This is a genomic window from Patescibacteria group bacterium (assembly GCA_041675205.1).
GTDB lineage: Bacteria > Patescibacteriota > Patescibacteriia > GWA2-46-9 > GWA2-46-9 > JBAYUF01.
Map to the genome: position 1 here is coordinate 57,672 of JBAYUF010000003.1, position 115,343 is coordinate 173,014.

Here is a 115,343-nt window from a genome sequence, read left to right on the forward strand (position 1 = left end):
GGCTGGGATTTTTGTTGTGTATGGAGCGACCCCGACCACGACGTGCGTCGGGGTACGCGGCCAGTATCCTGATGTTTATCTAGCGTATCCCGTGAAGCCTTGGCGAAACGGGATAGCGGTAAAGAACTTTCCGCTCGATGGGGAAAGTTATTTTGTTCAATCGGCATGTCCTGCCAGCGAGTGAAATGGGAAAGGTCATAAAGAGGAGTCCGCCCTGACGGACGACGAGGGTTCTAGAAGCGAAGCCAAGTCAGACTTGGCGAAACGGGATAGCGGTAGAAAACGTTCCGTTCGACGCAGATTTATTATGTTGAGATTAGCACCTGGCTTAAGTTTTAGTATCGTTTTAACTATGTTTCAATGTACTAGTACGATGAATATACTGAGAATTCTATTTTGTGAATACGCCATTGACAGTCACTATTTTTTAGGCTAAAGAAAGGTGTCCGTCATTGCGGACAGAGGCGAAACGTCATAAGACCTGTTCTCGAAAGAGAACGCACACTGGGATGTTTCGCCTCTCCCCTTGAGGTTGCAAATAAAACTTGTTGCTTCAAGGGGAGTACGTGGGTCTGTTAGTACTTAATGAGTACGCTGAGTTAACTGTACACCCTGGGGCGAGACGAGAGACGACCTGTTTCTTAGATGAAACGTAATTTGGTCTGTCTCGCCCCTCCCCTTAAGATTACAAAAGCAAACCTTGTAATTTTAAGGGGGGTACGTGGATCTGAATGTACTTCGGTACGTGCGTAATCATGCATCCCCTTGGGGCGAGACGAGGCGATTATTGTTTCTTAATTGAAACGTGTTTCGTGATGTCTCGCCCCTCCCCTTAAACTCACAAAAGCTAACTTTGTGGCTTTAAGGGGGTACGGAGAACTGAATGTACTTCGGTACGTTAGCAATGATGTATCCCCTTGGGGTGAGACGATATCGCAATTGTATCTTAACTGATACGTCTGTATTTTTGTCTCGCCCCTCCCCTTCAGATTACAAAAAAGTAGTTTGCAGTTTGAAGGGGAGTACGCATATGAAGATGTACCTCCTGGTACGGTAATCAGAGTGTACTCCTTGGGGCGAGACGATATGATGCTGGTATCTTAACTGGTACGTTTGTTGAAGTGTCTCGCCCCTCCCCCTAAGCTTAGGGCAATGCTCATTGTTGTAGGTTCAGGGGGAGGAAGGATAGGCCTGACTTCCAGTGAAACGTGTGTACGTTTTTCGTTCAGAAACGTCACTGACTTTGTTTCACTGCTCTTTCATAACTTATTCCCAACCTGTTCCTTCGGGAACGAAGCAGTACCTATAGGGAGGGTACCGTGGAACGTATTATTGGAATTCAGCATCGAGTCAAGAAGACCGCCAAAGGGGAAGCCCACCCTACGCGGGTGTGCATTCTCGACAACGGGCAGGTGCAGTTGTTCGAGCTGGCGACTGAGTCGGAAGAGCTAGACTTCGTGCTCGGCCGACTGCCCGTTTCGTATCGAGACGCTGAAGCGGGCGATGCGCTTGATGCAGTTGCGGAGCATCATCGCCAGTGGCGCAAGGTGCGTGAAGGGGAGGCTAGTGACGGTACGGCCTTATTCATCACGAGTGAACACGGTGGTGTGCGCCGTCTTCAGATACCGGACGTGCGTGAGGGGCTCAAACCTGGCGATAAGGTCGCCATGGTGCTCGGTGGGTCGGGCGATGCGTTCGCATACGCTCTCTCCAATCGCGGTGCAGCCATCGGTGCGACGGTGCATCGGTTGCCGCCCAGAAATCTCGCCCTGTGTCGAGGAGACAACAGCAAGGAAAAAGACGCAGAGCTTTTGGCTCGCTATCTGGAATCAGGTGGTGTTGGGTATCATCTTGTTCGCTCGCGCGATCGAGATGTCATTCGTCTCAGCATCTGCTTCCATGAGCGAATGCTGGCACTGAAAGATCTCATGGCGGCCCAGCAGCGACAGCATGGTCGAGCGATTGGTCAAATCTTTCTTTCTGAGGAGGGTCAGTATCCGGAGGGTGCACTGCTCGACGCAGTTACCACACTGCGTACCAGCGATGATTTGCTAGGTGCGTTGACGGTGGCGCATGAAGAACAGCTAGCGCGGCTGGTTGATGCAGCACAGAGTATGCCACTCTACGCTGCAGTGTTTGCGGATATCAAAGGCATCGGCCCACGAATTGCCGCTGGCATCATTGCAGCGACTGTGGATATTCGCCGATTTCCTTCGGTGCACGCATTCAAGGCGTTCTGTGGTGTTCATGTGCTGAGTGGCGGTAAGTACGGTGACGTACCGACGGATCAGCAGTTTCCCCGCAATAAGCGAGGTGTTGCAGGCAACTGGCAGCGCGACGCCCGCCAGGCGTTGTATTTGGCAGCGGCCGATCAGTTCGTGAAACGGCCTAATACGGAGTGGGGCCAGCGCCTCATTGCCAACAAGGAAAAGTGCCGAGCAAAGCATCCGGTAGTGATGTGCAAGCAGTGTGCCGCAGAGTTTGGTAGCACCTGTGCCAAGCTGAAGCACACGCGGCGCTATACCGACGGCCACATCCATCGAATGGCCTGCTGGAGAACGGCGACGCAACTTGCGGTGTACATTTACCGCGCTTGGCGGCGGTTCGAACGTGCACAGGAAGCCATCACCGACGTCAGTCAGGCGGCGTAACCAAAACAAGGAGGGGTAAAAGGAGTAGATCGGGGGGCGAGACGAGATTACAATTGTATCTTAACTGATACGTCTATCTGTATGTCTCTCCCCTCCCCTTCAGATTACAAAAAAGTAGTTTGCAGTTTGAAGGGGATCATATTGTGTACCGACTAGTTGCAGTAACACTGCCATAGAAAGGAAAGCAGTCAGACGAAGAAATCTGCTTGCTTAATTATCTTTTTTGTGTTATGGTATGTAACATAATAAGAATTCTTCACTATGCCCGATCAAGACCCGACAATAGAAGATCCCCGCGAGGCAGCAGCACGAGAAATGGATAAAAAAACGGCTGAGACTGAATTTAAATACGGTCAAAGAGTAACCGTTGAACGAAGCGGTCAAGATGGTGCCCCAAATTATATGGAAGACGGCTGGCAGGTTGTATATGAGCTTGATAATGGCAGCGTCTTAGTTCGAAATTCTGAGGGGGCTGAGAAATATCCAAGCAAAGAACTATTACGTTCTTGGCAGGATCCTAAGAATGATGAAAGAAGTCTCAATCCAGAAAAGCCAACTGCTGCTGTGCCAACTCCAGAGGTAAGTCAAAGGGAATCGGGTGAGCCAATCGTTATTGAATTTTTACCTTATCAAAAGGTTCGAGTTTTACGTGACGGTGCGACTGAGCCTGAAGAAGGATGGGAGGTGGTGAGCGCTGATTTTACCGCTGAACCACCACGTGTACTTGTAAGGAACCAGAGTGGCATTACAAAGAATGTTCGGAGAGAAAAGTTGATAGCCTGGCAGAGTCAGTAGTTTTTTCAATTTGTCATCCTTCATGACCTGGCAGATTCTTGCCGTCATCGCGCCGTTCTTGTGGGCGTGTACAAACATCATCGATAAGTTGGTGATGGAAAAATACGCTCGGCGCTCTATTGTGCCAATCGTTTTTGATAGCATCTGCGGGGTTGTGATTGGTGCGGCACTCGTTACCTATGCTGGCTGGCAGAACATAACGCCGGTCATTTTTGCGTTGGGGAGCGGCGCCGGTCTTATACTGTTACTTGCCAGTCTTTTATATTTTGCAGCAGTACGGCGTGGCGACATTTCACGACTCGTGCCAATGCTTTACTTCGTGCCGCTGTTTGTGGCCGTATTGGCCGCCGTATTCCTAAATGAAGTTTTTCCGGCCGTTCAGTATGTTGGGGTGCTGCTCTTGGTGTCAGGCGCAATACTAGTGAGCTACCAAAACGGGCGTATCGTGGTTGGCTCATCGATGTTTTTTCTTTTGGCCGCGACCATGCTGTGGGCAACAGCCATCGTCATTGAAAAGGGCATTGCGCCTGCTTCCTCAGCGCTGCTCATCCTTGGCCTCACCCGTTTCGGCGCTGGGTTGGCATTGCCGGCACTCCTATACTTTGGGGGCCGGGAGTTTCTCTGGACCATGCGGCAGCATGGCGTCTACGCACTCGGAGCCATGGGTTCGGCAGAGCTGCTTGGAACTACAGCCGAACTGGCGTTCTACGGGGCGCTCATACTTGGTCCAGCAACACTCGTTTCTGCCGTAAGTGCCGTTCAGCCGTTTTATGTATTAGTGCTCGTGGCTGTACTGGGATTTTTTGTGCCAAGCCTTTTAGAAGGTAGAACGACCGCTAAATCTTTCCTATTCAAATTTGTTGGTATAGTTGTTATGGCAGCCGGAAGTCTACTGGTCACATAGGGATTCTTGACAGGTTTTGCATCAGTTTTTATACTGTTAGCACTCTAATAAAAAGAGTGCTAAATTGTTTCCATGGAGTTTCCAGCCATTAATACCCGTCAGGCAAGTATCCTCGAGAGCATTGTTCGTCTTTATATAGAGACGGCTTTGCCCGTTGGTTCTGCCTTGGTACTGGCTCGTTCAGGGCTTAATGTAAGCCCGGCAACGGTGAGAAATGACATGGCGGAGCTTGAGTTGGCTGGTTACATTGCAAGCCCACACACCTCTGCCGGCAGAGTGCCAACAGAGCTGGCGTACGAGTACTACATTGCTCATTTTCTGAGCGACGTTTCCTTGCCCACTCCTGAAGAGCGACAGTTGCAGCACATTACGCAGTCGTACCAGGAGTTCAATGAACGGGTCCGCCAATTAGCCAAAGCCGTGGCTGGCTTCTCTTCAGCCGGCGTATTCATTGCGTCCGCTAATCAAGACATCTTCTACACGGGTCTGACTAACCTTTTTGCGCAGCCAGAGTTTCGAGAACAAGAGCAGGTGCACGCCATGAGCCAGGTGCTCGATCATTTGGGCGACGCCATGGCTGATATGTTTACGACCGCCGTAACGGACGACGTCTCAATACTCGTCGGTAGTAGAAACCCTCTTGGGAGCACGTGCAGTGTTATTCTGACGCACTGCCGAGTATCACCAGAGGTCGATATCATCTTTGGTATTCTCGGGCCGACACGCATGGACTACGACCGTAACGTTGCTCGGTCTGAACGATTTCGAGAATTTATGCATCAATAACTATGGACAACACTACGAACAACAACCCAGAACCAATAGTCGTTGAAGACGCACTCAACACGCCATCGAATGATGACGTTACTCTTGCATCGCAAGCAGCCGAATATTTGGCTGGCTGGCAGCGGGCGCGGGCCGACTATCAAAATTTAAAACGGTTGAACGATGAACGGTTTTTAACCGTGAACCGAGAAGTAAAACGTTCATTGTTACGGGATGCCGTGCCGGTTTTTGATGTACTGGGTCAAGCGCACAAGCAGTTTTCCAGTGGTGATAATTCAGCGTGGCTCGAGGGGGTGAAGCAGATTCTCGCAAGTTGGGGTGAGGTGTGTAAAAAATGGAATGTCACTGTCGTTCCTACTATTGGTACTGAGTTTGACCCGCGAATTCATGAGAGTGTTGGGGCTGACCCCCATACAGTGTCTGGGCGAGTTGCGGCAGAAGTGCAGGGTGGCTACTTAGTTGATGGTGAGCTCATTAGTCCGGCCAAGGTTATTGTGGGTACTGCACCACCTGACTCACCTTAGGCAGTTGTGAATAATTCACAATGTTTAAAAAGTCAGTCAGTCCCGCGTAGGCGGGGCCGTAGAACAAACAATATTACTACCAACGCAAATTCTTAATTCTATAAATCAGTAATTCATACAATATGGCAAAGATTATCGGTATAGATCTCGGAACAACAAATTCATGCATGGCCGTTCTTGAAGGGGGCGAACCAAAGGTTATAGAAAACCAAGAAGGGAATCGCACAACGCCGTCGGTCGTCGCCATGTCGAAGAGTGGCGACAGGTTAGTTGGTCAAATTGCCAAGCGGCAGGCCGTGACAAATCCAGAAAACACGGTTTTTTCAGTGAAGCGTCTTATTGGACGCCGATTCAGCGACGAAGAGGTGCAGCGCGATACAAAGCATATGCCGTACCGCATTGCTAAAGCTGGTGACGGCATTAAGGTTGTCATGGGCGACAAGGAATTTACCCCACAAGAAATTTCGGCCATGGTGCTGCAGAAGTTAAAGGCGGACGCCGAGGCAAAGCTTGGTGAGCCAGTAACTGAGGCAGTCATTACTGTGCCAGCCTATTTTAACGACGCGCAACGGCAGGCCACCAAAGACGCTGGTGAAATTGCGGGCTTGAAAGTACGTCGCATCATTAATGAACCAACCGCAGCCGCGCTCGCCTATGGCTTAGACAAGCATAAGGACGAGAAGATTGTTGTTTACGACCTCGGCGGTGGTACGTTTGACGTGTCAGTCCTTGAGGTTGGTGACGATACCGTTGAAGTCAAAGCGACCAATGGCGACACGCACTTGGGTGGCGATGACTTTGATCAAGTTATTATTGAGTGGATATTGGCTGAGTTCAAAAAAGATCAGGGTATCGACCTGGCAACAGACAGGTTAGCGTTGCAGCGCATTAAAGAAGCGGCTGAGAAAGCCAAGATTGAGCTTTCAACTGCTCAGGAAACAGAAGTTAATCAACCCTTCATCACCTCTGACGCTGCCGGACCAAAGCACCTGTCGCTTAAGCTCACTCGTGCCAAGCTCGATGAATTGGTGCGCGGTTTAATTGAAAGAACGCTGGAGCCTTGTCGCAAAGCACTTTCTGACGCGAAACTCACTGCCAAAGAGATTGACCAGGTGGTCATGGTTGGTGGTATGACCCGAATGCCATTGGTTCTGAAAACTGTTGAAGAGTTTTTTGGCAAGAAACCGCACTTGGGTGTTAATCCAGACGAAGTCGTGGCCATCGGCGCGGCCGTTCAAGCTGGTGTCCTGCAGGGTGAAATTAAAGACGTGCTGCTCTTAGATGTGACCCCTTTGTCGTTAGGTATTGAAACCTTGGGTGGGGTAATGACAAAGCTCATCGAGCGCAACACCACTATTCCAACCTCAAAGTCGCAAGTGTTCTCTACGGCTGCCGATAATCAGACGTCTGTTGAGGTGCATGTGCTGCAAGGTGAGCGAGATATGGCTGGCGACAACAAATCGCTCGGTCGGTTTGTTCTCTCTGGTATTCCACCTTCCGCCCGTGGCGTACCACAGGTTGAAGTAACGTTCGACATTGATGCGAACGGGATTTTGAACGTTAAAGCGGCTGACAAGGCAACCGGCAAAGAGCAGGTAATTACGATTACCGCGTCTTCTGGTCTCTCAAAAGAGGAGATTGAAAAAATGAAGAAGGATGCCGAAGTGCATGCCTCGGAAGACAAAACAAAGCGTGAGCTTGTTGAAGTTCGTAATGCCGCCGACGGGCTGGTGTACTCAACCGAAAAAGCGGTTCTTGATGCCGGCGATAAACTAGATGCTGCGGTGAAGACTGAAGTGCAAGAAAAAGTTGACGCATTGAAGCAAGTTAAGGATGGCGAAGATCTTGAGGCAATTAAGAAAGCTTTTGATGAGCTCGGCGTGGTGGTGCAAAAGGTTGGTGCCGCGCTCTATAAGCAGCCAGATGCGACAACGCCGCCTGATGCGGCTGCCGCAGACCAGGGTGACCAGCCTGCTGCCGAGGATGCAACGTATCGTGAGTCGACCGATGAGAAAAAAGATTCTACACCGAACGCTTAAAACATTAACAGCAATACTATGGCCGATCAGCAGATTCAAATTAAGGCGGGTGATGAAACATTGAAAGGTGTATACGCAAATCTAATGCAAGTGAGCCATCTCAATGAAGAGTTTGTGCTCGATTTCATGACCGTGTACCCGTTTCAGAATATTGGCACACTTAACGCCCGTGTTCTCATTAGCCCGGCGCACATGAAGCGAATGATTGCGGCTATGCAAGAAAATATGAAGCGATTCGAAGATGCCCATGGCACCATTCAAGCTGGTTCGGTGACAAATCCGGAAGTTGGCTTTCAAGCATAAACAGTCCTCATTAAACAAAAAAATTCTACATGGCGAAAGACTTCTATAAAGTGCTTGGCGTTCCGAAAGGTGCTTCGCCGGAAGAATTGAAGAAAGCGTATCGTCGGTTGGCGCACAAATTTCACCCAGACAAGGCGAAAGAAGGAACAACTGAACACAAAGAGCATGAGCAGCGCTTCAAAGAGATTAATGAGGCGTATCAAGTTTTGTCTGACACAAATAAGCGTCAGCAGTACGACCAATTCGGTGCGACCTTCGATCAGGGGCCGGCCGGAAGCGGGTATGGTCAGGGGTTTGGTCAAGGTGGCAATGTTAACGTAGATTTCGAAGACCTTGAGGATTTGCTCGGTGGCGTGTTCCGTGGTTTTGGTGGGACTCGACGGGGAGCAAAAACAAAGCGGGGTTCAGATATTCAGGTAACGGTTACGTTATCGTTCTCGGAAGCGGCGCTTGGCTCGTCTCAAAAATTGCGGCTCTATAAGCACATTGCGTGCGGTGTCTGTGCTGGTGACGGTGCGGCCAAGGGGAGTGCGCGAATAAAATGTTCAGAGTGCGACGGCAGCGGGCAGAAGACAGATGTTCAAAGTACAATTTTTGGAAGCTTTCAGACAGTGCGCACGTGTGAAACCTGTGCTGGTCGGGGAACAAAACCAGAGCACACCTGTGAGACGTGTCGGGGAACGGGCGTTGTTCGTGACACTGTTGAGGTGTCGGTTTCCATACCGCCAGGCGTAAGTGACGGGGACACCTTGCGGGTGGCTGGGCAGGGCGAGGCAATCAGTGGTGGCCACGCGGGAGATTTATACGTTGCTGTTCGAGTAGAAAGAGACAGCCGTTTTGAGCGGCATGGGAATGATGTTGTCTCCAGACTTGCCGTTTCTGTGCCTGAAGCAGTACTTGGCACCGAGAAAACAGTTACAACGCTTGATGGCGATATTGTTCTCACTGTTCCTGCTGGTACTGCTAGTGGCGCCATACTTCGCGTGCCGGGTCGGGGTATTGGTACATCGGGTAGTCGAAGAGGGGACCATCTGGTTCAGGTTACTGTTACGATACCTTCAAAACTATCAAAAACAGCCCGAAAGCTTTTTGAAGAATTAGGCGACGCCCTCTAGCGTTGAACGGTTCGGCGGTAAACGTGTTCGCTTCATGTGAATTTCGCGCTATACTACTAGCATAGCGTAATCATCACATGCTCGAAGCGATTCAAAGTATAAATTGGTCCGTACCAAGTTGGGATTTATTTATTGCCTTATTTTTTGTTGCGTCTGTTTTTTTCTACAGTTTCCATGTCGGCCGAGATCGACTGGTTGTTTTGCTCATTGCAACCTATATGGCGTTGGCTGTAGCCAATGCTGCGTCGCAATTTGGCGTATTGGTGTCGTTGACGTCAGCCGCTGAGGCGCACGTTTCGTTTCAATTGTCGGCATTTTTAGGAGTTTTTCTTTTTATATTTGTAACCCTATCGAGTAGCGTCTTGCTTAACGCTCTAACCGCTGGTTTGCAGGGTTCGTGGTGGCAGGTGCTCATATTTGGCATGCTACAAGCCGGGCTATTCATGAGTATCATCCTATCCCTTTTACCAACCGACCTTCTGGCTTCGTTGTCGCCAGTAACGAGAGACTTGCTCGTGAGCGGACAAGCACGATTCGTGTGGGTCACCGTACCTATTGTTGCCCTCGTACTTTTTGAGCGTCGTTCAAAGAGCTAGCATGCAGGTGCTTCGTCTTTACGATTCACTCAGTCGTCGCAAAAAGGTTTTTAAGCCCATTCGGCGACGGGTCGGGCTTTATACGTGTGGTCCCACGGTGTACGACTACGCGCATATAGGTAATTTTCGAACATTTGTTTTTTATGACATCGTGCGAAGAACACTTCGTCACCTTGGATATCCGGTGCAGCACGTCATGAATATTACTGACGTTGGACACTTAGCAGCTGACTCGGATTTCGGTGAGGAAAAAATGGCCGCTGCGGCTCTTAGAGAGCGAAAAAATGCTTGGGACGTAGCCAAGGCATACACAAAAAGTTTTCTCGAAGATGCGGCCAAGCTTAATGTGTTACCCGCCAACAAACTGCCTCGGGCGACAGAGCACATTCCCGAGCAAGTGGCGCTTATCAAAGAGTTAGAACGTAAGGGATTTACGTACAGAACAAGTGACGGCATTTATTTTGATACAGCAAAATTTCCGAAGTACGGTCGTCTGTCTGGTCAAACACTCAAAGACAAAGTAGGCGGTAAGCGAGTCGCTATTGGCGACAAGCGTCAGGCAAGTGATTTTGCGCTTTGGAAATTTTCACCAACCGGGGTGAAGCGAGATATGGAATGGCCAAGCCCATGGGGCAAGGGTTTTCCTGGTTGGCACATCGAGTGTTCGGCTATGAGCCGGAAGTACTTACGGCAACCGTTCGATATTCATTCTGGGGGGGTAGATCATTTGGCAGTGCATCACGAAAATGAGATTGCTCAATCCGAGGCAGCCTACGGTAAGCCGTTGGCAAACTATTGGTTGCACGGTGAATTTTTAATTGTTAAGCAAGCACGTGGTGGCTTTAAGCGTATGGGAAAATCAGAGGGGAACCTCATGACAGTTTCTGATGTAGCGACAACGTATAACGTTGACCCATTGGCACTCCGATACCTTTTTTTGCAGACCCATTACAGAAAGCCTTTGCAGTTTGATTCGTCCGCTCTCTTGGCAGCGAATCAGGCGTTAGTACGACTTCGGGAACACGTTGCTCGACTACCACGGGCTACGCGTATTGGTGTGCCGCAAATTGAAAGTGCATTTGCGGCAGCTATAGCGAACGATTTTGACATTCCAAAAGCGCTCGCCATTGTTTGGCAATTAGTGCGCACGACAAAGAAGTACGAGGGTGCGGCAGTGCGGCGGTCGTTACGTTCATTCGATACTGTCTTAGGGCTTGGCATTGAAACTGCTCGGACAGTTTCGACTATTCCGGATACCGTGCAGCAGCTGGCGAGCGAGCGAGAAAAAGCGCGAAAAGAGAAGCGGTGGGCCGACGCAGACAGCGCACGGGATGAGGCTCAGCGGTTGGGGTATCGCATTGAAGATACTCCAAGCGGCCCACAGATAAAAAAAATATAAGGTATGGCTACACCAGAAATTAAAAGAGAATACACGGCAACCCCCGAGCAAGAGTTCAGTGAAACTGCTCCGCAAACTATTCCGAGAACCGCAGTACCCGATAGCGCTGAGCCCGTGGCGCGCGCGGTGCCGCAACCGGTGTTGGTGCCAATTGTTTCCCCCCTTCAATCAGCACCAAAAAGTCAGACACTGCAAGAGATAGAAACGATTATGGCCGAAGATTTGGCGGGCATATACGCTTCACTTGATGCACCAACCAGAAGCGCCTTAAGGGTGTCTGGAGAGCAGGCAGCATTGAAGATTAGCATTCTTTTGCAATCAGCCAGTTCGCAATTAATTAAAATTATCAAAATCATTCGCGATTGGTTGCGAACCATTCCGGGCATTAGCTGGGCTTTTATTGAGCAGGAAACAAAAGTGAAAACAGGTAAGCTTTTGCGTCTTACCGATAAGCACGATAGGTATGAGTAGCTTCCTCCCAGCAGTGCCAAGTATAAACGAACTCACCGCCACAGTGCTCGTGTGGGGTATGATTAGCGCCGCGACGGCCCTTCTTTTTCTTTTCGTACTCTACGTATTTTATCGCCGTTTGTATCATACTGGTGCATCGTTTAACAAGGTAACCTTACTCATTACCGTACCAAAGCGTAGTCAGCAGCAAGATGAAGACAGTACGATTGAAAAAATCCGTCAGCAGATAGCCGTAGCGGAAACATTTTTTGCGGCGATTGCGGGGCTTCGAGCGGACAGAAGCGTTAGTTCCTATGTACTTGGTCGTCGTGACCATCTGTCTTTGGAACTCGTTGCTTCACAAGGCCTTCTCTCTTTTTACATTGTCGTGCCAGCGTCACTTCGTCGTTATGTTGAACAGCAAATTCATGCGCAATATCCTGATGCCAATATTGACGTCGTCATTGAGCCAAACATTTTTTTATCACATGGCGTGGTTCGAGCTGCTGGGCTGCGTTTTCGTCGTTCGTTTATGTTTCCATTGCGTACGTATAATGATATAGAAACAGACCCCTTAGCGGCTGTAACGAACGCATTTAGTCGGGTGGGTACGAATGGTGCTGCGTTGCAAATAGTTATTCGCTCTGCCAAGCGACGATGGCATAGGTTTGGGCAGCGAACGGCAGCTGAATTTCATCAGGGTCACTCATTCCGCGAAGCATATGCCCGTGGTCAGCGAAGCACCTTTATGCGTGGCGTGTCAGCCTTTATGCGGGCATTTCATAATCAAGCGATGCCAAAACAGCCAGCGGCACAAGCCGAGCAGGTACGGCCACATCAACTGTCGGCCCTCGAGCAAGAGATGGCTAAACGGGTTGAACAAAAGACAAGTAAGGCTGGCGTTGAGGCGAACATTCGTATAGTGGTCTCGGCCAGTACTGAACATGATGCCGATAGAATGCTTGATAATATGGTGCAAACGTTCAGTCAGTATAACCTTTACCAGTACGGTAACAGTTTCGTTCCCGTGCGAGTCCGCCGGCAAGTGGCATTCATACGGCGGTTTATCCATCGTCAATTTGTTCGTCGCAATTCGGTAATTCTGAACACGGAAGAGCTCGCCAGTCTATTTCATTTTCCATTGCCCTCGACCGAGACGCCGAATATTCGTTGGTTGCGTTCAAAGAAAGCCCCGCCGCCAAATGAGTTGCCTGACGAAGGCATAGTGTTGGGTGTCAATCGATATCGCGGCGTAGATCGCGTTGTTCATTTTGACCCGGCCGATCGTCGTCGGCACTGCTACATTATTGGTACCACCGGCTCCGGAAAATCAGTGCTGATGGGGGAGATGGCCAAGCAAGATATTAAGGCCGGGCACGGGGTTTGTATTATTGATCCGCACGGCTCATTGGTTGAAGAAATACTTGAGAGTATACCGCCGGAGCGAGCCAAAGACGTCATTTATTTTGATCCGTCAGATACTGATCGGCCACTCGGGCTGAACATGCTCGAAGCCACGACGCCAGCCGAAATGGATTTTGCGACACAGGAAATGATTGCCATTTTCTACAAGCTGGTGAGCGACCCTTCAATGATTGGTCCAATGTTCGAACATAACATGCGTAACGCCATGCTAACGCTTATGGCTGACCCGTCGGCACCAGGGACGCTTGTGGAGATTCCCCGCATGTTCACTGACACTGAATTTCAGCGTCGTAAGGTAAAAAATCTAACTGATCCGATAGTCAAAGCCTTTTGGGAACAAGAAATGGCCAAGACGTCAGACTTTCACAAATCGGAAATGCTTGGGTATCTCATTTCAAAAGTTGGTCGATTCATCGAGAATGCCATGATGCGAAACATCATTGGTCAGCCGAATTCGGCTTTTGATTTCCGTCGCGTTATGGATGAGAAGAAGATTTTTCTTGTGAATCTTTCAAAAGGAAAAATTGGAGAAATGAATGCGAATTTATTGGGCCTTATTATTGTTTCTAAGCTGCAAATGGCCGCGCTGTCTCGGGCTGACTCTCCGGCCGATTCATTTCCCGACTTTTATCTTTACATCGATGAATTTCAGAACTTCATCACGGATTCGATTGCGACGATTCTTTCTGAAGCTCGAAAGTACAAGCTCAACCTTGTTATGGCGCACCAGTACGTTGGTCAACTCGTCCAAGGACAGGATACAAAAATTCGCGATGCGGTATTGGGGAATGTGGGTACGATAATTAGTTTTCGGGTGGGCGTTGAAGATGCTGAGGTTTTGGCCAAAGAGTTTGCTCCGGTCTTTAGTGAGTACGACCTGATTAATGTTGATCGTTATCACGCCTACGTTCGACTATTGGTCCACAATAGTGTCACCCGGCCGTTCGACATAGACACCTATCCGCCAACTATTGGTTCTGCCGAACGGGCACTTTTACTTCGTGAAGCATCACGGCTTCGCTACGGTAAAGATCGGCAGTCGGTTGAGAATGACATTCTTCTGAGAAGTAAAATTGGCCAGCTGGGTGTTACAAATGCGGTCGACGGGCCAGCACGATAGTTGAAAACTTTTTGTTAGAACACAAAACACGCTAGACGCAAGTTTATTGGGTCGCTATACTGAATGAGTGCGTAAAAGTGTCTGTCCAAAAAAAGAAAAATGCAAAACGAACAAGATATAAATATAATTACCCCGACGGATGTTCTAGAGGATGAACCCTCGAATACAAAACACATTGTTGACGCCAAGGTTGCTTTGGCGCATCAGTTGCTTGAAGAGGCAGTTACATTACTTGAAAGAGTTCGTCGGTTGCTTAATATGGAAACGGTTGCGGCTAGTGGAGAGGGTGAGGAAGAGGTACTAGAAGATGATGACGAAGCGGGTGAAGGTCGTGTTGTTGAGGGTATCTTTGACGGACAACGGATGATTGGTCCCGACGGTCGTCACTATTCAGTGCCGGCCAATTATGCCTCTAAGTCTAAGCTTATTGAGGGCGATCTGCTGAAGTTAGTCATTACGGCTCGTGGCGCATTCGTTTATAAACAGATTGGTCCGTCACCCAGGCGACGACTACTCGGACTACTCGAGCATTCAACAACAGGCAGTGACTGGTGCATTAATGTGAGTGGCCGACGATATCACGCGTTGACTGCGAGTGTTACTTTCTTCCGAGGTCGTGAGGGCGACGAAGCAGTTATACTGGTGCCAGAGGGTGGTGAAAGTAAATGGGCGGCAATTGAAAATATTATTCACGATCGGGGTTAGTTTTGTTGGTATTCTGCCATTGAGCCTAAGGCTGTTTTGCGGTACGCTGCAGTAACTATGCCAAGCGCACTCTATCAAAAATACCGCCCTAAGACCTGGCAAGACGTTACGAGCCAGCAGCATATTAAAACCACCCTTCAGCACGAGATTGAGCGAGACACCATAGCGAATAGCTATCTGTTCGTTGGTCCTCGAGGTGTTGGAAAAACAACTGTCGCCCGTCTTTTTGCAAAAGCTATAAATTGTACGGCTCGCGCTAAGGGCAGTGCCGAGCCATGTTTGCAGTGTCAAAGTTGTTTGAAAATTGAAGCACGCCAGTCACTTGATATTATTGAAATTGATGCCGCCTCGCATACAGGCGTTGATCATGTCCGTGAGCACATTATTGCTTCGGCCGAAGTTCATGCCGGTCACGGGGCCTATCGGGTTTTTGTGATTGATGAAGTGCACATGCTTTCGACCGCGGCCTTCAACGCCATGTTGAAGTTGATTGAAGAACCGCCACAGCATGTTGTTTTTATACTCGCCACAACCGAGGTACATAAAGTACCGCAAACTATAATTTCTCGCTGCCAGCGTTTTGATTTTAAACGCATTAGTGCCTCAGGGGTTCGAGATAGGTTGCGTCGTCTGGTGGACGCTGAACGGGCAAACGTTGCCGCTGATGTACTCGCCGCCATTGCGCTGGCGGCTGATGGTTCGCTTCGAGATGCGGAAAGTATGCTCGGTCAAGTGCTGGCGCTCGGCGAAGCCGAAATCACCATGGAGGAAGCGTCGCTGGTTATTCCTCGGGCGGTCATTAGTGAAGCTGCCGGTATGGCTGGGTCAATGCTGCGCGGTGCCGGTGGTGAGGCCATTGTGCGTATGCAGCAGCAAATTGATGCGGGTATTTCAGTGCCGGTACTTATGGACGAAAGTGTTCGTTGGCTTCGGACGTTACTGCTCATTCGAGCCAATGACCGGCCAGACTTATTTATGCAGGACGTATTGGGAGAGCTTTTTGAAACAGCTCTAGAACAGTCTCGAGCCGTGTCAGCAACGAATCTTATGTCGGCGCTCGACATTTTTATTCGTCGCCGGCAACTACTTGGTCAGGGCCCCGTCGAGCAATTACAAATGGAACTTGCGATTTTAGAGGTAGCTGAACGTATTGGCGTACGTGATGAGTCTCCGAGAGTACAAGGCAGTTCAAGTACGGCTTTACCGGAACCCGAGATAGCGTCGCAGGAAGTGAAGCCGTCAAAACCAGAAGTACGTGAGGCGTCTGAGGTCGTCGATGTCGCCCCTATTGCCGGCCGATGGCAGGAGTTCGTGTCGCATGTGGCGGAAAAAAATCGTTCTCTTTCGTATGTGCTGGCAGCGGCGGTGCCGCTTGGGGTGAGCGGTAATCGGCTCGCCATAGGCGTGCAGTATCCGTTTCATGTGGATAGACTAACAGAATCAAAAAATAGAGCTATTTTGACAGAGGCGGCTGGTTCTTTTTTTGGAACAGCATATTTATTAGATATTAGTATCGTGAGTGCTGCACTATCGGTTTGACGCGTTTGCTCATTCTCCGTATGCTTTCTGAACTTATGGTTTGCGGGCAGTGCTGCCGGGTCGTCTAACGGTAGGACGCTTGGTTCTGGCCCAAGTAATCGGGGTTCGAAACCCTGCCCGGCAGCAGTGCTCGTAAGTCGTATTTTTAACCACATTATAGTATGGGTGGAAACAGCGCCAAACGCGCTCGCCAAAAGCAGAACAAAAAGCAGGCGAAGCGTGACAAGCGGAAGTAAATAATGTTTGACTGGCGTACTATGTACACTGTTGAGAGTGTACGGGCTGGGCATCCAGATAAGGTCTGTGACCAAATATCTGATGCAATTCTTGATGCCTGTTTGGCACAAGATCCATTGAGTCGAGTAGCCGTGGAGGCTTTTGGTGGCCACGGCATTATTATAATTGGTGGTGAAATAACAACCGCTGGTTACGTTGATGTTCGCAATGTGGCGTCTGCGGTCATGGCGCGGATTGGTTATAAAGAAAATATTGGTGTCGTTTCAAATATCGTTGCTCAGTCACCTGAAATTGGGGCTGGCGTAGATCAGGGTGGCGCTGGGGATCAAGGTATCATGTATGGGTATGCGACTCGGGAAACAGAACTCTATTTACCAAAGGGTGTCGCACTGGTTCATGAAATAGTGAAGCGCATTGATGCGGTGCATGATTCGGGTGCGCTGCCCTGGCTCCGGCCCGATGGCAAAGCGCAGGTCACCATTTCTGCCGGTGCGGTTGCCACGGTAGTCGTGAGTGTTCAACATACTGACGTACAGCTAGACGTTATTTCGAAGGGTATTCGTGAGCACGTGCTCGCACCCCTCAATATAGAAGCAGGTACCGTACTGATTAATCCAGCCGGGCCATTTACCCAGGGTGGTTTTTCTGCCGATACTGGTCTCACGGGGCGAAAAATTATGGTTGATACGTACGGTGGCTTGGTGCCGCATGGTGGCGGGTGTTTTTCGGGGAAGGATGCGACGAAGGTTGATCGCTCGGGCGCTTACATGGCGCGATTTGCCGCCAAAAATATAGTTGCGAGCGGTTTGACTGAGGAGTGTTTAGTTTCCGTTGCGTATGCAATAGGTAAGGCTGAACCGGTCATGTTGTGTGCAACAACGGGGGACGGAAAAGATATATCCACAGCGCTGCGTAGTTTTGATTTTCGACCAGCGGCGATTATTGAACGGTTGGATTTACGTCGGCCAATTTTTGAAAAAACTGCCGTCTATGGTCATTTCGGCAGAGTTGCCACATGGGAAGAAATACAGCCACTGCCGTAGTTCCGACGCAAAAAACTATTCTCGCCTTGCAACGTAAAATTTTACGTTGGTATGCTATTCATGGTCGACACGATTTGCCCTGGCGAGTTCGAAGAACACCCTACCGTGTACTTGTGGCTGAAATTATGCTGCAGCAGACCCAAGTAAGTCGTGTGCTGCCAAAATATGAAAAGTTTCTAGGACAATTTCCAAGCTTTAAGGCCTTGGCGGCTGCAAACCCTGCTACGGTTCTTCGTTTGTGGTCGGGCTTAGGATACAATCGCCGCGCATTACAACTGTTGGCGTGTGCTAAACGGGTTTGCCAAGAGCACAGAGGTAGATTGCCAGAGGACCATAAAACGCTCCGCAGCCTTCCTGGAATTGGTGAGTATACTGCTCGGGCGGTAAATGTTTTTTCTCGTAACAGTGCAGCGCCGTGCATCGATACGAATGTTCGTCGGGTGATTCTGTCTGAGTTAAGTTTGTCAAAGACCATGCCAGTAGGGGAACTAACCGTAGTCGCTCGACGTTTAGTACCAAAAGAAAAATCATGGTTATGGCATAGTGCACTCATGGATTATGGTGCCGCTGTTTCTACCGCACGAGCGACTGGCATTTCGCCGAAGGTCAAGCAGACGCCGTTCAAGGGCTCCGTTCGAGAAGTGCGAGGTAAAGTTCTTCGGTATCTTTTAGAACAACGGGCAGAACAGTCGATGAAAGTATTGCGGGTCGTTACCGGCGCAGAAACCCAGGTACTGCAAAAAGTTTTACTCACGTTAACGCGTGAGGGTTTTATACAGAAACGGCGAGCGGGGTATCAAATAGTAGCAGCACCGTAGCCTTTGATACGTAGATTTGCTACCATTCTTTCACTATGATAAATCGACACTATCTCATAATCGGCGGAATCGTCATTGCGGCGCTTGTCGGCGTTCGCTTACTTAGCGGTGCCTTGCGGCAGGAATCTTATTCATCCAATGTTTCAAAAATTACTATGCGGGAAGAAAATACAGAAAAATTAGGAATAGAGACATTGACCGAGGGTAACGGCGCTGTAGCCGTGTCAGGGAATCGGGTAGCCGTGCATTACACTGGCTGGTTGGTGGATGGCACAAAGTTTGATTCAAGCGTAGACAGGGGTACTCCGTTCACGTTTACCTTGGGGGCCGGTCAAGTTATTGCTGGTTGGGATCAGGGGGTGGTGGGAATGAAGGTTGGCGAAAAACGACGATTGACCATTCCTTCGCTCCTCGGGTATGGCGCATCAGGTGTTGGGCCAATTCCGCCAAATGCCACGCTCGTTTTTGAGGTTGAACTTTTGGCTATCAATTAACGTATGACGTTTGACGAGTACGCCACTGAAGCCGCCAAGACTGCACTGTATGTTAATGCTGGAAATAATGTAATTTATCCAGTCCTTGGTTTGGCGAGTGAGGCGGGTGAAGTGGCGGGTATTGTAAAAAAGGTACTTCGTGACGACGGTGGTGTATTCAGTGATGACCGCAAGAAAAAATTAGAAGCGGAGCTCGGAGATGTGCTTTGGTACGTGGCTCGGGTAGCGGCTGAAATGGATTTATCGCTCGACGCTGTTGCAAAACAAAACATTCAGAAGCTGGCGTCTCGCCAAGAGCGCGGGGTGCTGCAGGGTAGTGGCGATAATCGATAATATATGACAGACCAAACACAGATGACCAAAAGTGAACGTCGACGTCTGCGGCAAGAGGAGTTACAAAAACAGCGGGCGGCCTACAGTGCAAATGGCACACTGCGCCGAATAGGCGTGTGGTCATTTGTTGTAATCATACTTGTTGGTAGCGTGTGGGCCTTGTCTCGCTATGGTAGTACCGGCTCAAGCGGTACGGCGGGATACGTCGCCGGAGCAGATGAAGTAACGCCAACTGATCATCTCCTTGGTAACCCGGACGCCGCCGTAACGTTGGTTGAGTACAGTGATTTTCAATGTCCGGCATGCGCCAGCTATCACCCGATTGTAAAACAGATTATGGAGACGTATGGCGACCGAGTGCGATTTGTCTATCGTCATTATCCGCTTCGTCAAATTCATCCGAACGCCGTGCTCGCTTCCTCTGCTGCAGAAGCGGCGAGTGAGCAAGGAAAATTTTGGGAAATGCATGACCTGCTATTTGCTCGGCAACGAAGTTGGTCTGATGATATCAATGCCAAGGGAACATTTTCGGATTACGCCGAAGAGCTTGGTTTAAATAAAGACACTTTTTTGGCGGCTATGAGTGGCGACGTGATTGCGGACCGGATAGCGACGGATGAAGCCAGTGGCAATCGTTTAGGTATTGCTGGTACACCAACGTTTTTTTTGAATGGCGAAAAGTTATCGGTCGGGGCGACGTTTGAGCAATTTGCAGCACAACTTGACGAGAAGTTGAATGCCCAACCATAATCGATTTTCATTCGCTTATATTTTCATTGGGTTCCTTGGTTTTTTGGATGCCAGCTACTTAGCTATCGAACACTATCGTGGCCTGGTGCCAACCTGCGGGTTCATTCAAGGTTGTGACGTTGTCACCACAAGCAGTTTTTCAGTTCTGTATGGCGTGCCGCTGGCGTATTTGGGCGTCGTATACTATTTAACCGTGCTTCTTTTGGGAGTGGCAAGTTTTGATTTTAAAGACGAACGATTGTTCTGGCTTTTAACTGCCTTATCGGTAATTGGCTTTGGTGCTTCGCTGGGGTTTGTTTACCTGCAGCTTTTTGTACTCAAAGCCATTTGCATTTATTGTATGGGGTCAGCGGTAACTTCGACAGCACTATTTATTACTTCACTAACATGGTACTGGTCACAACGGGTGCAAAATAGTTAATTGAATTCGCATGCATCCGATTGAGGCGCAAGTAGCGGAATATTTCAGCAAAGGCAAAAGAGCTCGTCCAGCGCTCACGTTAGCCATGGTGCTTGATACGGCTGGTGAACGAATACTGCTTGGCTTAAAAAAACGTAAGCTGGGTGCTGGTTACTACAATGGATTCGGCGGTGTGGTCGAAGTTGGTGAATCAGTTGAAGACGCAGCGAAACGTGAACTTTTTGAAGAAAGTGGGTTAACGTATCAGACGGGTCATTACAGCGGGTTACTCGAAATTGTGTATAAGGATTGGAACGAGAGAATTTTTATTTACATTTTTACTGTTACCGCAACAACAGGGGAACCAATAGAAACTGAGGAAATGACACCGGCCTGGTTTCCACTTACCGCCATTCCGTATCCGCAAATGTGGCCAGACGATCATTTTTGGCTGCCGTTACTGCTCGTTGGTCAGGAGTTTCATGTTCGCTGTACGTACGAGAAGGGATTATTTGAGACACCACAGCTATGTTTAATTTCAAGTCATGCGCCAGTGTTGCCAGCGGTTTCACCCTAACGTACACTCTGTAAAATCAAATCTCGTCGTTAAAGTTAATTTTTTCTTCTTTTTCTCTCGGGGTATGGGGTAGTGGTAGCCCGCGTGCATGGGGTGCATGTAGTGGCGGTTCGATTCCGCCTACCCCGAAAGAAAGTGTGGAATGACAGAAGTTATTTTATAGTTACTTCATAATACGTATGCCCACTACAACTTCACCACTTCACCACGTCGGCTTCATCATGGATGGCAATAGGCGATGGGCGAAAGCTGCGGGTTTACCAACACTAGAGGGTCATCGCCGTGGCTATGAAAAGTTGAAGGAGGTTGCCCGTTGGTGCGCCGAGCTCGCCATACCACAGGTAACAGTGTACGCATTCTCGACAGAAAATTGGAATCGAGAAAAAAATGAGGTTGCGTATTTGATGCAACTCCTTGAGCGGGCGATTAAAAACGAAGTAGCAGAAATTCAAGCTTCCGGGTATGCAGTAAAGGTTATTGGGTCAATTGATGCCCTGTCGCCTGCTTTGGCTGAGGCGTGCCATGCGGTAAATAGTAATCAGTTGCAAAATAGTAAGGGAACGCTTTACTTAGCCATAAATTATGGTGGCCGCACAGAGATACTCGACGCCACCCGGCAATTACTACGGCAGGCAGTCCCTCCCGAAACAGTAACGCCGGAGCTGTTTTCGTCGATCCTGTACGCCCCAGAAGCGAGCTCCGTGGATCTTGTTATTCGCACCGGCGGAGAGCATCGGTTGTCTAATTTTTTGCTTTGGCAAGCGGCGTACGCAGAAATTTTTGTGTCAGATACGCACTGGCCGGCTTTGACGAAAGATGAATTTACATCAATAATTTCATGGTACAGCAATCGTCAACGTCGGTTTGGTAAATAGAGAAGCCATTATTTATTTTTTCATTTCTTATGATACAAAAGAATCATGACCTCGCAGTGCTTCTGGTTCGCGTCACTGTTGGAGCCGTCTTTATTGCGCACGGTGTTCAAAAATTGGGAGCACTTGGAATGGTTGGAGGGTTTTTTACGAGTCTTGGGCTGCCAGCCGTTTTGGCAACAGTTGTGGCGGTGGTTGAAGTCGCTGCGGGTGTCGCGGTGCTGCTTGGTATTGCAACACGGATTGCAGCTCTTGGTATAGCGGTAATAATGGTCGGCGCAATATTTTTTGTTAAATTTTCGCTCGGTTTCCTTGGTGGCTACGAGTTTGAGCTTGTTTTGCTTCTCATCGCTTTGTCCCTTGTCGCCTCCGGACCTGGCAGGTATAGCGTAATGCCGAACAGTACTTTATAAGTAAACGTTTAATTTAAAACAACAGCCCCGACTTTTGTCGGGGCTGTTGCGGTACTCTGCGTTCTAGTCTTCTGAACCTTCTGTGTCACCCATGCTTTCCCCGCTATCGCAGGTGCAAGGGTCGTTGCCGCAGACTGGACATGAGTCCATAGGAAGCGGTTAGGTGAGTAAGTAGTGAAATTATAATAGCCCGTGTAAAAATCGCAATAGGGTATACTTGAGGTATGGAAAAGAAACAACAATTACAATGGCAAATTGATAAGGTTGTATATTGGGGTGCGTCGTTGGTTGGAGATGGCTCAATGCGTCTTGGTGGCACAGACCGCATGGGTGTAGAGCAATGTCGTCGTCTTTACTTTGAGAAAGTTGGATTATCCAATACGGGCATGGTGGCTGCATCGTTAGTTCACGGTGCGAGTGTGCATGTAGCGACAGCGTCTGACGCTGGTAAGGTGATAGCAGATGTTGATGCCTTGGTTACAAGAACGCCGCAGCTTACCTTAAGCATTACTTTTGCAGATTGTCTGCCAGTGTATATTGCGGACAGTAAGGCGCGGGTGGTTGCGGTGCTTCACGCTGGCTGGCGTGGTCTTGCGGCTGGTGTGGTTATGGCAACCGTTCGCGCCTGCACAGACCTGGTCAGCAGTAAAGCAAGCGAACTAGAAGCCTATATTGGCCCCGCAATATGTGCCGAGCATTACAGTGTTGGTATGGATGTTGCCAAAACGTTCAGTCATTACAATGGTGCCGTTCGGAAAGATAAAAATGGCGGTCAGCAACTTGACCTCATAAACGTAGCGAAGCAGCAATTACAAGCCTCAGGCCTCGCCGATAGCAGTATAACGTCGGCCGGTATCTGCACCTATGAAACGGCCACATATTTTTCTAATCGAAGAGATAAACCCCGCGAGATTGAGGCTCAAGTGGCCTACATTGGCTTGCGCAAGCAGTAGACTGACGATATCATTACCGCATATGGGATTATTTGATCAGATGAAAATGGCAAAAGAGCTCATGGCAAACATGAGCCCACAGGAGATAGAGCGTTTAACGTCTCAGGCGAGTACCATGAAGGAGGCGCTTCAGGAACAGATTGAAGCGGCAGTAGCCGCCGAAATAAGTAAGCGTCAGCTCATCACTCGGCAAGAGGTGGAACAAATGCTTAACGCCATTCGCGAAAACTAATCATTGCTATTTAATAAATTTGTATGAATAAAGTATTTCTCGCACTGACGTTCTTTTTGTTACTGCCCAGTATGGCGGTGGCAAAACAAAACGAAAATGAACGTTTTGATGCCTCAAAACCTCGAGCCCTTGAGCAGCGTTTGGAAAATCATCGGCGTACGCTGAACGACGACGTTAGTAAAGCCAGGCTTGAGGTTAAAGATTTACGCGAGAAGCAACGGGAGGAATTAAAGGAAAAAGTTGAGGGGTTGCGTGACGCACGAAAGAAAGCCGCCGTTGAACGTATCGCAGCGAATTTAGATAGAGCGAACGAAAAAGCTGTCGAGCGGTATGGTGAAGCATTGGATAGACTGGATCTGGTCATTGCGAAAATCGAAAAGCGGATTAGCGATCTTTCTGCAAAGGGTGTGGTCGTTACAGAAGTAACTACCTTACTTACCGCAGCAAAAGCAAAAATTGTTGCTGCCAGAAGCGCCCTGGTGACGCAGTCGGCAAAAACGTACCCACTTACCATTACAACTGAAGAAAATTTGGGCGTAACGGTAGCGGCAGCTCGTCAGACCCTTCACAGTGACTTAAAGGTAGTGCAAGAAGCAGTAGTCGCCGCTCGGGAAAGTTTGACAAGCGTGCTATCAGCATTGCGATTACTTACCACTGAAACGAACGAATAAGTATGTCGAGAAAAATAATTATTAGCCTCGTCGTTTTTGTTGCGCTCATTTCAGCCACGGTGTACCTACAGCAAAAGAAGGCGCTAGCGCCATCCGTATCCAATGAAATTTCAGAAAGTACCACCGAAGACGTACAGGCGGTAGATGAAAGTAAGACAACAATCGAAGATATTGATGCTGACCTTTCAGAGGTGCCGAACGATTCGCCTGATACCTTTATGGTGGATATAGACGAAGACGTTGTTCTTTTGCAAGAAAATTAAAAATGGCGGCCTGGCCGCATAAAAATAAAAAATCATGGACGCTCTGACATTCGCTTCTGCTCCAAAACATAGCCTATCGAACGAAGATAGATTAAAACGGATTACCGAGGAATTTCGAGAAGGGTTTACCCTTGCCGAAACCATTCAGCGTGGCGTAACAATATTTGGCTCGGCCAGGGTTAAGCCGGGTGAGCCAAGCTATAATCAGGCACGGCAATTGGGTTTTTCTTTGGCTAAGGATGGGTACACTATTATTACAGGTGGTGGCCCTGGCATCATGGAGGCGGCAAATCGTGGTGCGCGAGAGGCGGGTGGTCGTACGGTTTCTTTTAATATCGACCTCATCAAGGAGCAGGGAAATGCTTACGTAGATGCGTCGGTAACCTCGTACTATTTTTTTGTTCGGAAGGTTATGTTGGCCAGCGCCGCGCATGCCTATGTTTTTTTCCCTGGCGGCTTTGGTACCCTTGATGAGTTCTTTGAGATTTCAACGCTCATTGATACGCATAAGTTGCATGAGGATGTTCCAATGGTGCTGATGGATAAAGAGTATTGGGAGCCATTACTGCGTTGGCTTCGTACAACGGTTGTCGAACGGTATCATAGTGTAACGCCTGCCGAGTTCCGCATGTGGCGACTGGCAGAAAATGTGGCTGACGCGGTCGATGTGGTGAAGCAATGCAGTGGTCGGATGGGGGTCTGTAGGTATTAATAATCAAACCGTGAAGCGAAACGGCTACACCTTAGTTGAGCTCATCATCGGCACCAGTATCATGCTGCTGCTTTCAAGTGTGGCGTATAGCAGTTTTCGAGGGCTCGAGTTTCGACTTCGGCTTGAATCGACTGCCCAGAATATAATGCGGACACTTGAAGAAGCACAGACTCGAACGATTGCCGCTCGTAGCGACACTAATTACGGTGTCCATTTTGATGCTACTTCGTATACGTTGTTTCCAGGTGGCACGTACGCTGTCGGTGCGGTTGGTAACGAGGTACATGAACTACCGAGCGGTGTGGCCATGGCGGTCAGTATTGGTGATGGTAGCGATGTCGTATTTGAACGTGTTCGTGGTGTTGCCAGTGCGAGTGGAACAGTAATTGTTTCCCTCACGAGTGATCCTACGCTGACCCGCACGGTGGTCATTAATCTTTTGGCGCCAGCACAGTTGTCATCTGCCGTAGCGCCGATAAATACTCGCCTTGTTGATACCCGCCACGTCGATTTTAATTTGGGCTGGGGTATTCAGTCTGCTACGACGTTACGTCTCGTTTTTCATAATCCACCCAGTGCGGATGTTACGGAAGACATCCCCATGGCTAGCTACCGAGCATCGGATTCCACGTCGTTTGATTGGTCAGGAGTAGTGGGCGTGAATGGGGACAATCAAACAATGCGCATTCATACGCACACCATGACGCCTACTACTACGGTACTCAGTGTTCATCGTGATAGACGTTTTAACACGAAAGCTGTGGACATTTTGATAGATGGACAAGCTATTGCGTCCTTTGCTGCAGACGGCACCTTAACGACGCAAGGCAGCGGTGGTGTGTCGACAGTCCAATGAGTATGTTTAAAAAAGAACATCGTCGCGGCTTCGGTATTCTAGAAATTTTAATCGTTGCCGGGATTGTGGCGCTCATTATCCCGAGCATGTTTCAATTTGGTTTTTTTATGACTGCCGCAATGAATCGGCGCAGTAATGTTGTTGAAGCCACGTATATAGCGGAAGAAGGAATTGAAGCTATTCGTACTATCCGCGATCGTGGCTGGTCGACAGAAATATTTCCACTTGCCAATGGAACCGTCTACTATCCAGTCATTCAGAATAATAATTGGACCGTGACGACGACAAACCCCGGGCCAGTCCAGGGAATATATACGAGAACAGTAACCTTCGCAGCTGTTCAACGCGATGGCAGCGACAATATCACCAGCAGTGGAGCAACTGACTCGAAAACACGACTCGTTACTGCTGTCGTGTCATGGAGTGATGCCGGGCAGGCGCGAGCAGTGACACTGGAAACCTACATAACTGATTTTAAAGGTAATTAAATGTTGCGTTCTGCGCCGAAGCGTAAGTCGAAGACCACCATGAATCGCACGGGTTTCTCCCTGGTTGAATTAATTGTCTATATCGGGCTTTTGGTGGCGGTCGTTGGTCTTATTACGCAGCTCACCGGGCAACTGCTAACGGTATTGCGCACGACTGAAGCGACAGAGGCTGTTATAGGGAGCACTCGTAATGCCATGGATGTAATAGCGCAAGAAATACGTCATAGTGACAGCGTGTACACACCAACGTCACTCTTTGCGGCTACGAACGGACAGTTAAGTTTAGAGACTCTGCGAGATGCGCCAGACGGAGAAACAGTGACCTACGTTGATATCTATGTAGATTCCGGAGCGCTATACTTGAAGCGAGAAGGTGAAACAGCCGAGCGTCTAACAGCGGCGGGCGTGACAGTTACGCAGTTTGAACTCATGCACCTTAATCAATTAAGTATTCCGGCCGTGCGCATAAGTATCGTTGCAACTGCCGGAAGTGGAGTAACCGGTGCTTTACGACCATTCACACTTACGTCCACCGTAGCGCTGCGCTCCTATGATTAATATCATTTCGCGGACACATTTTCCCAAAGGTCAGGCGGCAATTATTGGTGCCATTCTGGCTTTTGTTGTCAGTTCTTCAGTTGTTGCGTCCGTTGGCGACACGGTAATTCGTAGACTGCATTCTATTGAAGACGTACCAGCCTCACTGCAAAGTTACTATGCCGCCGAGTCGGGTGTGGAGGATGCTTTACTTCGTCTTATCGACGTTGACTACACCGTACCCGACAATTATTCTGTAACCGTAAATGGGGCAAGCGCCGTCGTCACGATTGATCAATCGGGGAATTCTGTCACGGTGCGAGCGGCGGGAGACAATAATGACCGAGCCCGAACTGTTGAGGCCTCCCTTACGGCGAACTCGGCTGGTGCTAGTTTTAGCTATGGTATTCAAGTGGGCGACGGGGGACTGACGATGCGAGATAACTCTGTTGTTTATGGCAATGTGTATTCTAACGGCAGCGTTGTTGGGACGAATCACGCCACAATAACTGGTGACGTTATTGTGGCCACGGGTACACCAAGCACAGCCGACGCCGAGTATACCTTCGCAAACGCTGATCACTCACTTTCAACGGCCAGTGCAACTCGAGCAGCGGCTCAGTCGTTTCGACCCGCTACTTCCGGACTACTCACACAGGTTGCTGTTAATATAGCGAAAGTTGGCACGCCGACTGACAATTTGAGATTACGGATAGCTACTGATAACAGCAATAAACCGTCCGGTACAGTACTCGCGCTTGTGCAAGTTCCGGCGGCTGTGGTTGGTACAACTGCATCATGGATAACGCTCGGCATTGACGATCCACCCACTTTGACGGCAGGTACTAGGTATTGGCTTGACCTTGATACCGGTACGAGTTCACCGAATAATTATTGGAAGTGGCGTAAAGACACCAGCGACGCATACCCGAACGAAACAGCCAAGACCGCCTCGAGCTGCTGTTCGAATGGAACAAGCTGGTCGAACATGAATGCCGATCTAGATTTCAGAACTTGGGTTGGTGGTTCGCCAACCAGAATTGAAGGCATGATCATTGGTGACGCGACAAGCGGTAGTGGTCGAGCCAATACATTTGTCGAGAGCACTATACACGGTTCACCCTGCCCCAATGCGTATTGCATTACAGATTCACCTACCCCAAGTCAAATGCCAATTTCTGAGGGGCTTATTCAAGATTGGCGAGATCAAGCCGAGGCTGGTGGAACGTGCGCGCCACCCGTTTGCGACAGCAATGGTAATCTGGAGATATCTGGTCAAGGGAACACCGTCACTATTGGTCCTTTGAAAATTGATGGCGATCTAACCATAACGAACTATGGGGAACTGGTTCTCACTGGCACGGTATGGGTAACGGGGAATATTGATTTCAATAATCATTGTTCAGTCCGGCTTGATGAAGGCTACGGCGTTGGCTCAGGGGTCATACTCGCCAGTGGTTGGATTGATGCCGCGAATCACTGCAGTTTTAGTGGCTCAGGTGAAGCGGGTAGTTATCCACTTGTCATTACGACCTATGCTGATACTGATGAACTGGCCATCGATCTCAATAATAATTCCAGCGGTGTTATCTTCTACGCCAGCGCCGGAACAATAGAAATAAGTAACGGCTCCGCGGCTAATAGTTTGGTTGGTTATGCAATTAGTATTAAAAATAACGCCACTATTACCTATGATTCCGGATTACTTGACATGAACTTTACGAATGGCCCAACTGGTGGGTGGACGATTAACTCATGGAAAGAAGTTGAGTGATTTTTCCCGTTCAGGTACGTCGTGAATAGTGGCGGTAGGATCTTTAAATATGGTATAGTAGTGCCATGTTTTCCTTTTTTCAATCATTTCATAGCCGAGTTTCAAGACTCGATTTTTGGGACATTAAATTAGTAGGCACCGCTGGTCTCCTAGTTGGTTTTTTGCTGGGGCGATTTTGGCCAGCGTTGTTGGATGTGAGTCCATGGTGGTGGCTGACGTTGTTTCTTCTGGTAGTTGCGAGGCCAACGTATCACTACTGGATTGAATCAAGTCAGTCGTAGTATTCGCACATGAATCAGAACGGGTCAGTAACACAAGAAGTACTGAGCGGGTGGCAGCAATTGCTGGAACACCCGGTTCGTATGGGCATCCTTTTGGGGGTGCTCATCGTCGGTATTTTTTTAAACGGGGTTCCCTTTAGTCGTGGTGGCGCTCCGTCGACGTTTATTCAGAGCAGTTGGACTGGTGGTGTGCGGGCTTCAGAAATTACAGGCGGGAACAGCTCAACCACGTATGCGTCAGTAACGAATCTGACTGCCGCGGCAAACGTACAACTTACTTCAAGTGGTGGCAGTCGTACACACACAACTCAGGCAGATTTTGACGGAACGAAAACTGGCACAACAGTTCTGAGTGGCGGATCAGTTGTACTTGATGGCGATACTTCGTGGGTGAATAAAAGTTTTCCGGCGGGCGTTACGCTTGGAGACGGGGCGACAATGGCCGCTGCACCGTGCAGCAATAACGCCGGCGTTTCAAATTGTCTCTATGTCTTCATTGGTGGGCTCTCTAAAACTCTTTTGAAGTACGACACCATCACTGCTTCTTTTCCAGCGGCGCAGCCGCCTAGTTTTGGTGTCGGAAGCAACACGAATCCTGTAGGGGTCACCCTTGGTGCCACTATGACCTATGTGCGTGTTGGCAATAATGATTTCATCTACGCCAGTAATGGGGGTGGTAACCTTTATCGCTATCTCATCGGTGGGAGCACGTGGGAGAAAATGAAAAACCCGAATAGGCAAGTGTCGCGTGGAGGCAGTTATGTTTGGAATCAGGGTACGAAGATTTATCACATCAGTGGTGGTAACACGAACAATTTTGAAGTGTATAACACCGCGACGGATAATTGGTCGAATCTTACTGGCCCTGGCGGTGGTCTATTAATTCCCGACGGAAGTACTGCCGCTTTTAATCCGATAGATGGGTACCTGTACGTAGCGCTTGGCGGAACGCAGCGAGTGTATCGCTATAACCAGAGTGTTTGGGATAGTGGCTATGCAACGGCACCCCATGTTTTTAATGTCGGCAGCAGCATGGCGGTTGCTGATAATTTTTCCGGTGGCAATCCAAGTAAACTAGTGTTCACACTTTCTGGGGGAACAGCGTCGACCAGTAACGCTCTTGCCATGAGGAACGCCTCTCAAACTTGGGTGTCTGCCGGTCCGGTGCTCGGCGCCTCTAACGGTGGAGCGTTGGCCTACACTTCGTCAGCACGAACATTCTTTGCCTTTAAGGGTACGGGGGCAACGACATTTCAACAGCTGAAAGTTGTTCCGTCGTCTGCTACATACACCTCGAAATCGATTGATTTTGGAGCACCGCAAGCGTATACAACGGTCAATCTTGATATAACCGGTACGGGGGTTACAACTACGTTTGAAATACAAGGAAGCATAGACAACACGAGCTGGACTGCGTATAAGAATATCCCACTAGCAGCAGGTATAAGTGGTTCGATTGCCGTTACCGAAACACAAGGTTATCGCTACCTTCGATATCGCATAACGTTGACCCCTGATCTGACCACGACCATTACGCCAGCATTTGAGGTGCAACGAGTGGCCTTGAACTATGCCGGTTATCAACTGGCAGGCTCGCTTGTTTCTACACCGTATAAAATGGGTGTCGCCACCGACGCGCCTGCTATTAAAAGTATTGCGTGGCTAGAATCTATCCCTGCAGCCAGTGCTTCTAGGGTCGGTTTACAGCTGCGCACGAAGGCTGGCGCAACTTTTGGTAGTGACGAGTGGTATGGTCCAACGAACGAATCGGGACAGATATTTTACTCCACTGATCCGTCGTGCCAGCGCAACGCCTCGGGAGCGGCCTACCGAGTTACTTGCACAGTCCAACCATCGAGCCGACTAAATGATACTGGGGTAACGCACTTCCAATATAATTTACTACTGGAGTCAGATGGTAAAACGACGCCGACCGTTACAAGTGTCGAAGTAACCTATGGTACCAACTCATCGCCAACGGTTACTGTAAAGAGCGCCAGCCAGGACAGCAGTGGTACGTTTACGGTTGAATATACTGTTACTGACGACGACGAGAGTGCATTTGATGTGGGCTTGTTTTACGACAGAGGTATAACGCTACTTGGTCAGACGGACGCCGCTTCCGGTGTAATCACTGTGGCAAGTGAGACAAGCTTAGCAGCCATAATGCCGAATGAAGGGGTTATCGCTATAGGGGACGAACAAATTGTCTACGAGGGCATAAGTGGCAACTCATTTCTGACAAGTGAATCAAATCGAGGTAGTTTCCAAACAACTCCCGCAGAGCATGCCAAGGATGAAATAGTCTGGATTCGGGCGGCAGACCAGCAAATGTCTAATCGTGGGCTGAATGTGATTGTGGCCGCAACCGGAAACGTAGGTGCCAGTGGAGCACTTTGTGCAAAACAAACAACGTGCACTAAATCTATTTCTTGGGTTCCAAAAACTGATGTGGTTGGCGAAGCCTATGCGTCTTCTTCTAATATGCTCCGGGTGCTCATTAACGACATACAAGCAACCCGTAATGTTGGTAGCGCCGAACTTGCTTCTTCCATTACGCTCGATACAAAAGCCCCTGTACTTGTTGCTGATTCAATTACTTTAGTTGGTTCCAGTGTGTCCACAACAACAACAGGTTTTAAAACTAATAGCCAAAATGTTTTATTGGCGATTTTGCCGCCTGACTCAACAGGGGATAACAGTGCGAGTCTCAATAAGTACTCGATTTGCGTTGATACACCAAGTAATCAAACGTGCGGCACACCATTAGCTTCTGTATTGCGAAGTGGTAGCTTACTTTGGTCTCAAGCCGTTAGCTTTTCTACGAACACCTCTTGCCCGGGTGGGGCTGATGCTGGTGCAGGGTGTCGCGCGTGGACGTTACCGACAACGGGTTATGTAACCATTCATATGGCGGCGATTGATGACGTTGGCAACATTCGAGGTAAACGGGAAAAGAGCATTATGGTTGACAAGACCGCACCGCCCTCAATTGCTCAATTTGCGGGGCAGGACGCGTCGAACAACAGCGTTGGTAAACTCATCTATCTTAGTTGGCAGGCCTTACAGGCAAGTGCGGTTCAAGACGCCTCAGGCGGAAGCGATTTCACTGAGTTTCAGATTTATCGAAACAATCTTTCTGGCTGCGCAACCCCAGCAACATTTTGTCTGTTGACGACGCTTACCAGTTTGAACGCGACCAGTCACGCCGATTCAAATAATCTTGATGCTAATACTTCATATCAATACAAAATTCTTGCTACTGACAACATCGGTAACGTTTCTTCCACCTTAGCCGCCGCACCAACCACAGCGCCCATCACACCAAATCCAACCGGGCTCGAGGTACCTCCGCCACCCGTCATTTCAAGCGCGCAAGTTGTTTCTTTTTCTACGAATTCAGCAGTTATTAGTTGGAGTACGGGAACAACAGACGCCGACGCAAGTGTTGTTTATGCGGCGAGTCAAACGGCGCCGGTGCTACCGAATGGTTATGATGCTTACCCAACACAAGGAGACGTTAAGTTTAGTTCAGGTATTCACACTAAAACGTTGGTAGGGCTTAGTGCTAGTACAAAATATTTTATTCAGGTTCGCTCTTCAACACCGGGCAATACGACGCCTGGTGTCTATCCAGCGGCGGCAAGTGACCCTGTACTAACATTCACCACCGATGCACCGGCTATTTTAGAACGACCAGTTATTACACCGGGTTCACCGATGGCAAGCGCGACTGAACACGGTGCCACTTTCCGATGGACTACTGACGTGGCTGCGGATTCATTCGTGGAATACGGACCGACGCAATCGCTCGGTAACTACTTTGGTACTCGCGATGTTTCAACGGGGCATGAAGTAACTATTTCTTCTCTTGAACCAAGTACGACATACTACTATCGTTTACGCTCTACCATACCCGGGAAAGGAGAGCGGGCGTACCCTTCTACGTCGCCTGACACAGAAGTCGCACCCGCTGAATTTGTTACTTCAGCAGCAACTAACGACACAGTAGCGCCAGAACCCAAAACTATTCGTGTGACAGATATTGCCGATACGACTGCAGTCATCAACTGGCATACTGATGAGCGAGCTGTGCAGTACGTAGAATTTTGGACCACTGTTGACGAAACAACAAAGCGAACGTTACCAGCTACACCCGGCGCAGATGAAACCGATCCCTCCATTTTGCTTTCTGGGCTCGATCCTTCAACTGATTATCAATTTGTGGCGGTTGCTCGCGACGCGGCCGGTAATATTGGCCGTTCCTCCGTACAGCCCGTTTTTCATACGGATTCTGATCCACGATATACGACTGATCCTCAGGTAACCACTGTCTCGAATGATCCTCCGACACCAACGACGGCGACGATTTATTTTACAACTGACCAGGCGAGTAAGATAACAATTCGGTATTCTACAGAAAACGACGCCCCATACAGCCGCTCTCAAATATTTCCCGGTTTTTCTCAGGGAGAGCGAGGCGTTACGTTGCTTGGACTTTCGCCAAATACCCCCTATGTGTACAAGGTGATTGCGGAGAACCCCAGCGGCAGGACAGGGGAAGGAAATGATTGTGGTAGTGGGGTAAATTCGTGCCAATTTGTAACCTCGTCGCAGGGGGGTACATTGCCAGACATCATCGTTTCCTCAGTTGTTGTTACAAAGAATCCGGATAAGCCGAACGAGGTAACCATTAGCTGGCGTTCATCTGCGGCGGGTAATTCACTCGTTGAATTTGGCCAAGATATTGTCGACGGTGTTCCTCAATACGGCCGCACATTTGGTTTTGTTCGTGACAATACAACCGTTCATAGTGTGACTTTGCCAGATGACCTGCTGGAGGGGCAGACGTACTACTTCCGACTTTATACGCGGGACGCCGCTGGCCAATTGGCGGTATTCCCGGTTACGGCAGATGCGAGCGACACAACGTGCAGTAATCCAAACCCAGCACCGAGTACGTGTAAAAATCCAAATTTTACAACGCTTGATACGGGTTTAGTGCAAATTGGCGAAGTTCGCACACCACCAAAAATTACCGGTGTCGGCACACTGCTCGTCACGCATACCAAAGTTGTCGTGGGGTGGACAACCGACAAGCCAGCTACCTCAGAAGTTTTCTTAGCAACGTCGTCCAACTTTGGTGCTGAGGCAACCGCTACGGATACTGCGCTCACAACAGTACATGCTCTAACCATCGATGCGTTAACACCAAGTACGACGTACTATTTTATGGTCGCCTCCACAGACCGTAATGACCAACGTTTTCCGGACGACAATAACGGCGCGGGGTACAGTTTTAAGACAAACGCCGGTATCCTCGCTGGCGAGGGTGATAACAATCAGGACCAAGGGCAACTAAAAACAGACAGTACAACGCCAATCATTTCGCTCGTGCAGGTCAGCAATATTGAAGATCATGCGGCAACGATAACCTGGAACACCGACGAGGCGGCGACCTCAATTGTTCAGTATGGCGCTACTACCAGTTATGGTGATATCGCGGGTGATTCCACCAGCCTACTTACCGGGCATACCGTTCTCCTTAGTTCGCTTATTAGTGGCACCTTGTATCACTTTGCCGTGCTTGGATACGACAATGCGGGGAACCGGGCCCTGTCGGCTGACTACACGTTCACCACCACCGGGGAGCCAGGTAAATTACCGCCAGAAGAAAAACTTGATGACAAAGAAGGTGAGGGCGAAAAGAAAGATGAAGATGCTGTTGATGAAGAGGGTAAAGATGAGTTATCTGAAGTTGAAAAACGCATTCGCGAATTGAGTGAAGATAAGCAGTTGTCGCTGGAGCGGGTTATTGAAATTCTTAAGGACTTTGACGAATCAGACGCGCTGTCTATTCTTGATGCGGTTGGCCTGCAGCTCGTAGCGCCGCCAAAGTTTGTTGGTGGCGCGCCTCAAATTACCGTCACAACTTCTTCTGCCACCATTCGTTGGCAAACTGATAAAGAGGCTGATTCCCGTATTGCCTTTGCTCCGAGTGACATTTTTGGCAAAAATATTGAACAGCCCTATGAGGCGGAAATTGGAAATTCAGAACTTTTTACCAAGGATCACGAAGTAACGCTGAATAATCTTGAATCAAACACTGTGTACCACTATCAAATTCGCTCACGGGAGCAGGTTGGTAAAACAGCGCGGTCTCAAGACCGCACCTTTAAAACGCTACCCTTGGCGCCCGAAATAGTACGACTGAACATTTCTACTGTTACTGAAAATAGTATTACCCTTAGTTGGAAAACGAATGTTCCTACAAAAACTGAAATTGAATATACCAACGTAGCGCAGAGCGAAAAACGTTCTCAGGGCGATCCACAATTTACGACAAACCACCAATTTACGGTTAATAATCTTTTGGGAGATACGGAGTACTCACTCATCGTACGAGCGGAAGATGAAACGGGCGTGAAAGTAGTTTCAAAGCCACTTCGTACAAAAACTGGTCGCGACGAGATACCGCCAGTTATTACCAACGTTCGTACCGAAGTAAATTTAGCGGGCGAAGATGGTGCTTCGGCGCAAGCCATTGTCACCTGGCGAACAGACGAATCGGCAACGTCTCAGGTACTCTATGAGGAAGGTGCGTTAACGAGGGATGAATTTGGACAACGTACTGAGGCAGGAACGGAACGAGAATCATTGCACGTGGTTGTGCTCAGTAACCTGCGACCGGCCACGGTCTATCGGTATCGCGCGCTTTCTATTGACGCTTCTGGTAATGAGTCAGTCTCAAAAGATTTTACACTACTCACGCCACAGCGGAAGCAATCAGTGCTCAATTTAATTGTTAATAACTTCGAACAAACATTCGGTTTCCTTCAGTTCCTCGGTTGGTCTGAGTAATTATGCGTGAGCCAATTATCTCTATTGAAAATGTTTCCGTCACGTATAATGCCGGTAGTTCGGCCTCTACGTTGGCGCTGAGCAACATTAACCTAGAGATATATCCTGAGGAGTACATAATTTTTTTCGGCCCATCGGGTTGTGGTAAGTCAACGCTACTCTACACTATGGCGGGGCTAGAGGTGCCAAGTCAGGGGAGTGTGGTCGTGAATAACACGAAGCTCGATGCGCTCGATAGTGATGCAATGGTGAACTTCCATCGCACAACGCTCGGCATGGTGTTTCAAGCTTTTTATTTGATTCCGTCGATTTCTGTACTGGACAACGTTCTCCTGCCACAAATGTTTCAACGAGCACCCACCGAAGAGCGACGGGCGTTGGCGCTAAAAATTATGAAAAGGTTTGATATTGAAAATTTGGCGGAGCACTTACCTAATGAATTGTCCGGGGGGCAGCAGCAGCGGGTCGCTTTGTGTCGCTCTGTTATTAATAACCCCTCTATATTATTTGCTGATGAGCCGGTCGGCAATCTTGATTCCCAAGCCTCTGAAAAAGTCATGGAGCTTTTGTATGAGCTCAATACCCGTGACAAGAAAACAATCGTTCTTGTGACGCACGATTCTCGCTACCTCCATTATGCGCATCGTGTTTTTTACATCAAAGATGGTCAGGTCATTCGCGAAGTAACCAACAGCGAACGTCAGCAACTTCGTGAGGAAAAAATGAGGCCGTTTATTCCACATGCGCTAACCGAATTTGCAAAGTACTACCCACACTTGGAAGAAGGGGCGCTTAAAGTAAAATATCTCAGTCACTACCTCCTTGGTGTTGCTGAGGAGCGCTTGCAAGAACGCCTTGAAAATTTTGTGCGCCAACGGGTTGACGGCAAGTTAACTGCCAGTGAATTTGAACAGCGGGTTGATCTCGCGTATCGTGAGGGCGGCGTGGGCCTCTATGAGCAGACAGCCAAACGCGTCGCCAGTACGCTTGAGTCGGTGCTGGCTGAATCAAGCGTGCTTCATTTAAAATTAGAAAAATTTCCAGAGCAGTACGAGCTCTTGGCCGAACAGATTACAGAGCTTCGAGGTCGCCTACTGAACGACTACGAAGGTCATTTAACAGAGGTGCAGCTGCAACGTTTGGACGCGGCCATTAAAGCTCGACTTGAAGGTTCATTAGATCATCGGCAATTTAAAGAAGCGCTTGATAAGTCATTGCATGAGGGTGGCGTTGGGCTTCACTATCAAACGGCGCAGGAGTTTGGCAAACGGATTGAAGTGTATCTCATTAATTATGCCGCCAGCGAAGTTGCGAGTAGCCCAGAAAAATCCGTATGATGCGAATTAATGATTTGTTTCGTCTCTCAACCCGCATGTTTAAAACGCGGCCCATGCGGACGTGGCTCACCATTGTTGGCGTTGGTGTTGGTATCGCCGCCACCTATTTTCTTGTAAGTTTAGGGTACGGGTTACAAAAATTATTACTTGATCAAATTACAACATCAGACTCGCTCGTCAGCTTAGATGTCTATCCACCTTCGTCGAGATTTATTGCTATTACGCCAGAAACAATTGCGTCAATTGCCAGCCTCAGTGACGTTGCTGAAGTTACGCCGGTTGCGCAGTTGGCTGGTCAAATGACTCGAGAGGGAATTACGGCTGACGTTGTCATTAATGTAACTGACGCTGCGTTCTTTCGATTAGATGGTCGAACCGCCAGTACGGGAAGACTTTATACGTCTGACGAACGGGGCAGCCTTGTCGTTTCCTCGGCTGTGCCGCGCCTTTTGAATATTGAGCCAGCGCAACTACTGGGTCAGGTGTTGACGTTGACTGTTTTCCCATCAGCCGAAGAGGAGTCGTCAATTACGCCGCCCGCTCCGGTAGCGCTTTCCGCAACTATAGTTGGAATCATAGAGCAAGAGGGGTTAAGCGCTGCCTACCTTCCCTGGTCGAGCGTTAGCGGTGTTGCCGTCACTAGTTACTCACAAGCGAAGGTCAAGGTTCGAGACAGTACAGTTCTTCCCGCGGTTCGCGAAGCAATCAAAAATTTGGGTTACACAGTGTCAGCACTATCAGACACCATTGCTGAAGCAAACAAAGTTTTTCGAGCTATTCAGTTTATGCTGGCGCTCTTTGGTATTGTGGCGCTCGTGGTGGCTTCAATCGGTATGTTTAATACCGTTACCATAGCGCTTCTCGAACGTACTCAAGAAATTGGCATCATGAAGGCACTGGGCGGTGGCAAAGCAGATATCTTTATCATGCTCGTTACAGAGTCAGCGCTTATGGGATTTTTGGGTGGCCTGACCGGACTCTTACTTGGATATCTGGGTGGTGAGGGGGTTACTATGATAGTTAATACATTGGCGTCACGTTTGGGTGGTCAGCAACTCGAACTGTTTGACAGACCATTGTGGTTTACGTTAACCATTCTTGTTTTTTCTACCACCATTGGCTTTTTGACTGGCGTTATTCCGGCTCGTCGCGCGGCCAGACTCAATACACTAGAAGCGCTTCGTTACAAATAGTGTACAATGCAGAATCTTTTCCGCCGCTTCTTCATTCAGCAAGCGACGTCATTGACGCGTACGGCTTGGTTGGTGGCCAGCGCCAGTGTCGCTAGTCGCGCATTGGGAGTGTTTCGTGACAGGGTGTTGGCGAGTGAATTTGGAGCGGGTGATACGTTGGATGTCTATTATGCCGCGTTTCGCTTTCCGGATCTCATCTATAACCTGGTTATTGTCGGGGCTTTGTCGGCCGGGTTCATTCCGGTTTTTATGGCTGCCAAAGAAAAGGGTAAAAATGAGCATTGGCGTATTGCTGGTGTTTTTGCTTCGGCTATCGCACTGACGTTGTTTTTTATGGCAGTGCTTCTGGCTGTTACAGCGCCATATCTTGTGCCGATTCTAGCACCTGGTTTTTCAGACGAGAAGCAACAGGTAGTAATTTCCCTAACACGCATTTTGTGTTTCTCTCCACTGCTCCTTGGTATGTCTGCAGTAGCGGGCGCCGTGCTGCAATCATTTCAGCGTTTTTTTCTATTCTCCATTGCGCCAATATTTTATAATCTTGGAATAATTTGTGGGGCATTATTTCTGGCTCCGCGCTATGGCATCCGGGGGGTGGCTTGGGGGGTTGTCATTGGCGCAATCTTACATAGTCTCCTTCAGTTTTTTGGCGCTTGGCAACTTGGTTGGCGGCCTCGTTTCACTGTTCGGTTTTACGGCACCGGAATTTCTGAAATCACTCGTTTGATGGCACCTCGAGTCGTCGCCGCTAGTACACAGCAGCTCAATGTCTTTTTGCTCACTATCATTGCCTCCACATTGTCGGCCGGTAGTTTGGCGGTACTAACCTTTTCGACAAATCTCTATTTTCTTCCCGTCGCCCTCTTTGGTATTTCTTATGGTGTGGCGGCATTTCCAAAGTTAACGCAGTCAGCCATTGCGGGGAATACGAATGATTTTGTCACTATTTTTTCATCAGCAGTTCGGCAGATATCTTTCTTTCTTATTCCCGCAACTGTTCTCACGTATGTCTTGCGTGAGCATATTGTGCGAATCATTCTCGGGGCTGGCGCCTTTGATTGGACAGCGACGCGACTTACCAGTAGCACCCTCGGATGGATGACGCTCAGCCTCATTTTTGGTGCGCTTATTCCGCTTTTGGTGCGTGGCTTTTATGCGCATCGCAATGCGCTGCTGCCACTGTACGTTGGTCTAACGGCCGACGTTGTAACCGTCATTGCTGCCTATGCGTTGAGCCGCGTGTATGGCATCGTTGGCCTTGGTATGGCGCTCAGTATTGGTACGGCAATTCAGTTCTTTGGCTTATGGATTGGTCTCAAGCATGTTGTGAAATTTTCAAAACTAAATATTTTTGGTTCTATCATGCGGCAAGTGGTGGCCGGTTTCGGTATGGCCTGTGGTGTGATCGGCTTCCTTTACGTTTTCACCCCACTAGTGGATGAAACTAAGTTCACTGGTTTAGTTACGGCAGCGGTGCTTACTATGTTTGCAGGGGTCAGTATATACCTTATACTCCTTTGGTTCCTTCGCGAGCCAACGGTGCGAGAGCTTATTGCAGCATTTCGAAGTCGACTCACCGTAACGACAGCCATAGACAGCATGGAAGAGAGTAAAGTGACCTAACTATGAAAGATAAGAACATACGAAATTTTTGCATCATTGCGCACATCGATCACGGCAAGAGCACGCTGGCTGACCGTTTGTTAGAGGTGACAAAAACAGTCGAGGCTCGAGTCATGCGAAGCCAGCATCTCGACACATTGGATCTTGAGCGAGAACGGGGCATTACCATAAAACTGCAGCCCGTGTGCATGGAGTATGAGGGCGTTATTTTAAATCTCATTGACACGCCTGGGCACGTCGACTTTACCTATGAGGTGTCGCGTTCGTTGGCCGCCGTGGAAGGAGCCATCCTTTTAGTAGATGCGACGCAAGGCGTACAGGCGCAAACATTGGCCAATTTGTATTTGGCTATGGATCAGAACGTGGAGATTATACCGGTCGTTAATAAAGTTGATTTAGCGAACGCTGATATTGAACGGACGCTCGGTGAAATTGAGAAGTTATTGGGCTGTCGTCAAGAAGACATAATACGAGCGTCTGGTAAGACCGGTATAGGTGTCGCGGAGATACTAGAAGCGGTTACGAAAAGGATATCATCGCCTCGTGGTCAGCTTGAAGCGCCACTCAGAGCACTGATTTTTGATTCGGTATATGACGAATATCGTGGTGTTGTCGTTTTTGTTCGGGTTGTGGACGGGGTCATTAAAACAGGGAGTCAAATTCACTTCGCGGCCACAGGTGCCACTGCTCACGTTGAGGAGGTTGGTATTCTTCGTCCAGACTTTCATCCTCGAGAAACATTGCAAGCCGGGGAGATCGGCTACATTGTGACTGGTCTCAAAGATGTAAAGTTGTCGCGGGTGGGGGATACCGTGCTTGCTTCAGGCGAAGCCGCCACGACTGTGTTGCCGGGATACCGGGAGGTTAAACCGGTTGTTTATGTGGGTATTTTTCCAAAAGAAGGTGACGCCCACCGGCTGCTACGTGATGCGCTTGATAAACTATCGTTAAATGATGCTGCGCTGCAATTTGAACCAGAGTATTCGTCGGCACTTGGCTATGGGTTTCGAGCTGGCTTTCTTGGGCTGCTCCACCTAGAAATTACACAAGAACGCTTGCGACGTGAATATGGTTTGGACCTTGTTGTTACCGTCCCGAGCGTTGCCTACAAGGCCTGTCTGCGTGACGGCAGCATGGTGGACGTTCGTAATCCATGGGATCTCCCTTCACCAGAAACACTTGATCGAGTTGACGAGCCTTGGGTGACACTCGATATTGTTACACCGAGCGAAAATATCGGTGGAGTTATGCCGCTTGTGGCGAGCAAACGTGGCATCTATAAAACAACAGAATACCTAGGAGATCGTGCCATTCTAAAATATCAAATTCCGTTGCAGTCAATTCTTGTCGACTTTTACGATAAACTGAAAGGAGTCAGCGCTGGGTATGCTTCCATGAATTATGATATTACTCACTATGCGGCGGCTGATGTGGTGCGTCTTGATATACTCGTGGCAGAGGAGGCCGTTGAGGCGTTCTCTGTTATTGTGTATCGAGATGAAGCGTACCATCGTGGCAAGCGCATGATTGAACGACTAAAAGACACCTTGCCTCGACAACAGTTCGTGGTGAAGTTGCAGGCTGCAGTGGGCGGAAAAATACTTGCCGCTGAGCGGCTGAGCGCAATGCGGAAAGATGTTACGGCCGGACTTTATGGCGGTGACGTGACGAGAAAACGCAAAGTGTTAGAAAAGCAAAAACGGGGTAAGAAACGGATGGCAGAACACGGTAAGGGTAAGGTCGATATTCCCTCAGAAACCTATATATCATTATTACGACAATAGTATGGCAAAACGAACTTGGCAGCATCGCGTTTGGATACTGATGAGCATTATGGTTGTCGTGTCCATGGTTTTGTTAACCGTAGCTCCGCTTATTGGCGCTTAGCATGGATTCACGTTGGCAACTGCGAGTATCGAACACAATTGTTAACAGCAGCTTACCGCGGCTGTTAAATACTGTGCTGTCTCGGCGCGACCTTTCTCCTGAAGTGATTTCCGAATTTCTGTATCCCGACTATGCTCGGGATGTCCATAATCCGTATGCCTTTCGCGATATGTCTCGAGTTGTAGAACGCATTATGCGCGCCATTGAGACGTCTGAGCACATAGTTATTTTTGGTGACTACGACGCCGACGGTGTCTGTGCGGCAGCGGTGTTAGCTTCAACATTGCAGGCGCTCGGTGCGACAAATGTACGCGTGCAGCTGCCCGACAGAACACTCGACGGCTACGGACTAAATTTGAATGTTGTCGCTAACGCCGTCGCTTTAAAGGAGCAACTGCTCATCACCGTAGACTGCGGTATTACCAACGTGCTGGAAGTTGCGGCGGCAGGTGCTGGTGGCATTGACACAATTATTATTGATCACCATTTGCCACCGACTGAGTTGCCAGCGGCGTACGCAATCGTCAATCCTAAAGTAGAAGGGGAGACGTATCCATTTATAGATTTGGCCGCTGTCGCATTGGCGTTTAAGGTTTCGCAGGCGTTGCTATCGAAACGGGTGGCGCAGCGTGCTGATGAAAAAAGTCGTTGGGAAGCATTTGAGAAGTGGTTGCTTGATTTGGTGGCCATCGCGACGGTTACTGACCTTGTTCCATTGCATGGTGAGAACCGATCGTTACTTCATTTTGGGCTGCGGGTGCTTAATAAAACTCGTCGCCCAGGGTTAGTAGCATTGTTTTCGGTCATTGGGTTAACGCCCGGTAGCATTACGGCTCATGATGTGGCCTACCGGATTGGTCCGCGTATTAACGCCGCCGGGCGCGTGGGCAGCGCGCATCAGGCCTACGAATTGCTCATGGCCACAGACGAAGCAGAAGCTAAGCTGTTGGCGGATAATCTTGAGGCGGCGAACGCTGAACGTCGACAACTGACCGAAACGGTTTCTGAAGCAGCAGCGGCGTTACTGGTAGAGCAAAAGGATGAACCAGTTCTTGTCGCATTTGGCGAAGATTGGCCGGTTGGTCTCGTGGGCCTTGTGGCTAGTCGTATGTTAGAGCGCCACGCTCGGCCGGTACTAATAATGACGCGCACCGCCCAGGGCATCGTTGGTTCTGGGAGAAGCATTCCTGGTTTTAACATTGTAGAAGCACTTCGCACGGTGCCACATCTATTTTCAAAATTTGGTGGTCACGCCCAAGCCTGTGGTTTTACGTTGCAGTCTTCAGAGGCGGTCGATGAACTTCGAAGTGCTTTGCGGAGTGTCTGGGAGAACACGGGTTCGACAGGCGACTCGAATGCCTTACTTATTGATGAAACCATTGAACTGCGGGATTGCAGTCGCGAACTCGTAGATGGACTACGCTTACTCGAGCCGTGCGGTATGGCGAACCCGACGCCAGTATTTCTTGTTTCAAATGTTATTGCTGTGGGTCTGGTTGCCTTTGGCGACAGTAGTCAGCATTTACGTCTTACTTTGACCGATGGCGTTGGCACTGTTCGCCATGGCGTTGGTTTTGGTTTAGGTGCCTGGCACCAACAGTTACGTTTAGGTGATCGTCTTGACGTGGTGGCGGAAGTAGCTGAGCATACGTATCGCGATGTGAGTGATGTACAATTACGAATTGTGGCGTTACGTAGCGCGCTTTAAAATAATACGAAAATGGAAAACGTACATATTTTTTCCGATGGCGGTTCTCGTGGTAATCCTGGCCCGGCGGCGTGCGGCGCTGTTGTGCTCTCGGCCACGGGTACCGTACTCAAAGAAATAAGCATTCATTTGGGCGTCATGACAAACAACCAAGCGGAGTATCATGGCCTCATTGCCGCGCTCGATGCTGCGAAGGCGCTGGGTGCTAAAACAGTTACCGCTTTTTTAGATAGTGAACTCGTGGTTAAGCAAATGCGTCGTGAATATAAAGTGAAGCATCCAGACCTGCAGCCACTGTTTTTGAAAGCTTGGAACGCTGCCGTAGGGTTTGAACGAGTTACTTACACGCACGTACCACGAGAGCGGAATGCACATGCCGATGCATTGGTGAATAAAGCATTAGACAAAGTTGACGAACGCTAGTTTTTCTGGCATTTTTCGTATTGAACCCAGGTTATCAATTGAGAGGTGGGTATGTCAGACGGCTGCTCCGACGAAAGTTGGAGAGGAAAGTCCGAACACCCCCTGACGCAAGTTAGGGTCGCGGTAGTTCCTAACGGGAACCGTTCCAGTGGCAACACTGGAATAGGGCCAGTGCCACAGAGACTATACTAGTTTTGCGTAGCAAAACTATCCTGAGTGAGCATAGCGAATCGAAGGATCATATTGGTACCGCTTCGACCCGTTCAGCTACGTTCAGGGTCGTTCTGCTACGCAGAACGAAATGTGAAAAGTCAGGTGGTGTACCTCGGTGCTACACCTGTCTCTGCCACGCAAGTGGACAGAGTGGTAAACCCTACCTGGTGCAAGAGTAAATTTGGTAACTCGCTAGAGCCGTGCGGCGACGTACGGCCAAGAGAGATAGTCGTCACTCTGGCGCAAGCCAGAGGACAGAATTCGGCTTACCGATGTACCCACCTCTTACTTGGTAATCAAGACGCCATGAAGCGTACCGAGCTATTTTTTTCAGCAGTACTCGTGCCGGTAGATTTCTGCGCGGTTGTCTTTGGTGCTTGGCTAGCGTACAGAGTACGTTTTACAACGCTCATCACCGACATCCGGCCGGTTTTGTTTGATGTGGCGGCGCAAGACTACGTCCTGTGGTCGGCGGTAGTTGCTGTGGCAGTTGTTCTGGCACTCGCCGCACTAGGTTTATATCAACGGAAAAGTTCAGATTCTTGGCTGAATGAATTCGTCCGCATACTATTTGCTGCTTCAACGGTTTTGGCTGGTGTTATTTTCTTTTTCTTTTTGCGCTCTGAACTGTTCTCATCTCGTTTCATTGTGCTCGCTGCGTGGGGTATCTGCATTGGTACTGTGACGGTGGGTCGTTTGCTCGTTCGGGCATGTCAACGGGCACTGTTTCGCTATGGGTATGCCGCGCGACGGGTGGCTGTCCTTGGCGACACGCACGTAGCGGCGGTCGTCGACCACATGCAGCAGCATCCAGAAAGCGGTTATCGAGTTGTGGCTACGTATTCGGCCGACGATACAGGTCTCGCGGCGCTGCGTGGGCTGCTGCAAGCCGATGCGGTTGATGATATTTTTTTTCTTGCACCTGAACTGACCGAGTCACGTCAAACATTTCTTGAGTTAGCCGAAGAGTTTCATGTTGCTTTTCGCTACGTACCCGAGTTACTCAATGCAGGCGTTGGTGTACCAACGCTACGGTTTGATATTGGCGTACCAGTTATTGAAGTATTGGAAACAACGATGCAAGGATGGGGGAGACTTAGCAAACGACTGTTTGATATAGTTTTTGCAGTGCTCCTGCTTGTTCTTTTGTCCCCACTATGCCTTTTGGTGGGGTTGGCAATTCTCGTAGAAACCGGTGGTCCGATTATTTTTAAAAGCACGAGAGTTGGACGGGCTCGGTCGTTCACCATCTATAAGTTTCGTTCTATGCAGCTCAGATTCTGCATTGGTACGAAGTATGGCGGTGAGGCTGCCCAAACACTGTATGACACATTAGTAGAAACTTCTTCAGACAGGAGTGGACCTGTACCCAAAATAGCTAATGATCCACGAATAACCCGCGTTGGTCGCCTGCTACGTCGGTTTAGCTTGGACGAGCTCCCGCAGCTTGTTAACGTGCTGCGTGGCGACATGAGTCTGGTTGGTCCACGGCCGCACTTTCCGTGGGAAGTAGAACGGTATGAGCGACACCACCGGAAGGTACTTGCCGTTAAGCCCGGCATGACCGGACTCGCGCAGGTTAGTGGTCGGTCTGACCTTGATTTTGAGGATGAAGTTCGTTTAGACCGATACTACATCGAGCACTGGAATTTTGGTCTTGATTTGCTACTTATGCTTCGTACGATTGCGGTTATCTTTCGTTCTCGTCGCGCCCTATGAAGGTGGCAATAGTTCATGAATTTCTTATTCAGTCCGGCGGCGCTGAACAAGTTTTAGACGTTTTGTGTCAGCTCTATCCAGATGCTGATATATACACACTTGTGTACGATGCGAATAGGTTTGGTAATAGATTTCCGGCGAATCGTGTTCGTACGTCTTTCATTCAACAACTGCCGTTTGGTCAGCGGTACTATCAGGCATATTTACCAATGATGCCGAGTGCTATCGAGCGGTTTGATTTCGGTGGGTATGATCTTGTTGTTTCTTCCTCGTCTTCGTTTGCAAAAGGCGTTATAACAGGACCAGCGACACTTCACGTTTGCTACTGTCATACGCCAACTCGTTACCTTTGGGGAGAAACAGACACGTATATGGAAAGCCTGCGTTATCCAACGTTCATTAAACGGTTAGCACTTCGCTACTTTCCAACACTCCGCATGTGGGATCAATTGGCGGCGGCTCGACCAGACATATTCATTGCAAACTCAGAGGAAGTGGCCGGCCGTATACAGAAATATTATCGTCGAACAGCCGAAGTGGTTTATCCACCAGTTCGTGTTGAAGAGTTTCCATTGCAAACGACCGCTGGCGGCTATTTTTTAACTGGTGGTCGGCTCGTTGGGTATAAACGTTTTGATATTGTTGTGGCAGCTTGTACACGACTCCGGTTACCACTCATTGTATTTGGTGAAGGACCGGATGAATCACGTCTGCGTAGCATGGCTGGTGGCACAGTGAAATTCGTTGGCCATGTATCACGCTCAAAACTTATGGCGCTATACGCTTCGGCGCAGGCATTTATTCATCCTCAAATTGAAGATTTTGGTATTACGGTCGTTGAGGCGATGGCAGCCGGTGTGCCGGTTGTTGCCTATGCCAAGGGTGGCGCACTAGAAACAGTTGTTTCCGGTAAAACTGGATTATTCTTTGAAGATCAAGATTGGGAATCGTTGGCAGCAATTTTGATTCGTTTTTCTCCAGCAGTGTTTAGCTCAGCCGTCATTCGTCAGCATGCCGAGAAATTTGATACTCGGCGATTTATTGAAAATTTTCAGGTCGCTGTGCGTACGGCAAAAGGGGAAACGGTATGATGCATATTGGTGTTGATCTGCGTGCGGTCATGGGTGTCCGTCCCACTGGCGTTGGTCAATATATCGATCGCGTACTCGATGCGCTACTTGTCGCCACAATGGCAGAAGGCGATGTGCTGACTGGTTTTACAAGCGGTCGACAGCAAGTGCGAGAGTATAAAGGCATTTCGTGCCGCACGAGTAGGTATCCAAACACAGTATTGAACGCCAGTATTTCTTTTTTTAATTATCCACCAGCAAAAAGTTTTTTTGGTACCGTTGATGTTATTTGGCAGCCAAACCCACTGTTCATTGGTTTTTCAGACGTACCACACTTTGTTACTATTCACGATTTATCTTTTTCCTATCTCCCAACGTGCTATCCGTTGCGTACTCGACTCTGGTATTTGCGTTGGGTAAAAGCATGGTTGCGTCGGGCGACGCCCGGTACTGAACTCATGGCTGTTTCAGAGCAGACAATGCGTGATATTTTAGAGCACTATCCTCAGTGGCGAGGGCGAGTACATCATATGCCTGCACCACTGCCAGCTGTTCATTCGACAGCTCCGCGGCAGCCAAGCGAGCCGTATGTTATCACTGTTGGCACGAATGAAATACGTAAAAATTTGCAACCACTTATTGCTGCCTGGCCGCGAGTGCGCGAGCGATATCCAGACCTTAAGCTCTACATCCTTGGGCAGTCCGGTTATCGAGCAGCTTGTCCTACGCCAGGTGTTGTGTTGCTGGGGTATTGTTCGGACGCTGCAAAAATTGAATTTATAAAAAATGCGCATGCCTTAGTCTACCCTTCGTTTCATGAGGGCTATGGCTATCCACCAATCGAAGCATTACAGCTTGGTACGCCAGTTATTGCTAGCAGTGAGTCAGCCTGCGCCGAGACGTTGGGTGACGCTGCGTTTTATATAAATCCTTATCGGTTAGATATATTGCCAGAACTTTTGACTGAGGTATTTGCAGCGGTTGACTCAACTGCTTACCATCATCGCGTTCAGAAGCGTTTGGATTTTTTGCAAGCGCAGTTTTCAGCAACAAAACTACTTTCACTATGGCGAAGCCGCATATAGTTTTAGATGCCCGTTTATACGGGCCGCAGCATCGCGGCATAGGGCGCTATACAGCGGCTTTGGCTGAAGCCATCAGTCGTTATAATCCGGGCTACGAGTTAACGGCACTTGTCGGCGTTGACGGTGCGGCGCAGGAACTTTCAAAAAGTGGCTGGCACGTTGTGTCGGCACCGTATCGACCATATAGCTGGCAAGAACAAGTTTTTCTTCCTCGATTACTCACTTCACTCGGGTGCGATCTGTATCACGCCCCGCATTTTAATGTGCCCTTTTTCTGTTCCGTTCCTTTTGTCGTGACCATTCACGATCTTATACTTCACGCTTTACCAAATAGGCGTGCCAGTACGTATGGCCGTTTTTACTATGCGGTGAAGTACGTCGGGTACCGTATTTTGTTTCGTCGAACGATGCGGCGGGCGAGACGGATAGTTGCAGTTACCGCATTTGTTGCCGAAGATCTTACGGAACGGTTCCCCGGTGTGAAAAGTAAGGTTGCTGTTATTGGGGAAGTGGAAAGTGCGTTTCCGGCAACTGACAATGCAGAAAAAGTGCCGTATACTATTAGTGAGCCGTACGCACTTGTCGTTGGGGCGTTTTATCCACACAAAAATATTGATCGTTTGGTGCGTGTGTGGGGTGAAGTATACCGACTGACGGGAGTAGCACTACGGCTTGTTGGCAAACAAGATTCCTTTGCTCGTCGTATTAAAGAATCTGTTGCAGAAACTTCGGCGTTTCAATTTATGGGTGAAGTTTCTGACAGGCTTCTTCCCGAGTTATACGCTGGGGCAAAGGCAGTTGTTGTTCCGTCGCTCTACGAGGGCTATGGGCTTCCGGGTAGGGAAGCGGCCAAAGCCGGTGCGCTCGTTCTGTCGTCATCACTCGGCGCCTTGCCAGAGGTATACGGGTCCGCAGCGGTCTACATACCCGTCACTGACGACGAATGTATGCGTGATGCCCTCGTTGGCGTTTTAAAAAATAACCAGAACGGAAAGCGAGCAGCTATGCCATCGGCTGAAACCACTGAAACGTTGGTTACTAAGTGGAATACCGTGTATGAGTCAGCTTTAGAAGCGCAACATGCAAAACAAGAATAAACAGCAAGGTAATAACCAAAACAATCAGGTACCGGTGTTTCTTGGTGGCCATACACCGTCAAGTAATATTGTTGTGCAAGAGGTGATCCTGGTGCCGCAGGTCGTACCAAAAAAAACCATAAAAAAATCTTTCGCACAATTTTCTTGGCTAACTGAGATAAGCACCGTTAGCCTTGTTATTGGTGTGCTGTGGCTGCTCAGTCGTGTTGCCATTTTTCTGTTCCGACTTCCTATTGTGAGAAAAGAAACGCCAGTTCGTGCAACCACCAGGCCGATTTTGGCTATAAAAAAACGTCCCCCTATTCCTTCTCCTTCTTTGTCTCGGCCAAGTCGTAAGCGTCAGTACCAACCAGCATGGCCGCGTCTACCGAAATTTGCTCCAGTACTTTCCTTTGCGCTTTGCTGCATCATTGTTTTGGCACCAGTCTGGACAGCCAGCCGTATTGGTACTGCGCAGGCTCATGCTGAAACAGCCAAGTCGCTCGCCACCGGTAGTGTTACTGATCTCATGGCCGGGGCAGAACATCTTTCGGCGGGAAATGCTGACTTGGCAAATACTTCATTCATAGCGGCTCAAAAGCAACTGCATAACGCTAATGCGCTGCTCGGTGGCATGCCGCAAGAGCTTCGTACCGGTCTAGCGTTTATACCCAAAACCGATGCCTCGTTTTCTGCGGTCAGTGAATTACTAAGTGTGGCGGAGACACTGACGAGCGTAAGCATTGTCATTACCGGCGCAGTTGCGGAAATTCAAGACTCCGGTGTTTTGGGCTCAAGCGAAAGCGAAGACATAATGCAATCAATCGCTGATGCTACTCATCAGCTAGAGGTGGCAACAAACACATTACTATCCCTACGCGTCGATGACATGCCCGAGCGTTATCAAGCTGCCTGGTTAACCTTGCACCAGTCCTTACCAACGCTCCTTGCTGCAGTACGAACTATTGATGATGCTGTGGCGACTTTGACGCATTTGAGCGGTGTGAATGCTACGCAGCGTATTCTTTTGATTTTCCAAAACAACAACGAGCTTCGAGCTGGCGGGGGTTTTATGGGGAGTTACGCTGTTCTCGATGTTGTTGATGGTGCCATTACGAACGTTTCGTTTCCAGGTGGCGGCACCTATGACGTACAGGGAAGTCTGAATGAGCTAGTCATTCCACCAGCCGCGCTTAGTTTGGTGGCGAATCGGTGGGAGTTTCAAGACGCCAATTGGTGGTATGACTGGCCAACATCGGCAAAGAAAATTAGTTGGTTTTATGAGCATGCGGGTGGCAGTACCGTCGACGCAGTTGTCGGCATTGATGCGACGTTCGTTGAGCGACTCCTTGAGGTTGTTGGGCCAATTCCGATGCCGGCATACAGATTAACAATTACTAACGAGAACTTCGTTTCGGAAATAACAGATCAGGTTGAGCAGAAGTACGACAAAACAGTAAATAAGCCAAAGCAAATTTTAGCTGACCTGTTCCCGGTTCTTGTTGCCAATTTGACTAATAAAATTCAAACAGGGGACCTTTCGCTACTCACGATATTTGCCGAAGCTGCCCAGCAGAAGCACGCAATGATTTATTCAAGAGATTCATCAATTCAAACGCGTATTACCTCACTTGGATGGGGCGGTGTTGTTCCAACGTATGAAAAAGAAACAGACAGCCTCGCCATTGTGCACACGAATATTGCTGGTCAGAAGACCGATGGAAAAATGCTCACCCGAGTACTCCGAGATATAGTGATTGGTAATGATGGTTCAATTACCGCCAACGTCAGCGTAGAGAGAACCCACACCGGTGTTAAGGGAGATCAGTACACGGGGGTTCGTAATGTGGACTATTTGCGATTCTATGTTCCGCTCGGTAGTCAGCTTATTTCCGCCACCGGTTTTGGTGCACCAGACAAAACGTTGTTTGTGCCGGCCATAACGGGTGCTAAGGCAGATGAGCTGTTGAACGCTGAACGAAAAGCGGTTATTGATCCAAGTAGCCAAACTCGTATGTACAACGAGCTAGGCAGGGAAGTGTTTGCCAACTGGCTTATGGTTGACCCGGGGCAAAGTGCCACCGTGAATATTTCATATCGTCTGCCGTGGCGCTTGCAGTGTGCGTCGTCGTTTCTCGATTGGTTTGCAGTGAAGCAGAAAGAGCCATGCCAGCGCTTCTATACATTTGCTTGGGAGTCACAACCGGGCAGCCGTGGGGTGACGCTTGAGCAGAACATCGCTCTTCCTGGCGGTACTATTTCGACTGGCAAAGGGCCAGCCACCAGTCATTATAGCGAATCTTTAATCGCAGAAAGTGATGTACAAACAGCACTTACCGTTTCTATCCCGTATAACCATGAATAATAAACAACAAAGAAAAGATTACGCAGAACTTGAAGCGTTATACGAATCACCAACTGATTTTCAGGTGCCCAAGCATGTATCTCGTTGGCGTCGATTTGCTATTGGGCTAATAGTGCTGGCGGTGGCAGCCAGCGCGGCGGCGTGGCTTGGCTTTGCTGTTTTTGATGTTTTTAGTCCGAGCAAAAGTGGCGCAGTGAGTATTGAGATTGTTGCGCCGAGTGACGCGGCTGTTGGCTCTACGGTGACGTACCGTTTTCAGGTGGCCAACAACGCAACTGAATCCGCTAAAAACATTAAGTTACGAGTGAATTATCCGCAAGGTTTCTCTTGGCAATCTGCCACCCTTTCACCTGAGAATGAGGTACACAACACGTGGGTTTTACCAGCCTTAGCACCAGGTGAGAAAAAAGAGGTGGCGGTCGACGGCACGCTGTTTGGTGAGACGGGTTCACTCGTTACTGTCTTTGCTACCGTAACGTATGAATTTCCTAACTTACCAACACAGCTCCAAGCAAGCGATTCTGTTTCAACCGCGCTCACCAGTGGTGCTATTGCTCTTACGGTAGCTGGTACGACGCAAGTGGTACCGGGTGACGAGAAAGAGTATGTTGTTACCGTTCAAAATAATGGCGCCGAACCACTACAAGCCTTGCAGCTCGTTGTGCAGCAACCAGAAAATCTTGCTATCACTGAGGCCGAACCTGCTGTAGCGGAGGCTGGTAGCTGGCAGTGGGTTACGCCGGTTTTGTCGCCAGGTCAATCATTTGCTGTAACGCTCAAAACAAAGTGGTCTTCTGAGGCTGCGGGCGAACAAGTGATTCGGGCCTCCCTCACTGCAGTAGGAAGTGCTTCGCAAGCAGCCGCCGTGGCTAGTAGCGAACTCCGGGTGGGGGTGATCAATGGCGATGTGCTTTTGACGTTAACCGCTAACGGAAACAGTAATTCAACTGCTGCATCATTCGGTGATTCACTACGGTACGTTTTGCGTTATCAGAATCTTGGGGCTGAAACAATAAATGGAATTACGGTATCCGTTCGCTATGATGGTGGCAATTTAATTCGCTGGGACGGCGTACGTGCCGAAGGGGCAACTGTTGAGAGCGGCACTATCACGTGGCGAAGCGAAAATACACCTGCATTGCAGCGACTTTTGTCTGAGGGAAGCGGTGAATTTTCTTGGGACGTGCCAGTGATTGCTAAATCTAATTCCGTTTCAGGCGCCGGTCAGATTGTCGCTACTCCTACCTTTGCTTTTTCTTCACGAGGGGACGCTTCAGAGGCTGGTAAGATTGACGGCAGCCCGATGGTCGTTGCCATTAACACTTCAGTTAACGTGCGCGTATCGGCTCGTTATTTCAGCCCGAGTGGCGAACCTATCGGTTCTGGACCATTGCCGCCCGTTGTTGGTGAGGAAACATCGTATCGCATTATCTGGCAACTTACCGGCAGCACGCACAGTTTACGGGATGTTGTTGTTACGGGAAATTTGCCGAGCTATGTCACGGCGGAGACTGGTACCGCAACAACTGGCACGCTTAAAGTTACTGGTACTACTGCCGTGTGGAAGATTGACGCCTTGCCACCTGGGCTCGAGCCGCAAGCCTTTTTTACCGTTCGAATTAAACCGACGTCTAGCGACAGTGGGCGCATCTTGGTGTTGTCGGGTCAAACAACATTGGCCGCACATGACGAAACAACCAACGGTGCCGTGAAGGTTACGGGAACGACAGCCACTACAAGTTTAGACGGAGATCAAATCGCAGCGGGAAAGGGGATAGTGACTACGGAATAGTATGGGTGCACAGTTTTTTTCAATTGGCGTACGAACAGTTACTGAAGAACTAATCAGTGCGCCGGTCTGGTGGTATTCTCGGGGATTACAGTTGGCATTTCGCCGACTGCTCGATCGGTTCAGTTATGCCAATAGATACTTGGGCGTAACGGTCTGGGCAAGTAACCTTTTTGTTCCAATGTATGGTCAGTGGGACATTGCCGGCCGGGTTATTAGTTTTTTTGTTCGAGTTGTGCAAACGGTGGTGCGATGTGTCGTGTTTGTACTGTGGGCGCTTACCGACGTCATATTATTTGCTCTGTATATTATATTTCCATTGGTCGTACTATGGCGCATCAGTACAACACTCATTCTCCTGCTAGCCCAGTAGGCGCCGCAATCGTTAGTTGCCCCGCCTGTTTTGGCGAAGGTACAGCGGATTACGCGACGTGCGTTTTGTGCGCCGGAGAGGGAAGTGCCATTAAAGTTGGGAATCACATTGCGTGGCTACCAAATGATTTGTCTGCAGCGCAGTTTCACCGTGAACGTCTGGCAAGTATTTGGCGGATACTGATTCGAGGAACAATCTTTTGCGGTGCGATTACTGCGTTAGTGTATGCCGCGCTGCTGTTTGAAGCTGGCATCACTGAAGCCATTCTATCTGATTTCGTTTCCGCACTCCTCATTTTTTCGGCAACCGGTGACTCATTTCTCTTTTGGGTCGGTGTGCTCTGCGGGTTGTTTGTGTATGTCAGTATTGAGCGTGATAGTTATGGCATAAAAAAGATTCCGCGCTTGCCCTACGATGCGTCTTCTGCGGCGCAAAAAACATATCGATTAGATATCTACAGTATGGTATCAGGCGACGCTCGAAGTTACATTGCTGCCGCAATTATTCGCGCAGACAAGTTTCGACGTCCTTTTCGACCCGCCGATTTATTTCTGTCGCTCATTACTAGTTCGGAAGTCTCCTTAATGTTGTTGCGACTTGGTGTTCAGCCGGCAGATGCTGGTCGGGCTGTTGTTCAAGAGTTACGTGCGGTCACGTCGACAATTGAAACAACCATCGGACAAACGTTACTCCGTGCCTACTTGTCGGCTTACTATGATCGTCGCGAACGGCTTGACTGCTCTGCCTTGTTTGAGGCCACCATTGCACTAGACCCGGTTGTTCGTGACGTACTGTATGAGCGAGGTATAACAGAAAGTAAAATTCGTCACGTACTTTTGTGGCAGCAGAGCGATCGTCAGCTTCGTCAGCGGTATCAAAGGTTACGTTCGGCCGCTCGGTTTCGACCGCATTCTCGGCTCGACCGTGCCATGACGGCGGTGGCCACGCCGCTTCTCGATGCTTTTTCTGAGGACATCACTGAACAAGCGCAGTATGGTGGTACGTTTCCGTTTGTGCGTCGCAGTGAAGCCATGAAAACTGCCTTACGTATATTTGAAAGCGGTGGTATGCCGCTCCTTGTTGGCGAGCAGGGGGTGGGTAAGCGGGGTCTGTTAGAAGACTTAGCTGACCGAATGGTGGCTGGTGAAGTACCGGCGGAATTAAAGGACAAGCGGTTAGTCAACCTTATTTTGCCAAAGTTAGTCAGCGGCGCGAATCCGTCTGAAGCGGCAGAGCGCATTTTGCGAGTTTTAAACGAGGCTAGTCGCTCCGGCAACATCGTGCTCGCTATTTCCGGCGTGCACGGTGTGCGTGGCATATCGAGTGGTCAGGCGGGCAGCGTGGACCTGGCCGAGGTATTAGCAACGGGTGTGCGACGGTTACGCATTAAAGTGATTGCCACAACAACGCCTGAAGCCAACCGTCAGTATTTGGTTGGGTCTGCCCTGGGTGGCTTATTTGAATCAGTGCTTCTGACCGAGCCAACCGTGGAAGAAGCGATTCCTATGGTGGAGTCTCATGCGCTGCTCACTGAGCTGTCACACGGCGTCTTTTTTACGTATGACGCCATAGAGCGGTTGGTCGATCTGACTAGTCGTTTTTTGCCCGATAAGCGGCTGCCAAAAAAAGCTATTGATCTGTTAGACGAGCTGGCGCTGTACATGAAAGAAACAAGGCAAAAGAAAAAGGTAATTCGCTCAGGGGACGTTGATAGCTTTCTGTCTTCAAAAATTGATATGCCACTTCGTGATGTATCGCATGACGAGTCGTCACTGCTTCTAAATTTTGAGGACCGAATACACGAACGATTTATTAATCAAGAGCAAGCGGTCAGTGTGGTGGCTGACGCGCTTAGGCGGGCTCGCGCGGAGATTCGAGATACGAAGCGCCCTATTGTAAACCTTCTCTTTTTGGGTCCAACTGGTGTTGGGAAAACAGAACTAGCGAAGACCGTTGCGGCGCTCTACTTCGGTGACGAAAAGAGAATGGTGCGAATTGATATGTCTGAATATGTTGGTGCTGAAAGTGTTGAACGGTTAACTGGTGGTCGAGCGACAACATATGGCATTCTGACAGAAGCAGTGCGGGCGCATCCGTTTTCGTTGGTGTTGCTCGACGAATTAGAGAAAGCAGATACACGGGTGCTCAATCTATTTTTACAGATACTCGATGACGGTCGAGTAACTGCTGGTAATGGGGAAGTTATTGATTTTACGAATACCATCATCATCGCTACGTCAAACGCCGGTACTGAGTATATTCAAGACGCTGTCCGACGAGGTGACGAAATGGGTGAAATTGAAAAAACACTACATGAAACGGTATTGAGAAAGAATTTTGCACCAGAGTTCATTAATCGTTTTGATGCAGTGGTGGTTTTCAAGCCGCTTACCTTACCGCATGTTTCGGCCATTGCCAGTTTGTTGTTAAAAAAAGTTGCGAAGCGAATGGAAGTGCATGGCGTTTCGTTTGTGGCCTTACCTGCGGCGATAGAAGAATTAGCTGCCGCCGGATTTGATCCACTCTTTGGCGCGCGTCCTCTGCGGCGGGTTATTCAGGATAGAGTTGATTCAGTACTGGCCAGGTACTTACTTGAAGGTCGGCTACATCGAAGAGATTCTGTAACGTTAGAGCCGGGCGGTATACTGCGCATTGCGCGACCAGAGTAATCTATATGCTGTACGCCATAGCTTTTGGGGCAGCTGGTATTGTGGTGCAATTTTTCATTCTGTTGGTACGCGCCTATGCCAACAGTCGTCACATAGTTGACGACCCAACGCAGGACGCCGCACGACGGATGCACACCCGACCTATTCCGCTCCTCGGTGGCCTGGCAGTGTTTGCTTCTATCTTTACTGTGGCATTCTATTTTGGATTCATTCGAACAGACCTGGTTACCACCTATCTTAACGCGGGTCAGTTGGTCTGGTTCTTTATTGGTGGGTTCATACTCATGCTTGGTGGTTATCTCGATGATCGCTATGGTCTGCCTGCGCCCGCCAAACTGGCTTTACCGGTGCTCGCTTCACTTGCCGTGGTGTTTGGTGGGATTGGGGTCAACTTTATTACGAACCCCTTTGGCGGCGTCTGGCGCATTGATCAAATAAAGCTGCCAGTGACCTTGGCTGAGGCCAGCTATTTCGTAAATCTTGGCTCAGCACTCTTTACGGTTATATGGCTGTCGGTCTTAATGTACACGACGAAAGTTCTAGACGGCCTCGACGGACTGGTGAGTGGCATTGGCTTTATTGGTGCGGCAACAATATTTACGTTGTGCCTCTTGCCACCAGTACTGCAGCCTGATACCGCATTGTTCGCAGCCATTATTGCCGGCGCATTTTTTGGTTTCTTGCCACACAATTGGCATCCGGCAAAACAGTTCTTGGGGGAGTCTGGTAGTCTCTTGGCTGGTTACACAATTGGTGTGCTTAGTATCATTGCTGGCGGGAAAATGGCTACCGCAGCGCTCGTCATGGGTCTTCCGCTCCTCGACGCTTTTGTTGTCGTTGTGAGGAGGGTGCTTGAGCGAAAAAGTATTTTTTCGGCTGATCGTTCACACCTTCATTTTGTGCTCGTTGACCTCGGGCTTGGGGTTCGTGGTTCGGTGGCGGTGTTTTTTGCCTGCAGCGCCGCCTTCGGTGCGGCTGCGCTTTTCTTGCAATCCACCTATAAACTCTACGCATTGGCGTTTCTCGGAGTGCTTGCCGGAACGATTATATTCGGTCTACCATTTGCCAAACGGGTTATCGGTAAGTAATTCCAGTTAAATCTATGACTGATAGGCAAAAGTATCGTTTACTCGAGGCAATTCCAGGTACCCTTACCTGGTTTACCTTTACTTTGGCAATCCTACTTTCAGTGGTCAAACCACTGTGGGCTATAGCGCTTGTCATTCTTTTTGACCTTTACTGGCTCCTCCGGGTTGGTTATTTCGTTTTCTACCTCATTCATTCCTGGCGCATTCAGCGTCGAGAATCGCGACGAGCATGGTGGGATGAATTACGGGTAACGTATCCATCATGGGGTGAGTATTACCATATAATTTTTTTACCAACGTACCGGGAATCGAAGGAGGTCATTGAAACAACACTCACTCGCTTTACGGAAATTGCGTACGACCCCAAACGACTCATTGTCGTTTTGGCTGGAGAAGAGCGAGATGCTGAAAATTTTTCAGCACTGGCCCGAGAATTAGAAGCTCGTTACGCGTCGCATTTTCATGCCTTCATTACGACGCTTCATCCGAAAGATTTGCCAAATGAAATTCCGGGTAAAGGCGCCAACCTAAATTGGTCAGGGCATCGTGTGCAAGAATACGTTGATGAACAAAAACTCGCTTATGACAAACTCATCGTATCTGCGTTTGATGTTGATACAATTGTCGCGCCACAGTATTTTGCCTGCTTAACCTATACGTACCTCTCGCAGCCAAATCCGCAGCGGTCAAGTTACCAACCAGCCGTTGTTTATAATAATAATCTTTGGGAGTCGCCGGCGTTGGTTCGCATTGCCGCCATGGGCACAACATTCTGGTTGATGACCGAACTCGCTCGGCCAGAGCGACTCTTTACATTTTCGTCGCACAGCATGAGCTGGCAGGCGCTCGTTGATGTTGGCTTCTGGGAGAAGCGAATTGTCACCGAAGATTCGCGTATTTTCTTGCAGTGCTTCCTGCACTATGAGGGTGACTACGTCGTTACGCCAATGTACGTGCCAGTATCGATGGATATGGTGGCGGCTGGTGGGTACGTGAAAAGTTTAGGGGCACTGTATCGACAGCAGCGACGCTGGGCGTGGGGCGTTGAGCACTTACCGTTCATGCTGTGGAACTTCCGAAAACACCCAAACATTCCGATGCGAAAAAAATTGTACTACCTCTGGAATTTGGGCGAGGGTATGTATACGTGGGCCACAGCACCAATTCTTATCACCGTGCTTGGCTATCTACCGCTCTATTTGGCGCCGCTGAACATTGCAGAAGTTGCGCTCACACAGAATGCGCCGGCATTACTTGAGTTGTTACTACGACTCGCCATGGTGGGTATTTTTGTAAGCGGTATTTTGGGTATGTCGCTCTTGCCACCTCGGCCAAACACTGTACCGGCGAACAGATACCTCATCATGATTTTACAGTGGGCACTGTTACCGTTCACGCTAATTTTATTTGGTTCGCTACCGGCAATTGATGCGCAAACGAGACTCCTTCTCGGCAAGCACCTCGGTTTTAACGTCACACATAAGGTACGAAAGTCGTCATGAGCGTTCGTATCGTACTTGTCACGAGAAACGGGCTACCCATTGTTGAAGAGTCCTTGTCTGCCATTGCTAGCTATAGCGGTGGTGCACAGGTGAGTTTGCTAGACAATGGTTCGACAGACGGAACAAGTGCCGTTCTTCGTGCATGGGCCATGCAGCACAATGCAGAGCTATTAATCTCAGAAACAAACACCGGTTTTTCAGCCGCCTATAATGCTTTACTGCGACAGGGGAGTGAGCCATATCTCTTGGTATTAAATCAAGATGCGGTGTTGAGTTCCGGCTATGTGGATGCATTAGAGAAAGTGCTCGGTGAAGTGCCTGAGCTAGCGTCAGTTAGCGGAACGCTACTCCGCAGGGATGACGTCGTAACAAATGTTATCGACGCGCAGGGGCTTACAATTCATGCAACGGGTCGGGTAGTTGAGAGAAACCGCGGACAACAATTTAAAAATTCGACCACGGAGTTACAGTACGGTTTTGGTAATCCCGCCACAGCTACGCTGTATCGTCGCTCAGCACTGCAAAGTATCGCCCTTGGCACCGCCGTACATCCACAATATTTTGATGAGCACTTCTTTGCCTATAAAGAGGATGTTGACCTCGCGTACCGTCTGGCACTTGCCGGTTGGAAGTCTGCGGTCTTACCGAATGTTGTCGCCAGTCACATTCGCTCAGTCCGCGGCATTGCGGACGACCAGCAAGAAATTGGGGGGCGGCGTACGGCTGCGGCATGGCTTGCCCGGACTGATCTCCAGCAGTACCTTTCTTATCGTAACCACCTATATTTTCTTTTTGGTACCGCGCTCGTGCGGCGAAACTATGTTTCATTGCCGCTCGTTATTATGTACGAAAAGATAAAGGCGTTTATGGTACTCATTACCCGACCACGACAATTTTTTCGAGCGTGGGGCGAGGTATTTGGTAATCGTGAGTATTTGAAGGAAAAGCGTAAACACACTCGTGCTCTTAAACGGGTTCAGGTATGAAACTTTCAATTGTTATCGTAAATTATAATACCGCTGGATTGCTTCGTGAATTTTTGCGCGCCATTTTTGCGAATCCGCCGGAGATTCCATATGAGATTATCGTTGTTGATAATGGCTCACGGGATAGAAGTATTGAAGTACTCAAAGAGTTTTCTGGTCGAGTACAGGTGATAGATACAAAGCGTAATCTTGGATATAGCCGCGGCACTAATGTTGGTATTCAGACGGCACAAGGGGAGTTCATACTGCTCGCTAACACCGACCTCGTTTGGGAGCCTGCGGCTGTTCTTTCGCTTGTTGCACATGTAGAGGCAAACCCAAAGGTTGGTGCCGTCGGACCCAAATTATTGAATCCTGATTCCTCGCTTCAGTATTCCTGCTACCGTTTTCATACACTACTCACCGCGTTGTACCGTCGCACGCCGCTTGGACGAACGCAGACGGGAAAGCGTGAGTTAGCCCGATTTCTCATGACGGATTGGTCGCACGACGAAACGCGAGCAGTTCCCTGGTTAATGTCGAGTTGTCTATTACTTCGTCGCGCGGCAATGACTGCGGTGGGCAATTTTGATGAACGCTACTTTGTCTATTTCGCCGACACGGATTACTGTCGCCGGTTATGGTTGGCGAACTGGGAAGTGCATTACCTGGCTTCGGCCTCGCTGATACACTTTCATAGACGTGAATCAGCTGACGACTGGCGCACTGCGATTATTCATAGTAAGGATCTTTTGCGATATTTTTGGAAGTGGAGAAGGTCAGTGCCGCCGCGCGTTTAGGATTGCCAAAGCGGCGTTTTTTCAGTATCATAGAAGACTATGTGGTCAAAGAAAATTGCCATTGATCTTGGCACAACAAACACATTGGTGCATTTGCCGAAGCGTGGCATTGTTATCAATGAACCATCCGTTGTGGCCATTTCTATCGTGGACAAAAAGATTTTGGCAGTGGGGAACGAAGCAAAAGAAATGCTTGGCCGAACGCCAGAAACAATTGTCGCGCTCCGACCACTGAAAGAAGGCGTCATAGCAGATTACCGAACCACCGAAGCCATGCTTCGTTATTTCATAAATAAAGCTTTAGGTGGTGTTCGTTTTTTTCGACCGGAAGTAATGGTAGCTGTCCCCGCCGGTATTACCGCCACAGAACGTCGCGCCGTAATCGACGCTTGTATGGCGGCCGGCGCCAAAGCCGCGTTTATCATTAAAGAGCCTATTGCTGCTGCCATTGGTGCAAACATTCCCATTGGTTCGCCGTCAGGCCACATGATTATCGACATCGGTGGTGGTACATCTGAAATGGCGGTTATCTCGCTCGGTGGCATTGTATCGAGCACTTCAGTGCGCATTGGTGGCACGAAATTTGATGCCGCCATCATGGAGCATATTAAGAAAAAGTATAACTTGGCTATTGGTGAACGAACGGCAGAAGAAATTAAAATTGAAATTGGTTCTGCGCTTTACCTCGACGAAAAATTAAGTATGAACGTTCGTGGTCGGGACACCCTTACAGGACTCCCACAAACTATCACCGTGACGTCTGACGACGTGACCGACGCTATTCAAGCTGAGTTAGAAGGAATCATTGACGCCACAAAGTCCGTTTTGCAGCACACGCCACCAGAGCTTTCGGCCGATGTCATCGACAAAGGCATGGTGCTTTCAGGTGGCAGCTCATTACTCAGAAATCTTGACCAACTGTTGAGTCGTGCCACTGGTGTGCCAGCGTACGTGGCGGATGACGCTTTGCTCTGCGTTGCGAAAGGTACTGGCATTGCCCTCGAGAATTTAGAAGCATATAAGCGAAGTATTTTGGCCACCCGCTAGCGGTATGCCGGAAGGAAATAGTCGAGTAAGTGAAACAAGCGGTCCAAATATTAATGACTGGGCAGAGGCGGTTAGACCCATTGATGAAGCGTTCGCCGACCGAATCGGAATACCTCGTCAGGAAGGGTATCGAGCTGGGGCGGAAATTGGCTTACCAATGCCAGACAGCCGAACGCTTTCACTTCCTGATTTTTTAATGTCGCCGAACGAGCATCTCCAGCAGTTTGATTCTGAGTGTTATATAGTTGCACTGCTGCCTCACGATGCAAATTTGCCACGAGTATCAACTGCAAGGCTAGATTCGAACGATATAATTTCTCTCGTGCACGATAAAGTTCCGGAAGCGGTTCGTGATTCCTATGATATTCGTTTGATGCCATATTACGACGTAAAATACGGTGGCAATATAGTCGCGAATCCCAATGGTACGATGCATGTTGAATTCCGACAGGGACTTCCCGGGCCGGTGGCCTATGGTACCGAAACGCCACCGTTTTCTGCTAGTCGGGATCAATTTTTGCATAGCTTCAAATACAGTTTCGAAGATGAAGATTTGCGTAAGCAGATTTCGGAGGTTATAGCCCACATCCCGCATTCCGGAGAGGCGAGGGAAACACAGTATCACCCAGGCTACTATGAATTTATAGTCGTGGATAAGGGTGACAAAGCCCCATTAAAAACCCTCTTTATAGATTATCGTGATGACCCAAGTTATTTTACCGATAGTGGCCCCAAGGCGGTTTGACACGGTCAAGGCACTAATCTATACTGGAGCGACTATCTTTACTGAACTATATGCACGCAGTAATCAAAACGGGCGGAAAACAGTACGTTGTCACAGAACAACAGCAGCTTGATATTGAAAAAATTGAGGGTGAGGAAGGTGCGGTAATTACGCTGAAGGATGTCCTGTTGGTGTCGGACGACAAAAAGGTGACCATTGGCACACCGATGCTCGAAAAGGCAGCTGTTCAGGCAACGATTCTAAAGCAAGGCCGAGCTCGTAAAATTAGAGTCGTTAAATTTAAATCTAAAGTTCGCTACCACAAGGTACAGGGGCACCGACAGCCTTTCACGAAAATTCAGGTCACGAAAATTTCAGCCTCCTAGAGGCTGAAATTGTTTATTGTTCTTCCGAGGCTGAAATTCCTTTATCCTCTCGGCGTCCGAGAATCGCGTTTTGCAAGGTAATTTCATCGGCGTATTCAAGGAGTGCGCCGGTTGCCATGCCGCGAGCGAGTTGTGTGATTCTGATGTTGGCTCGTTGTCGTAGTTCTTGCTTCAGATAACTTGTGGTTGTTTCGCCGGCCGTGTCACTATCAAAGGCTAATAACACTTCGGTAACGTCCGGCTTGATTCTCGCCAGCAGCTCCGCAATTGGGAGGTTAGTCGCGTCAATGCCTGCTACGGGGTCTAATGTGCCGCCTAGGACGAAATAGAGCCCTTGGAAGGCACCTGTTTGTTCAATGGCGGTTATGGCGTTGTCTTCTGCCACTACACACAGCTGCGAACCGTTGCGTGATGAGTTGGCACAAATAGGGCATAGGACTGCCTCGCTCAGCTGTCGACATTTTTCACACAATCGCAATTCCTGCTGCACGAGGAGCAATGCCTGACTGAGCTCTTTAACTCGTCGTGAGTCACTGCGAACAATGTGGTAGGCAAAACGAATGGCGGTGCGTCGTCCAACGCCAGGGAGAAGTAAAAACGTCTCAATGAGACGCTGCAAGGGCAGCGGGTAGCGCATACCTTAGAATGACGGGCCGTTGTTGTCAGCTGAGCGATCCAAGTTGCGGAAGCTGGTTAGACTTTCGTCGAAGTATAAATCTACTTTTCCAGTCGGACCATTACGATGTTTCTCAATATAAATTTCAGCAATGTTTCGGTCTTCAAGTGACACGGTGTCGCGCAAGCTTCTGTCCATAGCTTTTCGGTAAATGAACATGACCACATCCGCGTCTTGCTCAATGGCCCCAGATTCCCGTAGGTCGGCGAGCTTCGGAATTGACGGGCTTCTAGCCTCAACTGCACGTGATAACTGCGACAAGGCCACAACCGGAATCTGCAGTTCTCGAGCTAGCCCCTTAAGTGCACGGCTGATTTCAGAAATTTCCTGCACGCGGCTTTCGCTCTTTCCTCTGCCTTCCATGAGCTGTAGGTAGTCGACGATGAGCAGTCCCAAACCTCGCTCCATTTGTAAGCGTCTGGCTCTGGCGCGAATTTCCATGACGTTCGCCATAGCACCGTCATCAATGTAGATTGGTGCTTCGGCGAGTGCGCCCATGGCGCGGCCAATGCGAGAGAAATCGTCATCAGCTCCGCGGTCTGATAAACGGCCGGTGCGCATTTTCCAAAGGTCAACGCCAGCCTCGGCGCAGAGCACACGGTCTACGAGTTGTTCCTTAGACATTTCTAAACTGAAGATGCCCACTGGAATTTTTTCGTGGAGCGCCACATGGCGAGCAATGTCGAGGGCCAGCGATGTTTTTCCAATTGATGGTCGGGCGGCGATAATGATGAGGTCAGACTTTTGTAGTCCAGCAAGAATGTTATCGATTTCTTTGTAGCCCGTTGGAATGCCTCGAAGTTTGCCGCTCTGCCGGTGTAATTCATCAATACGGTCGAAAGCTTCGGTGAGCAGCGACTTCATCGGCGTAAAAATATGCCGCAAGTACTTCTGGGTCACCCGAATGAGTCCTTGTTCAGCCTTGTCGAGCGTCACTTGCAAATCGTCACTTTCGTCGTACCCAAGGCCAGTGATAGTTGTTCCGGCATCGATGAGTCGGCGAAGCGTTGCTTTTCGTTGCACAATTTCACCATAGTGACTGACGTGCGATGCGGCTGGTACGCTGTTTGAAAGCGATGCGAGGTAGCTGCGCCCACCAACCTTTTCTAGAACACCTTGCTCTTCAAGACGGGTGCTTAAGCTCAGAACGTCGATTGGCTCTTGCTTGGCAAATAAGCTGAGCATCGACTCATAAATAAGACGATGTTGGTCTTTATAGAAATCATCAGGTGTCACCGAGTCGGCCACCTTAACGATGGCTTCTTTTGATAGCAAAATTGAGCCGAGCAGTGATTGCTCAGCCTCGATGCTTTGCGGCGGTATTTTGGCGACTCCTGAATTATTATCTGCCATAGGTAGTTCATGTACTGTACGCCTGCTTTACGCTTCATTCAAGTTGCGCTTTTGTCTGGTATTTCGTATATTTCGTCGCATGCGCTCCGGTAGCTCAGTGGTAGAGCAGTGGCCTTTTAAGCCAATGGTCGCAGGTTCGATCCCTGCCCGGGGCAAAAAACCTTAAGGACAACCCGTCGGGTTTTCCTTAATATTCCTTTCCTTCAGCACAGGTCGCTCGTTTCTTCTTCCGCGCAGTAGCAGGCTTTGCCCTACCGCCACCGTGCTCAGAAGAAACTCGCTATGATTTGAAATGAACAAAAAAATTACTCTATTCATATTCGTAACTCTTGTCGCTCTGCTCATTGTGGGTGTGAGCTATTTTTTATTTACAAAAGAAGTGGTTAAAGTTCCGGATGAAACGCAGCCGATTGTAAATGTGCCAGTGGAGTCATTACCGCCAGAGCCGGTAATGGTTAGCGAAGAGAGTACTGTTTCTGTTGCTACAGATAAGTCAGTCTATGCACTTGGAGAAACAATTCCAGCCATGGTTACAAATAATACCGAGTCGGCTATATGGCTGAGTACCGCTTGCGGTATGCCTATAACGTTATTGAGGAAGAATGGCGAGACGTGGGAGCCTCATGGCGCATACCCTACAAAACGTTGCGCAGCCACCGCACCAAGTGTCGAATCTGGCGAAACGGTTAGTTACGTCTTGGATTTAGAAAATATGTACGCCCACACTTTTTTCAAAATTGAGCCTGGAACCTATAAGGTTGAAGTGGAGCATACGATTGTTGACGGAAAACTTTGGCCTGTAGCAAATTTTAGTTTTTTGAAGTCACAATCAGAAGAATTTAGAATTGTTCAGAAGTAGTTTTATGGACTCAACAAAACTTCTTTATCTCGAAGATTTTAATCTCTACGCTGGCACCGCTACTGTTTTAGGGATAATTGACGAAGAAGAAAGAAAGGTTATTTATTTGAATCAAACTATCTTTTACCCGCAAGGTGGTGGTCAGCCATATGACCAGGGCATAATTGAAAATGCCTCTGGGAAATTTTTAGTCGAAGAAGTACGTTTTGTTGAAGGGATTGTCAGACATGTAGGTTCATTTGAATCGGGCGATTTTAAAGAAGGTGAAATCGTTCAATGCTCGATCGATAAAACTCGTCGGGTGCTCAATAGTCGTCTCCATTCGGCTGGTCATGTTGTTGATATGGCCGTAAGTGCCCTAAAGCTCAATTGGGTTCCTGGTAAGGGATATCACTTTCCGAACGGTCCTTACGTCGAGTATGAAGCAAGCTTGGAAGGCTTAGACAAAGAAAAGTTGAGAACCAGTATCGAAGATTCATGTAATAATTTTGTTGCTGAAAATAGGACAACAAAGCTCCTTTTCATACCAAAGGAGAAAATGCACGAAGTTTGTCACCATGTACCCGATTATTTACCTGAAGGTAAGCCAGCGCGGGTCGTGATGTATGGGGATTTCGGTGTTCCTTGTGGTGGTACCCATGTCAGTAATTTATTATCCATTGGGCATATAGTGATTAGAAAAATTAAGTCCCAAGGTGACACTACTCGTGTGTCCTATGATGTCGATAGGTAAAATGAATTTATTGCGGTAGGTCATTAAATTCCGTATGATAACCGTACATGAAAACAAATCTACCCATTACCCTCCGCGATAGTGAAACTGTACTCTTGGTGTGTCGGGAGCACTGGCTGAAATTGGCTGGTACGATTCTCGGCATCGCTATAATTTTTCTTTTACCCTTTTTTTTCCTAGCACCACTTTTTGATCTTGGCGTCATCGGCATCGCCGTTTTTGGATTCGTCATTTTTTGCTGCGCTTTTTACGCAATTCGCGAGTACTTTCGCTGGGACAGAACGCAGCTTGTTATTACCACAGCTCGTTTAGCGTACGTTGACCAACAGGGGTTGGTAACTCGTTTGATTGTAGAAGTTTTCTACCCACACTTGTTAGATGTAGAGCAGCAAACGAAAGGGGTACTGCAGACGCTTGGCAAATACGGCACGCTCTATATTCGAGCGGCCGGTCGACCAGAGGCGCTCGTAGTGGCGAACGTTCCGAAGCCTGCCGCAGTTCGCCAAGTTCTGCTTGATGCGCGCGATGCCTCGCTTGGTAGTCGTACGCAAGCGACCAAAGGTAGCTGGTGGTGGCAGCGTTTTACTGCCATGGAGCCAGTGGAGCAGCAACAGATGCTAGAACGGCTTTTCAGTAAAGTTGACGAGAGCACAATGCGTGATCTTTTCCGACCCGGAGTTTCGTCACCAGACACTGACGTTACAGAATGAAGAATCTTCGAGCGCTGCTTCCAACAAGAAGTGAAGCCATGCCCTGGCTCTTGGGGTTGTTTTTAGTAGCGTTACTAGTTGGTAACACGCGTCTTCTTATTCGCCGACAGCAAATCAAGACCGAAGTGGCCGAGCTTAATGAGAAAGCCACTGAATTACAGCGGTCCAACCAGCAATTGCAATCGCTCTTGTCATACGTACAAACAGATACGTACACTGAAGAGCAAGCTAGGGTACGATTTAATTTAGCGAAACCCGGCGAGAAGCTATTTATTTTGCCGCAAGAGGGCGAGGAACTTGCGGCGGGTGGTGAGGAGCCAGCAACCGAGTCGGGTAGTCTAATCGCAAAATGGTGGAGATTCTTTTTTGTAAAACAATAGTATGGCTGACAAAAACAACAAACCAGCAGCGATAACACCGGAAGAAAAAAAACACATGCACGATGTTGTTATAGAGTGGATAGGGGACACAGAGAAAGAAGAGAAGGAAAAAGCAAAGCCGCGTGTAAAAAAATCTGCACCACCGGTAGTCAAACCAAAAGAGGTTGCACAGCAGCCCGTGGTTATGAAGCCTGCACCAGAGCCGAAACCAAAACCTAAGCCAGAAGTTGTCGTTAACCCTTTTGCTGCCGTTGAAACAACTGAAGAAGGTTACGCAGCCCCTAAAGAGATAACGAGCCCAACACCAGTACTCATGTTGCCAAAGCCGCACGTGCGACTACTGCCGATACTGTATAAGATTGCGCTCGCCTGTTTTATTGCTGTAGTTCTGACAGCGGGTGTAAGTGCGAAGTACAAAAAGTTTGATTACCCGTATCGGTATGCGCTTTCCTTTGTGCCACTGCCGTACGCCTCTCTTGGGACGCACCCAGTATTACTGAGTAAGGTCTTGGATGAAGCGGATGCAGTGAATAAATTTTATCAGCAGCAAAGCATCCCAGAATCCGCTCGGCCTTCCTTGGCAGCCATGCGTGATCAAGTGGCGAGTGAAGCCTTACGGCGCGCAGCGGCGAACGCCATAGCGGGTCGTTATGATGTTCGGGTTAGTAATAGTGAGCTTGCGGAAGCAACACAGAAACTCATCACAGAAGCTGGCTCACGCGAAATAGCTGAAGACGCTATAAAAAATCTTTGGGGGTGGAGCCTCAGAGATTACCAGCAAAATGTCATTGAGCCCTATCTCTTGAAGCAAAAACTTGCTGAGGCATTAGCTAAGGATCCTTTAACAAGTCGCTTAATTCCACCAGGTAGCGATGGAGAGGTAATTGATAATTATTTGGATACTATTGTGGAAAGTCGAGCGAGGATTTATTTGCCATTGCAGTAGCGCTTACGTACATGTATTTGACTTTTCTAGGTTTTTCTGTATAATAACTTTCTTATTTATTAATTAATTTATATGGAAGAAGAAAAAAAGGTAATTCCCGAGGATTGGAACGCAGATGACGAGTCAGCAGAGTCTGAACCAGTGGCTGACGAAAATGCGTTAGAGCATGGGCCACGTATTCCGGCAGATGTTGAAGAGCTTGAAAATGGGCCACGTGTTCCAGCAGACTGGAATAAGCCAGAAGCAGAAGAAGTAGAATAAAATCGAAGTTGAGGAATAAAAAATACCGGCGAGAGCCGGTATTTTTTGTATGCGTGACGAGAACAGAGGTTTTTAACGGTTTTCTATTGAGTCCAGCCGCTGCCGTATGGCGTACAGGTGTGCTTTTGTAAGATCGTCATCCAGTGCGTGTGGGTCACTGGCAACGCGTTCAGCAATGATGTCTAAAGCATGCTTTGCTTCGTACGCAAGCATTCGGGTTGCTGTTTCCTCTTTTGGGTCTGTGGTTTCAGCTTCGGGAAGAGGAGCGTTCCAATCACGTTGATTCATAGAGCCTTCAGATTCACGTGGGGCCATAACTTTAGGGTTAAATAATAAGAAAAACATTGTATCTATCCTAAGATCCACTGCTGTCTTTTCTACGCGGGATTACTGATCCTTCGCTGCGTATGTATGGCCAAGTCTGACTTGGCTGCGCTCGTCTAACGAAAGCGAGTTAGACTCGCTGGAGCCGAAGGTGGGAATCGAACCCACGACCTCTACTTTACGAAAGTATTGCTCTACCAACTGAGCTACTTCGGCGCATTCTTTTCTGTCTTCAAACGATAGTGAGTTTTTCTGAGCACGGCGGCGGTAGGGCATCGCCTGCTGTCGCGCGGAAGAAAAACGAACGGCCTCATGAGAAGGGAGGGAGTAAGGGGGGAACCGGAAGGTTCACCCTTGAGCTTTTAGCGGGATACGGGAATCGAACCCGTACTTAAACCTTGGGAAGGTCTCGTACTACCACTATACTAATCCCGCACTTTGGGCAGTACGCCATATGGCGTACGCTATACGATAACACAAAACTCATGGTGTCCTGAGCGTAGTCGAAGGACCATATCCCATACGGCGTACGCTATACGATAACACAAAACTCATGATTTTTTATGATTGATTCTGAGCGGTCTTACTATTAGCTATTTGCTATTTGCTATTCGCCACTTAGAATTTGCTATACTATAGGTAACAGTGCTGGGAATGACAAGGAGTAGATAAGCTATACGCCGTACGCAATACGCTGTACACATTACACGTTAGCAAAGAATGAAAAAAGAAGAAGTACAAAACTCAAAATCAAACAGAATGGTTTCATTACGTACGGTCAGTAAACATTATCCAGATGGAACGATTGCACTTCGGGGAGTGACGTTCGACGTCGAACCCGGAGATTTTATATCTATTGTCGGTCGCTCTGGCGCTGGAAAGAGCACTCTGGTGCGAGTACTCCTCGCTGAAGAGCGGGTTACACGAGGGCAGGTCTCCATTGGTGGCTGGGATATTACCGACATCGCTTCTCGGGATGTTGCTAATTTGCGGCGTCAAATTGGGGTCGTTTTTCAAGACTATAAACTACTGCCCAGAAAAACAGTGCTAGAAAATGTTGCCTTCGCTCTTGAAGTTTGTGGCATTCCGTCACGCCGCATTAACGAGGTTGTTCCGCAAATGTTGAAGTTGGTTGGTTTGGAAGGAAAGCGCCACCAGTTTCCAGAGCAGCTTTCCGGTGGTGAGCAGCAACGGGTGAGCATTGCGCGAGCGCTTGTGCATCAGCCGAGACTTTTAATAGCTGACGAACCAACGGGTAACCTCGACACTATTAACACGCAAGAAATAATTGAGCTTCTTAGAAAGATTAATCAGCTTGGAACAACTGTGCTTTTGGTTACGCACAATCGAGATGTGGTGAACGCACTGAAACGCCGAGTCATAACGTTAGATGGGGGAGCAGTTGTGTCTGATCAATCAGTTGGTCGTTACGTTTTGTAATATGTTGACCGCCCTACTTAGAGTTGGAAAATTTGCCGTGCAATCAATGGTGCGGAATATCTGGCTGACCATTGCAACATTTAGCACCGTTGCGCTTACCGTGTTGGCGCTTAGCTCGCTGTTAGCGGTAAACGTTGCAGTGAACCAAATCGTGGCTTCGGTTGAGGATCGCATTAACGTAACCCTTTTCTTGCACCCTGTTACCACAGAGTCGCAAGCTAATTCTTTTATTTTAGCCATCAATGCCTTGCCTGACGTTTCGAACGTAACATTTCAAACCAGAGAACAAGTCTTGGCCGAGCAACTAGCAAGTGGGGACCCGGTTGTTTTGAAGTCGCTTGAGGCACTCGGTGAAAACCCATTTGGTCCGGCGGTCACGGTAGAGTCAAAATCGCCGGAAGGGTATTTACGCATCATCCAAGAATTGCAGCAGCCGCAATTTGCAAACCTTATTGAAGGGGAGCAGAAGAATTTTGAAGAGAACCAGGCGTTCTTAAATGGATTGAATTCGTTTGCCAAGAAAATACGACTGGCAGGACTGGTAGTGGTTTGCTTCTTTGTTTTAATCAGTGCGTTAATGGTGTTTAACGCCATTCGGGTTGCCATATACACGCAGCGACAGGAAATAGGCGTTATGAGGCTTGTAGGGGCGTCTGTGGCCTTCATTCGTGGCCCGTTACTGTTAGAGCTAGTGTTTTACGCCATTGGCGCAGTGGTCATTGCAAATGGGGTAATCATCTATATCTTCAAGCTGGCGCAAGGTAGCTTTGATAGTTACTTCGGGCCCGGCATTATAAATGTGTCGAGCTACTTTATAGAGAACGCTCCAGCAATAATGGGTGCTGAGTTCCTCCTCATTTCGGTGCTTGGTTCATTAAGCACATATTTGGCTATACGGAGGCACCTTAATAGCTAATAGCGCGTGGCAAATAGCAAATGGCTGGCGCAGGAACGGGTGCAAGGCGCGGGAGAGAAGGTTTACAGTATTGAGTAAATAGCGTATAGAAAATAGCTAATAGCACTGAGTGATGAGCCTTCCATAGGCCATTTGCTAACGGCTATTTGCCACCCTGGTGGGGGATCGTCTAATGGTAGGACAGCGGCCTTTGAAGCCGTGAATCATGGTTCGAATCCATGTCCCCCAGCCAAAAAATCTTTAACCCCTGGCGGGTTGGAGATTTTTTGTTTGAGAGATATGATGGATTCGAACCAGAGGCGAAGGGGTTCCGCCAGAGGCGGACAAGCTAGAGAAGCGATTGACGATGGTTCTAGTCCCGTGAAGCGGGACGGAATCATGTCCCCCAGATATCTTTAAGAAAAACCTCCCGGTCTTCCTTAATATTCCTTTCCCTCGGCTAAGGTCGTTCAGAAATCATTTCACACGACAGCGAGCTAAGCTCTACGGCCGTCGTGCTCACAATTTCTTCACTCTAGTAAGACAGAACAATCTAAATAGTTTTAGGGAAGTAAACGAGAGTTGTGACCGATTCCCCCAGCCAAAAATCCTTGGCCCCCATTGTGGGGCTGAGGTTTTTTGATTGTAGGAGTATAATGGATTCGAACCAGGCGAAGTGGGTCCACCAGAGGGGCACAGGCCAGAAAAGCAGACGACGATAGTTCTAGTCCCGAGAAGCGGGACGGAATCATGTCCCCCAGCCATCTTGAGATAGGTTATTGCGAACGAGGTGTATAGATAAATATGAATTTGGTTAATAAATTTTTTTTAGACAAAGTAAAGCAAGATGAGCTAGAAATGGTACTCTTGTCTTATTTTGGGAGAGGAAATGGTCCACATGAAGGCAAATCTGTATACCATAAAGAAGACGATGACAGTTTTTCCGTAACTATTTATTATGGTTCGAGCGGAGAGATCCAGTCAATAGAAAATGGTTCAAAACTTAGCGAGAGAGATATAAATGAGATTTTACAGAAAATATCTGATGAGTTAATCGGCGCTCAGGAAGTAGTCGTCGCTAGGGATATTTGTTTTGTAACAGGTTCTAAGGTTGAAGAGTATTTTACATACAAGGATATATTTCAAATACTGCCCATGCCGTCTGATGCTCCTCAAATACAAAACCAAATGTGGGGGCATCACCCAATTTTATTAGAATACAAATATGTTTCATCAAAAAATACTCTAGTAAATGGGTTTAGAAAAAGTAAAAAATTCAGAGAATTAATCACGCTGTTACATTTATTGTCGCAAAGATTTTATGGTCCTTCTAGATTTGGTCAGTCTGACTGGGTAGTTATTAGTAATGAAGATATAGAAAAGACAACCAGCGAATTTAAACAGATGGGCTATTGGTATAGTAAAAAATTCCAAACCGATAATTCATTTTCATCGACAAAAGGTATAAAAGAGGTTGAATTTGGAAAAAGTAAAAGCAATGAGCTGACTTTTATTGAAGACGCTGATAAATTGTTAGATATTATTTTTATATTGGATCATGACAGATACTCAAAATTCATCACTTCCTGCTATTGGTTTTATACAGCAAACGAGATCTGGAAAACTTCGTATTCGGTTTCGTATGTTTGTTTGGTAACGAGTATCGAATGTCTTATGAGCAATGTAGAAAAGTGTGAGTGCGGATCAGCTCTTACAGATAAATCTATAGAGAAATGCGAAATATGCGGTGAACCGAAATATAGGATAGGAAAAAGTTTCAAAGACTTTCTAGAAAAATATTCCAATGAGGAATACTCTAAACTATCCAAGGAAGAGAAAAGTTATATTTACAATATTAGATCCACCATGCTTCATGGAGAAAGAGTATTTACTAGAGACTTTGAACCAATGGGATTCTTGGGATATCAAAAATCATACGAAAGCGCTTTTCATCGCACGATTTCAAGTTTAGTCTTCGGTGCTTTGATTAACTGGCTTTCTGATAATAAAAAGGTAAAGTAGTGTCGCATTTGTCGCTTTGAATCCGTTGCGAAGAGCCTCAAGGTGTTATAATAAAGAACATCAGAAAACACTTTTCTGCTTCCTTCTTGTAATAGAATCATTTATATGAAACACCAACTTCTTTATAAGGATCTCGCTCGTTATTACGATCATATTTATTCATTTAAAAATTACGAGGCTGAGACCAAGGAACTGCGTAGTCTTATTGAAAAATATAAGCGTTCCAAGGGAAGCGACATGCTCGACATTGCCTGTGGTACCGGGAAACATTTAGCCTATTTCAAGCGTTGGTATTCGTGTATTGGGGTTGATGTTAATGAGGGTATGCTACGGGTGGCCCGGAAAAAGATTAAAGGTGTCGTTTTTAAAAAAGGTGACATGACGACACTGAAACTCAATCGGACTTTTGACGTTATTACCTGTTTATTTAGTTCAATAGGATATGTTCGCACCTATGCAAACCTAGGAAAGACTATCATTGCTTTGTCTAAGCATTTGAAGCCAGGTGGTGTGCTTATTATTGAACCCTGGTTTACGCAAAAAACATATCGGCCAGGCTTACCGCATATGACGACATACAGTTCCCCGGATATAAAAATTGCGAGACTTAATGTAAGTGAACGTCGTGGCAGTGTGTCGGTCATGGATATGCATTATCTTGTCGCCGAGCGGGGGCATAAGGTGAAATATTTTGTTGACCGCCATGAACTCGGCATGTTTGAGCCAGATCGTTTGATAGGTCTAATGCGAAAGGCAAACCTCGAGACGCGCCTTGCAAAGTCAAAACTGATGAAGGACCGCGGGTTGTATGTTGGCGTTAAGGTTTAAAAAATTTGTATTAGGCGTATTGGCGTGCATTTAAAAAAATATGGATGAAGAAATAAAGATCAATGAATTCAATAAAATTTTAGAGCAGGCAAAAAATGACGATAGGGTTATCGGGCTAATTTTAGCTGGCGGACGCGGCAAGGGCATGTTCACAGAAAATTCTGATTACGACGTTGCTATAATTACAACCGATGAATCGATTTTAGGTGTTAAGGAAGATTACAAAGGCACACAAGATATTATTGATATAGGGGTATTATCGATATCTGAATTTAGAATATATGCAGCAGTAGGAACAGCGGAAGACTGGGATAGATATACTTACGCACATATAAAAGCTCGCATTGATAAAACAGGAGAAATCCAAAAGATAATTGATGAAAAAGGTATTTTGCCGCAAGAGCAAATATCAAAAGTAGCAAAAAAAGCTTTGTGTGGTTATCTAAATTCTTTGTATCGTGCTTTAAAAAATCACAGAGACGGAAACGAATTTGCCTCGCGTTTAGACGCTTGTGAATCTTTGCCTTGGTTACTAACCTTTCTCTTTGCAGTTGAGGGGCGAGTTCGTCCGTACAATAAGTTTCTGAAATGGGAACTTGAGAACTATCCATTAAAGAATCTACCAATCTCATCTGAAGATTTTTTAGCAAAAATCGAATTAATTATCAAAATAGGCGATATTGAAATCCAAAAAGAATTTCATAAAATTGCAGAAGAAATTGCAGTAAAAAATGATTGTGTTGATGTGATAGACGACTGGGCAGGATATTATTTTGCTAGAGAATAATTAAGCATGACACTCCTTAAATTCGAAAACATTCCTATACATGAATGCGGAGACGAACTCGTTAATCTAGGCGAATACGACTTCGCTCTTGAACCGGTCTATTTCAATTTAGGTTTCTCTCCGGAGCCACGTATTTTTCTTCGTAAATCAGTCGTCGACAAACTTATTGGCATACAGAATAGTCTGAACGGATATCGCTTTAAGATCTGGGATGGTTTTCGCCCGCGTTCTGTACAGCAGAAGATTTATGAAAAGTTTTGGAATGAGCTGAGTGAAGCACATTCCGAATGGGACGAAGAAAGATTGAAGATGGAAGTTGGTGTGTTTGTCACCACGCCTAACGACCAAAACCGCATTCCTCCTCATGCCACAGGTTCAACAGTTGACCTAACGCTCGTTGACTCGGATGGTAACGAACTCGATATGGGTACGGCATTTGATTATTTTGACCAGAAGCAGCGGCTTTCTACTTTGACGAGAATCCGGGAAACTTGACGGCAGCAAAGAATAGAAAGCTACTTCGAGAGACAATGTATGCTGGGGGTTTTGGAGGAGACAAAGACGAGTGGTGGCACTTTGACTATGGGAATCAGAAGTGGGCAGTCGAGCTAGGTCACGCTGAAGCGATGTTCGGAGAGGCTGAAATTCCTAAATGAGTTCCTGCATTACTTCTGAGCAAAAATCTATGCAACCATCAAAACACCCAAAAGTAGGTTTAGGTATTATTATCGTTAATAGTGAAGGGCGTATTTTAATTGGCAAGCGGATAGGGAGTCATGCCCAAAAATATTCTATTCCTGGGGGCCACTTAGAAATGGGTGAGACATTTGAGGAGGGAGCTATTCGAGAGGTCAAAGAGGAAACTAATTTGAATATAGTTGAACCGAAAGTAATTGCCATTACTAATAATTTAGAAACTTTCAAAGAAGAAGGGGAGCACTACATTTCTGTCATTCTTCTGGCACGAAAATATACGGGCGAATTAATAAACATGGAGCCGGATAAATGTGAAGAACTTATTTGGGTAGACCCCAAAAATCTCCCTCAGCCTCATTTTGACGCAAGCGCATTAGGAGTATCGTGCTATTTGAAAGGCAGTTTTTATAGTGGGGCTGATTTTTGATTGTAGGAGTATAATGAATTTGAACCGGGCGAAGGGCTTGGGAATCGGAGGCTGGCAAATTGGGTAATCTGATCCAAATACTTTTTAGGAGACTAGTGGTGTAAAGAAAAGGGAGAAATAATTATGGCCAAAATAAAAGACATTCCAAAAGTAGATCGCCCAAGGGAAAAGTTCCTACAAAAGGGCTCGGAAGCACTTTCAAAAAGTGATCTTTTGGCAATCTTGCTTGGCAGTGGAATAAAAGGGAAAAATGTAAGACAGCTTTCCGAGAATATCATTAAAAAATTTGGTAATAAATTTTTAGATATCAAAGTGGATGATTTGCTTCAGGTCTCAGGAATAGGCCAAGCAAAAGCACTACAAATTGTTTCTGCTATTTCTTTGGTAAAAAGATTTTACGATGAGCAAAAAAGAAGCGAAATTATAATAAAGAATCAGCAGGATGTCTTAGCCCTGACGTACGATCTGACAGATAAGAAGAAAGAGTACTTAGTCTGTCTCTATTTAAACACGAGAAATGTCTTGATAAAAAAAGAGGTTGTTAGTGTTGGATTACTCGATAAAAGCTTAGTTCACCCCAGAGAAATATTTCATCCAGCCGTTGAATTTAATGCCGCTAGTATTATTTTAATTCACAATCATCCCTCCGGAATATCAGACCCGAGTGAGAAAGATATTGAGATTGTTAAAAAAATATCCCAGGCTGGTGACATAATGGGAATTGCTGTAATTGATTTTGTTATTACTGCTAACAATGGGAGTTATAGTTTTTATGACAAACTACAACAAGGTAAGAAACATTTGGATTACGTTGCTGACGGCATACAAGGAACCTTATTTGATCTTTTAGAGATTGAAAAGCCGACTTATGAAATAAATGCCGAAAAGATACAAGAAAATTATTTTTATATTCCTCAAATTAAGAAGAATCACCTCCAGTTACAAAATCGGAGATATATTGGAAGTAAGCATAAACTAATTGAATGGATTTTTTCTATAATCAATAAAGAATGCGAGAAACGAAGTTCCTTTGCTGATGTCTTTGCAGGCACCGGAGTTGTTTCGGCTGTCGCGGCTAGGCATTTTGATGAAATCATATTGAACGATTTTCTACATTCAAATTATGCAATCTATCAGGCTTTTTTTGGTAATGGTAAGTGGGACAAACAAAAGCTTGACGATATAATCAAAAATTACAATAACATCAACGGTGAAGACCTAGAAAAGAATTATTTCTCTGAAAACTTTGGCGGAAAGTATTTCAGTCATAATTCCTCAAAGATAATTGGATTCATAAGAGAAAATATTGAGGAAAATAAAAGCAATTTAACTGATAAGGAATATTATATTCTCATTGCTTCTTTGTTGTATTCAATTGATAAGGTTGCAAATACGGTTGGTCACTACGATGCCTATTTCAAAAAGGATCATTTTGAAGACGGGTTTTTTATGAGACCAATTGATCCAATCGAAGTAAAGAGAGTGGCTATCTTTAGAGAAGACACAAATCTTTTAGCAAAAAAAATTAAAGCCGATGTTGTCTATATTGATCCTCCATATAATTCAAGACAATACAGTCGTTTTTATCATGTGCTTGAGACTCTAACGAAGTGGGATAAACCAAGACTTTATGGAACGGCATTAAAACCCGAAGAAGAAAATATGAGTGATTACTGTAAGGTACGAGCAAGAGATAGACTTGCCGAGTTGGTCCGGGACTTAGATGCCAAATATCTAGTAGTGTCATACAACAATACTTACGATTCAAAAAGCAACTCTTCAAAAAATAAGATCACCCTGCAGGAAATAAAAGATATTTTAGTCTCTAAGGGTAAAACAAAGGTTTTTGAAAAAGACTACAGGCATTTTAATGCCGGAAATACCGATTTCAAAAATCATAAAGAATACTTGTTTGTAACTACCACAGACTATGCAAAGTAAAATCAAAAGATCCCCTTTGTTTTACGTCGGGGACAAGTACAAGCTAATGAAACAGTTGGCTGGTTTATTTCCAAAGGAAGTAAGCAACTTTTATGAGCCGTTTGTTGGTGGTGGAACAGTTTTTTTAAATGTTCGTGCCGATAAATATTATTTGAATGATAATGACAAAAATCTCATTAACATACACCGGTTTTTGGTGGGAAGTTCAAATAACCCAGATGTATTTTTTAAGAATGTAGAAAAGGTAATAAAAAAGTATCGTCTATCACGATCATACAAGGAAGACATAATTCCTGTTTCATTAAAAAGAGAGTGGAAGAAAACCTATTTTGCTAGATTCAATAAAGAGGGCTACGAGAAGTTAAGGGTTTGTGTAAATAAGAATTTAAAAAATGATCCCCTGGTTCTGTATATATTGCTAATCTACGGATTCAACAGGATGTTGAGATTCAATGGAGGGGGTAAGTTCAATCTACCGGTTGGCAATGTCGATTTTAATAAAAATGTTGTTAACGCCCTAAATGAATACTTTGACTTTACTCGGAACAACAAAATAGCTTTAAGCTCGAAAGATTTTAGAAGCTATTTTGTTGGCCGAAAATATTGGGAAAACGACTTTGTTTATCTCGACCCGCCATACCTGATAACTGCTAGTGAATACAACAAACGGTGGGATCAAAAAGCGGAAGCTGACTTACTAAAAATAATTGATGATCTCGACAAAAAAGGTGTTAAGTTTGCCCTGTCGAATGTAACTCATTATAACGGTAGTAAAAATGAGTTACTGATTGACTGGATGAAAAAATATAAGACTCACAAGATAGTGAGCAATTACATCAGTTATCACAATAACGGCAAGAAACAGATTAAGGAAGTGTTGGTTACCAATTATTAAATATATGAAAACAAAAACAAGAGAATCAGAATATAAACCATTATTGTTTACTACCACACTCAGAAATCCGGAAAGGCTCAAGTGGTTTTTAGGAGTCCTTAAGGACTATGACGGTAAAGTTCTCGATGATCAGTTGGCGGAAGAAATCTCCGGAGAAGTCATTAGAGTTGGCTTGTATAAACCGACAAAGATAAGTGCTGCTATAAAGAAAAAAATTGAAGCAAAAGAGCCATTGTCCGATTCCGAAGTCATAAAGATTCTTGAGGACAATCCGCAGAATCACAAAGAGGCCGGTTTTAGTAAGGGCTGGGCTTCTCGATTTGATACCTGGTTTAAGATCGCCAAGGAGCTTGGCTTTGTCTATTACAAAAATGGTGAAAAAATCAGATTTTCTGATATCGGATTAAAATTAGTTGATAATGAACATCCCGAATTTGAACAGCAGGCTTTTCTGAACGCCTTTGTAAAATACCAAAGTAATAGTCCATTTAGACGAGTCCTCAACGAAAATGCGCCACTCATTTTATTGCTCAATGTTATCAATGAAGTAAACGCGGATAAGGATTTAAACGGGACCGGAATTTCTAAATTAGAATTACCGCTGATTATCTTTTGGAAAGATGATGACGCGCAGGGACTATACAAGCTTATAAAGAAAATCAGAAAAGAACACGGCTATACCCCGAGTTGGGAAGTTATTGTTGGCATTTGTGCTAACCAGATTATGAAGGGTGATTTCAAAAAGTTTAATCCGAAGTCAATAATGGTTGACTATCCGGATGAATTCATCAGGAAAATGAGGTTGACCGGGCTGATCTCATTAAGAGGAGCTGGTCGTTTCGTTGATATAAACAGAAACGAACAATCCAAGGTTGATTATGCTCTAGCTAAATATTCTCAATATGAGAAGTATGCAACGGAAGAAGAGTATTTTGAGTACATGTCGACCGTGGACAAAAACCTAATCTCGTTTGTTGCTAAACCGGTAAGTGTTGGTGAAAGAGATGCGTTTTTGGCAAAGTGGGTTGGTATTTACCCTTGGAACAAAATTAAGGCCGAAATGTTAAATCTTGCAAATAAAAAGCTCACGAAAGATGATGTTTTAAAATACCTATCAAATCCCGTCAGACTTGAGTTTTTAGTGTCTTTGGCCATCAAATCAAAATTTCCAAGTGTTAAGGTGATCCCCAATTATCCTTATGATGACGAAGGAATTCCGACCTCAACAGCTGGAGGTGTTGGAAACAAAGGTGATATCGAATGCTTCGAAGATGTTAAGGGTATATTGGTTGAAGTAACTATGTCTGAAGGACGTATGCAAACCATGATGGAAGTATGGCCGATCTCAAGACACCTGGAAGAATTCAAAAAAAGCGCACCAGATTCAATGTGTTATTTTGTGGCACCTAGCATATTCAAAGATTCGGAAATGCAGATTAATTATGTCAAAGAAAAAAAGAATCTTTCAATCTTGCCGAAAACAATTGATGAATTTTTGACTCACATAGAGAGTAGGGAGACTCTATACGCGGCTACGTAAATATATGAACAAAAAACTAATTACCGTTGCACTTTTCTTGCTCCTGGTGCTAGCTGTTGCTTTCTCGCTCGCATATTTTTTCACCCCCAAGACGGGTATTCTCAACAAAGAAGACGCTATAAATGCTGTCATTCGGTTGCACCCCGAATTAGAAGCATATAAAACCACCTCGCTTCCACCGAGTTCTATTGAGACGAAAGAAGCAAGAGATGGATGGTATGTTGGATTCATTCAAAGCGGAAGCGGCGTGCCGGGAATATTAAATGCAAAGTGCTATAAGGTTGATGAAAAAAATGTGGCACCAGTCGGAACGTATGCGGGGGATAGCACTAGGACTACGAAAAGTATTGTACTTCAGACGTGCGAACCGGTATTCGCCGAACAACCAACTGAAACATTTTTGGCTTACGGTGACGTAGAACTTCAGTTGAATCAACTCGCCACATTTAAGGACATAGCAATTCGCCCACTTTCAATTGAAGAAGATAGTCGTTGTCCAAATGATGTGCAATGTATTCAAGCGGGAACAGTGCGCGTAAAAGTTGAAATTCTATCAGGTGTGAAATCAAGCACGAGCATTCTAAAGCTTGGAGAACGTTTTACGACTGAAGGCGAAATTATAACGCTGAATAGTGTCACGCCCGTTACTAATTCCAAAGTGAAGATTACTGATAAGGACTATCGTTTTGTTTTCAGTGTTGTTCAAGAGTTAGTAAAAAATCCGGATCCGGAAGGAAAATGTTTTGTTGGCGGATGTTCGTCACAGTTGTGTACAGACCAGCCAGACGCTGCATCAACCTGTGAATATAAGAGCCAGTATGCTTGCTTTAAAGCAGCAAAGTGCGAGAGGCAATCGAATGGCCAGTGTGGTTGGACAGAGACAGAAGAACTTTCCGCTTGTCTTGCAAAAGAGAACTAAGCCGGGCAAATCTCATAGTCTTCATTCAAGACTCCTTTCAGGAGTCTTGATGACTTTGCTATACTTACGGTAAGACAATGCTGAAAGAATACATACAATACATAAAAGACAATCCAGAGCACTATTGGTTTAAACGCAAGCTTTACGGCTGGGGCTGGACACCTGCTACCTGGCAGGGGTGGCTAGTTCTTGCGATATGGCTTGTACTCGTCTTGATGTTTGCGTTTACTCTCGACGAAAATTCGCCCACGCGCGAAGTAATGTTCACCTTTATTTTACCAGTTACTTTGTTAACCCTTACGCTTATTCGCATTGGTTACAAAACCGGTGAAAAACCTAGCTGGCAATGGGGATTACCAATCGATAAGAAATAATTAATAACAAACTATATGAAAGAAACACTGCATTTCGAAATTAACATTCAGGCTCCTGTAGAGAAAGTATGGGACACCATGTTGACGTTAGAAACTTACAAAGAGTGGACGAGTGTTTTTGAACCAACGTCTTACTATGAAGGGTCTTGGGAAAAGGGAAGTAAAATTCTGTTTCTCGGAGCAGGAGGCAGCGGCATGGTTTCGGAAATTGCTGAAAATATTCCGCATAAGTTTATTTCCATCAAACACCTGGGTCAGATGAAAGACGGCATTGAAGACACCACCAGCGACGAGGTAAAAAAATGGACTCCGGCATTTGAAAACTATACGTTTACTGATAACGGCACAGAAACACTGCTTGCGGTTGATATGGAAATGGAATCAACGCCAGAGTCGGTGGAATTAAAGGAACAATTTGAAGGCATGTGGCCAAATGCATTGCTGAAATTGAAAGAGATTTGTGAACGGTAATTTTTCGGCTGACACGAAAAAATACAATAAAGCACTTACTTCTGAGTACAGTAAGATCTGCGATGTACTGGCTCTGGAAATTTACCGTGCCCTACCCAAAGCAGAAAATAAAATCTGGCACAGGAGCCCGGTTTGGTTTATAGAAGGCAATCCAATTGTTGGGTACGACAAATTAAAAGACTGCGTGCGGCTTCTTTTTTGGAGTGGTCAGTCTTTCAAGGAAAAAGGCCTAAAGAAAGAGGGTAGTTTTAAAGCTGCTGAAATTAGGTATACTGCGGCTGAACAAATCAACATTAAAGATTTGAAACGTTGGTTGAAAAAAGCACAAACGATTCAGTGGGACTATAAAAATATTGTTAAAAGAAGGGGAGTGTTGAAGAAGGTTGTTCCCGCGAAGAAGTCTGTAATTGTTCGTGGTTTTACTATCAAGTATCACGCGAACGGGAGCACTGTTTGGTCGAAGGGAAAAATGAAACAGGGTAAGCCTGACGGCTTTTGGCAATGGTACCGCCCAGACGGAACACTTAAGCGTTCCGGCTATTTCAATGCAGGGGAGTCTGTAGGCAAGTGGACGACATACGACCAAAAAGGAAAAATCTACAAAGTGACTCAGAAATAGATTTAATGAAATGGATATCGTTACCTCAGATCGCTACAAACTGATCGCTTCCGTCTACCTGTTGTTCGTAAAGAATGACAAGATTTTGTTGCTCCTTCGAGCTAATACTGGGTATGAAGATGGCAAATATGGCCTTGTGGCTGGTCACCTTGAATCGGGTGAATCATTAACGAACGGCGCCATACGTGAAGCAAAAGAGGAATCCGGCGTTGTTATCGAGCCGAGTGATCTTGTGCTAAGAGCCACAATGCATCGCCGACAATTTGACGAGCGATTAGATTTCTTTTTTGAAGTAAAAAAATGGAGTGGGGAACTTAGGAATGCAGAGCCGGATAAGTGCGATGATTTGAGCTGGTTTCCGTTAGACGATCTACCGGCAAATACTATTCCGTATATTCGTCAGGCCATAGACTGCTACCGCAAGGATATTGGTTATTCTGAGTTTGGTTGGTAGCTCTGTTCTCTCTCCTTATTTTCCAAAGGACTTTCAAAAAATAAATTTTAACCATGACAACTTCTCATAAATTCAGTCCAATAGAAAACCGGGGTCAGCTATTAGAAGCGATAATGTATACACATTTTAAATGCTTTGAGCTCTGCAAAAATAATTTTGGGCGGTATCTTTCTGTTGCTGGCAATATCGGAATATTTTGTCACTTTGAAAACGAATACGAATTTCTTACAAAATTAAGGAAAGAGCTCACAGAGGAATCCAACAACTGGAATCAAAAGTATTATCGGCTTCTTGAACCCATTTTCATACCCACCAACGGTGACATACCGGAAACAGTGTATACATATCTATATATTCGGAAGCCGGATGAGCACACGGAAGTTGGTGATGTTGATTTCATTTTAGGCGTCGAAGAATTTAACGAATTAAAAAATTCTTTGCAGTCAGGCAAGGAGATGAAAGGTATTAGATTATTTAGTCGTCCGGATCTTGATCTAATAAGATTGTTTGATGCGTCCACAGACGTTCTTGCCTTTATTGGCAAGAAAAACATGGCTGAAAACATTTTATAAAGAGTGTTACACTGTAACAGGAAAAATTTAACCTATCTTTTTGTGCTTATCAGAAACAAGTACGCACAAAGACGAAATTATTATTCAGTCGTGATTGTCATTGTCTAATGGATTCCAAAGTCACAACGTTCATATTTGACTGCTTTGATGTCTTATTGGCACCAGTTGTTACCCGCTGGTATAGAGAAAACAGTGCCAAGTTAGGCTTCGTTGATGAAAACCTACAAGACATTTTACGGCAGTTTGACCTCGCGCTTTTATCTGAAGCCGATCTGATGGAGTATTTACTGAAGTATCCAGGCGTAAACTCTACAGTTGCAAAACTTCAAAGCGAAATTGATGCCCATCTCGAAATTGATGAGGCACTTGTAGTAGTAATTAAAAAGTTAAAAAACAAAAGCTTCAAGACCGCCTTATTGTCGAACGCCAACCATTCTTTCTTTGAAAGAAAAGTATATTCAACATATCCAGAGTTCAAAGGACTATTTGATGAGATAGTCATTTCTTCTGCTGTTAAGATGGTCAAGCCAGACAAAAATATCTATTTGTATACTCTTGCCAAAATTAATTCAAAGGCGGAAGAGTGTTTATTCATCGATGACAACAAAACCAACGTTGCCGCTGCGGTTGCATTAGGCATGAATGGTTACGTCTATACAGACTACAAATCCTTTGCAGATTTCATTACTGAATCAGGTATCGAGCTTGAGGCGGGCGTATGACAGAACAGGTGGCCGCCACAATTGAAATCGGTGGCAAATCATACGAACACGTAAAGACTCGAGAGTATACACCCGTTGCAATTTATAAATGCGACGGCGAGTTTCTACGTATTGCGCCAAAAGAAGTACTGACGCCAGAATTAACTTTACACAAAAAGATTTTGAGCTACGGCTTTCCTGTTCCGAACATTCTCGCCGAGGGTGAATTGGATGGAATGCTTTACTACACAGAGCAGTCGTTTGGGGACAAATTACTAGGCGACCTGTTTTGGGAAGACTGTAAACAAGGTGGTGAAATATCTAGCGAGCATTTTAATTTTTTTCTAAACGTTTCAGAGAAGTTTGCTTTAGCGCAATTAAAAACTGCAATTGATGACAAGGACGACGAAGGTTTTTACATGGGCATTCACGTTAATGATATAATCGAAGAACTTCCAAAGTTAGAGACCACCGTTATTGCTGCGTTCGAAAAGACGAAGGAGAGAACTAGAGCTTTGCCAACGGTTCTGACTCACGGTGACTTAAATGCCCATAACATGTTTCAGGCTGGAATAATTGATCTTGGCAGTACCCACACGGCTCCAGCTGGGTATGATTTAATCGGTAATATCTACCATACCTACAATTTCCCTAAGACTGGGGAGTATGAAAGTATGAGAAGGTATGATTTCACAGCGAATCAAATTAGTGAGTACCTTAGAGTAATTGATGCGATTTATACTGAAAGTGGTTTGCCAAGGTTAATCGACTTTAAAGATGATTTCATTTTCGCGAAGTCCGTTTGGTCTACTGTGAGAATGTACAGATATCCGAAACTGAAGAAGTGGCGCCAAGACCGTTTTAAGAAGATTTTGGTCAGCTACCTCAATGGGCAACCTCTGGCGCAAATAATTTTTGAGTCATAATCAACTACTATGCCACTTGACGACAAGGAACAATATTACGTCGCAGTCAAAGTCTTTTTAAAGAAGGACGGCAGGCTGCTTATTATGAAAGACAAGTTCGGCGACTGGGACTTGCCGGGTGGCAGAATTAGAAAAGATGAATTTTCTGTACCGCTTCAAGACGTGGTTGAACGAAAAATGCTTGAAGAACTTGGGGGCGACATTCGTTATACAATTGGTAAACCAGTGGTGTTTATGCGCCACGAGCGTGTTGAGCAAGTACCAGGTAATCCAACCGTACGTATTTTTGCTATTGGATATGAGGGCACGCTTGAAAGTGGTGAAATAGTACCGTCAGAGTTGCACCCCGAGGTATTGTGGGTTGATCCGAAAAGTTTTAGGCCAGAGGATTACTTTACCGGCGGCTGGCTTACTGGTGTCAAAGAGTATTTAAATCAAAGTATATAGATGACCTGGATTAAACCATTTTCAGAGATTTCCAAAGATGACGCCGCTATAGCGGGTGGCAAGGGCGCTTCTTTGGGAGAAATGACCCAGGCCGGTATACCCGTGCCAGAAGGTTTTGTGTTGCTTGCAACGGCATTCGAGTCTTTTTTTGAAAAAACTAGTCTTGCTACTGAGGTAGCTGCTATCCTCAAAACCGTTCGGGCTCAAGATATGAAAACAATTGAGCATGCTTCCGAGCAAGCGCAGTCACTTATTCTTCAAAAAGAAATACCAGAAGATATTGTCAAAGAAATTGAGAAAGAATTTTCTAAACTCGGTGCAGAGTTTGTGGCCGTTCGTTCGAGTGCCACTGCGGAGGACAGCGCCGAGGCAGCATGGGCTGGCCAGCTCGATACATTCTTGAATACAACAAAAGATACGCTGCTAGAGAATGTGCGCCGATGCTGGGCGTCACTTTTTACACCAAGAGCAATTTTCTATCGTATTGAAAAGGGTTTACTTACGGCAAAGATTTCTGTGGCAGTTGTTATTCAAAAAATGGTACAGAGCGAAGTGTCTGGCGTAGCGTTTTCTGTTCATCCAGTCACTGAAGACAGGAATCAAATGATTATTGAAGCCGGGTTCGGGCTAGGAGAGGCTATTGTTTCAGGACAAATTACACCAGATTCATACGTGATTACGAAAATACCGTTTGCCATTTCTGACAAGAATATTTATTTTCAGAAACAACTTCTGCGCAAAGCAAAAGGTGTAGGCAATGAGTGGCATGAGCTCAACGAAAAGGCGGGAAGCAAACCCGCGCTGTCTGACAAGCAGGCGCTGAGGCTGGCGAAAATAGTTGTCGGCATTGAGGAACACTACGGCGTACCATGTGATATAGAGTGGGCTTTTGAGGCCGATCAATTCTTCATTACTCAGAGCAGGCCAATAACAACGCTACATAATGATACTGGTGAAAAGAAACATGCTTATGAGTTTTCTTGGGGCGAGAGGCATTCAATTATTTCAGCGGAATCTTGGTTGAGAGGATATATTTCTTTGCGTGATGTCATTGGAAACGAGAACATGAATGTTTTTCTGTACGTTAATAAAGGTCAGGTAAATACATATAATTCAAAAGAAGATTTGCCAGTAGCCATAGAATCTGGAAGAGAGGTGCTTAATCACAAATTCTTAAAAAAGCACCTAAAGAATACATTTACAATTCGGGAAAAGTTTAAAGGGTTAGCTGAAAAAGTTAATAAAGTAAAAATGCCGAAGGCCTCGGATGAGGAGTTGCTCTCATATTTTGTGGCCTATCAAGATTTATTTGATAAAACTTGGTCCTGGTTTAAAGTTTCTCAGCCTGAGTATCTTGAATTAGCAAAGGAAAAACTGGAAGAATTAATCAATGAAAGAAAAATTCTAAATCCAAATGAAGTATTTATAATCTTAACGAAGCCCACTGAGATTGATTTAATAAAAGAAGAAGAGTTGGCTGCTCTCAAGTGCTCGCTTGGAAAGGTTAGTGGCGAAAAATTGTTGCGACATGCAGCGCAATATCCTTGGTTATGTTTCAACACTTATGACCAAAGTACAATTCTGAAATTTTTAGAAAAAAAATTTGCCGATTTGGCACAAATTCCGGTTGCGGAAAGAAGAAAGAAAATTGAATCCATAGAACTTGAAATCCAAGAGCATCGAAGTAATCGTGACGCTCTTTTAAGGGAACTTGGAAGCGATAGCGATGTGAAGTATTTATCATCTGTTTTTGGCACCCTTGCTGTTGATCGTTTAAGAATGAAAGCGTGGTGGGGTGGCGCTGAATATTTGTTTCTGCCACTTTTTCAAGAAATTGCTAAGCGGGCAGGCGTTTCAGTTGAGGATTTATTTATGGGCTACAAAATTGAAGATATTATTGAGCTACTTCAAAATCGGAATTATCTTGACAATCGGACTATTGCTGAACGAAAAGAAATATATGCCATTGCCATCGAAGAGGGGAAAATGAGGTTTTATGAAAAAGACGAGGCTCAAGATATTTTTTATTCAATCATAGGCTCACAAAAGACATCCATTAATTCATCTGACACAATTAGAGGTGTTATTGCTAATACTGGTAAAGCAGAAGGCAGAGTCAAAGTTATTGTAGTTGAAGATTTAAAGACTCTGATTGCAGACATGGATAGATTTGAAAAAGGGGACATCATGGTAACAACCATGACTCAGCCTACAATGGTCTCATTGGCTCGCAAGGCAGCTGCAATCGTAACTGACGAAGGTGGAATAACGTCACATGCCGCCATTTTGGCTAGAGAGTGCAATATTCCGTGCATCGTGGGTACCAAAATGGCCACACAAATCCTGAAGGACGGTGATATTGTTGAAGTGGATGCTGAAATAGGTGTTGTAACCATAATAGAAAGAGAGTCTGATTAAATTATTCCGTGATAAACTACTAGAATGACTCAGATTCCAGAGTGTTTTTATCGCGTAAGTATAAAGGGGTTAATACTCGACGAAACTCGAACCAAGTTTCTTGTTTGTCTTGAAGACAATGGCTTGTGGGAACTACCGGGCGGGGGATTAGATTGGGGCGAATCAATCGAGAACTGTCTGAAGCGTGAAATTAAGGAAGAGATGGGCCTCGACACTACGTTCATTAGCACGCACCCACTATACTTCACGACAAGCATTAGTTTAAGAAATACCTGGTTTGTTAATGTTATCCATGAAGTAAAGGTTAAAGATTTAAATTTCAATCCTTCCGACGAATGCCGGGAAATTCGGTTTGTTTCACCAGAAGATTTGGCGTCTATAAATGTTTACAATAGTGTGAAAGAATTAGGACTACAGTTCGATAGTTCAAGACATATATAACTTTTATGCATGATTCTCACCCGAGCGGCAGAGACCGACTACGGCGGATAGCACACAGGGTAATGTTGCAACGTGGTTTGCAGCCAGATTTTCCACCGGCCGCAATTAGTCAAACTGATAAAATAACCGCTCCGGCGAAGGCAACTGACGCATCGGTCAAAGATTTACGCCACTTGCTGTGGGCTTCAATTGATAACGATGATTCGCGAGACCTCGACCAACTTTCGGTTGCCGAGTCATTGCCGGATGGCAGCACGAAGATATTTGTCGCCATTGCGGATGTTGATGCGCTGGTAAAGAAAAATACGGCCATTGATTTGCATGCTTTAAAAAATACAACGTCTGTGTACACGGCTGGCGAAATATTTCCAATGTTGCCGGAAAAACTTTCAACGAATCTTACCTCGCTCGCTGAAAAAGAAGAGCGACTAGCCATAGTTGTTGAAATGACCGTTGCAGAAGACGGACAAGTGACCTCGTCCGACATATATCAAGCGCTTGTTTTTAACCACGCGCAGCTGGCGTATAACGCTCTAGCTCTTTGGCTGGAAGGCACGGGGCCGGCCCCAGAGAAACTAGAGGCCGTGCCGGGGCTCGCTGAGCAACTGCATCTTCAAGACAAAGCAACCCAGGCGCTTCGGCAAATACGACATCAGCATGGTGCATTGCAGCTAGAAACAGCCGAGGCGAGAGCAGTATTTGAGGATGATGTACTGATGGATCTTCGACCAGAGGAGCGGAACAGGGCGAAAGATATTATCGAAGACTTCATGGTGGCGGCGAACGGTGTTACCGCTAAGTTTCTTGAAAAAAATAACTATGCGTCGCTGCGCCGGGTGCTCAGAACACCAAAACGATGGGACAAAATTGTGCAGCTTGCGGCAGCACTTGGTCACCAACTACCAGCAACACCAAATGCAGCAGCGCTCGATGTGTTTCTTGATGTTCGTCGAAAAGCCGAGCCGAGTACGTTTCCTGATCTCTCGTTGTCCGTCGTAAAGCTCCTTGGCTCTGGTGAATATGCCCTGGAACTACCAGGCGAAGACGTGGAAGGGCACTTTGGTTTAGCGGTTCGAGATTACACGCACTCTACTGCCCCAAATCGTCGCTATCCAGACCTTATTACCCAGCGACTGTTGAAAGCGGCACTCGCCAAAGAACCATCACCGTATACAAACGACGAGCTCGTCGTTATGGCCATGCATTGCACTGAGCAAGAAGATAATGCCCAAAAAGTTGAGCGACAGGTACGGAAATCTGCCGCAGCGCTACTCCTTGCCAGGCGCATTGGGGAGCACTTTGACGCCATTGTTACCGGCGCCTCAGAAAAAGGTACGTGGGTACGAATAACTAACCCCGTAGTTGAAGGAATGCTGGTGCGAGGCATTACGGGCTTAGACGTTGCCGATCACATTCGCGTGCGACTTATTCGCACGGATGTAGAGCATGGCTTTATTGATTTCGAAAGAATAGGAACGAAAGGATGAATACAACGACCTCATTCAATTCACTCGCAGCTGTTTGGAACGAGCGAGTAGGGGACGTGGGACTTTGTATTGGAGGAGTCTCAATAAAAGAAACCTTAAAGCTTGTCGGTAACCTCAAAAACAAACGGCTATACGATATAGCCTGCGGCAATGGTCTTTTGGCTCGTAAGTTTATAAAGTCGGGTGCTAAAGAGGTCTATGCGTCTGATATTGCACCGGCGCTTATACGGATTGCTCAGGAGGAATACAATGCTGACGGCATTACCTATTTAGTAAGGGACGGTAGCAACTTTAAGGACATTCCAAAGAATTATTTTGATACGGTCGTTATTCATCAAGGAATTTTCTATATTTCAGATATACGGAAATTAATGAAAGGAGTATCGACTATTCTCAAACCCGGCGGTACTTTTGTGTTTACGTTACCGCACCCGCTGGCACTAGAGGCAAGGGTCGCCTCAGGTAAAGTAAGAAAAAATTTGAAGGAACTGCTGAAGGTGCAGGAGAATTATTTGAAGTCATATAGTGTGATTGTAAAAAAGGAGTGCCTCGGTAAAAATGTGACATACAAAACGTACAAACGTTCACTGAGTTACTATGTTAATCTGTGTGGAAATAACAACCTGCACATCAGCGCTATGTGTGAGTTTTTTTCAAAGGCGAAAGGTTTGAATGGTAAATCTTCTCGGATTCCACATTACATGGTGATCAAGGCAATTAAGGCGGCGTAGTTCTTCAAATGAAAAAAAGAAAGTCGATCACCATTTGCACGAGCGCTTCTTTCTTTAAAGAGGCGCTACGGGTTGAGGAAGAATTGAATGCACTTGGGTTTGCGGTGAAGTTGCCATACACCGCTAGTGTCATGAAAAAGACCGGGGATTTTAAAGTGTCTACTTACAAAACGTGGTTTAAAGATGCCTCAACGTATAGTCGAAAGTCCTGGCTCATAAAGAATCACCTTCGAAAGGTGATTGCCGGGGACGCCGTTTTACTGCTGAACTATGAGAAGAACGGAATGCCGGGCTATATTGGTGGCAACACGCTCATTGAGGCGGCGATAGGTTTTCATTACAAAAAGCCACTCTTTATCCTGAATCCCATTTCAGATGAGCTTAGTTTTAAAGAAGAAATTCTGGGTATGCAGCCGGTATTTTTAAATGGGGATGTAAAGAAAATTTCCTTTTAGTATTTCCAGCTCGAATTTATTGTTCGGGTATGAATATAGCCGGATAAAATTCAGTAAATTTTTTTAAACGAGCTTCGTCACCGCTTAGTTCTAAAACAGCAGCGAGGATATGCTGATCGCTCAATTGGTCTGGCCGAGCGCCCTGCTCAGATTCCTGTGACTCGTTCGCGGTTGGAGCAACGGGAAATGGTTCCCGCAGGGCGCAGTACAAAGAGACTTCCCCCGAGCTCACCTCTATGTCGGCAGACTCGGCCATATGTTCAGCCTGTATTTTTGATGCGTTGCGAAATTTGTGCTCTGGATCTGCTACCAGTCTTCGGGCTTCCTCCAAAGCCTTGGCGTTTAATTCAATATGAAACGAGACGACTGAATCAGGTGAATATTGTTCTGACTGTTCATGGGAATGCATCATAGCTATAATAGTAGGAGCTTCAGAAAAATACGCAATACTCAGTAGAAATATGAATAAACCGCAAATAATTATGTTGACCGTTGAAACAGCTATAGACGCCGTTCCCGAGCAGGTATGGCATTATTGGACTGAGCCAGAGCACATTACAAAATGGTGCCACGCGTCAGAGGATTGGCACGCGCCCAGCGCAACGAATGACGCACGGGTGGGTGGGAGATTCAAAACAGTAATGGCCGCGAGGGACGGGAGCACCGGGTTTGATTTTGAGGGAACCTACACAGTAGTTGAGCAACCTCACAAAATCGAATACGCAATGGACGACGGAAGAAAGGTTGTTATTGATTTTTTGGCCGAGGGCAACATGACAAAAGTGATTGAGGCGTTTGATACTGAAAACGAAAATTCGTTAGAAATGCAAAAGGACGGCTGGCAGTCGATTTTGAACAACTTTAAAAAATACGTAGAGTCGCAAAAATAATTAAGATAATGTCAAAACCAAAAATTATCATCGTAGATGACAATGACGTTCCGATTGGTCTCATGAACCGAGAAGAGATAGACCCCACGAAAGATAACTATCGATGTGCCGGTATTTGGGTTACCAATGCAAAGGGTGAAGTGTTAATCGCCCAGCGAAAGTTTACGAAGCACGTTGACCCAGGTAAGTGGGGCCCCGCGGCGGCTGGAACCGTTGACGAGGGGGAAACGTATGAATCAAATGCGCATAAAGAGCTGGAAGAAGAACTTGGCATTACTGATGTTACGTTTACGCTTGGTCCAAAAAGATTTGTAACTTCACCGAGAAGATATTTCGTCCAGTACTTTATTTGTGAAATAGATAAACCCGTAACCGATTTTATAATTCAAGAAGATGAAGTTGAGAAAATTGAATGGATTAGTAAAGCAGTGCTGTTGCAGGATCTCAAAGACCACCCTGAAAAATACTTACCGCATTTTTCGGAGAGCGTGAGCCTCGTTATTTCATAGGTCACCACTGTTTTTTCGTTACGGCTGAACGACAACTGTTTTTGTCATTCGATCAACAAGGCCATCAACATCAAACGATTCTCGCTCAGCTAGGCACTCGGTCTTTTGTGGGTCGTCGTAGTTTAAGCACTGCACGGCTCGCAGGCTGAAGGTAAAAGCAATGAGTTTATTCTTCTTCTGTTCGCCGACATAGGTGTAGGTGGTGTATACACTGCCAGCTGCGCCTTCACTTTGTGTGGTGACGCAATACGTGCGGTCGTCAACCATGCGTTTTTCAACCGAGCCGCCTTTTCTGTTTTCGTTACCTCCCGAGGTGCAACCCAGTGGCCCGTCGAACAGGTTTACGATTGGTGGCCACTCGGCCGCGGTAATATATTTTGAAGCAAGCACCTCTGGGTATTTAAAGGTAACACCGAGGTCATTGTCGGTTGCTATTTCCCAGCCATCTTCTGGCGGAGCGGGGGAGTCTACTACCTCAGGGCAAGTTGCAAATTCACAGTTTGGCCCAGTGCGGCCTACGTAAGAGCCGTCGGGACATAGTTTTGCCTCCTGAGTGCATTGTGTGTAGTCCGGTTCTTTTGCCGTTTTTGGCCACAGTACGAACGCAATGCCAACGAGCAAAAGCACACCAAATAGTGAGAAGAGAGCCTTTCGTTGATTTGAATAGTGTTCTACTACCATAGTTCTACAGTAGCACGTTTATGCTATCATCACGCCATGAAAACAGTATTGATAACCGGTGTTAGTCGCGGCATTGGTTTAGCCACGGCAAAAAAGTTTTTAGAAAATGGTTGGCAAGTAATTGGTACGTTTAATAAAACTGCCGTTCCAATGACTCACCCAGGCCTCGTTAGTATTAAGCTCGATATAACATCTGAAGAAAGCATTGCGAAGGCCGTTGAGAGCATCCAGCAGGTAGCGCCACACCTTGACGTACTCATTAATAATGCAGGGGTAAGCGCAGACGCATTTGAAACTTCGCCAAACATGCAAACAGTGCGGGCGACTTTTGAGACAAATGTCTTCGGGCTAATGACGCTTACTGAAAAATTACTGCCCGGAATTGTAACCAGTGGTCACATTGTAAACGTTAGTTCTCGCTACGGTGCATTCTCTTTTGCAATCGACGGGCCGGACTCTACGGCGTACAGGATGTCAAAAGCCGCACTTAATATGTATACTCGAACACTCGCATTTCGATTAAAAAAGAAAGGCGTCATCGTTTCTGCTATTCATCCAGGGTGGGTGAAGACGGACATGGGTAATTCTGCTGCCACTGAAAAGGAAAAGCCCACGATAGAGCCCGAAGAAGCGGCAAACGAAATTTACAATCTAATAATGAACAAAAGTGAGTCTGGTCAGTTTTGGCAATTTGGTAAACAAAGAGAGTGGTAGAAGTGTGGATTTAGTATTGACAAAAGCGTAGAAAATTGATTTGATACATGGTCAACCATTGGGGTTGGCTACACTCCCTACCGTTCACTTAACAACCACAGGCTACGGTACTGAGTTGTTTTTTGATTGGACTGAGGAGAATTGCTTCTACGGAAGCGGAGGAAACGAAAGCATGGACTTTGAAAACTTCCACATCGAGTGGCTACTTGTGCCGCTCGTTTTCATCTTCAGGGCGACGAACTTCGTCCTGTCGCTCCACTGGGGCTGGTGGATCGGCGGTCTCAGCGTCGCCGTGTTCATCGCCCGTTGGCAGTGGCGGGTGAGTCGTCGCCACAAGTTGGCTCTTGCCTACGAGGCAAGCCACGCGAACAGCTTGGCCGAGAGACAGCTTCAAGAGGCAGTTCGTGATGAGTGGTTGTGCCAGAACACGCTCCAGCTCTACTTCAACGCCATAGGCGGATTGATAGCGGTCATGACGCCTCGGCAATATGCCGAGTGCACCCGAATCACCGACGCACAACGCGTGGATGGACGCTGGGAGTCTCAGACCGTTCTCGTTCCGTGGCTGCCAACGGTTCTGTTTGCGACAGACTCCGCCTATGAACTGTGCGGGCCATCGATGCCCAAATGGGTGGAACGACCGTTCTTGGTCAGTCACCTGACCCAGCTGCAGGAACGGTACAACATTCACATGGTTCACAAGGTGGATATTTTTGTGCCATACGTTAACGAGGCTCTCGCTCCGTTCGATGAGCACAAATCGAACTCTTCGCCCCTTAGCCCCCGGCAGCTGCTCATCTACCCGCAGTTGCCCAGCAATCTGCACCCGTTCTAGGAGGATGCCATGAACCCGATTGATTTCTTTTTCATGCTTTTCGAGCATTTCGGCTCCATGGGGTCGGTCACAACCTGGGGTGTGCCCTACGCGCGAAATGCGGAGGGCCTTCAGTCCTTCAACATCGTGGTCACGAATATGCCGGCCGATTCTCGTTTGGCCAACGGATGCCACGCGTGTTATTTCGACACGTGGCGCTGGAAAGTGCGGGACGGCGTCAAAGTCATCGATGTCGACGATGAGCCAGACCTCGGGCTGGTCATTGCGGATTCGTGCTACGGGGAGCTGGAGGACTCCCTAAGGTACTTCGCCGGCTGCTTGTTGCCCCTCAATGGTGAGCCGCCTCTTCCGGCCGATGCGGCACTCCTCAAGGGTGCGTTCATCAACGCGCGCAGGCAGTAGGAGCCGGTTGGCGTGCAGTTCAATAGCGGCGGCGGTTCTCTAACCAGAACTGCCGCCGCTAAAAGTTTACAGCGTGGGTAATGCAGCTACTTTGTGTTAAAATACACCTATGAAGAGCGAAATATTTGACTATCTAAATTCTCAGCGGGTTGGTGTTTTGGCAGTGGAAATGCCAGACGGCTCGCCCCATGGGGCGACTGTTCACTTTGCCTACACGGAGGAACCGTTCGTTTTCTTTTTTGAAACGAATCGCGATTATCGAAAAACCGAGGCATTGTTTGCGAAGACAACAGTTCGAGCATCGTTTGTAGTGGGTACCGATGAGCTAGCGAAAAAAACAATGCAGCTAGATGGTATAGCAACGTTACTGCGTGCAGAGGAGAAAGAAATATATGATCATGTGTACTTGGCCAAGTATCCAGAAAAAATCAAGAAGTCGCTCGACCCCAAAGCAGTATTTTTCAAATTCACTCCAACCTGGTGGCGTTATACCGACTGGGCGCACATAAGCGCGTCGGGCACCCCAATAATCGTAACGTCGTGAGCACTGTTTTAAAAAATGACAAATACCGTCGGACGCGTGGTGGGCACGCGCGAATACTTGATATTTGCTGCGCCAACTGTTGTACACATTTGTTCTATTATCAAAAGGATGGGGCAGGGCATTTAAAAAGAATGTACCTCGACAGGATTGTTGGGCAAAAACTTCAGCAAAAGAATTTATCATGCCCGAAGTGCAAAGAGCTTATTGGTGTTGCTACGGTATACAAGAAAGAGAACAGGCCAGCAATTCGATTGTTTGTGGATTCTGTAACAAAGAAACAATACCGCTTGGTGGCGTAGCAACGTTAGTCGACATAGACAAGAAAGAAGTTGATTATTCTCTTCACCTCTCTAAGTTCCCCCAAAAATATAAGCGTCTCTTTATCCCATCTAGCAGAGGCAGTTTCTATTGATATTCTGATTACGACTTGATAACCTTTGCTAGACCCAAACTATTGGGGTTACAGGAGGAACGAACTTGAAACTGGAAATCGGAAAGAAGCCAACACCAACCCTCGTCGTGAGGCCGCTCGGGCAACTGAAGCCTGGAGACTGTTTCAGGTACCACGATGGTGAGTGCCTCGAAACGCTGCTGCTGGATGAAAACCCCGCCGTTTTCATGGTCGTCCCAGGCACTCCCGCTGATGCTGATCGAGTTACCGTCTTTCCCCTCGACGGCAGGTCGGGAGTCAGCAAGAAAGACAGTGACCGCAAGGTCGTGCTGGTGGAGGCGACCGTGGTCCTGCGCGACGCTCGACGCTGAGTCGGCGGTTTGGTCATTCTGTGGGGGCGCGATACGAAATCGCGCCCCCACCTTTGATTTTATTTGCTATAATATAAACATGACTGGACCACTTCTCATTATGTTTGCCGCTGCGTTGTGGGCCTTAGACGGTCTACTTCGCACGCAGTTGACACTCACCATTCCAGCCGCCTGGATAGTCTTCATCGAACACCTCGTGGGACTCATTCTACTCTCTCCTCTGCTGTTCCGTTATAAGCACGTTATTAAGCAATTAAAGTTGACTGATTGGCTGCAGCTATTACTACTCTCAGCGGTGAGTAGCGTGCTCGGCACTATTCTTTTTACGACTGCGTTAGCAAGTAGCTTTGCCGCTGGAGATTTTGCTACGCCAATACTGCTGCAGAAACTGCAACCAATTTTCGTCATCATCTTAGCGGCAATTGTTTTGAAGGAGCGTTTAACCTTCCGATTTTTAACTCTCGTTCCGGTTGCTTTAGCCGGTAGCTACCTTATTAGCTTTGGCGCAGAAACTGTTCCGTTTGGCCTTGAAGGCAAGATGCTTGTTTATGTATTGGCAGTTAGTGCGGCCTTGGCGTGGGGGAGCGGCACTATTTTAAGTAAGCGGGTGCTCCGCACGTTACCTTTTGCTCTTGCAACCGCTCTGCGGTTCCTCCTGGCTGTACCGATTAGTTTAGCTGCGGCACTTTACCTAGCACCAGACTACGCTGTAACTTCACTGTCAGGTTCTGAATTACTGCGCTTTGTCGTCATCGCTTTCACAACCGGCGCTGGGGCGATTCTTATTTACTACCGAGGGCTCAAACAAACGCCAGCACGGGTTGCCACAATTGCCGAACTCGTATTTCCGGTAGTTACGATACTCATCGCTATAACATCTTTAAATCCTTATGGCGCGCCGCAAGTGCTCTCAATTGCAAACAGTATTGGCATAATCGTTCTGCTCGGTTGCATCCTGGCGGTTACTGTTGACCCTGAAACTAAAACATAACTATGAACATATTTTTTCGTTGGATAATTCAGGCTTTAGCGCTTCTCGCCATTGCCAATATTGTACCCGGGATTGAATTAGCCGGACCTTTTTATGCGTTTGTCGTGGCCTTGCTACTGGCGCTTGTTAATTTGACGTTCAAACCCATCCTTATACTGTTGACGCTCCCATTTAACATTCTCACTCTTGGGTTATTTACGTTTGTTATAAACGCGTTTCTCATTTGGTTTGTTGCGGGCATCGCTGACGGCTTCTCAATAACCGGTTTTATGCCGGCTTTTGTGGCGGCGCTGTTACTTTCGATAGTGAACGCGCTCGTTAACTGGACGAACAACGACGTTCGGGTTGGTCAGTAGGATGGTGGTTGGTCGTCGCAAACTACTTTCACTACTGCTCGTTACTTGTGCTGCGTTAGCTGCTGCTCTCGTTTACATTGAAGTTCAGCCCCGAGAGACTCTTCAACTCACCTTAAACGACGCGGCCATTACCGTTGAATTGGCGCAAACGCCGCAGGCGCTTGCCCGTGGCCTTTCAAACCGGCAGCAGTTGGCTGCAAACGAGGGCATGCTGCTTGATTTTGGTGCACGAAGCTCGGCTGGAATATGGATGCGGCACATGAACTTCCCCTTAGACGTTATTTGGCTTGATGAAGACCTGAAAATAATTTCAATTACAGAAAACATGGCGCCCGTATCGTATCCAAACGTGTTTTTTCCAACTGAACCCGCCAGGTACGTGCTTGAAGTCACTTCTGGGTGGGTGCGAACGCACCAGATTACCGTTGGCATGAAGGGAATACTCGCCGCAGACACTGCGACTACGCTATACTAAACGCATGCCTGTTTTCTTTTTGCAGCTCACCGCAATTTTAGCAATCGCAACGGTGCTATCCGTTGTGATGCGTCGACTGGGACAACCGCTCATGGTTGGCTACCTCATCACCGGTATGGTGGTCGGCCCTTTTGTTTTGGGAATTGTGCATGAAAATGATGCGGTGGATACCTTTGCTAGCATTGGCGTAGCGCTACTTCTATTTCTAGTTGGGTTACGACTGAAGCCGCAGATGATTAGAGAGATTGGCCACATGGCCGTGTTCGCAGGTCTTGGCCAAATTATCTTTACTTCAGGCGTTGGTTTTTTAATTGCCCTGGCGCTTAATTTTAGTTGGCTGACGGCGCTCTATTTGTCGGTGGCGTTCACGTTCTCAAGCACCATCGTTATCTTGCAGCTCCTCTATACAAAAGAAGAGCAAGACAGTCTCCATGGTCGTCTGGCTACGGGTGTCATGCTGGTGCAAGACGTCGTGGCCATGATTATCTTTCTTTTTCTGTCGAGCGCACCCGAGGGAGCGACCGCCTCAGTTTTTGTTGCGACGATTCTCATCAAGATTACGCTCATTATCACGAGCGTCTACATTCTTTCTGCGTATGTGGTGCCGAGAATAGATAAATACTTTGCCCAAACGAGAGAGATTCTGTTCCTTTTTGGTTTAACGTGCTGCTTTGTCTTCGCAACTGCTTTTGCTAGTCTTGGCTTTTCATATGAGTTAGGTGCTTTACTCGCTGGCGTTCTTCTTTCGGCGTCTCCATATCAGCGGGAGCTAGCGGCGAGCGTCAATACGCTGCGCGATTTTTTCCTCGTTATGTTTTTTGTGGTTCTTGGAACGCACGTTTCTCTCTCCACCTTTGAGGCAAACTGGGTATGGATTAGTGTTTTTTCAGCTTTCATTCTGATAGGGAACCCTTTTATTGTGATGCTTCTCCTCCGGCCCGCCGGCTATACCCTTCGAACGAGCTTCTACACTGGTCTCACGGTGGCGCAAATTAGTGAATTCTCGCTCATTCTCATTGCAACCGGCGCGGCGCTTGGTCACATACCAACAGAGTTGTTTGGACCAGTGGCAATCATCGGCATCATTACGATATTCTTTTCCTCATATTTCATGATGCACAGTCGTAGCATTTTCAATTTTCTTGAACCAATGCTCGTGTTCTTTTTTGGTAAAGACGACGTTACGCCAACCGCTGACCTACCAAAAACATGCGACACCATACTTTTTGGTTGCCATCGACTCGGCCGAGGGTTGGTGACCACCCTAAAGACAATGCGCAGAAACTTTATTGTCGTAGAACACAATCCACAAATTACAAACCAGTTGGAGCAGGAGAACGTGCCGTACATTTTTGGTTCGGCTGACGACCCGCACCTCGTCGCTGATTTGCCACTCGCGAACGTGAAGCTGGCCATATCGACAATTCCAGACTTGGAAACAAATATAACCTTGCTCAGCCGACTCAGAGCAAAGAATCAGAAATTAATTTTTATTTGTGCGGCGTACCAAGAGGCAGATGCCGAACAGCTATATCTCCATGGGGCGACCTACGTGGTTATACCACCATACTTGGGCCGTCGGTATCTCGGCGATATTCTCAAAGCGCATAAACTTAATACGGCCGGTTATAACAAAGAGCGTCTCCGACACCAGAAAGACATTCGTTACATTCGTGATACTATACGCATATAAGTAAATTTCACTATGTTTAAAAAATACAGAAACCTATTTTTAGCTATCAGCCTGGTTGTACTCATTACCGGTGGTTACGCAGTTACTACGACAGCGCTTCGCGCCGGCGTAACACCGAGCGTGGAGGAAGAGGCATTTATCGCCACAATTGCTAAGGCGTTACCCAGTGTGGTGAGTGTCGTTGGCCTTCAAGAACAAAATGGTGTGCGATCTGTAGTGTCACGGGGTTCTGGTTTTTTTGCTACCAAAGACGGGTTGGTGTTTACCAACCGTCATGTGGTTGAGTCTGTGGGGGTAACGTACCGGGTTTTCCTTGGAGATGGTCGTCGTTTTACTGTGGATAGTCTGGCCATCGACCCGCTTAACGACATCGCTATTTTGAAAATAAAGGGAACAAATTTCCAACCACTGCCATTCGCTGATTCTGACAAGTTGCAGATTGGCGCTACCGTGATGACGATAGGCAATTCACTCGGTCAGTATCAAAACAGTGTAACGCGAGGCGTGGTTAGTGGTTTAAATCGATCTCTTTCCGCAAGTAATGATGCCACTGGCGGCACCGAAACCTACGAAGATGCTATTCAAACAGACGCAGCTATTAACCCTGGAAATTCAGGTGGACCACTCGTTAACTCTCGTGGTGAAGTCGTTGGTATAAATAGTGCCGTCAATCGTCAAGGCAATGGGGTTGGCTTTGCGGTTCCTATCAATAATGCGGCCCAAGCGCTGAAATCGTACCAGAAGCATGGTCGCATTGTTCGTCCGTACGTCGGTGTTCGTTACCTTACGGTTACCCCAGACATTCAAGAAGAGAAGCGATTAGCGCAGGACTATGGGGCATTGGTGAGCGCCGGCGACATTCCTGCACCAGCCGTGCTCGCCGGTTCGCCGGCTGATAAAGCTGGATTAAAAGAGAACGACGTCATACTAACCGTGAATGGTGTACTCGTTCGCGGCCAAAACACACTGAAGCGTATGGTTGGAAAATTTAACCCAGGTGACACGCTCACGCTACTCGTTAATCGAGGTGGAAAAATTGTAACGATTTCACTGACGCTTTCAGAGCTTGATTCGAAGCCGACGGGACAGTAGCGTATGGTGCCAATCCGCATTGTTGTATTAGGTAGCGGCTTTGGCGGCGTTTATGCGTATCGCCGTTTAGCGAAGTTGCTTCGAGGTCACCAGAATCATGAGCTCACGCTTGTTTCCCGAGACAACTATTTTTTGTTCAGCCCCATGCTGCACGAAGTGGCAACTGGTGGTTTAAATCGACACGATATCGTTCAACCCATTCGACAAATTGTACGGGTGGGAGAAGGTAAGTTTTTGAAGGCAACAGTGACCGGTATCAATGCAGAACTTCAGACGGTGCAAACTGATATGTGTTCATTGCCGTACGATTATTTAGTAGTGGCGCTCGGTGCTGAAACCAGATTTTCTGACATTCCGGGGGCTAAGGAGTTTACCCTCGGTCTAAAAACGATGCGCGACGCGGTGTGTATTCGTAATCGCGCCTTGAAGCTACTAGAAGCGGCTAGCGTCACAAAAGACTCCGGAGAGCAAGAAAGACTACTGCGGTGGGTAGTTGTTGGTGGTGGACCAACCGGCGTTGAGCTAGCACCTGAACTGGTTGATTTAGCAAACGCATACGCACGATCATCGCCAGAATGTCCGATAGAGAAATTAGATGTGCAGCTGTACCACGCCGGCTCCTCACTATTACCACAATTTGGAGTACGAACCAGCAACTACGTTAGTCGTCTGTTGCGATTGAAAAGAATCACTGTTCACCTTACTACTGCAATCGAAAGCGTTGCAGAAAACAGTATTCAAGTTAAAAACAGTGTGATACCTGTTGGTCTGGTTGCCTGGACGGCCGGTATCTCACCGATAACCGTACCAATCACTCCTTTGCCCGAGCGTGGTACTACCGGGCGCATAATCGTTTCACCAACCCTTTTGGTGCCAAATACCAAGAACGTTTTTGTGGTAGGAGATTTGGCAGGGGTTGATGCACCACAAACCGCACAAGCCGCAGTCGAGCAAGCAAAAGTCGCGGCCATGAATATTGTCGCGCTAATAAACAGAACGACACTGCAGGGGTATAGCTACAAGGAGCAAGGGCTTCTCGTCTCACTTGGGCAATGGAAAGCCGCCGGAACGGTCTATGGCTATTTCATTTCTGGTGCTTTTGCTTGGTGGCTATGGCGGACAGTATACCTATCAAAATTAGTTGGTACCGCAAATAAAATTCGTGTTGCCATTGATTGGACGCTCAATCTTTTTTACACCCGAGATACCTCAGAAGTATAGCAATTTCAATCAAAATTCCTTTGACAAGTCGATAAAAAACTTGTACTCTGTAGAGAACATATACTTAATGAAAATATCTGGCTGAGACAATGATAACTGAAGAGGGGAGACAAAAGGCGGAGCGAGAGCTTGCTGATCTGAAAACTCGTTTGCGACCAGAGATTACAGAGCGTATTCGAAGTGCCAAAGAACACGGTGACCTCAAAGAAAATGCTGAGTACGCTGCGGCCAAAGATGATCAGAGCTTTACGGAAGCGCGGATAAAAGAATTAGAACAACTGCTTCTGTCAGCCGTTAGTGTGGCACCGACAACGCACGATAGTGTTTCAATTGGTTCGACAGTAACCGTAAAGGACGACGCTGAAAAAATGCAAACGTATATGATTGTTGGTATGAACGAAGCAGATCCAATACACGGTAAAATTTCTAACGACTCTCCCGTCGGCCAAGCATTACTCCATCGCCGGGTAGGGGATAGTGTGCCTATCGAAACCCCCCGTGGAAGTCGGGTACTGACTATTGTAGAAATTCGATAGTATGGCGGAACCGCACGACGAGCTAACGACCCGCCGGGCCAGACTCGTGGCACTTAGAGCGGCAGGAAAAGACCCCTTCCCAAGCACCGTAGAGCGAACGCACGAACTTATAGCACTGCGGGAACAATTTGAAACACTTCTAACTGAAACTGCCACCGTTAGTGTCGTTGGGCGAGTTCGAAGCATTCGTGAGCACGGTGGATCGACATTTATGACTATCGACGACGGCACGGCCACGATGCAGCTTTACTGCAAGAAAGATGACCTGGGAGACGACCAGTATGCGGCGCTGCAGACGATAGATGTGGCCGATTTTGTGTCGGCTAGGGGAACCTGTTTTCTCACTAAGCGTCTGGAGCCGTCGGTATTGTGCAACGCAGCGCCAATAATTATTACAAAAGCGCTTCGACCGCTGCCTGAGAAATGGCACGGGCTTAGTGACGTTGAGATACGATACCGCAAGCGATATCTTGATTTGCTTGTCAACGAACCAGCCAAAAAAACTGCCTTGACTCGTGCGGCGCTACTTCGCGAACTCAGGAACTTCCTTGATGAAAATAGCTACATTGAAGTTGAAACGCCTATTCTGCAAGATATTCCAGGTGGCGCAACTGCCAGGCCATTCATGACACACTTTAATGCACTCGACCTCGACATGTACTTACGAGTAGCGCCCGAGTTATTTTTAAAACGACTACTGGTTGGTGGCATCCCGAAGGTGTATGAAATCGCTCGTTGTTTCCGAAACGAAGGCATAGACCACAGCCACAACCCCGAGTTTACGCAAGTTGAAATGTACGAGGCCTTTGCGGATTACGAAGCCTACATGCGGTTTGTTGAAAAAATGCTCTCTACTCTGCTGCTGCGATTAACTGGCGGCATGACGGTGGTGGGCCCGACTGGAGAGACGATTGACTTTACGCCTCCGTACGCACGAAAAGACTGGATGACCACTTTAAATGAAGCGGCGAAGATAGACGTAGGTGCCCTTGACGACGTGGCACTCAAGGCGTTTATGGAGGAACGAAATATAGATTGTGAAGTAACCGACGGCCGCGGAACATTGCTCGATAAGACGTACAAGGTTCTCGTGCGACCAAATATTCTGCAGCCGACATTTTTAATTCACCATCCGGTCAGTCTATCGCCATTAGCGAAACGCCTGAAAGGTAATAGTGAGCTTACCGAACGTTTTCAGCTTGTGCTTGGAGGAGGCATCGAACTTGTAAACGGCTTCTCTGAATTAAACGACCCAGATGATCAACGTGAGCGCTTTGAAGGGCAAGAAAAATTACGTGATTCGGGCGATGAAGAAGCACATCGCATTGATGAAAATTTCATTACTGCGCTCGAGCACGGTATGCCGCCGGCGGCTGGCCTTGGCATGGGGATTGACCGCTTGGCGGCCCTTATTACAGGCAACACTACCTTGAAAGAAGTCATCCTTTTCCCGACATTGCGACCAGAAGCTGAGAACTAAGTATGCGTAAACGAGTACTCGTTTTTGGTACGTTTGATGTGCTCCACCCAGGACACGTGCGGTTTTTGACGGCCGCTGCCAAATTTGGTTCGGTAATGGTGGCGTTAACACCAGATACACTTGTAACTACCTACAAAGGGAGGCCACCAGTTAATAGCTATTCCGTGCGGGAGGGTAGACTGCGCGATATGGCCGTTGTTACGGATGTTGTGGCTGCCGACAATACACCAAATACGTACGATATAATCGAAAAGCTTCGGCCAGAGGTACTTGTGCTTGGTTACGATCAGACTGGCCTCCGTGCTACTATTACAAAAAAGCTATCAGAAACCGAAATCAGCGCCTCAATTCGTATGATTGAAGCCTACCGGTCAGATGTTTATAGGTCGTCACGACTACGAGCCTTAGCAGAAAAAACGATTTCAACAACTAGTGCCGCAACGGTATGATAGATATTGACCTTATTAGAAAAGACCCGGAGCAATTGCGAGCTTCCGTCCGCCGCCGCGGCGGCAATGAAAGTTCGGTCGATGCTTTAATAGCACTTGACAATGAGTGGCGTGAAGCAACTGAGCGGGTTGACGCTTTGCGCAAAAAGCAAAAAGAACTTTCCGCAAACCGCAACATTGAGGCTGCAAAAGTAAACAAGGAAGAAATTAAAAAAGAGGAGGTTCTCCTTAACGAAGTTGCGAGTGCGCGACAAACGGCGTGGCGACTTCTTCCAAATATTTTGGCTGATGACGTTCCTGACGGTAAGGATGATAGTGAAAATGTGGTGCTGAGAAAATGGGGGAGTGTACCGCCAGTCGTCTTCCCACCAAAGGATCACCTCGCGCTTGGTGAAGCACTTGGCATAATCGATATGGCCAAAGCAGCGGAGATATCTGGTGCACGCTTTTATTATCTCAAGGGTGATGCAGCACTTTTAGAATTTGCACTCGTGACCCACGCTATGCGGCGGCTTACGAATCGCGAATGGCTGCGGCCAATTGCTGAGCGTGCAGGCGTGAGTGACAAGCCATTTATACCAGTTGTGCCGCCAGTCATCATCAAGCCAGAAACCTACATTAGAATGGCTCGGCTTACGCCCGGCGTAGATGAGGATGAACGCTACTACCTGCCTCAGGATAATCAGTACCTGGTTGGCAGTGCTGAACATAGCCTTGGACCGCTACATATGGATGAGACCTTACCGGCCGACAGTGCCCCCATTCGCTATGTTGGTTTTTCGACCTGTTTCAGACGGGAAGCTGGGTCATATGGAAAAGACACGCGCGGCATGATTCGTGTTCACCAGTTTGATAAAGTTGAAATGGAAAGTTTTACAACGTCAGCCCTGGGTATTGCTGAACAGAATTTTTTTGTTGGTATCCAGGAGGCACTGCTGCAGGAACTTGGCATCCCACACGAGGTTATTGCGGTATGTACTGGTGACATGGGTTCACCTGACGCAAGACAACTAGATATTAATTGCTGGCTACCAGCCCAGCAAACGTATCGTGAGACGCATTCAGCAGACTACATGGCCGACTTTCAGGCCAGAAGGCTCGGTACGAGGCTTAAAACAGCTGCGGGTAATGAATTTGCCCACATGAACGATGGCACTGTTTTTGCCATAAGCCGCATGGTGGTTGCAATACTCGAAAATTTTCAGAATGAAGATGGATCAGTAACGATACCGGAAGTATTGCGGGATTTCATGGGGAAAGACACGATAGCCGCATAGTAAGTGGTTCTTGATGCGAGTATTTACCCGACAGCAAACTCCACCACGGCAACCATTTCCTGTTCGTTCAAAGCGCCAAACCGTTTCTAGGAAGTCTCGGCTCATTTTTTACATTGTGCTATTGCTTTTGGCGTACGGAACGTTTGGTACCAATTTCTTTTACGCCCATACCATTACTGTCGAGGGAACAACCTATTTACGACCACAAACTGTTGCTGCTGAAGCAGCGCAGTATTTAGAGAGCCACCCGAGACTTGGTTTTATTTCCTCAAGATATTTTTTTACGCTTCCAACCCAAAAACTTCGCGAGGCGCTAACCTCTGTTCGGGTGCAACGAATTGAAATTGACCGGCTGCCACCAGGCGAACTACGCATTCGAATTACTGAAAATATTCCTGTTGCAAACATCACAGCAGCCAACAGGTGGTACGAGGTTGATGTTGCAGGTACGGTTATCGGAGAGTCATTTGCACCAAAACCGTCTGGCATTAAAATAGCTCTCGTTGACCACATTGACCCTTTGGTAAATGGTTCAGAAGCGCTGCCACCGGAGATTCTTAGTTGGTTGCAGAGTGCTGACGCGTTACTACCAGTTGACATTCCTGGTATGGCTGCTCTAGAACGAAATTATTTTGTTGATAAAAATAATCTCTATTCAATTAGCGTTGTGATGGATGCTGGTTGGTCGCTCCGGCTCAATAGGGAACTACCGATGGATGTGCAAGTTACCAAGCTCAAAGCATTCTATGAAAACCGAATTGCTAGCAGTAAACCTTGGCCGGGCAGTTTGCGATACATTGATCTCCGTTTCTCAAATACAAGAGTGTACTACCAGGAATAAGGTATTCGTAGATTGTGTACCGCTGCCGGCCGTTTATTAACGGTATTACATTGCCCCGCTGCTGGCCGTCTATCGACGGCACAACAGACTTAGTAAACATTCCAACACGGTCGGAATGATAGCTGTTGTAGCAGGACTACTATCATTGTAAGCATTTTGATATTTCAAAATGTAAATTAATGTTGTGCGACACTTGGCTTGGTTATATTTAGTACGAGTCAGGGAAGGGGTAGAATAGGTATATCCATCAAAAACATGCACGCTGAGAGCCGTTTAAATGACCCAGGAGGCCGATGAAAGTTGCTATAGGTAAACTAGTGCTCAAAAGGAATTTTATAGATTCTGAAAGATTATTTATAAACCCGGAAGTTGGCATTTGTCCTGAATGCATATTTAATCTATCCGCCGGACAGAATATGGGAACGCAACACCTGCAATAGCGATCAGAACAAAAGGTGAACGTATTGGGAACCACGCCGGATATTAAAAGTATTAGTAGAAGCAAAGAAAACCATGATTGATGTGTCGCATAAGATATATTGTGCGACGTTAGAGTATCTGTTTCCTTAAGCTATTTGAATACTCCCCTTAGGGTTAACCGCGCGGTCAGGTACTGCTGACGACATCTTTTTACGTCTTGTTCTTGTTGTGACAACCAAGACGCAATCATCACACGAATATATTTTTAAAGTAGGGCGTTGCAGTGCGAAAATTGAGTGTGGCGAAACAATTCAAAGAGGTCTCTCCCCTGCCCCATTATTTAATAATGAACTAGGTCGCTGTTGGGGTTCTCACCATGTAGGTATCATCGTTCTCCTGGTCGTGACGCACCAAGATAAACACCAATAAAAATGCGGCACAATATAATAGACGAAAAATAACCAGCGCCCAATCGTCAACAATTTTTGCTAGGTCGATACCACCGAGTGCCACGTAGAGTAATATGGCGAGGTCATACCAAATTTCATGGTTGTGGCCGTCGGCCTGTTTGTCGTGTCGATGACGAATAATATTAGTGAGAAGTAAAAGCGCCACAACAGCAATCTCAACTCTGAATATCATACTCGACACTACATTTGCGACAGCCTCAGCCGTAAAAAAGCTGATTGGTGCAAAAAATATTCCGCTTGGCTGAAAAAGAAAGTATGTTCCTATAATGCCTGCTATGGCTGCTTGTCCAGCAAGTAGTCGCGCCACCACCTTGCTTCTAAAAACCTTAATTCCGACATAGTAAAACAATGGCACACCACTCAAAAAGACAGTGGCTTGACTGAGGACAGATGACTCATAGCGAGGAAAATCTTCAGCGAAGATACCGAAACCAAAATTACGAATCGCATTTTGCAACCAGAGAAAGCCAGTCGCGAGCCAAAAAAAACTGTACGAACGATACCGATCATTCTCACGTTTCAATAACTCATATACGAGTACAAACGCCACGGCAGCAATAACAGCCGTTACAAAACCGTGAAATACAATTCCGATAGCTATAGGCATACTTATGGTAGATAGTTTAATGGATTAACTGGAGAGCCATTTAAGTGCACCTCAAAATGTAGGTGTGCGCCAGTGCTAAACGGCCCCGATCCTGGTTGATTTGGTAACCCACCTGACAGGGCAATGGGTTGTCCTTGGGTTACAAATGACCCGGCACTGACGAGCGGCTTAGATATATGCCCAAACACCGTTGTAATGTTTCCGTCGTGAATAAGCACGACATACCAATAATTTTTTGGGCTTCCAGTCCTCACTTTAGCAACGTAACCTGCAGCCGGCGCACGAATCGTTGTTCCGGCGGCGGCGCGAATATCAATGGCATTATGTTCAAAGAGCTGTTTAAATGGGTAATCAATGTCCCGAAACAGCGTGGTCACTCTGTTTTTTGGTACCGGCCAAATAAGCGGCGGTGCCTGACCAGTGTCCACTACCCCCTGCTCTTTAAGTTTTTGACGAACACTCACTTCTAGTGCCGCTACATCAGCATTTGCCGCTTCCTGTTCTCGCTTAGCTTCTTGGAGTAATGCTTCAAATTTCTTCTCTGAGGATTGCGTTACTGAAAGTATACGTTCCTTTAACAGTTGCTGCTCTTCGAGCTTTGAATGTTCGTCTTGCAAAACCTCTGAAGCGCCGAGTAGCTCATCACGCTTTCCACTGAGTGAATCATGTTGGGTCGCAAGCGTGGCCTTTATTTCGGCGACGCCATCAATGGCTTCACCAATACGCACTTGCAACACCTGCACTTTTTGCAAAGACGTATAGAAATCTGAGAAACTGCCGGTGGCAAAAAATGTATGCAGTGGACTGCGAGACCGCTGCAAGGCCATGTACCGTAGCAGGCCACCTAAATCAAGCTTTAATTCACTAAGCTCACCTTCACGTAAGCTGATAGCTTCTTCCAGTCCGTTAATTTCAAGATTTTTTGATTCTATAGAAAGTTGCGTGCTTTCAATTTGGGTTTCTGTTCGACTTACCGTGTCGGCCAGAATGCCTAGCTGGTTCGCCAACGTGCGGCGTTCTTGTTGTTTTTGACGAAGGCTCGCTTCATATTTTTTCGCAGTATCTTGTAGTCGCTGAATTTGCTCCTGCTTCGCTTTAATTTGTGCCTGTAATTCATCAACACTTTCCGCCCTGCTTTGAAGCGGCACAAAAAGCAGTAGCGCGACCAACGTAAGGGTAAGTCCACGAGTAAAGAACATAGTTATTTTCCTTTCGTAAGGCTGGTGTATGCTCGCTCCACTCTCTCCAGAGACACTTCCCGGCCAAGTACAGTCAAATATATAAACGGGCTTGGGCTTTTTGCCTGGCCGGATAGTGCAACGCGGAGCGGCCAAAGCACGTCCCCCACTGAACGCCCTTCCTCTGCGATCCATTCTCGCAGTTTCTTTTCAAGTTCTTCAGCATTTCCATACATAGAATCCGGCAGCGTTCCCAGGTATTCTTTTACCGACTGTAGTATCACTGCCGTACTAGTAGCAGTACTCCCCTTCCAGAGTAATAATTCTGTTTCGTACTCCCGTGCATCACTTAACATTTCAGCCACCAGTCCCGGCGCGTCCGCAAGTGTTTGCATCCTATCAACCGTGCCACGTAAGGCGGCTGAAATCATATGCCGACTCACTATGTTGCCACTGGCGGTTTTAAAGTTGCCGTTTGCTTCAGTAACAACGTTACTGGCGATGAGAAACGGCAATGTTCGCTCGGTCAGTTCATTTTCTGGCATGGCTCGCAGGTATTGCTGATTCATCCATTGCAACTTCTCCATGTTAAATATTGCACCGGCTTTATTGACATCCGCCAACTCAAACAGACCACACAGTTCAGTCAAAGAGTATAGTTCCCTATCAGTTTTCGGGTGCCAGCCGAGGAGCGCCAAAAAATTTATTAAAGCTGGCTGCACGTAGCCCTGCTCTTGAAACCCAGCCGCCGCTGCTGCACCATGCCGCTTACTTAATTTCAATCTATCGGTGCCGAGAATGAGTGGCACATGCGCATACTGTGGCGGTTGCCAACCAAATGCGGCATACGTAACGAGATGCTTCGGCGTCGACGGTAACCATTCTTCCCCGCGAATGACCTGATTAATTTCCATCAAGTGATCGTCGACCACGCTCGCCAAGTGATACGTCGGCCAGCCGTCAGACTTTAGAAGCACAGGGTCATCGAGCAACGCATTTTGAAAATTTACCTCGCCGCGAATACTATCTATAAATTTGGTACCTCCTTCTCGTGGCATACGTAATCGCACGACATGCGGCTCCTGTTCAGCTCGGGCATTTGCCTCGGCAACTGCTAATTCCCTACAGGCGCCATCATAGCCAGTTGGTGCATGCCGAAGTTCTTGTTCCTTACGAACCTGAGCCAGTCGCTCTGCTGAGCAGAAGCAACGGTACCCTGAACCATTGGCGAGAAGCTGCCGAGCGTGCTCTTGGTATAAGGCTAGTCTGTCCGACTGGCGGTACGGCCCATATGGTCCGCCAATGTCTGGACCCTCGTCGTACTGTATTCCGTACCAGTGCAGTGTTTCAATGAGGCGCTCTTCAGCCCCAACGACAAACCTATTTCTATCGGTATCTTCAATGCGTAAAATAAACTTGCCGCCCGTATGTTTTGCATACATATAACCAAAGAGCGCCATCCACACGCCACCAATATGGAGCTCTCCCGTGGGGGAAGGCGCAAAACGGGTACGAATATTATTCATAGGATTGCTTCAGTGTTTCAGGTAGGTGTGTTAGCGCAAGCGCCACAATTGGTCGACGAACGGGATGCACGAACTGCATAAGGTCCTTTTGCGAAACCCATTGCCAAGCATCATGTTCAATAGTATCTAGTGTAATCTCTGTTTCTAAACCCGTAAACTGTAGGTAGACAATTGTTTGTGCCTGTCCTTTGTAGGCACTCCGCCTGCTAAAATTGATGCCCTGATTGTTCGCTTGATATCGGCGCTTCCAGGAATAACGGTAAAGATTTTCCGCTGTTCTCCCAATCACTGTCAGACTAACCATACCAACTTCTTCTTTTACCTCTCGAAGGGCTGCCATCTCGATGGTCTCTCCAGACTCCCGACCGCCCTGCGGCAGCTGCCAATGATTCTGATCGCTTACCCGCGAGACAGCCAGAATGTCTTTATTTGCATTTACAATACACGCCACAACATTCGATCGATAGCGAATTGTACTTTTGGTTGTCCAGGCAATAGCGACGAGTGGGAAAAATGCGATAGCGGTGAGAATCCTTCGCCATCGACTTGGTTGTTGTAAAAGTCGCCAGAGCCACTCCAGGTGCAGTCGACGTAGAAATCGTGGCGCCCTCTGAACCGTACCAGCCAGATAGTCGAGCGTGCCGCCTACCCCCATTGCCACCCGTACTGAGGGTAGTGCGGGTTGAAATGCCGCTATCCACCGTTCTTGCACTCCGTGACCCAAGGCAACAAACAAGACATCCGGCCGAGACGCTCGAATAGCGGCAAGTACTTCTTCGTGCGCTGCTGTATTCAGCACGGTAAGGATATCGGCAGAAACGGTATATGTGTTGCGGGGCGGTTCAAATGTGCCAACGACGTTTGCACCGAACTGCTGTCGGGCTTTCGTAGCCGCTAGCTCCCCTACCCCGCCTTCAGCACCAAGAAAAAAGAAACGCGTTTCCGGTGGCAATTCTTTTAATAAACTTTCAACGAAATCTGCACCAGCAATTTTTTCTGGAAGCGGAACGCCAGCTAATTTGGCAGCAAAATATAAACCGCTACCGTCAGTTATGCTGAGGCTTGCTCCATCCAATACATTGCGAAAGCCAGCATGTTTAATGGCCATCACGGCCATTTCTGGATTCGGCGTTATAATATAGTACTGTCCATTGTTATGTAGCCAACCGGATACTTTAGAAACCGCAGCTTTGTGGGTTACAACATCCAGTGGAATTGAATACGCATAGTTTCTCATTACGGGTATGCTACCAGGAAGACCGAATAAGCTGAAATGCTATTGACGCTCAACCAAAGCTTTTCTACTATTCTTTTAGCACTCAATTTGCTCGAGTGCCAAAATATGACCAACTTCACCAATAAATCTCAAGAAGCACTCCAGCGCGCCTATCACTTAGCGGCTGAGCACGGACATCAGCAAATAGAAGCTGGTCACCTTCTCGCGGCGCTCCTTCTACAAGAGGCCAGCATTGTTATACCTATTTTAAAACGTCTAGAAATCCCCACCACCAAACTGAAGAGCAGTGTGTCTGAATTGCTTGAAACCTACCCCAGAGTGGCTGGTGGCGGAGCGGCACAAATCTACCTCAGTCAATCCATGGGGGATGTTATGAAACGCGCTGAAGCCGAAGCCGCAAACATGAAGGATGAATACATCAGCACCGAGCATCTATTTTTAGCATTGACCGACGTCACGAGCCCTGCACAAAAGTTACTAAACACCATAGGGGTCAACTATGCGGACGTACTGCGTGTTTTAGTTGACGTGCGAGGCAATCAACGGGTAACCGACGCAGAGCCAGAAAGTAAATTTCAAGCTCTTGAAAAGTATGCAAAAAACTTAACTGCCTTAGCACGGCAGAATAAACTTGACCCTGTTATTGGCCGCGACGACGAAATTCGGCGCGTCATGCAAGTTTTATCCAGACGCACTAAAAATAACCCGGTCCTGATTGGTGAAGCGGGTACTGGTAAAACAGCTATCGCGGAAGGTCTGGCGCAGCGCATTGCCAGTGGTGACGTTCCTGAAACACTCAAAGACAAAGAGCTCGTTGCTCTTGATCTTGGTTCTCTATTAGCTGGTGCAAAATTTAGGGGTGAATTTGAAGATCGATTAAAAGCCGTGCTACGCGATATTGACAGCGCCGCTGGCAAGATACTTTTATTTATTGATGAACTACATACGCTGGTTGGTGCCGGGGCAGCTGAAGGCGCCATCGACGCCGCCAACATGCTAAAACCAGCGCTCGCCCGAGGTGAACTGCATGCTATCGGTGCCACTACCCTATCCGAATACCAACGCTTTATTGAAAAGGATGCAGCACTCGAACGTCGATTCCAGCCAGTGTACGTGGGCGAACCATCGATCGAAGATACCATTGCGATTCTCCGCGGACTCAAAGAACGCTATGAAATTCATCATGGAGTGCGAATTACAGACGCGGCAGTTGTGGCCGCGGCTGAATTATCACATCGATACGTTACAGAGCGTTTCTTGCCAGACAAAGCGATTGATCTTATCGACGAAGCGGCTTCGGCGCTCAGAATGGAAATTGATAGTCTTCCGACCGAGCTCGATAAACTTGAACGAAAAATACGGCAGCTTGAAATTGAGCGGGAGGCATTAAAAAAAGAAACTGATGCGACGTCACAAGCGCGACTAACAACCCTCGAGGCCGAACTAGCTTCCCTTAAAGAACGGTCAAACCAACTTTCAATTCACTGGAAAAGCGAAAAGGAAACGATTGGCAAGATACGCGCCGCTAAAAAACGGGTTGATGAACTCCGACAGGAAGCGGAGTCAGCTGAGCGTAATTCTGAATTTCAGCGAGTTGCAGAAATTCGCTATGGTGAAATTCCTGCTCGAGAAACAGAAATTAAAACTCACGAAGGTCAACTATTTGATTTGGAAAAGGAAACGGGCCAACGTATTTTGAAGGAGGAGGTCATGGCCGAGGATATTGCCAGCGTTGTTGCGAGATGGACGGGCATTCCAGTCGAAAAAATGCTGGAAGCAGAAAGCGAAAAATTAGTCCGCGCCGAAGCCGAATTATCAAAACGGGTCGTTGGCCAGCGCGACGCAATCAGTGCCGTGGCGAACGCCCTCCGTCGTTCTCGAGCAGGTATAGGCGAAGAGGGTCGCCCAATCGGCAGCTTCCTATTCGTTGGACCGACCGGCGTTGGAAAAACTGAATTAGCTCGAGCACTCGCCACCTTCATGTTCAATGATGAGCAAGCGGTTATTCGTGTGGACATGTCGGAATACATGGAGCGACACAGTGCTGCAAAGTTTATTGGTTCGCCGCCAGGGTACGTTGGCTACGAAGAAGGCGGACAGCTAACGGAGAAAATACGTCGCCGACCATATGCGGTCGTGCTTTTTGATGAAATAGAAAAAGCACATGAGGATGTCTTTAATTTGCTACTCCAGATATTAGAGGATGGTCGATTAACGGACGCTCGTGGACGCACCGCAAACTTCAAAAACACTATCATCATTATGACTTCAAACCTCGGCAACAGCCTCATTGAAGAGTTCAATCTCGGTTTTGAAGGTAATAAAATTTCTGTTGCAAAAGCTCGTGAAGAGCAACTCATTGAACAGGTTCAGCTGGCCGTGCGTAATCATTTCAAGCCAGAATTCATAAACCGCATCGATGATATTGTTGTATTCCATCACCTTTCAAAGGCTGATATGGAGCACATAAT

Annotated in this window: 113 protein-coding genes, 6 tRNA genes, 1 other RNA gene and 1 pseudogene (1 of these 121 only partly in view); 110 read left to right on the forward strand and 11 right to left on the reverse strand. The window is 47.2% G+C overall.

Annotated features, from left to right (window positions below; all coding sequences use genetic code 11):
* Positions 1-1,319: 1,319 nt before the first annotated feature.
* The 58 genes from WC052_02455 to rplU all read left to right on the forward strand — a co-directional run bounded on the left by WC052_02455 (position 1,320) and on the right by rplU (position 62,958).
* Positions 1,320-2,651 carry a transposase gene (locus WC052_02455; GenBank protein ID MFA7286498.1) on the forward strand — a complete coding sequence of 444 codons (1,332 nt, stop codon included), beginning with the start codon at positions 1,320-1,322 and terminating at the stop codon, positions 2,649-2,651.
* A 261-nt stretch (positions 2,652-2,912) separates the two neighbouring features.
* Positions 2,913-3,446 carry a hypothetical protein gene (locus WC052_02460; protein MFA7286499.1) on the forward strand — a complete coding sequence of 178 codons (534 nt, stop codon included), beginning with the start codon at positions 2,913-2,915 and terminating at the stop codon, positions 3,444-3,446.
* A gap of 22 nt (positions 3,447-3,468) precedes the next feature.
* Positions 3,469-4,350 (forward strand): EamA family transporter, encoded by an 882-nt coding sequence (locus WC052_02465; protein ID MFA7286500.1) that lies wholly within the window; start codon positions 3,469-3,471, stop codon positions 4,348-4,350.
* Between the two features lie 72 nt (positions 4,351-4,422).
* Positions 4,423-5,136 carry a hypothetical protein gene (locus tag WC052_02470; protein MFA7286501.1) on the forward strand — a complete coding sequence of 238 codons (714 nt, stop codon included), beginning with the start codon at positions 4,423-4,425 and terminating at the stop codon, positions 5,134-5,136.
* A 2-nt stretch (positions 5,137-5,138) separates the two neighbouring features.
* Positions 5,139-5,660, forward strand: a complete 522-nt coding sequence (gene grpE / locus WC052_02475; GenBank protein ID MFA7286502.1) for a nucleotide exchange factor GrpE — start codon at positions 5,139-5,141, stop codon at positions 5,658-5,660.
* Positions 5,661-5,782: 122 nt separating this feature from the next.
* Positions 5,783-7,699: a molecular chaperone DnaK gene (dnaK, locus tag WC052_02480; protein ID MFA7286503.1), complete on the forward strand. Its 1,917-nt coding sequence runs from the start codon at positions 5,783-5,785 to the stop codon at positions 7,697-7,699.
* Between the two features lie 18 nt (positions 7,700-7,717).
* Complete coding sequence (locus WC052_02485) at positions 7,718-8,002, forward strand: DUF3467 domain-containing protein (GenBank protein ID MFA7286504.1); 285 nt, start codon at positions 7,718-7,720, stop codon at positions 8,000-8,002.
* A gap of 29 nt (positions 8,003-8,031) precedes the next feature.
* Positions 8,032-9,117, forward strand: a complete 1,086-nt coding sequence (dnaJ, locus tag WC052_02490) for a molecular chaperone DnaJ (GenBank protein MFA7286505.1) — start codon at positions 8,032-8,034, stop codon at positions 9,115-9,117.
* A gap of 77 nt (positions 9,118-9,194) precedes the next feature.
* A complete protein-coding gene (locus WC052_02495; GenBank protein MFA7286506.1) occupies positions 9,195-9,713 on the forward strand; it encodes a hypothetical protein in 519 nt (172 codons plus the stop codon).
* Position 9,714: 1 nt separating this feature from the next.
* On the forward strand, positions 9,715-11,112 hold the full coding sequence (gene cysS / locus WC052_02500) for a cysteine--tRNA ligase (GenBank protein MFA7286507.1): 1,398 nt from the start codon (positions 9,715-9,717) through the stop codon (positions 11,110-11,112).
* Positions 11,113-11,115: 3 nt separating this feature from the next.
* Positions 11,116-11,583 (forward strand): hypothetical protein, encoded by a 468-nt coding sequence (locus WC052_02505; protein MFA7286508.1) that lies wholly within the window; start codon positions 11,116-11,118, stop codon positions 11,581-11,583.
* Positions 11,576-14,107 carry a type IV secretion system DNA-binding domain-containing protein gene (locus tag WC052_02510; protein ID MFA7286509.1) on the forward strand — a complete coding sequence of 844 codons (2,532 nt, stop codon included), beginning with the start codon at positions 11,576-11,578 and terminating at the stop codon, positions 14,105-14,107. The genes WC052_02505 and WC052_02510 overlap by 8 nt, the downstream gene beginning before the upstream one ends.
* A gap of 99 nt (positions 14,108-14,206) precedes the next feature.
* Positions 14,207-14,812, forward strand: a complete 606-nt coding sequence (locus WC052_02515) for a hypothetical protein (protein MFA7286510.1) — start codon at positions 14,207-14,209, stop codon at positions 14,810-14,812.
* Between the two features lie 57 nt (positions 14,813-14,869).
* Complete coding sequence (gene dnaX, locus WC052_02520) at positions 14,870-16,351, forward strand: DNA polymerase III subunit gamma/tau (GenBank protein MFA7286511.1); 1,482 nt, start codon at positions 14,870-14,872, stop codon at positions 16,349-16,351.
* A 53-nt stretch (positions 16,352-16,404) separates the two neighbouring features.
* Positions 16,405-16,475: transfer RNA gene (locus WC052_02525), tRNA-Gln, on the forward strand.
* Positions 16,476-16,590: 115 nt separating this feature from the next.
* Positions 16,591-17,631: a methionine adenosyltransferase gene (metK, locus tag WC052_02530; GenBank protein ID MFA7286512.1), complete on the forward strand. Its 1,041-nt coding sequence runs from the start codon at positions 16,591-16,593 to the stop codon at positions 17,629-17,631.
* Positions 17,604-18,449: a Fe-S cluster assembly protein HesB gene (locus tag WC052_02535; GenBank protein MFA7286513.1), complete on the forward strand. Its 846-nt coding sequence runs from the start codon at positions 17,604-17,606 to the stop codon at positions 18,447-18,449. Before metK ends, WC052_02535 begins: the two co-directional genes overlap by 28 nt.
* Before the next feature lie 155 nt (positions 18,450-18,604).
* Positions 18,605-18,943, forward strand: a complete 339-nt coding sequence (locus WC052_02540) for an FKBP-type peptidyl-prolyl cis-trans isomerase (protein ID MFA7286514.1) — start codon at positions 18,605-18,607, stop codon at positions 18,941-18,943.
* Positions 18,944-18,946: 3 nt separating this feature from the next.
* Entirely contained in the window at positions 18,947-19,276 is a 330-nt protein-coding gene (locus tag WC052_02545; GenBank protein MFA7286515.1) for a nucleoside triphosphate pyrophosphohydrolase family protein, read from the forward strand.
* Positions 19,277-19,279: 3 nt separating this feature from the next.
* Entirely contained in the window at positions 19,280-20,026 is a 747-nt protein-coding gene (locus tag WC052_02550; GenBank protein ID MFA7286516.1) for a thioredoxin domain-containing protein, read from the forward strand.
* Positions 20,013-20,447, forward strand: a complete 435-nt coding sequence (locus WC052_02555; protein ID MFA7286517.1) for a vitamin K epoxide reductase family protein — start codon at positions 20,013-20,015, stop codon at positions 20,445-20,447. Before WC052_02550 ends, WC052_02555 begins: the two co-directional genes overlap by 14 nt.
* 10 nt (positions 20,448-20,457) lie before the next feature.
* Positions 20,458-21,003, forward strand: coding sequence for an 8-oxo-dGTP diphosphatase (locus WC052_02560; GenBank protein MFA7286518.1), 546 nt, complete (start codon positions 20,458-20,460; stop codon positions 21,001-21,003).
* Positions 21,004-21,061: 58 nt separating this feature from the next.
* A tRNA-Pro gene (locus WC052_02565) sits at positions 21,062-21,132 on the forward strand.
* Positions 21,133-21,182: 50 nt separating this feature from the next.
* Positions 21,183-21,878 (forward strand): polyprenyl diphosphate synthase, encoded by a 696-nt coding sequence (gene uppS, locus WC052_02570; protein ID MFA7286519.1) that lies wholly within the window; start codon positions 21,183-21,185, stop codon positions 21,876-21,878.
* 29 nt (positions 21,879-21,907) lie between these two features.
* Entirely contained in the window at positions 21,908-22,288 is a 381-nt protein-coding gene (locus WC052_02575) for a DoxX family protein (protein MFA7286520.1), read from the forward strand.
* Between the two features lie 224 nt (positions 22,289-22,512).
* Positions 22,513-23,241, forward strand: coding sequence for a peptidoglycan editing factor PgeF (gene pgeF / locus WC052_02580; GenBank protein ID MFA7286521.1), 729 nt, complete (start codon positions 22,513-22,515; stop codon positions 23,239-23,241).
* 22 nt (positions 23,242-23,263) lie between these two features.
* Positions 23,264-23,473 (forward strand): hypothetical protein, encoded by a 210-nt coding sequence (locus tag WC052_02585; protein MFA7286522.1) that lies wholly within the window; start codon positions 23,264-23,266, stop codon positions 23,471-23,473.
* A 23-nt stretch (positions 23,474-23,496) separates the two neighbouring features.
* Entirely contained in the window at positions 23,497-24,144 is a 648-nt protein-coding gene (locus tag WC052_02590; protein MFA7286523.1) for a hypothetical protein, read from the forward strand.
* Positions 24,145-24,146: 2 nt separating this feature from the next.
* The gene (locus WC052_02595) at positions 24,147-24,407 is read left to right on the forward strand and encodes a hypothetical protein (protein MFA7286524.1); all 261 of its coding nucleotides are present in this window, start codon (positions 24,147-24,149) and stop codon (positions 24,405-24,407) included.
* Between the two features lie 34 nt (positions 24,408-24,441).
* Positions 24,442-25,119 carry a TIGR00730 family Rossman fold protein gene (locus tag WC052_02600; protein ID MFA7286525.1) on the forward strand — a complete coding sequence of 226 codons (678 nt, stop codon included), beginning with the start codon at positions 24,442-24,444 and terminating at the stop codon, positions 25,117-25,119.
* A gap of 10 nt (positions 25,120-25,129) precedes the next feature.
* A complete protein-coding gene (locus WC052_02605) occupies positions 25,130-25,975 on the forward strand; it encodes a prepilin-type N-terminal cleavage/methylation domain-containing protein (GenBank protein ID MFA7286526.1) in 846 nt (281 codons plus the stop codon).
* Positions 25,972-26,463 carry a hypothetical protein gene (locus WC052_02610; GenBank protein ID MFA7286527.1) on the forward strand — a complete coding sequence of 164 codons (492 nt, stop codon included), beginning with the start codon at positions 25,972-25,974 and terminating at the stop codon, positions 26,461-26,463. Before WC052_02605 ends, WC052_02610 begins: the two co-directional genes overlap by 4 nt.
* Positions 26,464-27,021 (forward strand): hypothetical protein, encoded by a 558-nt coding sequence (locus tag WC052_02615; protein ID MFA7286528.1) that lies wholly within the window; start codon positions 26,464-26,466, stop codon positions 27,019-27,021.
* Positions 27,014-28,774 (forward strand): choice-of-anchor R domain-containing protein, encoded by a 1,761-nt coding sequence (locus WC052_02620; GenBank protein MFA7286529.1) that lies wholly within the window; start codon positions 27,014-27,016, stop codon positions 28,772-28,774. Before WC052_02615 ends, WC052_02620 begins: the two co-directional genes overlap by 8 nt.
* Before the next feature lie 65 nt (positions 28,775-28,839).
* Positions 28,840-29,055 (forward strand): hypothetical protein, encoded by a 216-nt coding sequence (locus tag WC052_02625; protein MFA7286530.1) that lies wholly within the window; start codon positions 28,840-28,842, stop codon positions 29,053-29,055.
* Positions 29,056-29,064: 9 nt separating this feature from the next.
* Positions 29,065-35,916 (forward strand): fibronectin type III domain-containing protein, encoded by a 6,852-nt coding sequence (locus WC052_02630; GenBank protein MFA7286531.1) that lies wholly within the window; start codon positions 29,065-29,067, stop codon positions 35,914-35,916.
* A gap of 2 nt (positions 35,917-35,918) precedes the next feature.
* The gene (locus tag WC052_02635) at positions 35,919-37,253 is read left to right on the forward strand and encodes an ABC transporter ATP-binding protein (GenBank protein MFA7286532.1); all 1,335 of its coding nucleotides are present in this window, start codon (positions 35,919-35,921) and stop codon (positions 37,251-37,253) included.
* On the forward strand, positions 37,250-38,446 hold the full coding sequence (locus WC052_02640; GenBank protein ID MFA7286533.1) for an ABC transporter permease: 1,197 nt from the start codon (positions 37,250-37,252) through the stop codon (positions 38,444-38,446). The genes WC052_02635 and WC052_02640 overlap by 4 nt, the downstream gene beginning before the upstream one ends.
* Positions 38,447-38,452: 6 nt before the next feature.
* Complete coding sequence (gene murJ, locus WC052_02645) at positions 38,453-40,069, forward strand: murein biosynthesis integral membrane protein MurJ (GenBank protein ID MFA7286534.1); 1,617 nt, start codon at positions 38,453-38,455, stop codon at positions 40,067-40,069.
* 2 nt (positions 40,070-40,071) lie between these two features.
* Positions 40,072-41,853 carry a translation elongation factor 4 gene (gene lepA, locus WC052_02650; GenBank protein MFA7286535.1) on the forward strand — a complete coding sequence of 594 codons (1,782 nt, stop codon included), beginning with the start codon at positions 40,072-40,074 and terminating at the stop codon, positions 41,851-41,853.
* Positions 41,854-41,957: 104 nt separating this feature from the next.
* On the forward strand, positions 41,958-43,664 hold the full coding sequence (recJ, locus tag WC052_02655; GenBank protein MFA7286536.1) for a single-stranded-DNA-specific exonuclease RecJ: 1,707 nt from the start codon (positions 41,958-41,960) through the stop codon (positions 43,662-43,664).
* 12 nt (positions 43,665-43,676) lie between these two features.
* Complete coding sequence (locus tag WC052_02660) at positions 43,677-44,087, forward strand: ribonuclease HI family protein (protein MFA7286537.1); 411 nt, start codon at positions 43,677-43,679, stop codon at positions 44,085-44,087.
* 46 nt (positions 44,088-44,133) lie between these two features.
* An RNA gene (rnpB, locus tag WC052_02665) (RNase P RNA component class A) lies at positions 44,134-44,585 on the forward strand.
* Between the two features lie 21 nt (positions 44,586-44,606).
* Positions 44,607-46,019, forward strand: a complete 1,413-nt coding sequence (locus WC052_02670) for a sugar transferase (protein ID MFA7286538.1) — start codon at positions 44,607-44,609, stop codon at positions 46,017-46,019.
* Positions 46,016-47,110, forward strand: a complete 1,095-nt coding sequence (locus WC052_02675) for a glycosyltransferase (GenBank protein MFA7286539.1) — start codon at positions 46,016-46,018, stop codon at positions 47,108-47,110. The genes WC052_02670 and WC052_02675 overlap by 4 nt, the downstream gene beginning before the upstream one ends.
* On the forward strand, positions 47,107-48,174 hold the full coding sequence (locus WC052_02680; protein MFA7286540.1) for a glycosyltransferase family 1 protein: 1,068 nt from the start codon (positions 47,107-47,109) through the stop codon (positions 48,172-48,174). Before WC052_02675 ends, WC052_02680 begins: the two co-directional genes overlap by 4 nt.
* On the forward strand, positions 48,156-49,271 hold the full coding sequence (locus WC052_02685; protein MFA7286541.1) for a glycosyltransferase family 1 protein: 1,116 nt from the start codon (positions 48,156-48,158) through the stop codon (positions 49,269-49,271). Before WC052_02680 ends, WC052_02685 begins: the two co-directional genes overlap by 19 nt.
* Positions 49,255-51,615, forward strand: a complete 2,361-nt coding sequence (locus WC052_02690) for a DUF4012 domain-containing protein (protein MFA7286542.1) — start codon at positions 49,255-49,257, stop codon at positions 51,613-51,615. Before WC052_02685 ends, WC052_02690 begins: the two co-directional genes overlap by 17 nt.
* Entirely contained in the window at positions 51,608-53,407 is a 1,800-nt protein-coding gene (locus WC052_02695; protein ID MFA7286543.1) for a hypothetical protein, read from the forward strand. Before WC052_02690 ends, WC052_02695 begins: the two co-directional genes overlap by 8 nt.
* A 1-nt stretch (position 53,408) precedes the next feature.
* Positions 53,409-53,777 carry a hypothetical protein gene (locus WC052_02700; GenBank protein ID MFA7286544.1) on the forward strand — a complete coding sequence of 123 codons (369 nt, stop codon included), beginning with the start codon at positions 53,409-53,411 and terminating at the stop codon, positions 53,775-53,777.
* Positions 53,735-56,446 carry an ATP-dependent Clp protease ATP-binding subunit gene (locus WC052_02705; protein ID MFA7286545.1) on the forward strand — a complete coding sequence of 904 codons (2,712 nt, stop codon included), beginning with the start codon at positions 53,735-53,737 and terminating at the stop codon, positions 56,444-56,446. The genes WC052_02700 and WC052_02705 overlap by 43 nt, the downstream gene beginning before the upstream one ends.
* A 5-nt stretch (positions 56,447-56,451) precedes the next feature.
* Positions 56,452-57,534, forward strand: a complete 1,083-nt coding sequence (locus WC052_02710; GenBank protein ID MFA7286546.1) for an MraY family glycosyltransferase — start codon at positions 56,452-56,454, stop codon at positions 57,532-57,534.
* A gap of 14 nt (positions 57,535-57,548) precedes the next feature.
* The gene (locus tag WC052_02715; protein ID MFA7286547.1) at positions 57,549-59,036 is read left to right on the forward strand and encodes a glycosyltransferase family 2 protein; all 1,488 of its coding nucleotides are present in this window, start codon (positions 57,549-57,551) and stop codon (positions 59,034-59,036) included.
* Positions 59,033-60,022: a glycosyltransferase gene (locus WC052_02720; protein ID MFA7286548.1), complete on the forward strand. Its 990-nt coding sequence runs from the start codon at positions 59,033-59,035 to the stop codon at positions 60,020-60,022. Before WC052_02715 ends, WC052_02720 begins: the two co-directional genes overlap by 4 nt.
* Positions 60,019-60,801, forward strand: a complete 783-nt coding sequence (locus WC052_02725; protein MFA7286549.1) for a glycosyltransferase family 2 protein — start codon at positions 60,019-60,021, stop codon at positions 60,799-60,801. Before WC052_02720 ends, WC052_02725 begins: the two co-directional genes overlap by 4 nt.
* A 39-nt stretch (positions 60,802-60,840) precedes the next feature.
* Positions 60,841-61,848 carry a rod shape-determining protein gene (locus tag WC052_02730; protein MFA7286550.1) on the forward strand — a complete coding sequence of 336 codons (1,008 nt, stop codon included), beginning with the start codon at positions 60,841-60,843 and terminating at the stop codon, positions 61,846-61,848.
* Positions 61,849-61,852: 4 nt separating this feature from the next.
* On the forward strand, positions 61,853-62,593 hold the full coding sequence (locus tag WC052_02735) for a hypothetical protein (GenBank protein ID MFA7286551.1): 741 nt from the start codon (positions 61,853-61,855) through the stop codon (positions 62,591-62,593).
* A 50-nt stretch (positions 62,594-62,643) separates the two neighbouring features.
* On the forward strand, positions 62,644-62,958 hold the full coding sequence (rplU, locus tag WC052_02740) for a 50S ribosomal protein L21 (protein MFA7286552.1): 315 nt from the start codon (positions 62,644-62,646) through the stop codon (positions 62,956-62,958).
* Between the two features lie 13 nt (positions 62,959-62,971).
* Here the strand turns inward: rplU and recR are convergent, their stop codons facing one another.
* Together recR and dnaB are read right to left on the reverse strand one after the other, a co-directional pair.
* Complete coding sequence (gene recR / locus WC052_02745; protein MFA7286553.1) at positions 62,972-63,595, reverse strand: recombination mediator RecR; 624 nt, start codon at positions 63,593-63,595, stop codon at positions 62,972-62,974.
* A gap of 3 nt (positions 63,596-63,598) precedes the next feature.
* Positions 63,599-64,987, reverse strand: coding sequence for a replicative DNA helicase (gene dnaB / locus WC052_02750; GenBank protein ID MFA7286554.1), 1,389 nt, complete (start codon positions 64,985-64,987; stop codon positions 63,599-63,601).
* A gap of 83 nt (positions 64,988-65,070) precedes the next feature.
* On the opposite strand from dnaB, the gene WC052_02755 reads away from it, so the two are divergent.
* The 7 genes from WC052_02755 (at position 65,071) to WC052_02785 (ending at position 68,876) form a co-directional block, all read left to right on the forward strand.
* A tRNA-Lys gene (locus WC052_02755) sits at positions 65,071-65,142 on the forward strand.
* A 137-nt stretch (positions 65,143-65,279) separates the two neighbouring features.
* Positions 65,280-65,846: a hypothetical protein gene (locus WC052_02760; protein MFA7286555.1), complete on the forward strand. Its 567-nt coding sequence runs from the start codon at positions 65,280-65,282 to the stop codon at positions 65,844-65,846.
* Positions 65,847-65,850: 4 nt separating this feature from the next.
* Positions 65,851-66,579, forward strand: a complete 729-nt coding sequence (locus WC052_02765; GenBank protein ID MFA7286556.1) for an alanine--tRNA ligase-related protein — start codon at positions 65,851-65,853, stop codon at positions 66,577-66,579.
* Positions 66,580-66,626: 47 nt separating this feature from the next.
* Positions 66,627-67,289, forward strand: a complete 663-nt coding sequence (locus WC052_02770; GenBank protein MFA7286557.1) for a hypothetical protein — start codon at positions 66,627-66,629, stop codon at positions 67,287-67,289.
* Positions 67,286-67,669 (forward strand): septum formation initiator family protein, encoded by a 384-nt coding sequence (locus tag WC052_02775; GenBank protein ID MFA7286558.1) that lies wholly within the window; start codon positions 67,286-67,288, stop codon positions 67,667-67,669. The genes WC052_02770 and WC052_02775 overlap by 4 nt, the downstream gene beginning before the upstream one ends.
* 1 nt (position 67,670) lies before the next feature.
* Entirely contained in the window at positions 67,671-68,615 is a 945-nt protein-coding gene (locus tag WC052_02780; protein MFA7286559.1) for a hypothetical protein, read from the forward strand.
* A gap of 72 nt (positions 68,616-68,687) precedes the next feature.
* Positions 68,688-68,876, forward strand: coding sequence for a hypothetical protein (locus tag WC052_02785; protein ID MFA7286560.1), 189 nt, complete (start codon positions 68,688-68,690; stop codon positions 68,874-68,876).
* 72 nt (positions 68,877-68,948) lie between these two features.
* Here WC052_02785 and WC052_02790 read toward each other — a convergent pair whose 3' ends face one another.
* The 3 genes from WC052_02790 to WC052_02800 all read right to left on the reverse strand — a co-directional run bounded on the left by WC052_02790 (position 68,949) and on the right by WC052_02800 (position 69,635).
* Positions 68,949-69,191 (reverse strand): hypothetical protein, encoded by a 243-nt coding sequence (locus tag WC052_02790; protein ID MFA7286561.1) that lies wholly within the window; start codon positions 69,189-69,191, stop codon positions 68,949-68,951.
* A gap of 149 nt (positions 69,192-69,340) precedes the next feature.
* A tRNA-Thr gene (locus WC052_02795) sits at positions 69,341-69,416 on the reverse strand.
* Between the two features lie 148 nt (positions 69,417-69,564).
* A tRNA-Gly gene (locus WC052_02800) sits at positions 69,565-69,635 on the reverse strand.
* Between the two features lie 324 nt (positions 69,636-69,959).
* On the opposite strand from WC052_02800, the gene ftsE reads away from it, so the two are divergent.
* From ftsE to WC052_02925, 25 genes and pseudogenes are all read left to right on the forward strand, one after another.
* Positions 69,960-70,640 carry a cell division ATP-binding protein FtsE gene (gene ftsE / locus WC052_02805; protein ID MFA7286562.1) on the forward strand — a complete coding sequence of 227 codons (681 nt, stop codon included), beginning with the start codon at positions 69,960-69,962 and terminating at the stop codon, positions 70,638-70,640.
* 1 nt (position 70,641) lies between these two features.
* Complete coding sequence (locus WC052_02810; GenBank protein MFA7286563.1) at positions 70,642-71,556, forward strand: permease-like cell division protein FtsX; 915 nt, start codon at positions 70,642-70,644, stop codon at positions 71,554-71,556.
* A gap of 158 nt (positions 71,557-71,714) precedes the next feature.
* Positions 71,715-71,788 (forward strand) — tRNA-Gln (locus WC052_02815).
* 551 nt (positions 71,789-72,339) lie between these two features.
* Positions 72,340-73,557 carry a hypothetical protein gene (locus WC052_02820; GenBank protein ID MFA7286564.1) on the forward strand — a complete coding sequence of 406 codons (1,218 nt, stop codon included), beginning with the start codon at positions 72,340-72,342 and terminating at the stop codon, positions 73,555-73,557.
* Positions 73,558-73,662: 105 nt separating this feature from the next.
* Positions 73,663-74,385, forward strand: a complete 723-nt coding sequence (locus tag WC052_02825) for a class I SAM-dependent methyltransferase (protein ID MFA7286565.1) — start codon at positions 73,663-73,665, stop codon at positions 74,383-74,385.
* Positions 74,386-74,425: 40 nt separating this feature from the next.
* Positions 74,426-75,172 (forward strand): nucleotidyltransferase domain-containing protein, encoded by a 747-nt coding sequence (locus WC052_02830; protein MFA7286566.1) that lies wholly within the window; start codon positions 74,426-74,428, stop codon positions 75,170-75,172.
* A 6-nt stretch (positions 75,173-75,178) separates the two neighbouring features.
* On the forward strand, positions 75,179-75,667 hold the full coding sequence (locus WC052_02835; GenBank protein ID MFA7286567.1) for a M15 family metallopeptidase: 489 nt from the start codon (positions 75,179-75,181) through the stop codon (positions 75,665-75,667).
* Positions 75,668-75,857: 190 nt separating this feature from the next.
* Positions 75,858-76,295: an NUDIX domain-containing protein gene (locus WC052_02840; GenBank protein ID MFA7286568.1), complete on the forward strand. Its 438-nt coding sequence runs from the start codon at positions 75,858-75,860 to the stop codon at positions 76,293-76,295.
* 123 nt (positions 76,296-76,418) lie between these two features.
* The gene (radC, locus tag WC052_02845) at positions 76,419-78,236 is read left to right on the forward strand and encodes a DNA repair protein RadC (GenBank protein ID MFA7286569.1); all 1,818 of its coding nucleotides are present in this window, start codon (positions 76,419-76,421) and stop codon (positions 78,234-78,236) included.
* Positions 78,226-79,131, forward strand: coding sequence for a Dam family site-specific DNA-(adenine-N6)-methyltransferase (locus WC052_02850; GenBank protein MFA7286570.1), 906 nt, complete (start codon positions 78,226-78,228; stop codon positions 79,129-79,131). The genes radC and WC052_02850 overlap by 11 nt, the downstream gene beginning before the upstream one ends.
* Before the next feature lie 4 nt (positions 79,132-79,135).
* Positions 79,136-80,671 (forward strand): AlwI family type II restriction endonuclease, encoded by a 1,536-nt coding sequence (locus tag WC052_02855; protein MFA7286571.1) that lies wholly within the window; start codon positions 79,136-79,138, stop codon positions 80,669-80,671.
* Positions 80,672-80,675: 4 nt separating this feature from the next.
* A complete protein-coding gene (locus WC052_02860; GenBank protein MFA7286572.1) occupies positions 80,676-81,590 on the forward strand; it encodes a hypothetical protein in 915 nt (304 codons plus the stop codon).
* Between the two features lie 77 nt (positions 81,591-81,667).
* Positions 81,668-81,964, forward strand: a complete 297-nt coding sequence (locus WC052_02865; protein MFA7286573.1) for a hypothetical protein — start codon at positions 81,668-81,670, stop codon at positions 81,962-81,964.
* A 15-nt stretch (positions 81,965-81,979) separates the two neighbouring features.
* A complete protein-coding gene (locus WC052_02870) occupies positions 81,980-82,435 on the forward strand; it encodes an SRPBCC domain-containing protein (protein MFA7286574.1) in 456 nt (151 codons plus the stop codon).
* A pseudogene (locus tag WC052_02875) lies at positions 82,425-82,820 on the forward strand (DUF1801 domain-containing protein). The gene WC052_02870 and the pseudogene WC052_02875 overlap by 11 nt, the downstream one beginning before the upstream one ends.
* A 244-nt stretch (positions 82,821-83,064) precedes the next feature.
* Positions 83,065-83,508 (forward strand): NUDIX domain-containing protein, encoded by a 444-nt coding sequence (locus WC052_02880; GenBank protein ID MFA7286575.1) that lies wholly within the window; start codon positions 83,065-83,067, stop codon positions 83,506-83,508.
* A gap of 113 nt (positions 83,509-83,621) precedes the next feature.
* On the forward strand, positions 83,622-84,080 hold the full coding sequence (locus WC052_02885) for a hypothetical protein (protein MFA7286576.1): 459 nt from the start codon (positions 83,622-83,624) through the stop codon (positions 84,078-84,080).
* Between the two features lie 107 nt (positions 84,081-84,187).
* A complete protein-coding gene (locus WC052_02890) occupies positions 84,188-84,802 on the forward strand; it encodes an HAD family phosphatase (protein MFA7286577.1) in 615 nt (204 codons plus the stop codon).
* Positions 84,799-85,707 (forward strand): phosphotransferase, encoded by a 909-nt coding sequence (locus tag WC052_02895; GenBank protein ID MFA7286578.1) that lies wholly within the window; start codon positions 84,799-84,801, stop codon positions 85,705-85,707. Before WC052_02890 ends, WC052_02895 begins: the two co-directional genes overlap by 4 nt.
* A 9-nt stretch (positions 85,708-85,716) precedes the next feature.
* Positions 85,717-86,154: an NUDIX domain-containing protein gene (locus tag WC052_02900; protein ID MFA7286579.1), complete on the forward strand. Its 438-nt coding sequence runs from the start codon at positions 85,717-85,719 to the stop codon at positions 86,152-86,154.
* Positions 86,155-88,572 carry a PEP/pyruvate-binding domain-containing protein gene (locus tag WC052_02905; protein ID MFA7286580.1) on the forward strand — a complete coding sequence of 806 codons (2,418 nt, stop codon included), beginning with the start codon at positions 86,155-86,157 and terminating at the stop codon, positions 88,570-88,572.
* A gap of 24 nt (positions 88,573-88,596) precedes the next feature.
* Positions 88,597-89,013, forward strand: a complete 417-nt coding sequence (locus tag WC052_02910) for an NUDIX hydrolase (GenBank protein MFA7286581.1) — start codon at positions 88,597-88,599, stop codon at positions 89,011-89,013.
* A gap of 5 nt (positions 89,014-89,018) precedes the next feature.
* Complete coding sequence (locus WC052_02915) at positions 89,019-90,500, forward strand: RNB domain-containing ribonuclease (protein MFA7286582.1); 1,482 nt, start codon at positions 89,019-89,021, stop codon at positions 90,498-90,500.
* Positions 90,497-91,231, forward strand: a complete 735-nt coding sequence (locus tag WC052_02920) for a class I SAM-dependent methyltransferase (GenBank protein MFA7286583.1) — start codon at positions 90,497-90,499, stop codon at positions 91,229-91,231. Before WC052_02915 ends, WC052_02920 begins: the two co-directional genes overlap by 4 nt.
* A gap of 8 nt (positions 91,232-91,239) precedes the next feature.
* The gene (locus tag WC052_02925) at positions 91,240-91,686 is read left to right on the forward strand and encodes a hypothetical protein (GenBank protein MFA7286584.1); all 447 of its coding nucleotides are present in this window, start codon (positions 91,240-91,242) and stop codon (positions 91,684-91,686) included.
* Positions 91,687-91,702: 16 nt separating this feature from the next.
* Here WC052_02925 and WC052_02930 read toward each other — a convergent pair whose 3' ends face one another.
* Positions 91,703-92,098, reverse strand: a complete 396-nt coding sequence (locus WC052_02930; GenBank protein MFA7286585.1) for a hypothetical protein — start codon at positions 92,096-92,098, stop codon at positions 91,703-91,705.
* 49 nt (positions 92,099-92,147) lie between these two features.
* On the opposite strand from WC052_02930, the gene WC052_02935 reads away from it, so the two are divergent.
* Complete coding sequence (locus tag WC052_02935; GenBank protein ID MFA7286586.1) at positions 92,148-92,576, forward strand: SRPBCC family protein; 429 nt, start codon at positions 92,148-92,150, stop codon at positions 92,574-92,576.
* Between the two features lie 8 nt (positions 92,577-92,584).
* Positions 92,585-93,085: an NUDIX domain-containing protein gene (locus WC052_02940; protein MFA7286587.1), complete on the forward strand. Its 501-nt coding sequence runs from the start codon at positions 92,585-92,587 to the stop codon at positions 93,083-93,085.
* An 18-nt stretch (positions 93,086-93,103) separates the two neighbouring features.
* Here WC052_02940 and WC052_02945 read toward each other — a convergent pair whose 3' ends face one another.
* Positions 93,104-93,766, reverse strand: coding sequence for a hypothetical protein (locus WC052_02945; protein ID MFA7286588.1), 663 nt, complete (start codon positions 93,764-93,766; stop codon positions 93,104-93,106).
* A gap of 36 nt (positions 93,767-93,802) precedes the next feature.
* Here WC052_02945 and WC052_02950 point away from each other — a divergent pair, with 36 nt between their 5' ends.
* From WC052_02950 to WC052_03030, 17 genes are all read left to right on the forward strand, one after another.
* Positions 93,803-94,480: an SDR family oxidoreductase gene (locus WC052_02950; protein MFA7286589.1), complete on the forward strand. Its 678-nt coding sequence runs from the start codon at positions 93,803-93,805 to the stop codon at positions 94,478-94,480.
* 40 nt (positions 94,481-94,520) lie between these two features.
* On the forward strand, positions 94,521-95,315 hold the full coding sequence (locus WC052_02955) for a hypothetical protein (protein MFA7286590.1): 795 nt from the start codon (positions 94,521-94,523) through the stop codon (positions 95,313-95,315).
* Between the two features lie 9 nt (positions 95,316-95,324).
* Positions 95,325-95,717, forward strand: coding sequence for a hypothetical protein (locus WC052_02960; protein MFA7286591.1), 393 nt, complete (start codon positions 95,325-95,327; stop codon positions 95,715-95,717).
* Between the two features lie 109 nt (positions 95,718-95,826).
* A complete protein-coding gene (locus WC052_02965; GenBank protein ID MFA7286592.1) occupies positions 95,827-96,261 on the forward strand; it encodes a pyridoxamine 5'-phosphate oxidase family protein in 435 nt (144 codons plus the stop codon).
* A gap of 64 nt (positions 96,262-96,325) precedes the next feature.
* Positions 96,326-96,673 carry a hypothetical protein gene (locus WC052_02970; protein ID MFA7286593.1) on the forward strand — a complete coding sequence of 116 codons (348 nt, stop codon included), beginning with the start codon at positions 96,326-96,328 and terminating at the stop codon, positions 96,671-96,673.
* A 65-nt stretch (positions 96,674-96,738) separates the two neighbouring features.
* Entirely contained in the window at positions 96,739-97,023 is a 285-nt protein-coding gene (locus WC052_02975; protein MFA7286594.1) for a hypothetical protein, read from the forward strand.
* A gap of 79 nt (positions 97,024-97,102) precedes the next feature.
* On the forward strand, positions 97,103-98,014 hold the full coding sequence (locus WC052_02980; protein MFA7286595.1) for a DMT family transporter: 912 nt from the start codon (positions 97,103-97,105) through the stop codon (positions 98,012-98,014).
* A 2-nt stretch (positions 98,015-98,016) separates the two neighbouring features.
* Complete coding sequence (locus tag WC052_02985) at positions 98,017-98,370, forward strand: phage holin family protein (GenBank protein MFA7286596.1); 354 nt, start codon at positions 98,017-98,019, stop codon at positions 98,368-98,370.
* A 1-nt stretch (position 98,371) separates the two neighbouring features.
* Positions 98,372-98,845: a DUF192 domain-containing protein gene (locus tag WC052_02990; GenBank protein ID MFA7286597.1), complete on the forward strand. Its 474-nt coding sequence runs from the start codon at positions 98,372-98,374 to the stop codon at positions 98,843-98,845.
* 4 nt (positions 98,846-98,849) lie between these two features.
* Complete coding sequence (locus WC052_02995) at positions 98,850-100,538, forward strand: cation:proton antiporter (protein ID MFA7286598.1); 1,689 nt, start codon at positions 98,850-98,852, stop codon at positions 100,536-100,538.
* 12 nt (positions 100,539-100,550) lie between these two features.
* A complete protein-coding gene (locus WC052_03000; protein MFA7286599.1) occupies positions 100,551-101,630 on the forward strand; it encodes a trypsin-like peptidase domain-containing protein in 1,080 nt (359 codons plus the stop codon).
* 3 nt (positions 101,631-101,633) lie between these two features.
* Positions 101,634-102,851: an NAD(P)/FAD-dependent oxidoreductase gene (locus tag WC052_03005; GenBank protein MFA7286600.1), complete on the forward strand. Its 1,218-nt coding sequence runs from the start codon at positions 101,634-101,636 to the stop codon at positions 102,849-102,851.
* A gap of 89 nt (positions 102,852-102,940) precedes the next feature.
* Positions 102,941-103,387 carry a transcription elongation factor GreA gene (gene greA / locus WC052_03010; protein ID MFA7286601.1) on the forward strand — a complete coding sequence of 149 codons (447 nt, stop codon included), beginning with the start codon at positions 102,941-102,943 and terminating at the stop codon, positions 103,385-103,387.
* A 1-nt stretch (position 103,388) separates the two neighbouring features.
* Positions 103,389-104,867 carry a lysine--tRNA ligase gene (gene lysS / locus WC052_03015; GenBank protein ID MFA7286602.1) on the forward strand — a complete coding sequence of 493 codons (1,479 nt, stop codon included), beginning with the start codon at positions 103,389-103,391 and terminating at the stop codon, positions 104,865-104,867.
* A gap of 2 nt (positions 104,868-104,869) precedes the next feature.
* Complete coding sequence (locus WC052_03020) at positions 104,870-105,316, forward strand: adenylyltransferase/cytidyltransferase family protein (GenBank protein MFA7286603.1); 447 nt, start codon at positions 104,870-104,872, stop codon at positions 105,314-105,316.
* Entirely contained in the window at positions 105,313-106,593 is a 1,281-nt protein-coding gene (gene serS / locus WC052_03025) for a serine--tRNA ligase (protein MFA7286604.1), read from the forward strand. The genes WC052_03020 and serS overlap by 4 nt, the downstream gene beginning before the upstream one ends.
* Positions 106,594-106,606: 13 nt before the next feature.
* Complete coding sequence (locus WC052_03030; GenBank protein ID MFA7286605.1) at positions 106,607-107,434, forward strand: hypothetical protein; 828 nt, start codon at positions 106,607-106,609, stop codon at positions 107,432-107,434.
* Between the two features lie 771 nt (positions 107,435-108,205).
* On the opposite strand, the gene WC052_03035 is transcribed toward WC052_03030, so the two are convergent.
* The 4 genes from WC052_03035 to WC052_03050 are packed head-to-tail and all read right to left on the reverse strand — an operon-like array spanning position 108,206 to position 112,872.
* Complete coding sequence (locus tag WC052_03035) at positions 108,206-108,931, reverse strand: hypothetical protein (GenBank protein ID MFA7286606.1); 726 nt, start codon at positions 108,929-108,931, stop codon at positions 108,206-108,208.
* Between the two features lie 2 nt (positions 108,932-108,933).
* Positions 108,934-110,130: a peptidoglycan DD-metalloendopeptidase family protein gene (locus WC052_03040; GenBank protein ID MFA7286607.1), complete on the reverse strand. Its 1,197-nt coding sequence runs from the start codon at positions 110,128-110,130 to the stop codon at positions 108,934-108,936.
* A 2-nt stretch (positions 110,131-110,132) separates the two neighbouring features.
* Positions 110,133-111,635 (reverse strand): glutamate--tRNA ligase, encoded by a 1,503-nt coding sequence (gene gltX / locus WC052_03045; GenBank protein MFA7286608.1) that lies wholly within the window; start codon positions 111,633-111,635, stop codon positions 110,133-110,135.
* Positions 111,628-112,872: a WecB/TagA/CpsF family glycosyltransferase gene (locus tag WC052_03050; GenBank protein ID MFA7286609.1), complete on the reverse strand. Its 1,245-nt coding sequence runs from the start codon at positions 112,870-112,872 to the stop codon at positions 111,628-111,630. Before WC052_03050 ends, gltX begins: the two co-directional genes overlap by 8 nt.
* Before the next feature lie 105 nt (positions 112,873-112,977).
* Here WC052_03050 and clpB point away from each other — a divergent pair, with 105 nt between their 5' ends.
* A protein-coding gene (clpB, locus tag WC052_03055) for an ATP-dependent chaperone ClpB (protein MFA7286610.1) crosses the window boundary here: on the forward strand, positions 112,978-115,343 show its 5' portion. 289 nt of this gene lie beyond the right edge of the window; only the first 2,366 of its 2,655 coding nucleotides appear in the window; its start codon is at positions 112,978-112,980; its stop codon lies off the right edge, out of view.

Bases quoted from the DNA above. Each gene is read 5' to 3' on its own strand.
- WC052_02460 (MFA7286499.1), top strand. From the start codon at position 2,913: ATGCCCGATCAAGACCCGACAATAGAAGATCCCCGCGAGGCAGCAGCA.
- WC052_02465 (MFA7286500.1), top strand. From the start codon at position 3,469: ATGACCTGGCAGATTCTTGCCGTCATCGCGCCGTTCTTGTGGGCGTGT.
- WC052_02470 (MFA7286501.1), top strand. From the start codon at position 4,423: ATGGAGTTTCCAGCCATTAATACCCGTCAGGCAAGTATCCTCGAGAGC.
- grpE (MFA7286502.1), top strand. From the start codon at position 5,139: ATGGACAACACTACGAACAACAACCCAGAACCAATAGTCGTTGAAGAC.
- dnaK (MFA7286503.1), top strand. From the start codon at position 5,783: ATGGCAAAGATTATCGGTATAGATCTCGGAACAACAAATTCATGCATG.
- WC052_02485 (MFA7286504.1), top strand. From the start codon at position 7,718: ATGGCCGATCAGCAGATTCAAATTAAGGCGGGTGATGAAACATTGAAA.
- dnaJ (MFA7286505.1), top strand. From the start codon at position 8,032: ATGGCGAAAGACTTCTATAAAGTGCTTGGCGTTCCGAAAGGTGCTTCG.
- WC052_02495 (MFA7286506.1), top strand. From the start codon at position 9,195: ATGCTCGAAGCGATTCAAAGTATAAATTGGTCCGTACCAAGTTGGGAT.
- cysS (MFA7286507.1), top strand. From the start codon at position 9,715: ATGCAGGTGCTTCGTCTTTACGATTCACTCAGTCGTCGCAAAAAGGTT.
- WC052_02505 (MFA7286508.1), top strand. From the start codon at position 11,116: ATGGCTACACCAGAAATTAAAAGAGAATACACGGCAACCCCCGAGCAA.
- WC052_02510 (MFA7286509.1), top strand. From the start codon at position 11,576: ATGAGTAGCTTCCTCCCAGCAGTGCCAAGTATAAACGAACTCACCGCC.
- WC052_02515 (MFA7286510.1), top strand. From the start codon at position 14,207: ATGCAAAACGAACAAGATATAAATATAATTACCCCGACGGATGTTCTA.
- dnaX (MFA7286511.1), top strand. From the start codon at position 14,870: ATGCCAAGCGCACTCTATCAAAAATACCGCCCTAAGACCTGGCAAGAC.
- metK (MFA7286512.1), top strand. From the start codon at position 16,591: ATGTTTGACTGGCGTACTATGTACACTGTTGAGAGTGTACGGGCTGGG.
- WC052_02535 (MFA7286513.1), top strand. From the start codon at position 17,604: ATGGGAAGAAATACAGCCACTGCCGTAGTTCCGACGCAAAAAACTATT.
- WC052_02540 (MFA7286514.1), top strand. From the start codon at position 18,605: ATGCGGGAAGAAAATACAGAAAAATTAGGAATAGAGACATTGACCGAG.
- WC052_02545 (MFA7286515.1), top strand. From the start codon at position 18,947: ATGACGTTTGACGAGTACGCCACTGAAGCCGCCAAGACTGCACTGTAT.
- WC052_02550 (MFA7286516.1), top strand. From the start codon at position 19,280: ATGACAGACCAAACACAGATGACCAAAAGTGAACGTCGACGTCTGCGG.
- WC052_02555 (MFA7286517.1), top strand. From the start codon at position 20,013: ATGCCCAACCATAATCGATTTTCATTCGCTTATATTTTCATTGGGTTC.
- WC052_02560 (MFA7286518.1), top strand. From the start codon at position 20,458: ATGCATCCGATTGAGGCGCAAGTAGCGGAATATTTCAGCAAAGGCAAA.
- uppS (MFA7286519.1), top strand. From the start codon at position 21,183: ATGCCCACTACAACTTCACCACTTCACCACGTCGGCTTCATCATGGAT.
- WC052_02575 (MFA7286520.1), top strand. From the start codon at position 21,908: ATGATACAAAAGAATCATGACCTCGCAGTGCTTCTGGTTCGCGTCACT.
- pgeF (MFA7286521.1), top strand. From the start codon at position 22,513: ATGGAAAAGAAACAACAATTACAATGGCAAATTGATAAGGTTGTATAT.
- WC052_02585 (MFA7286522.1), top strand. From the start codon at position 23,264: ATGGGATTATTTGATCAGATGAAAATGGCAAAAGAGCTCATGGCAAAC.
- WC052_02590 (MFA7286523.1), top strand. From the start codon at position 23,497: ATGAATAAAGTATTTCTCGCACTGACGTTCTTTTTGTTACTGCCCAGT.
- WC052_02595 (MFA7286524.1), top strand. From the start codon at position 24,147: ATGTCGAGAAAAATAATTATTAGCCTCGTCGTTTTTGTTGCGCTCATT.
- WC052_02600 (MFA7286525.1), top strand. From the start codon at position 24,442: ATGGACGCTCTGACATTCGCTTCTGCTCCAAAACATAGCCTATCGAAC.
- WC052_02610 (MFA7286527.1), top strand. From the start codon at position 25,972: ATGAGTATGTTTAAAAAAGAACATCGTCGCGGCTTCGGTATTCTAGAA.
- WC052_02615 (MFA7286528.1), top strand. From the start codon at position 26,464: ATGTTGCGTTCTGCGCCGAAGCGTAAGTCGAAGACCACCATGAATCGC.
- WC052_02620 (MFA7286529.1), top strand. From the start codon at position 27,014: ATGATTAATATCATTTCGCGGACACATTTTCCCAAAGGTCAGGCGGCA.
- WC052_02625 (MFA7286530.1), top strand. From the start codon at position 28,840: ATGTTTTCCTTTTTTCAATCATTTCATAGCCGAGTTTCAAGACTCGAT.
- WC052_02630 (MFA7286531.1), top strand. From the start codon at position 29,065: ATGAATCAGAACGGGTCAGTAACACAAGAAGTACTGAGCGGGTGGCAG.
- WC052_02635 (MFA7286532.1), top strand. From the start codon at position 35,919: ATGCGTGAGCCAATTATCTCTATTGAAAATGTTTCCGTCACGTATAAT.
- WC052_02640 (MFA7286533.1), top strand. From the start codon at position 37,250: ATGATGCGAATTAATGATTTGTTTCGTCTCTCAACCCGCATGTTTAAA.
- murJ (MFA7286534.1), top strand. From the start codon at position 38,453: ATGCAGAATCTTTTCCGCCGCTTCTTCATTCAGCAAGCGACGTCATTG.
- lepA (MFA7286535.1), top strand. From the start codon at position 40,072: ATGAAAGATAAGAACATACGAAATTTTTGCATCATTGCGCACATCGAT.
- recJ (MFA7286536.1), top strand. From the start codon at position 41,958: ATGGATTCACGTTGGCAACTGCGAGTATCGAACACAATTGTTAACAGC.
- WC052_02660 (MFA7286537.1), top strand. From the start codon at position 43,677: ATGGAAAACGTACATATTTTTTCCGATGGCGGTTCTCGTGGTAATCCT.
- WC052_02670 (MFA7286538.1), top strand. From the start codon at position 44,607: ATGAAGCGTACCGAGCTATTTTTTTCAGCAGTACTCGTGCCGGTAGAT.
- WC052_02675 (MFA7286539.1), top strand. From the start codon at position 46,016: ATGAAGGTGGCAATAGTTCATGAATTTCTTATTCAGTCCGGCGGCGCT.
- WC052_02680 (MFA7286540.1), top strand. From the start codon at position 47,107: ATGATGCATATTGGTGTTGATCTGCGTGCGGTCATGGGTGTCCGTCCC.
- WC052_02685 (MFA7286541.1), top strand. From the start codon at position 48,156: ATGGCGAAGCCGCATATAGTTTTAGATGCCCGTTTATACGGGCCGCAG.
- WC052_02690 (MFA7286542.1), top strand. From the start codon at position 49,255: ATGCAAAACAAGAATAAACAGCAAGGTAATAACCAAAACAATCAGGTA.
- WC052_02695 (MFA7286543.1), top strand. From the start codon at position 51,608: ATGAATAATAAACAACAAAGAAAAGATTACGCAGAACTTGAAGCGTTA.
- WC052_02700 (MFA7286544.1), top strand. From the start codon at position 53,409: ATGGGTGCACAGTTTTTTTCAATTGGCGTACGAACAGTTACTGAAGAA.
- WC052_02705 (MFA7286545.1), top strand. From the start codon at position 53,735: ATGGCGCATCAGTACAACACTCATTCTCCTGCTAGCCCAGTAGGCGCC.
- WC052_02710 (MFA7286546.1), top strand. From the start codon at position 56,452: ATGCTGTACGCCATAGCTTTTGGGGCAGCTGGTATTGTGGTGCAATTT.
- WC052_02715 (MFA7286547.1), top strand. From the start codon at position 57,549: ATGACTGATAGGCAAAAGTATCGTTTACTCGAGGCAATTCCAGGTACC.
- WC052_02720 (MFA7286548.1), top strand. From the start codon at position 59,033: ATGAGCGTTCGTATCGTACTTGTCACGAGAAACGGGCTACCCATTGTT.
- WC052_02725 (MFA7286549.1), top strand. From the start codon at position 60,019: ATGAAACTTTCAATTGTTATCGTAAATTATAATACCGCTGGATTGCTT.
- WC052_02730 (MFA7286550.1), top strand. From the start codon at position 60,841: ATGTGGTCAAAGAAAATTGCCATTGATCTTGGCACAACAAACACATTG.
- WC052_02735 (MFA7286551.1), top strand. From the start codon at position 61,853: ATGCCGGAAGGAAATAGTCGAGTAAGTGAAACAAGCGGTCCAAATATT.
- rplU (MFA7286552.1), top strand. From the start codon at position 62,644: ATGCACGCAGTAATCAAAACGGGCGGAAAACAGTACGTTGTCACAGAA.
- recR (MFA7286553.1), bottom strand. From the start codon at position 63,595: ATGCGCTACCCGCTGCCCTTGCAGCGTCTCATTGAGACGTTTTTACTT.
- dnaB (MFA7286554.1), bottom strand. From the start codon at position 64,987: ATGGCAGATAATAATTCAGGAGTCGCCAAAATACCGCCGCAAAGCATC.
- WC052_02760 (MFA7286555.1), top strand. From the start codon at position 65,280: ATGAACAAAAAAATTACTCTATTCATATTCGTAACTCTTGTCGCTCTG.
- WC052_02765 (MFA7286556.1), top strand. From the start codon at position 65,851: ATGGACTCAACAAAACTTCTTTATCTCGAAGATTTTAATCTCTACGCT.
- WC052_02770 (MFA7286557.1), top strand. From the start codon at position 66,627: ATGAAAACAAATCTACCCATTACCCTCCGCGATAGTGAAACTGTACTC.
- WC052_02775 (MFA7286558.1), top strand. From the start codon at position 67,286: ATGAAGAATCTTCGAGCGCTGCTTCCAACAAGAAGTGAAGCCATGCCC.
- WC052_02780 (MFA7286559.1), top strand. From the start codon at position 67,671: ATGGCTGACAAAAACAACAAACCAGCAGCGATAACACCGGAAGAAAAA.
- WC052_02785 (MFA7286560.1), top strand. From the start codon at position 68,688: ATGGAAGAAGAAAAAAAGGTAATTCCCGAGGATTGGAACGCAGATGAC.
- WC052_02790 (MFA7286561.1), bottom strand. From the start codon at position 69,191: ATGGCCCCACGTGAATCTGAAGGCTCTATGAATCAACGTGATTGGAAC.
- ftsE (MFA7286562.1), top strand. From the start codon at position 69,960: ATGGTTTCATTACGTACGGTCAGTAAACATTATCCAGATGGAACGATT.
- WC052_02810 (MFA7286563.1), top strand. From the start codon at position 70,642: ATGTTGACCGCCCTACTTAGAGTTGGAAAATTTGCCGTGCAATCAATG.
- WC052_02820 (MFA7286564.1), top strand. From the start codon at position 72,340: ATGAATTTGGTTAATAAATTTTTTTTAGACAAAGTAAAGCAAGATGAG.
- WC052_02825 (MFA7286565.1), top strand. From the start codon at position 73,663: ATGAAACACCAACTTCTTTATAAGGATCTCGCTCGTTATTACGATCAT.
- WC052_02830 (MFA7286566.1), top strand. From the start codon at position 74,426: ATGGATGAAGAAATAAAGATCAATGAATTCAATAAAATTTTAGAGCAG.
- WC052_02835 (MFA7286567.1), top strand. From the start codon at position 75,179: ATGACACTCCTTAAATTCGAAAACATTCCTATACATGAATGCGGAGAC.
- WC052_02840 (MFA7286568.1), top strand. From the start codon at position 75,858: ATGCAACCATCAAAACACCCAAAAGTAGGTTTAGGTATTATTATCGTT.
- radC (MFA7286569.1), top strand. From the start codon at position 76,419: ATGGCCAAAATAAAAGACATTCCAAAAGTAGATCGCCCAAGGGAAAAG.
- WC052_02850 (MFA7286570.1), top strand. From the start codon at position 78,226: ATGCAAAGTAAAATCAAAAGATCCCCTTTGTTTTACGTCGGGGACAAG.
- WC052_02855 (MFA7286571.1), top strand. From the start codon at position 79,136: ATGAAAACAAAAACAAGAGAATCAGAATATAAACCATTATTGTTTACT.
- WC052_02860 (MFA7286572.1), top strand. From the start codon at position 80,676: ATGAACAAAAAACTAATTACCGTTGCACTTTTCTTGCTCCTGGTGCTA.
- WC052_02865 (MFA7286573.1), top strand. From the start codon at position 81,668: ATGCTGAAAGAATACATACAATACATAAAAGACAATCCAGAGCACTAT.
- WC052_02870 (MFA7286574.1), top strand. From the start codon at position 81,980: ATGAAAGAAACACTGCATTTCGAAATTAACATTCAGGCTCCTGTAGAG.
- WC052_02880 (MFA7286575.1), top strand. From the start codon at position 83,065: ATGGATATCGTTACCTCAGATCGCTACAAACTGATCGCTTCCGTCTAC.
- WC052_02885 (MFA7286576.1), top strand. From the start codon at position 83,622: ATGTATACACATTTTAAATGCTTTGAGCTCTGCAAAAATAATTTTGGG.
- WC052_02890 (MFA7286577.1), top strand. From the start codon at position 84,188: ATGGATTCCAAAGTCACAACGTTCATATTTGACTGCTTTGATGTCTTA.
- WC052_02895 (MFA7286578.1), top strand. From the start codon at position 84,799: ATGACAGAACAGGTGGCCGCCACAATTGAAATCGGTGGCAAATCATAC.
- WC052_02900 (MFA7286579.1), top strand. From the start codon at position 85,717: ATGCCACTTGACGACAAGGAACAATATTACGTCGCAGTCAAAGTCTTT.
- WC052_02905 (MFA7286580.1), top strand. From the start codon at position 86,155: ATGACCTGGATTAAACCATTTTCAGAGATTTCCAAAGATGACGCCGCT.
- WC052_02910 (MFA7286581.1), top strand. From the start codon at position 88,597: ATGACTCAGATTCCAGAGTGTTTTTATCGCGTAAGTATAAAGGGGTTA.
- WC052_02915 (MFA7286582.1), top strand. From the start codon at position 89,019: ATGCATGATTCTCACCCGAGCGGCAGAGACCGACTACGGCGGATAGCA.
- WC052_02920 (MFA7286583.1), top strand. From the start codon at position 90,497: ATGAATACAACGACCTCATTCAATTCACTCGCAGCTGTTTGGAACGAG.
- WC052_02925 (MFA7286584.1), top strand. From the start codon at position 91,240: ATGAAAAAAAGAAAGTCGATCACCATTTGCACGAGCGCTTCTTTCTTT.
- WC052_02930 (MFA7286585.1), bottom strand. From the start codon at position 92,098: ATGATGCATTCCCATGAACAGTCAGAACAATATTCACCTGATTCAGTC.
- WC052_02935 (MFA7286586.1), top strand. From the start codon at position 92,148: ATGAATAAACCGCAAATAATTATGTTGACCGTTGAAACAGCTATAGAC.
- WC052_02940 (MFA7286587.1), top strand. From the start codon at position 92,585: ATGTCAAAACCAAAAATTATCATCGTAGATGACAATGACGTTCCGATT.
- WC052_02945 (MFA7286588.1), bottom strand. From the start codon at position 93,766: ATGGTAGTAGAACACTATTCAAATCAACGAAAGGCTCTCTTCTCACTA.
- WC052_02950 (MFA7286589.1), top strand. From the start codon at position 93,803: ATGAAAACAGTATTGATAACCGGTGTTAGTCGCGGCATTGGTTTAGCC.
- WC052_02960 (MFA7286591.1), top strand. From the start codon at position 95,325: ATGAACCCGATTGATTTCTTTTTCATGCTTTTCGAGCATTTCGGCTCC.
- WC052_02965 (MFA7286592.1), top strand. From the start codon at position 95,827: ATGAAGAGCGAAATATTTGACTATCTAAATTCTCAGCGGGTTGGTGTT.
- WC052_02980 (MFA7286595.1), top strand. From the start codon at position 97,103: ATGACTGGACCACTTCTCATTATGTTTGCCGCTGCGTTGTGGGCCTTA.
- WC052_02985 (MFA7286596.1), top strand. From the start codon at position 98,017: ATGAACATATTTTTTCGTTGGATAATTCAGGCTTTAGCGCTTCTCGCC.
- WC052_02990 (MFA7286597.1), top strand. From the start codon at position 98,372: ATGGTGGTTGGTCGTCGCAAACTACTTTCACTACTGCTCGTTACTTGT.
- WC052_02995 (MFA7286598.1), top strand. From the start codon at position 98,850: ATGCCTGTTTTCTTTTTGCAGCTCACCGCAATTTTAGCAATCGCAACG.
- WC052_03000 (MFA7286599.1), top strand. From the start codon at position 100,551: ATGTTTAAAAAATACAGAAACCTATTTTTAGCTATCAGCCTGGTTGTA.
- WC052_03005 (MFA7286600.1), top strand. From the start codon at position 101,634: ATGGTGCCAATCCGCATTGTTGTATTAGGTAGCGGCTTTGGCGGCGTT.
- greA (MFA7286601.1), top strand. From the start codon at position 102,941: ATGATAACTGAAGAGGGGAGACAAAAGGCGGAGCGAGAGCTTGCTGAT.
- lysS (MFA7286602.1), top strand. From the start codon at position 103,389: ATGGCGGAACCGCACGACGAGCTAACGACCCGCCGGGCCAGACTCGTG.
- WC052_03020 (MFA7286603.1), top strand. From the start codon at position 104,870: ATGCGTAAACGAGTACTCGTTTTTGGTACGTTTGATGTGCTCCACCCA.
- serS (MFA7286604.1), top strand. From the start codon at position 105,313: ATGATAGATATTGACCTTATTAGAAAAGACCCGGAGCAATTGCGAGCT.
- WC052_03030 (MFA7286605.1), top strand. From the start codon at position 106,607: ATGCGAGTATTTACCCGACAGCAAACTCCACCACGGCAACCATTTCCT.
- WC052_03035 (MFA7286606.1), bottom strand. From the start codon at position 108,931: ATGCCTATAGCTATCGGAATTGTATTTCACGGTTTTGTAACGGCTGTT.
- WC052_03040 (MFA7286607.1), bottom strand. From the start codon at position 110,130: ATGTTCTTTACTCGTGGACTTACCCTTACGTTGGTCGCGCTACTGCTT.
- gltX (MFA7286608.1), bottom strand. From the start codon at position 111,635: ATGAATAATATTCGTACCCGTTTTGCGCCTTCCCCCACGGGAGAGCTC.
- WC052_03050 (MFA7286609.1), bottom strand. From the start codon at position 112,872: ATGAGAAACTATGCGTATTCAATTCCACTGGATGTTGTAACCCACAAA.